This is a genomic window from Paenibacillus stellifer (genome assembly GCF_000758685.1).
Lineage (GTDB): Bacteria > Bacillota > Bacilli > Paenibacillales > Paenibacillaceae > Paenibacillus_AQ > Paenibacillus_AQ stellifer.
In genome coordinates this window covers 4,113,656-4,228,998 of sequence record NZ_CP009286.1, presented here as the reverse complement: position 1 = coordinate 4,228,998, position 115,343 = coordinate 4,113,656, and the positions used below count along the sequence as shown (strand labels likewise).

General features: G+C 53.6%; 95 protein-coding genes and 1 other annotated feature (2 of these 96 running past the window's edge). Of the genes, 71 read left to right on the top strand and 24 right to left on the bottom strand.

Going from position 1 to position 115,343, the window contains the following annotated elements:
• The 12 genes from hisS to PSTEL_RS19430 form a co-directional block, all read left to right on the top strand.
• Positions 1-987 carry the 3' portion of a histidine--tRNA ligase gene (gene hisS / locus PSTEL_RS19485; protein ID WP_038697917.1) on the top strand. The gene continues 276 nt to the left of window position 1, outside the view, so only the last 987 of its 1,263 coding nucleotides appear in the window; its start codon lies off the left edge, out of view; it ends in the stop codon at positions 985-987.
• Between the two features lie 97 nt (positions 988-1,084).
• Complete coding sequence (gene aspS, locus PSTEL_RS19480; protein ID WP_038697915.1) at positions 1,085-2,860, top strand: aspartate--tRNA ligase; 1,776 nt, start codon at positions 1,085-1,087, stop codon at positions 2,858-2,860.
• 160 nt (positions 2,861-3,020) lie between these two features.
• Entirely contained in the window at positions 3,021-4,043 is a 1,023-nt protein-coding gene (locus tag PSTEL_RS19475) for a LacI family DNA-binding transcriptional regulator (protein ID WP_038697912.1), read from the top strand.
• A gap of 186 nt (positions 4,044-4,229) precedes the next feature.
• Positions 4,230-5,567, top strand: coding sequence for a sugar ABC transporter substrate-binding protein (locus PSTEL_RS19470; protein WP_245624990.1), 1,338 nt, complete (start codon positions 4,230-4,232; stop codon positions 5,565-5,567).
• Positions 5,568-5,657: 90 nt separating this feature from the next.
• Positions 5,658-6,968, top strand: coding sequence for a carbohydrate ABC transporter permease (locus tag PSTEL_RS19465; RefSeq protein ID WP_038697908.1), 1,311 nt, complete (start codon positions 5,658-5,660; stop codon positions 6,966-6,968).
• A complete protein-coding gene (locus tag PSTEL_RS19460; protein ID WP_038697905.1) occupies positions 6,965-7,801 on the top strand; it encodes a sugar ABC transporter permease in 837 nt (278 codons plus the stop codon). Before PSTEL_RS19465 ends, PSTEL_RS19460 begins: the two co-directional genes overlap by 4 nt.
• Before the next feature lie 53 nt (positions 7,802-7,854).
• Positions 7,855-9,621 (top strand): alpha-glycosidase, encoded by a 1,767-nt coding sequence (locus tag PSTEL_RS19455; protein ID WP_038697903.1) that lies wholly within the window; start codon positions 7,855-7,857, stop codon positions 9,619-9,621.
• A 40-nt stretch (positions 9,622-9,661) separates the two neighbouring features.
• Positions 9,662-12,139, top strand: a complete 2,478-nt coding sequence (locus tag PSTEL_RS19450) for a glycoside hydrolase family 31 protein (protein ID WP_038697901.1) — start codon at positions 9,662-9,664, stop codon at positions 12,137-12,139.
• 18 nt (positions 12,140-12,157) lie between these two features.
• Positions 12,158-12,913 carry a tRNA threonylcarbamoyladenosine dehydratase gene (locus tag PSTEL_RS19445; RefSeq protein ID WP_038697899.1) on the top strand — a complete coding sequence of 252 codons (756 nt, stop codon included), beginning with the start codon at positions 12,158-12,160 and terminating at the stop codon, positions 12,911-12,913.
• Between the two features lie 192 nt (positions 12,914-13,105).
• On the top strand, positions 13,106-14,404 hold the full coding sequence (locus PSTEL_RS19440; protein ID WP_038697897.1) for an NCS2 family permease: 1,299 nt from the start codon (positions 13,106-13,108) through the stop codon (positions 14,402-14,404).
• A gap of 190 nt (positions 14,405-14,594) precedes the next feature.
• On the top strand, positions 14,595-16,763 hold the full coding sequence (locus PSTEL_RS19435; RefSeq protein ID WP_038697895.1) for a HelD family protein: 2,169 nt from the start codon (positions 14,595-14,597) through the stop codon (positions 16,761-16,763).
• A 342-nt stretch (positions 16,764-17,105) separates the two neighbouring features.
• A complete protein-coding gene (locus tag PSTEL_RS19430; protein WP_038697893.1) occupies positions 17,106-18,410 on the top strand; it encodes a replication-associated recombination protein A in 1,305 nt (434 codons plus the stop codon).
• Between the two features lie 160 nt (positions 18,411-18,570).
• On the opposite strand, the gene mnmA is transcribed toward PSTEL_RS19430, so the two are convergent.
• The gene (gene mnmA / locus PSTEL_RS19425) at positions 18,571-19,689 is read right to left on the bottom strand and encodes a tRNA 2-thiouridine(34) synthase MnmA (protein ID WP_038697891.1); all 1,119 of its coding nucleotides are present in this window, start codon (positions 19,687-19,689) and stop codon (positions 18,571-18,573) included.
• Between the two features lie 229 nt (positions 19,690-19,918).
• Between mnmA and cymR the strand changes: the two genes are divergently transcribed.
• Positions 19,919-20,338, top strand: coding sequence for a cysteine metabolism transcriptional regulator CymR (gene cymR, locus PSTEL_RS19420; RefSeq protein WP_038697889.1), 420 nt, complete (start codon positions 19,919-19,921; stop codon positions 20,336-20,338).
• 237 nt (positions 20,339-20,575) lie between these two features.
• Here the strand turns inward: cymR and PSTEL_RS27185 are convergent, their stop codons facing one another.
• A complete protein-coding gene (locus tag PSTEL_RS27185; RefSeq protein WP_084065192.1) occupies positions 20,576-20,734 on the bottom strand; it encodes an aspartyl-phosphate phosphatase Spo0E family protein in 159 nt (52 codons plus the stop codon).
• Positions 20,735-21,228: 494 nt separating this feature from the next.
• Between PSTEL_RS27185 and PSTEL_RS19415 the strand changes: the two genes are divergently transcribed.
• From PSTEL_RS19415 to PSTEL_RS19390, 6 genes are all read left to right on the top strand, one after another.
• The gene (locus PSTEL_RS19415; protein WP_052098701.1) at positions 21,229-22,149 is read left to right on the top strand and encodes a glycoside hydrolase family 25 protein; all 921 of its coding nucleotides are present in this window, start codon (positions 21,229-21,231) and stop codon (positions 22,147-22,149) included.
• A 179-nt stretch (positions 22,150-22,328) separates the two neighbouring features.
• Positions 22,329-22,961 (top strand): DUF1796 family putative cysteine peptidase, encoded by a 633-nt coding sequence (locus tag PSTEL_RS19410; protein ID WP_038697887.1) that lies wholly within the window; start codon positions 22,329-22,331, stop codon positions 22,959-22,961.
• Positions 22,962-23,065: 104 nt separating this feature from the next.
• Positions 23,066-24,532, top strand: coding sequence for a glycosyl hydrolase (locus tag PSTEL_RS19405; protein WP_038697885.1), 1,467 nt, complete (start codon positions 23,066-23,068; stop codon positions 24,530-24,532).
• Between the two features lie 272 nt (positions 24,533-24,804).
• A complete protein-coding gene (locus tag PSTEL_RS19400) occupies positions 24,805-25,950 on the top strand; it encodes a cysteine desulfurase family protein (RefSeq protein WP_038697883.1) in 1,146 nt (381 codons plus the stop codon).
• Positions 25,951-26,050: 100 nt separating this feature from the next.
• Entirely contained in the window at positions 26,051-26,572 is a 522-nt protein-coding gene (locus PSTEL_RS19395) for a PRC-barrel domain-containing protein (protein WP_038697882.1), read from the top strand.
• An 11-nt stretch (positions 26,573-26,583) separates the two neighbouring features.
• Positions 26,584-26,793 carry a hypothetical protein gene (locus tag PSTEL_RS19390; protein ID WP_038697880.1) on the top strand — a complete coding sequence of 70 codons (210 nt, stop codon included), beginning with the start codon at positions 26,584-26,586 and terminating at the stop codon, positions 26,791-26,793.
• Between the two features lie 94 nt (positions 26,794-26,887).
• On the opposite strand, the gene PSTEL_RS19385 is transcribed toward PSTEL_RS19390, so the two are convergent.
• Entirely contained in the window at positions 26,888-27,484 is a 597-nt protein-coding gene (locus PSTEL_RS19385; RefSeq protein WP_038697878.1) for a hypothetical protein, read from the bottom strand.
• A gap of 132 nt (positions 27,485-27,616) precedes the next feature.
• Here PSTEL_RS19385 and PSTEL_RS19380 point away from each other — a divergent pair, with 132 nt between their 5' ends.
• A complete protein-coding gene (locus tag PSTEL_RS19380; protein ID WP_038697876.1) occupies positions 27,617-28,684 on the top strand; it encodes an AI-2E family transporter in 1,068 nt (355 codons plus the stop codon).
• Positions 28,685-28,751: 67 nt separating this feature from the next.
• Positions 28,752-29,004, top strand: a binding site (T-box leader).
• Positions 29,005-29,072: 68 nt separating this feature from the next.
• Entirely contained in the window at positions 29,073-31,520 is a 2,448-nt protein-coding gene (gene leuS / locus PSTEL_RS19375) for a leucine--tRNA ligase (RefSeq protein ID WP_038697874.1), read from the top strand.
• Between the two features lie 52 nt (positions 31,521-31,572).
• On the opposite strand, the gene comER is transcribed toward leuS, so the two are convergent.
• Positions 31,573-32,412, bottom strand: coding sequence for a late competence protein ComER (gene comER / locus PSTEL_RS19370; protein ID WP_038697872.1), 840 nt, complete (start codon positions 32,410-32,412; stop codon positions 31,573-31,575).
• Between the two features lie 152 nt (positions 32,413-32,564).
• Here comER and PSTEL_RS28560 point away from each other — a divergent pair, with 152 nt between their 5' ends.
• From PSTEL_RS28560 to PSTEL_RS19340, 5 genes are all read left to right on the top strand, one after another.
• Entirely contained in the window at positions 32,565-33,374 is an 810-nt protein-coding gene (locus tag PSTEL_RS28560; protein ID WP_052098700.1) for a ComEA family DNA-binding protein, read from the top strand.
• A gap of 103 nt (positions 33,375-33,477) precedes the next feature.
• A complete protein-coding gene (locus PSTEL_RS19355; protein ID WP_038697868.1) occupies positions 33,478-33,996 on the top strand; it encodes a deoxycytidylate deaminase in 519 nt (172 codons plus the stop codon).
• 339 nt (positions 33,997-34,335) lie between these two features.
• Positions 34,336-37,062 (top strand): DNA internalization-related competence protein ComEC/Rec2, encoded by a 2,727-nt coding sequence (locus PSTEL_RS19350; RefSeq protein WP_052098698.1) that lies wholly within the window; start codon positions 34,336-34,338, stop codon positions 37,060-37,062.
• Positions 37,063-37,285: 223 nt separating this feature from the next.
• Entirely contained in the window at positions 37,286-38,998 is a 1,713-nt protein-coding gene (locus tag PSTEL_RS26425) for a stalk domain-containing protein (protein ID WP_052098696.1), read from the top strand.
• A 246-nt stretch (positions 38,999-39,244) separates the two neighbouring features.
• The gene (locus PSTEL_RS19340) at positions 39,245-40,261 is read left to right on the top strand and encodes a LacI family DNA-binding transcriptional regulator (protein WP_038697866.1); all 1,017 of its coding nucleotides are present in this window, start codon (positions 39,245-39,247) and stop codon (positions 40,259-40,261) included.
• Positions 40,262-40,403: 142 nt separating this feature from the next.
• Here PSTEL_RS19340 and PSTEL_RS19335 read toward each other — a convergent pair whose 3' ends face one another.
• Entirely contained in the window at positions 40,404-41,351 is a 948-nt protein-coding gene (locus PSTEL_RS19335; protein WP_038697864.1) for a sugar kinase, read from the bottom strand.
• A 339-nt stretch (positions 41,352-41,690) separates the two neighbouring features.
• Here PSTEL_RS19335 and PSTEL_RS19330 point away from each other — a divergent pair, with 339 nt between their 5' ends.
• The 5 genes from PSTEL_RS19330 (at position 41,691) to holA (ending at position 47,445) form a co-directional block, all read left to right on the top strand.
• Positions 41,691-42,341, top strand: a complete 651-nt coding sequence (locus tag PSTEL_RS19330; RefSeq protein WP_038697862.1) for a bifunctional 2-keto-4-hydroxyglutarate aldolase/2-keto-3-deoxy-6-phosphogluconate aldolase — start codon at positions 41,691-41,693, stop codon at positions 42,339-42,341.
• A 347-nt stretch (positions 42,342-42,688) separates the two neighbouring features.
• A complete protein-coding gene (locus PSTEL_RS19325; RefSeq protein ID WP_038693101.1) occupies positions 42,689-43,870 on the top strand; it encodes an IS110 family RNA-guided transposase in 1,182 nt (393 codons plus the stop codon).
• Positions 43,871-44,288: 418 nt separating this feature from the next.
• Positions 44,289-44,837: an RNA polymerase sigma factor gene (locus PSTEL_RS19320; RefSeq protein WP_038697860.1), complete on the top strand. Its 549-nt coding sequence runs from the start codon at positions 44,289-44,291 to the stop codon at positions 44,835-44,837.
• Positions 44,834-46,087, top strand: coding sequence for an anti-sigma factor family protein (locus tag PSTEL_RS19315; protein ID WP_038697858.1), 1,254 nt, complete (start codon positions 44,834-44,836; stop codon positions 46,085-46,087). Before PSTEL_RS19320 ends, PSTEL_RS19315 begins: the two co-directional genes overlap by 4 nt.
• 326 nt (positions 46,088-46,413) lie before the next feature.
• Entirely contained in the window at positions 46,414-47,445 is a 1,032-nt protein-coding gene (holA, locus tag PSTEL_RS19310; RefSeq protein ID WP_038697856.1) for a DNA polymerase III subunit delta, read from the top strand.
• Here the strand turns inward: holA and PSTEL_RS19305 are convergent.
• The 3 genes from PSTEL_RS19305 to rpsT all read right to left on the bottom strand — a co-directional run bounded on the left by PSTEL_RS19305 (position 47,442) and on the right by rpsT (position 49,286).
• Positions 47,442-48,209 carry a glycosyltransferase gene (locus PSTEL_RS19305; RefSeq protein ID WP_038697854.1) on the bottom strand — a complete coding sequence of 256 codons (768 nt, stop codon included), beginning with the start codon at positions 48,207-48,209 and terminating at the stop codon, positions 47,442-47,444. The genes holA and PSTEL_RS19305 overlap by 4 nt on opposite strands.
• 15 nt (positions 48,210-48,224) lie before the next feature.
• Positions 48,225-48,818 (bottom strand): TetR/AcrR family transcriptional regulator, encoded by a 594-nt coding sequence (locus PSTEL_RS19300; protein ID WP_038697852.1) that lies wholly within the window; start codon positions 48,816-48,818, stop codon positions 48,225-48,227.
• A gap of 195 nt (positions 48,819-49,013) precedes the next feature.
• Positions 49,014-49,286, bottom strand: coding sequence for a 30S ribosomal protein S20 (gene rpsT / locus PSTEL_RS19295; RefSeq protein WP_038697850.1), 273 nt, complete (start codon positions 49,284-49,286; stop codon positions 49,014-49,016).
• A 200-nt stretch (positions 49,287-49,486) separates the two neighbouring features.
• Between rpsT and gpr the strand changes: the two genes are divergently transcribed.
• From gpr to PSTEL_RS19190, 21 genes are all read left to right on the top strand, one after another.
• Positions 49,487-50,491, top strand: coding sequence for a GPR endopeptidase (gpr, locus tag PSTEL_RS19290; RefSeq protein WP_038697848.1), 1,005 nt, complete (start codon positions 49,487-49,489; stop codon positions 50,489-50,491).
• A gap of 287 nt (positions 50,492-50,778) precedes the next feature.
• Positions 50,779-52,149 carry a stage II sporulation protein P gene (locus tag PSTEL_RS19285; RefSeq protein ID WP_038697846.1) on the top strand — a complete coding sequence of 457 codons (1,371 nt, stop codon included), beginning with the start codon at positions 50,779-50,781 and terminating at the stop codon, positions 52,147-52,149.
• A 55-nt stretch (positions 52,150-52,204) separates the two neighbouring features.
• Positions 52,205-52,855 carry a hypothetical protein gene (locus PSTEL_RS19280; protein WP_038697844.1) on the top strand — a complete coding sequence of 217 codons (651 nt, stop codon included), beginning with the start codon at positions 52,205-52,207 and terminating at the stop codon, positions 52,853-52,855.
• Between the two features lie 131 nt (positions 52,856-52,986).
• Entirely contained in the window at positions 52,987-54,801 is a 1,815-nt protein-coding gene (gene lepA / locus PSTEL_RS19275; protein WP_038697842.1) for a translation elongation factor 4, read from the top strand.
• 194 nt (positions 54,802-54,995) lie between these two features.
• Positions 54,996-56,177 carry a radical SAM family heme chaperone HemW gene (hemW, locus tag PSTEL_RS19270; protein WP_038697840.1) on the top strand — a complete coding sequence of 394 codons (1,182 nt, stop codon included), beginning with the start codon at positions 54,996-54,998 and terminating at the stop codon, positions 56,175-56,177.
• A 91-nt stretch (positions 56,178-56,268) separates the two neighbouring features.
• Positions 56,269-56,772: an N-acetyltransferase gene (locus tag PSTEL_RS19265; RefSeq protein WP_281176722.1), complete on the top strand. Its 504-nt coding sequence runs from the start codon at positions 56,269-56,271 to the stop codon at positions 56,770-56,772.
• A 185-nt stretch (positions 56,773-56,957) separates the two neighbouring features.
• Positions 56,958-59,612 (top strand): cation-translocating P-type ATPase, encoded by a 2,655-nt coding sequence (locus PSTEL_RS19260; protein WP_038697838.1) that lies wholly within the window; start codon positions 56,958-56,960, stop codon positions 59,610-59,612.
• Between the two features lie 221 nt (positions 59,613-59,833).
• Complete coding sequence (gene hrcA / locus PSTEL_RS19255) at positions 59,834-60,865, top strand: heat-inducible transcriptional repressor HrcA (RefSeq protein WP_038697836.1); 1,032 nt, start codon at positions 59,834-59,836, stop codon at positions 60,863-60,865.
• Between the two features lie 48 nt (positions 60,866-60,913).
• Positions 60,914-61,489: a nucleotide exchange factor GrpE gene (gene grpE, locus PSTEL_RS19250; RefSeq protein ID WP_038697834.1), complete on the top strand. Its 576-nt coding sequence runs from the start codon at positions 60,914-60,916 to the stop codon at positions 61,487-61,489.
• Between the two features lie 191 nt (positions 61,490-61,680).
• Complete coding sequence (dnaK, locus tag PSTEL_RS19245; RefSeq protein WP_038697832.1) at positions 61,681-63,531, top strand: molecular chaperone DnaK; 1,851 nt, start codon at positions 61,681-61,683, stop codon at positions 63,529-63,531.
• A 119-nt stretch (positions 63,532-63,650) separates the two neighbouring features.
• The gene (gene dnaJ, locus PSTEL_RS19240; protein ID WP_038697830.1) at positions 63,651-64,772 is read left to right on the top strand and encodes a molecular chaperone DnaJ; all 1,122 of its coding nucleotides are present in this window, start codon (positions 63,651-63,653) and stop codon (positions 64,770-64,772) included.
• 272 nt (positions 64,773-65,044) lie between these two features.
• A complete protein-coding gene (locus PSTEL_RS19235; protein ID WP_169744609.1) occupies positions 65,045-65,989 on the top strand; it encodes a YARHG domain-containing protein in 945 nt (314 codons plus the stop codon).
• 182 nt (positions 65,990-66,171) lie between these two features.
• Positions 66,172-66,546: a Na-translocating system protein MpsC family protein gene (locus PSTEL_RS19230; RefSeq protein WP_179944907.1), complete on the top strand. Its 375-nt coding sequence runs from the start codon at positions 66,172-66,174 to the stop codon at positions 66,544-66,546.
• Between the two features lie 135 nt (positions 66,547-66,681).
• A complete protein-coding gene (locus PSTEL_RS19225) occupies positions 66,682-67,467 on the top strand; it encodes an ABC transporter ATP-binding protein (RefSeq protein ID WP_038697826.1) in 786 nt (261 codons plus the stop codon).
• A gap of 57 nt (positions 67,468-67,524) precedes the next feature.
• Positions 67,525-68,415, top strand: a complete 891-nt coding sequence (locus PSTEL_RS19220; RefSeq protein ID WP_038697824.1) for an ABC transporter permease — start codon at positions 67,525-67,527, stop codon at positions 68,413-68,415.
• 39 nt (positions 68,416-68,454) lie between these two features.
• The gene (locus PSTEL_RS19215; protein ID WP_218917595.1) at positions 68,455-69,504 is read left to right on the top strand and encodes an ABC transporter substrate-binding protein; all 1,050 of its coding nucleotides are present in this window, start codon (positions 68,455-68,457) and stop codon (positions 69,502-69,504) included.
• 42 nt (positions 69,505-69,546) lie between these two features.
• Positions 69,547-70,185 carry a cysteine hydrolase family protein gene (locus tag PSTEL_RS19210; RefSeq protein WP_038697820.1) on the top strand — a complete coding sequence of 213 codons (639 nt, stop codon included), beginning with the start codon at positions 69,547-69,549 and terminating at the stop codon, positions 70,183-70,185.
• A complete protein-coding gene (locus tag PSTEL_RS19205; protein WP_038697818.1) occupies positions 70,182-71,606 on the top strand; it encodes an MFS transporter in 1,425 nt (474 codons plus the stop codon). Before PSTEL_RS19210 ends, PSTEL_RS19205 begins: the two co-directional genes overlap by 4 nt.
• A gap of 170 nt (positions 71,607-71,776) precedes the next feature.
• Positions 71,777-72,130, top strand: a complete 354-nt coding sequence (locus PSTEL_RS19200) for a hypothetical protein (protein WP_038697816.1) — start codon at positions 71,777-71,779, stop codon at positions 72,128-72,130.
• Between the two features lie 28 nt (positions 72,131-72,158).
• The gene (locus tag PSTEL_RS19195) at positions 72,159-72,338 is read left to right on the top strand and encodes a YfhD family protein (RefSeq protein WP_038697814.1); all 180 of its coding nucleotides are present in this window, start codon (positions 72,159-72,161) and stop codon (positions 72,336-72,338) included.
• A gap of 178 nt (positions 72,339-72,516) precedes the next feature.
• Complete coding sequence (locus PSTEL_RS19190; RefSeq protein ID WP_038697812.1) at positions 72,517-73,626, top strand: GntR family transcriptional regulator; 1,110 nt, start codon at positions 72,517-72,519, stop codon at positions 73,624-73,626.
• A 115-nt stretch (positions 73,627-73,741) separates the two neighbouring features.
• Here PSTEL_RS19190 and PSTEL_RS19185 read toward each other — a convergent pair whose 3' ends face one another.
• From PSTEL_RS19185 to PSTEL_RS19160, 6 genes are all read right to left on the bottom strand, one after another.
• Positions 73,742-74,575: a PIG-L deacetylase family protein gene (locus tag PSTEL_RS19185; protein WP_052098694.1), complete on the bottom strand. Its 834-nt coding sequence runs from the start codon at positions 74,573-74,575 to the stop codon at positions 73,742-73,744.
• Positions 74,576-74,672: 97 nt separating this feature from the next.
• Positions 74,673-75,776 carry a sugar phosphate isomerase/epimerase family protein gene (locus PSTEL_RS19180; RefSeq protein ID WP_218917559.1) on the bottom strand — a complete coding sequence of 368 codons (1,104 nt, stop codon included), beginning with the start codon at positions 75,774-75,776 and terminating at the stop codon, positions 74,673-74,675.
• Positions 75,777-75,817: 41 nt separating this feature from the next.
• A complete protein-coding gene (locus PSTEL_RS19175) occupies positions 75,818-77,050 on the bottom strand; it encodes a M24 family metallopeptidase (RefSeq protein ID WP_038697810.1) in 1,233 nt (410 codons plus the stop codon).
• Between the two features lie 143 nt (positions 77,051-77,193).
• Positions 77,194-78,753 (bottom strand): extracellular solute-binding protein, encoded by a 1,560-nt coding sequence (locus tag PSTEL_RS19170; RefSeq protein ID WP_038697808.1) that lies wholly within the window; start codon positions 78,751-78,753, stop codon positions 77,194-77,196.
• Positions 78,754-78,775: 22 nt separating this feature from the next.
• Entirely contained in the window at positions 78,776-79,648 is an 873-nt protein-coding gene (locus PSTEL_RS19165; RefSeq protein WP_038697806.1) for a carbohydrate ABC transporter permease, read from the bottom strand.
• 23 nt (positions 79,649-79,671) lie between these two features.
• Positions 79,672-80,640, bottom strand: a complete 969-nt coding sequence (locus tag PSTEL_RS19160; protein WP_218917558.1) for an ABC transporter permease — start codon at positions 80,638-80,640, stop codon at positions 79,672-79,674.
• Between the two features lie 266 nt (positions 80,641-80,906).
• On the opposite strand from PSTEL_RS19160, the gene PSTEL_RS19155 reads away from it, so the two are divergent.
• The 3 genes from PSTEL_RS19155 to PSTEL_RS19145 all read left to right on the top strand — a co-directional run bounded on the left by PSTEL_RS19155 (position 80,907) and on the right by PSTEL_RS19145 (position 85,482).
• Positions 80,907-83,264, top strand: a complete 2,358-nt coding sequence (locus tag PSTEL_RS19155) for a helix-turn-helix domain-containing protein (protein WP_038697804.1) — start codon at positions 80,907-80,909, stop codon at positions 83,262-83,264.
• A gap of 113 nt (positions 83,265-83,377) precedes the next feature.
• Positions 83,378-84,547, top strand: coding sequence for a sn-glycerol-1-phosphate dehydrogenase (locus tag PSTEL_RS19150; protein ID WP_038697802.1), 1,170 nt, complete (start codon positions 83,378-83,380; stop codon positions 84,545-84,547).
• A gap of 110 nt (positions 84,548-84,657) precedes the next feature.
• Positions 84,658-85,482 (top strand): alpha/beta fold hydrolase, encoded by an 825-nt coding sequence (locus PSTEL_RS19145; protein ID WP_156995917.1) that lies wholly within the window; start codon positions 84,658-84,660, stop codon positions 85,480-85,482.
• A gap of 118 nt (positions 85,483-85,600) precedes the next feature.
• On the opposite strand, the gene PSTEL_RS26420 is transcribed toward PSTEL_RS19145, so the two are convergent.
• On the bottom strand, positions 85,601-86,527 hold the full coding sequence (locus PSTEL_RS26420; RefSeq protein WP_052098692.1) for an AraC family transcriptional regulator: 927 nt from the start codon (positions 86,525-86,527) through the stop codon (positions 85,601-85,603).
• A 173-nt stretch (positions 86,528-86,700) separates the two neighbouring features.
• On the opposite strand from PSTEL_RS26420, the gene PSTEL_RS19135 reads away from it, so the two are divergent.
• Both PSTEL_RS19135 and PSTEL_RS19130 read left to right on the top strand, forming a co-directional pair.
• Positions 86,701-88,485: an ABC transporter ATP-binding protein gene (locus tag PSTEL_RS19135; RefSeq protein WP_038697800.1), complete on the top strand. Its 1,785-nt coding sequence runs from the start codon at positions 86,701-86,703 to the stop codon at positions 88,483-88,485.
• A 53-nt stretch (positions 88,486-88,538) separates the two neighbouring features.
• Complete coding sequence (locus PSTEL_RS19130; RefSeq protein WP_038697798.1) at positions 88,539-88,991, top strand: hypothetical protein; 453 nt, start codon at positions 88,539-88,541, stop codon at positions 88,989-88,991.
• Between the two features lie 195 nt (positions 88,992-89,186).
• Here PSTEL_RS19130 and PSTEL_RS19125 read toward each other — a convergent pair whose 3' ends face one another.
• The 6 genes from PSTEL_RS19125 to PSTEL_RS27720 all read right to left on the bottom strand — a co-directional run bounded on the left by PSTEL_RS19125 (position 89,187) and on the right by PSTEL_RS27720 (position 94,063).
• A complete protein-coding gene (locus PSTEL_RS19125; protein WP_038697796.1) occupies positions 89,187-89,849 on the bottom strand; it encodes an ATP-binding cassette domain-containing protein in 663 nt (220 codons plus the stop codon).
• A gap of 5 nt (positions 89,850-89,854) precedes the next feature.
• Complete coding sequence (locus PSTEL_RS19120; protein ID WP_156995916.1) at positions 89,855-90,439, bottom strand: hypothetical protein; 585 nt, start codon at positions 90,437-90,439, stop codon at positions 89,855-89,857.
• A 130-nt stretch (positions 90,440-90,569) separates the two neighbouring features.
• Positions 90,570-91,763, bottom strand: a complete 1,194-nt coding sequence (locus tag PSTEL_RS19115) for a transposase (RefSeq protein WP_038694187.1) — start codon at positions 91,761-91,763, stop codon at positions 90,570-90,572.
• A gap of 109 nt (positions 91,764-91,872) precedes the next feature.
• Positions 91,873-92,574, bottom strand: a complete 702-nt coding sequence (locus PSTEL_RS19110) for a hypothetical protein (RefSeq protein ID WP_052098689.1) — start codon at positions 92,572-92,574, stop codon at positions 91,873-91,875.
• Positions 92,571-93,350: a hypothetical protein gene (locus PSTEL_RS19105; RefSeq protein ID WP_156995915.1), complete on the bottom strand. Its 780-nt coding sequence runs from the start codon at positions 93,348-93,350 to the stop codon at positions 92,571-92,573. Before PSTEL_RS19105 ends, PSTEL_RS19110 begins: the two co-directional genes overlap by 4 nt.
• Positions 93,351-93,574: 224 nt before the next feature.
• Positions 93,575-94,063 (bottom strand): hypothetical protein, encoded by a 489-nt coding sequence (locus PSTEL_RS27720; protein ID WP_156995914.1) that lies wholly within the window; start codon positions 94,061-94,063, stop codon positions 93,575-93,577.
• On the opposite strand from PSTEL_RS27720, the gene PSTEL_RS27180 reads away from it, so the two are divergent.
• The 8 genes from PSTEL_RS27180 to mtaB all read left to right on the top strand — a co-directional run bounded on the left by PSTEL_RS27180 (position 94,034) and on the right by mtaB (position 102,485).
• Positions 94,034-94,794, top strand: a protein-coding gene (locus PSTEL_RS27180; RefSeq protein WP_156996009.1) for an IS5 family transposase whose coding sequence is annotated in 2 segments (ribosomal slippage) — positions 94,034-94,361 and positions 94,361-94,794 — 762 coding nt in all. Because the reading frame shifts where the segments join, the coding sequence is not laid out codon by codon here. The genes PSTEL_RS27720 and PSTEL_RS27180 overlap by 30 nt on opposite strands.
• Positions 94,795-95,273: 479 nt before the next feature.
• A complete protein-coding gene (locus tag PSTEL_RS19085) occupies positions 95,274-95,828 on the top strand; it encodes an RNA polymerase sigma factor (RefSeq protein WP_038697788.1) in 555 nt (184 codons plus the stop codon).
• Positions 95,788-97,485 (top strand): DUF4179 domain-containing protein, encoded by a 1,698-nt coding sequence (locus PSTEL_RS19080; protein WP_038697786.1) that lies wholly within the window; start codon positions 95,788-95,790, stop codon positions 97,483-97,485. Before PSTEL_RS19085 ends, PSTEL_RS19080 begins: the two co-directional genes overlap by 41 nt.
• A gap of 179 nt (positions 97,486-97,664) precedes the next feature.
• A complete protein-coding gene (locus tag PSTEL_RS19075; protein ID WP_038697784.1) occupies positions 97,665-98,234 on the top strand; it encodes a DNA-3-methyladenine glycosylase I in 570 nt (189 codons plus the stop codon).
• Positions 98,235-98,415: 181 nt separating this feature from the next.
• On the top strand, positions 98,416-99,531 hold the full coding sequence (prmA, locus tag PSTEL_RS19070) for a 50S ribosomal protein L11 methyltransferase (protein WP_038697782.1): 1,116 nt from the start codon (positions 98,416-98,418) through the stop codon (positions 99,529-99,531).
• A 2-nt stretch (positions 99,532-99,533) separates the two neighbouring features.
• Positions 99,534-100,214 (top strand): site-2 protease family protein, encoded by a 681-nt coding sequence (locus PSTEL_RS19065; RefSeq protein ID WP_038697778.1) that lies wholly within the window; start codon positions 99,534-99,536, stop codon positions 100,212-100,214.
• 157 nt (positions 100,215-100,371) lie between these two features.
• Entirely contained in the window at positions 100,372-101,139 is a 768-nt protein-coding gene (locus PSTEL_RS19060; RefSeq protein WP_038697776.1) for a 16S rRNA (uracil(1498)-N(3))-methyltransferase, read from the top strand.
• 2 nt (positions 101,140-101,141) lie between these two features.
• The gene (gene mtaB, locus PSTEL_RS19055; protein WP_038697774.1) at positions 101,142-102,485 is read left to right on the top strand and encodes a tRNA (N(6)-L-threonylcarbamoyladenosine(37)-C(2))-methylthiotransferase MtaB; all 1,344 of its coding nucleotides are present in this window, start codon (positions 101,142-101,144) and stop codon (positions 102,483-102,485) included.
• A gap of 91 nt (positions 102,486-102,576) precedes the next feature.
• Here mtaB and PSTEL_RS19050 read toward each other — a convergent pair whose 3' ends face one another.
• A complete protein-coding gene (locus PSTEL_RS19050; protein WP_245624988.1) occupies positions 102,577-103,797 on the bottom strand; it encodes a YibE/F family protein in 1,221 nt (406 codons plus the stop codon).
• Positions 103,798-104,131: 334 nt separating this feature from the next.
• Between PSTEL_RS19050 and PSTEL_RS26415 the strand changes: the two genes are divergently transcribed.
• Both PSTEL_RS26415 and PSTEL_RS19040 read left to right on the top strand, forming a co-directional pair.
• On the top strand, positions 104,132-107,083 hold the full coding sequence (locus PSTEL_RS26415; protein WP_169744608.1) for an S-layer homology domain-containing protein: 2,952 nt from the start codon (positions 104,132-104,134) through the stop codon (positions 107,081-107,083).
• A gap of 246 nt (positions 107,084-107,329) precedes the next feature.
• On the top strand, positions 107,330-109,540 hold the full coding sequence (locus PSTEL_RS19040; RefSeq protein WP_245624987.1) for an Ig-like domain-containing protein: 2,211 nt from the start codon (positions 107,330-107,332) through the stop codon (positions 109,538-109,540).
• 123 nt (positions 109,541-109,663) lie between these two features.
• Here the strand turns inward: PSTEL_RS19040 and PSTEL_RS27175 are convergent, their stop codons facing one another.
• Positions 109,664-109,960, bottom strand: coding sequence for a BLB8/JUQZ-1 family protein (locus tag PSTEL_RS27175; protein WP_169744607.1), 297 nt, complete (start codon positions 109,958-109,960; stop codon positions 109,664-109,666).
• Positions 109,961-110,227: 267 nt separating this feature from the next.
• Positions 110,228-111,232 (bottom strand): Na/Pi cotransporter family protein, encoded by a 1,005-nt coding sequence (locus PSTEL_RS19035; RefSeq protein WP_038697770.1) that lies wholly within the window; start codon positions 111,230-111,232, stop codon positions 110,228-110,230.
• Between PSTEL_RS19035 and PSTEL_RS19030 the strand changes: the two genes are divergently transcribed.
• The 4 genes from PSTEL_RS19030 to addB all read left to right on the top strand — a co-directional run.
• Complete coding sequence (locus tag PSTEL_RS19030; RefSeq protein WP_038697768.1) at positions 111,231-111,506, top strand: hypothetical protein; 276 nt, start codon at positions 111,231-111,233, stop codon at positions 111,504-111,506. The genes PSTEL_RS19035 and PSTEL_RS19030 overlap by 2 nt on opposite strands.
• Positions 111,507-111,658: 152 nt before the next feature.
• Positions 111,659-113,056, top strand: a complete 1,398-nt coding sequence (locus PSTEL_RS19025; RefSeq protein WP_038697766.1) for a class I SAM-dependent rRNA methyltransferase — start codon at positions 111,659-111,661, stop codon at positions 113,054-113,056.
• A 344-nt stretch (positions 113,057-113,400) separates the two neighbouring features.
• Positions 113,401-113,928 (top strand): GNAT family N-acetyltransferase, encoded by a 528-nt coding sequence (locus PSTEL_RS19020; RefSeq protein WP_038697764.1) that lies wholly within the window; start codon positions 113,401-113,403, stop codon positions 113,926-113,928.
• A gap of 136 nt (positions 113,929-114,064) precedes the next feature.
• A protein-coding gene (gene addB / locus PSTEL_RS19015; RefSeq protein ID WP_038697762.1) for a helicase-exonuclease AddAB subunit AddB crosses the window boundary here: on the top strand, positions 114,065-115,343 show its beginning. It continues 2,225 nt past the right edge of the window; the window shows 1,279 of its 3,504 coding nt (coding positions 1-1,279); the start codon lies at positions 114,065-114,067; its stop codon lies off the right edge, out of view.

Sequence of the window (115,343 nt, the reverse complement as noted above, 5' to 3'; positions counted from 1 at the left end):
TATGTGCAGAACAAGCTGTATGGGGAGCCAGATGTCAGCAAGCTGTACTATATTGGACCGATGTTCCGTTATGAGCGTCCACAGGCGGGCCGGTACCGCCAGTTCCACCAGTTCGGGGTTGAGGCATTCGGAGCTGTTGATCCGGCGATCGACGCGGAGGTCATCTCCCTCGGTTACCAATTCTGCAAGGACCTCGGTCTGCAGGGTGTCCGGGTGGAGATCAACTCGGTCGGCAATATTCCGAGCCGCGCGGCTTACCGCGAGAAGCTGCTCGGCTTCCTGCGTCCGATGAAGGACAGCCTGTGCAGCGACTGCCAGCGCCGCATGGAGCGCAACCCGCTGCGCGTGCTGGACTGCAAGGTCGATCAGGACAAGTTCACGGACGCGCCGTCCATTCTGGACAGCCTGGACGAGGAATGCACCGAGCACTTCGCCAAAGTGCGAAGCCACCTGGAAGCGATGGGCGTTGATTATTCGGTCAATACCCGCCTTGTTCGCGGGCTCGACTATTACACGCACACGGCCTTTGAATACAAGGCGGCCGGCATCGGGTCCATTGACACCGTCGGCGGAGGCGGACGGTACAACGGCCTGGTCGCCGAGATCGGCGGACCGGACCAGCCGGGCATCGGCCTTGGCATCGGGCTCGAACGGATTCTCCTGATTCTGGAGCATCAGAAGATCGAGACAGGAGCGGTCAAGCCGCTCGATGTGTATCTGGTAGCGCTCGGCGAGGAAGCCGAGGCAGAGATTACGAAGCAGTTGTATCTGCTGCGCAGCCAAGGCTTCTCGGCGGAGCGCGATTATCTGGGCCGCAAAATGAAGGCGCAGCTTAAATCCGCCGACCGGATGTCGGCGCGCTTCACCGCCATTCTGGGCGAGGAAGAGCTGCAGCGGGGCGAAATCGCCCTGAAGTATATGGCGACCGGCGAGCAGCGGACCGTCAAGCTGGTGAATCTGGGCGAAGTGCTGGCGGAGCAGGCATAAAGCTCGACTCATAAGGCGGGCTGTAGAACAGGCCGAATTTCTTCGAAATAAGATTTTCTAAAGTTAGATTTTACTAAGGAAAGGGTATGATAATTTTATGCAAAGAACTCACAACTGCGGTCAGCTGACCCCCGAACACATCGGACAGACGGTTACATTGAACGGCTGGGTGCAGACCCGCCGTGACCTTGGGGGCGTACTGTTCATCGATCTCCGCGACCGCAGCGGCATCGTGCAGGTTGTCTTCAACCCGGCATACTCGGGCGAAGCGCTGCAGACAGCCGACAAGGTGCGCAGCGAATATGTAATCGCCGTGAAGGGCGAAGTCGTCAAGCGCGACCCGGAGACCGTTAACCCGAACCTGCCGACCGGCGAAATCGAAGTCCGCATTACGGAAATCGACGTGCTGAACGCGGCCAAGACGCCTCCTTTCTTCATCGAAGACGGTGTGGAAGTGGACGAGTCTCTCCGCCTGAAATACCGTTATCTTGACCTGCGCCGTCCGGAAATGCATAAGACGCTGCTGCTTCGTTCCAAGGCGGCCAAAATCTTCCGCGATTTCCTCGATGGTGAAGGCTTCCTCGATATCGAGACGCCAATTCTGACCAAGAGCTCGCCGGAAGGCGCGCGCGACTATCTGGTGCCAAGCCGGGTGCATGAAGGTGAGTTCTTCGCCCTTCCGCAGTCGCCGCAAATCTACAAGCAGCTGCTCATGGTAGGCGGTGTGGAGCGCTACTATCAGATCGCCCGCTGCTTCCGCGACGAAGACCTGCGCGCCGACCGCCAGCCGGAGTTCACCCAGGTCGACATCGAGACCTCGTTCCTGTCCCAGGAGGACCTGCTCTCCATGATGGAGCGCCTGATGCAGCGCCTGTTCAGAGAGACGGTCGGCGTCGAACTGGCGCTTCCGTTCCAGCGCCTGACTTATGCTGAAGCGATGGGCAAATACGGCTCGGACAAGCCGGACCTGCGTTTTGGCCTTGAGTTGATCGAAATGAACGACATCGTAGCCGGCAGCGGCGTGAAGGTGTTCGCATCCGTTATTGAAAAAGGCGGCGAAGTGAAGTGCCTGAACGCCAAGGGCTGCGGCACATGGACACGTAAGGAAATCGACGACCTCGGACCGTTCGCGGCCCGCTACGGAGCCAAAGGCCTTGCCTGGATTCAGGTCAAGGAAGGCGAATTCCGCGGCCCGATCGTGAAGTTCTTCACCGAGGAGGAAATCGCCAAGGTGAAGGAGCGCACGGGAGCCGAGGAGGGCGACCTGCTGCTGTTCTCCGCCGACACGAAGAAGATCGTAGCGGACGTTCTCGGCGCGCTTCGCCTGCGGATCGGCCGCCAGCTTGGCCTGATCGACGACAGTGTGTACAAATTCGCCTGGGTCACCGACTTTCCGCTGCTTGGATATGACGAGGATCAGAAGCGCTACGTGGCCGAGCATCATCCGTTCACTCGTCCGCGCGAGGAAGACATCGCCCTGTTCGACACCGATCCGGGTGCGATTCGCGCTCAGGCTTACGACATCGTGCTGAACGGTTACGAAGTCGGCGGCGGCTCCATGCGTATCTACAAGCGTGACGTGCAGGAGAAGATGTTTAATGCGATCGGTCTTTCTCCGGAAGAGGCTCAGGACAAATTCGGGTACCTGCTGGATGCGTTTGAATACGGCACGCCGCCTCACGGCGGCATCGCCTTCGGCTTTGACCGTCTGGTCATGCTGCTGGCTGGCCGCAGCAATCTGCGTGAGACGATCGCCTTCCCGAAGACGGCCAGCGCAACCGACCTGCTGATGAACGCTCCTTCCGAAGTCGAAACTTCGCAATTGGAGCAGCTGCATATCAAGGTGGCGCGAAAGCCTGTTGAAGCAAAATAAGAAAGTGGCTGCAAGAGGCTCCTGAAATCGGGAGCTTCTTTTTTTGGGAAAAGACGTGTGTTGAAAAACATGTTGACAAAGCAAGAAGAGAATGATTTAATCGAATTGCAGAGGATGTAACGTTTAATCAAGAGTTCACGCCAAGGGGTTCTAATTACATATGCACAACAAAGTGTCGATCAAAGATATCGCCCGAATTGCAAACGTCTCCATTGCTACTGTGTCTAATGTTATTAACGGAAAGGGCAGAGTATCTCCCAAGACAGTAAGCAAGGTTAACAAAATCATTCAGGATATGCATTTTGTGCCCAGTGCATCCGCTAGAAGCCTGAAGGATATGAATTCTCATCTGATTGCAGTTGTAGTGCCTTTTTTGGAAAAGGGAATGCTTCAGGACAATCCTTTCTATTGGGAGCTTGTTCGAGGGGTTGAGAGCGGCGCACGCCATCATGAGGTTCAGGTTATATTGCTGGGAATTGATGAGAACGAAGATTTTTCTTTTGTGAAACAGCGCCATTTGGACGGCCTGATCGTTGTCGGCGTTTTCGAGCATACCTTGGCCTTTCAGAAATTGCTGGACTTAGGTATTCCATGCGTATTTCTGGACAGTCATTTATCCAATCCTGATTTCCATCAGATTGATCTTGATGATGAAGCCGGCGGATATCTGGGAACGAGGCATCTGATTGGTCTAGGACATAAAGTGATCGGAGTGCTTACCGGTAAATTGGAGGAAGGCGGGGTTAATTATTACCGTCACCAAGGTTACTTGAGAGCGTTAAGAGAATCAGGGATTGAAGCCGGTCCGGAACTGGTATTTGAAGAAGCGCCGTCCATTCGAGGCGGATATCAGGTTGCCCAGAGGCTGGGAAGCTATAAGCCCAAAATCAGTGCGATCTTTGCCTTCTCCGATGTATCGGCCATTGGCTTGATTCGAGGGTTGCACGATATCGGCCTGTCTGTTCCGGCGGATCTGTCCGTAGTCGGATTTGACGATATCAATTATTCCGCCTACATGATCCCGTCACTTACAACCATTCGTCAAGATATCGTATCCAAAGGGCAAATCGCGGTCAAAATGCTGCTGGATCAAATTAACGGAACCGGTCTGACAGACAAAAAATCCGTAAAAATTCCTGTAAGCCTTTCTGTAAGACAGAGCAGTATAGTTAATATGATATAGTTAATAAAATATAGTTCTATCTGGTTAACGAGAGCTATATTTTTTAGCAAAAGATTAAACGATTAATCTAAATTTGATTAAAGGAGGTGATGCGGATGTTTAACCCTTTATAAATTAAGGGTTAAATTCATGTTTTGTTGATGATTAAATGTTTTATTTGTATTTATTGTAAGCGTTTAATTACATTTGAAGGGTGGTTTTGCAATGAATAAGAACTTTAGAAAAATGCTGTCCCTACTGTGCGGAATGGTCTTGGTGATTACAACCTCGGCGGGATGCTCGGCAGGAAATTCATCGTCTTCGAACGGTGATCAGCAGGCTGAGCAGCAAGAGGCTGCCAACAATGGAACGGATGCTGCTCAAGAAGAGGAATTGAATCCTGAGCCGGGCGCCAAGCTGATTGTATGGGATGGTAACGATGGAATTTCTTTTCTGAACGAAATCGCCAAAGAATTTTCCAAGAAGTACAACATTCCGGTAGAGGTTCAAGAGCAGGGTGCACCAGAGCAAATGCAAAAAATGAAAACCGATGGACCTGCCGGATTGGCAGCAGACGTGCTCGTTTTGCCGCATGACAACTTGAGTGAAGCTGTTGCAGGCGGATTTGTACTTCCAAACGATTTCTTTGAAGAAGAGACACGGGCGGAGTTTAATGAAACAGCGGTTAATGCGGTTACTAAGGACGGTATTTTGTATGGCTATCCGCGAAATATGGAAACGTACGCTCTTTTTTATAACAAGGATCTCGTTACGGAAAATGATCTGAGCAGCTGGGACAATATCATTAGTTTCTCCAAAACGTACAATGATCCAAGCAAAAAGAAATACGGCTTTATGATGCAGCTTAACAACTTCTATTATGCTTATCCGTTTATCTCCGGCTATAAAGGCTATATTTTTGGCGACGACAACACAAATCCTGATGATATCGGGCTTAACAATGAAGGATCGATTGAAGGGATGAAATACTTCCAGGCGATGCGTGAAATTTTGCCAATGGAGGCTGCTGACGCAACAACTGACGTAAAAACAGGACTGTTTCAGGAGGGCAAGCTCGCGATCAATATGGATGGCGTATGGAATATCGGCAATTTCTCCGACCTTTCATTTGAAGTAGGCATGGTTCCTTTGCCGGAGTTTCCAAACGGGGAACAACCGGATACGTTTGCCGGGATAAAGGCTTATTATGTGAGTGCTTACAGCAAGTATCCGAATGCCGCCAAATTGTTTGCGAGATACGTAACCTCGAAGGAAGCGCTGCTGAAAAACTTTGAAATGACCGGATTTATCCCTGCCCGTAAAGGCATGGAGAATGAACCGGGCATTAAAGATAACGAAATGGTGAGCGGAGCGATCAAGCAGTTCGAGCATTCCGTTGCCATGCCTTCCATATTTGAAATGCAGCAGGTATGGGCGCCTATGGCTAATGCACTTGAGTTGATCTGGAAAGGCGAAGACGTCAAGACAACGCTCGATCGTGCGGTTGAAAATATGAAGCAGGGCATAAAGACATTAAACAAGTAGCAATGAACAAGTACATCCTAAGGTAACGTACAAAGCTGGCGTCGTTCGTACTTCGTGACGGATGGCGCCACCTACGGGAGATGATTTCCAATGATCCAGCATCGAAAATTTGCAGCGTTGTTATCGCTCATCGGTATGGGGTTTGGTCAAATATATAATCGTCAAATGATAAAAGGCATTCTATTATTCTGCGTTCATCTGGCAGCTATTGCGGTAGGAATGGCATTGCCCAGGGCCGTTTGGGGACTTGTAACCTTGGGAGAGCAGGCGGATCACCTTGAGAAAGTGGGCAAGGTTTACGTGAATGTCCGCGGAGACCATTCGATATTCCTCATGATCGAAGGCATGATTGTCATTTTAGCCATGTTTATTCTGATTGCGGTTTATATAGCAAATGTTAGGGATGCCTACAACGTCGGCAAAATGCGTGAACAGGGACTGCCTTCACCTGGTTTTAAGGATACACTTCACGATCTCGGCGGTGTCAAGTTTCCGCAAATGGTTATTTCCCTTCCGCTTTTGCTCGTTGTTTTCTTTACCGTCATGCCGATTCTTTTCATGCTTTTGCTCGCATTTACGAATTATTCCGCTCCGAATTATATCCCTCCGGCTAAGCTCGTAAGCTGGATCGGATTCGAAGGCTTCAAGGATATTTTCACGATCAAAGCATGGAATCAAACGTTCTTTGGGGTAGCGTTCTGGACGCTCGTATGGACGATCTGTGCGACGCTGACTACTTTTGCAGGCGGGTTTGCGGCTGCTTTGATGGTTCAGAAACAGGGAATTCGCTTTAAAGGCTTCTGGCGGACACTCTTTATTATTCCTTATGCGATTCCCCAATTCATTTCACTCCTGATCATGAGAAATATGTTCAATGGAGAATTCGGGCCGATTAATCAATATTTGTCTTATTTTGGTCTAGGTGGTCTGCCTTGGTTAACGGATCCATTTTGGGCAAAATTTACGGTGATTATCGTCAACATCTGGATTGGTTTCCCGATTTCCATGCTGATGATAATAGGTATTCTATCGACGATCTCGAAAGATTTATACGAAGCTGCCGAAATTGACGGGGCGACTCCGCTGCAGCAATTTAATGCAATCACTTTTCCGTCCGTTATGTTTTCCTTTGGTCCTCTGCTCGTAATGTCCTTCGCGGGCAACATTAACAATTTCAATCTGATCTATCTGCTCACGAACGGGAATCCGGCTAATCCGAAATATCAATCGGCAGGCAGCACGGACATTTTGATCACATGGCTGTATAAATTGACGATGGACAGCGGCAAATACAATTTTGCATCGATTATCGGCATTTTTATCTTCATTATTATTGCGTCCTTCGCCATTTCCAATGTCCGCCGTACGAAAGCATTTAAGGAGGAGGATGACTACAGATGACAACATCGAAGCGTAATTTCAGTATGGGCAATCTATTCTGCTACCTCGGATTAATTATTCTCGCAGTTGCCTGCGTATACCCGGCATTATGGGTCGTCATGTCCTCTTTCCGTCCGGGAAATGCCTTGTATAGCGATCAGTTGATTCCGTCATCGTATACGCTGCAGCATTATCGTGATCTATTCGACAAATACCCTTTTGGACAATGGTTTCTGAATACGTTTAAAGTTGCCTTCTTTACGATGATATTCAGCACGATCCTGGTGACGATCACGGGTTATGTATTTTCGCGATTTCGTTTTAAAGGCCGTAAACAAATGATGCTTGGTCTGCTCGTAATCGGGATGTTCCCTGGATTTATGAGTATGATTGCGGTCTATATATTGCTGATGCAGCTTCAGCTGCTGAATACTCACCTGTCGCTGATTTTGGTCTATTCGGCCGGAGCGCCTATGGGATATTTGTACGTGAAAAGCTATTTCGATACGATTCCGCAGAGCTTGGTAGATGCCGCAAAAATAGATGGAGCTGGGCATTTAACCGTATTCAGACGGATCATACTTCCGCTCTCCAAACCGATGCTGGTCTTTATCGGGCTTACTTCCTTCAGCGGCGGGTTCGTTGATTTTATTTTTGCCAACATGGTGTTAAGCACGCCGGAGAAACAGACGCTTGCTGTCGGCCTGTTCCGTATCGTACAAGGAAGGTCAGCGACGGAGTTCACGATGTTCGCTGCCGGCTGTGTTCTGGTCGCTGTGCCGCTCACGCTGTTGTTTGTTTTCCTGCAGCGCTATTTGGTTGAAGGGCTTATGGCCGGAGCGGATAAAGGTTAGGGTGGGCTAATAATGCCGGGTAAAAAAATCAAAAAGGAGTGGGATAACTCTCTATGCAATTAGAAGCTGTTTATCACAGGTCCAATGATTGTTGGGCTTATGGATATAATGAGCGTACGGTTCATGTGCGGATTCGTACGAAGAGAGCGGATATCGAGAAAATTGAAGTGCTTTACGGAGACAAATGCAAGCCGTGGGGAGATATGCAGATGAAGCAGATGGAATTGCTGGCCTCTGACGAGCTTCATGACTATTGGCAGGCTGAGGTAAATCCGCCTTACGGCAGATTGGCTTATGGCTTTCTTCTGACAGAGGGCGAGGAACATATCTGGTTTACGGAGATAGGCTTTGATCAAGCGATGCCGAAGGAGCATTTAGGCTTGTTCGAGTTCCCTTTCCTGCATCCGATTGATCTGCAAAGTCCTCCGGAGTGGGTGAAAAACGCGGTGTTTTACCAAATCTTTCCCGAGCGCTTTGCCAATGGCGATAAAGCGAATGATCCCGCAGGGACGCTGGAGTGGGGCGGCAAGCCGGAATATCGCAACTTCTTTGGCGGCGATTTGCAGGGAGTCATTGATCATCTGGATTACTTGGTTGAGCTCGGAATAACGGTTATTTATTTAAATCCTATATTCGAAGCGCCGGGCAACCACAAATATGACACACAGGATTATATGAAAATTGACCCGCATTTCGGGACCGCTGAAACGTTAAGGAAACTGGTATCCGCTGCTCATAAACGGGGAATTCGCATAATTCTGGATGGAGTGTTCAACCACTGTGGCGTGACGTGGCCGCCATTTCAGGACGTTGTAAAGAACGGGCCGAATTCCAGATATTATCATTGGTTTCATATTCAGGAGTGGCCCCTTCACGAGGTGGATGGGATCCCTACCTACAAAACGTTTGCGTTTGAACAGACGATGCCAAAGCTGAATACCGCCAATCCGGAGGTGCGCGATTATTTCCTTCAGGTCGGCCGCTATTGGATTGAAGAGACGGATATGGACGGATGGCGGCTGGATGTGGCTAACGAAACCGACCATGCATTCTGGAGAGCATTTTCCAAAGAGGTAAAAGAAGTGAAGCCGGATGCTTACATTTTGGGCGAGGTATGGCATGATGGGATGAAGTTCCTGCAAGGGGATCAATTCCACGGAGTTATGAACTATCCAGTTTCGAATGCCATTCTCGATTTCTTTGTATTTCACCATGGGGACGCGCACTCTTTTGCCTCCAGGTTGGGAAGGTATTTGGCAAGATATCCGCAGCAAGTGAACGAAGCCTCTTTCAATCATTTGGATACCCATGATACGGTCCGCTTGCTGACCTTATGTAAGAATGACAAAGCGAAGATGAAGCTGGCTGCAGCTTTTCAGTTCACATTTGTAGGGGCGCCCAGTATTTATTATGGCGATGAAATTGGACTGGACGGCCATTTCGACCCGGATAATCGCAAATGCATGATCTGGGAGGAGGAGAAACAGGATAAGGACTTGCTATCTTTCTATAAAAAGTGTATAAAACTACGTAAAATTCATCCCGCACTTATTTCAGGAACTTTCAGAATAATCTCTGCTGATAAAGGGTCCTCGCTGCTGATATATGAACGCAAGAAGGTTGAGGATCAGCTGATTATAGCGATGAACGCCTCGCCAACACCGGCTCGGGTCGCCGTTTCTTTACCGGCTGGGGAATGGGCGACGGCGGATTTGTCAGGAAATAGCTCGCACAACGGTAAGAAATATCAAGATGAATATTGGACTGAGCTTGGTCCTTATGGATTTTGTATTTTAGAGAAAAAAGGAAACATGATGTGAACTATACTGAAAAAATAGAAAATAGGAGTGGTGAACCATCATGCATACAAGTGAGGAAATTCACCCGGATCAAATAGAAAGCGGATATGCTTCGAACTTTCGTGATATAGGTCCATTTGTAGACTATGAGCGTGAAGATACACATGTAGTGATATACGGCAAACAGTCGAGTATTACCGTACGCATGGTTACTCCGGATATTGTGCGGATTTCCGGATCGCTGGCTGGAAGCTCTGTCATGATAGAGCCTTCAAAGGCAATTTTATCGTATGAGCCGCTTGAAGGCTGGAAGGTCTCTGAGACGGACAATGAGTTGGAGATTACAGGAGGGAATATAGTCCTCGTTGTTAATAAATACGATATGTCATTCACAGTGAAGGCGGCGCAAGACATCCTGTGCGGAACTTACAAGCTATCCTTCTCCGATATAGCTATGCGATGCCAGGGAAGCATGGACGACGGAGCAGTCATATACGGCCTGGGAGAGACTACGGGATACTTGAATAAACGCGGTGAAAGATACACGATGTGGAATTCCGATGTGTTTGACCCGCATGTGCCGGATACGGAGTCCCTATATCAATCTATCCCGCTGCTGATTCACCATTCGGTCCGTCATTCCTTTGGATTGTTTATTGATTATCCGGGCAGAACCGTAGTGGATTTGCGTGAATCGTCAGACAGCTATTCTATTGAAACGGCTAATCGAGAGATGGATTTATATGTCATTACGGGCCCGAAGCTTAAGGATGTTGTCGCGCGTTATTCGATTTTAACGGGTAAAATGCCCCTTCCTCCGCTGTGGTCCCTCGGCTACCAGCAGTCCAGATTCAGTTATATGAATCAGGAGGAAGTGATTACGCTTGCGCATCATTTTAGAAACAAGGTCATTCCTTGTGATGTTATTTACCTGGATATTCACTATATGAAAGAATATAAGGTATTTACTTTTGATGAGGAAAGGTTCCCTGATCCGGCGGGCATGATGAAGGAGCTCAAGGAGTTGGGCTTCCGTATCGTTCCGATCGTTGACCCCGGGGTAAAAGTTCAGGCTGGATATGCGGTATACGAACAGGGCATTAGTGATGGGCGCTTTTGCCAGACACCGGGCGGCAATCCGTATGTCGGTGATGTGTGGCCGGGACCAAGCGTATTCCCTGATTTTACGGATGAATCTACTCGTGAATGGTGGGGCGCCCTACATCAATTTTACGTTAACTACGGAATCAGCGGAATATGGAACGACATGAATGAGCCTAGTGTTTTTAATTCCCCGACGAAAACGATAGATGAGAGCGTGGTTCACCGCAATGGCGGAAACCCCAAGACACATGGTGAATTGCACAATATTTATGGCTTGTTGATGAGTCAAGCTACTTATGAGGGCATGGGGAAGCTGCTTCAGGGTGAAAGACCGTTCGTCTTAACGAGAGCCGGGTATGCCGGAATACAGCGTTACGCCGCGGTCTGGACAGGAGATAACCGCAGTTATTGGGATCATCTGAGATTGTCGATTTCGATGGGACTTAACCTTGGTCTTTCCGGTATTGCCTTTTGTGGATCTGACATCGGTGGATTTATGCACCATGCTTCAGGGGAGCTGTTGGCGCGATGGACGCAGCTTGGCGCATTTACTCCGTTCTGCAGAAATCACAGCGCGATCGATACACGCGATCAGGAGCCATGGACTTTTGATTCAGAGGTGGAAGAGATTTGCAGGCAGTATATTGATTTAAGGTATCGGATGCTTCCCTATCTTTATTCTCTTTTTTACGAGTCAACCTGCTCGGGACTACCGATTATGCGGCCGCTTGTATTGGAATATCCTGAGGATCTCAATACGTACCATTTGTCCGATCAATTTCTGCTAGGCCAGGATTTACTTATTGCACCGATTTGTGAGCCAGGAAAGCAGCACCGGATCGTTTACTTACCCGAAGGCATCTGGTACGACTATTGGAATGGAACTCGTTATGAAGGCGGGTCTCATATTATAGCGCATGCGCCGCTTGATATTTTGCCGATGTATGTGAGGGGGGGAGCGATTATTCCTCTGACGCGGCCAGTGCAGCATACAGGTGAAGGTAATTGGAGTGATCTTGATATTCACTTGTATGCTCAAGGCGGGCTGGATCAGGCCGGGACTCGTAGGGAGGCTGAGCATCGCTCAGACATTCGAGGTTCATTTTCACTTTATGAGGACGATGGAAGAAGTGATCAGTACCTTCAAGGAGCTTACAATATCATTCAACTGCAGACAGAAGAAAGTAAAGGCCTGTTTACGATCAAAGCGGCTTATCAAGTTTGCGGCCTGGGGCCAGACGATAAATCCATACGTTATACCGTCCATCATCTTTCCTTTGTTCCAAGAACGGTGAGCCGGATTTCCAAGGTTCATGATATGAACCAGCTTGAGGAGCAGAGTTCTGGATGGTATTATGACAAACAGGACAATCAACTGTATATTAAAACAACGCTAGCGGGTTTGCAGGAGGTTGAACTTATCGTCAGGGGATAAATGGGAGGTTAGCAGACAATGCTTCATCAATTTTCACGGACAGAGCTTGCCATTGGCGCTGAAGGCCTGGATATATTGAACAATAGCACCGTAGCCGTCCTGGGCATAGGCGGCGTAGGCTCCATGGCGGTCGAAGCTCTAGCCCGAACCGGTGTGGGACGCATCATTCTTATTGACAAGGATTCGGTCGACATTACGAACATCAACCGCCAGATTCACGCCCTGACCACGACGATCGGGCAGAAGAAGGCGGATCTCATGGTCGAGCGCGTCAAGCTGATCAATCCGGGATGCGAAGCGATCGCGCTGAACATGTTCTATACCGATGAAACGTACGAGGAGTTGTTCAAGTACAAGCTGGATTACGTACTGGACGCCTCGGATACGATTTTCTACAAAATCCATCTGATCAAGCAGTGTCTGGCCCGCAAAATCCCGATGATTTCAAGCATGGGCGCGGCCAACAAAATGGACCCGACGAAGTTTCAGGTTGCGGATATTTCCAAGACCTCGATGGACCCGATTGCCCGGGTCATCCGTCAGAAACTGCGTAAAGACGGTATCAAGAAAGGCGTGAAGGTCGTCTTTTCCACGGAAGAGCCGATCAAGCCGCGCCAGGATGTCACGGACAAGATCGTGCCGGAGAATGCGCCGGATATCCGGAAGGCGAAGCAGCCGCCTGCGAGCAATGCGTTCGTTCCGCCGGTGGCGGGGCTGATTATGGTCAGCGTCGCCGTCAAGGAGCTGCTGGAAGCCGGCGGCGTCACAATCTAACAGCGGGCCAAGGCCCGGATGGGACAAGGAGGGGCGAGCGCCGTCGGAGGCGTCTCGCCCTTTTTGACTGCGGTGCGGCTGGTGTCTTTGGCGTTCGGGACTGCCGCGCGTATGTTAAGCATGGCGCCCGTTGCGTCTGGCTATTACTATAAGGCGCCTGGCTTTTACAATATGGTACGGAGGTGTCCAGACATGAACAACAGCTTTTGGAGCCGCAGCCTCGGCCTGGAGCCCGAATATGTACGGAGAAAAGAGTGGGCTGCCGGACTCATCTCTTATTTTGCATCGGTCTACATCGTGATGGTCAACGCGGCTATCCTGCAGGATGCAGGAATGCCGCTGCGGGCGGGGATGGTGGCAACGCTGCTGACGGCCGTATGCGGCTGTCTGCTGATGGCGTTCGTTGGAAAGACGCCGATTATAGTGGTGCCCGGCATGGGAATCAACGCATTTTTCACCTATACGCTGGTGCATTCCATGAAGCTGGACTGGAGAGAGGCGCTGGCGGTAGTATCGGTTACCGGGGTGTTGTTCGTGGCGGTGGCGTTCACTTCGCTGTACCGCATTCTGAGCGACGCTATTCCGTCCAATCTCCGGCACGCGATCACCGTCGGGATCGGGCTGTTTCTGACCTTTATCGGCCTGCAAAAAAGCGGCATCGTCATCGCCCATAAGACGACGTTCGTCGCGATCGGCCACTTCAGCGACCCCGCCGTCATCACCTCCTGCGTTACGCTGGTCCTGGCGCTGGTGCTGCATCTGTGGGGCACGCGGGGCGGACTCTTGATCAGCATGTTCGCAGGCACTCTCCTGGCCTATCTGCTTGGCGCCGGTCATGGGCGGGAGAACGCGGGGACGGGGCATCTCTTTGAAGGTTACGGCCAGGTCTTTCTTGGCCTGGATATGGGAGGGACGCTCAGTCTCGTATTCTGGATTGCCGTCTTTCTCCTGCTGCTGATCGTGGTCTTCGAGAACATCGGCCTGATCTCGGCCCAGACGACGATGACCGGGCATCCCGAGCGCTTCAAGAGCAGCCTGCGGGCGCTCTCGCTCGTCAACATCGCTGCCGGACTCCTGGGCAGCAGTCCCGCCGTCGCGGCCGCCGAATCGACCGCGGGAATAGCGGCCGGAGGACGCTCCGGCCTGACCTCGCTTGCCGCGGGCCTGATGTTCGCCGCGACCTTCCTGTTCATTCCGGCGCTTGTCTACGTGCCGGACAGCGCCATCGCGCCGGTTCTGATCATCATCGGCGGCCTCATGATGCAGCATGTGCAGGTGATGGATTTCAGCGATCCGACAGAGGCCTTTCCGGCCTTTCTGATCCTGGTCATGATTCCCTTCACATACAGCATTGTCGACGGAATGGCCTTCGGCTTCATCACCTATCCGATCGCCAAGCTTGCGCTTCGCAGAGGCGCGGAGGTGCCGCCCGCTTTGTACGGAATCGCGGGCCTGTTCCTGGCGAATTTCGTTCTTCATGCGCTGCTATAGGGCCTTGCGGAGCTTGTGCGGGAATTCTTGGCATTCCATTGGCCATTATGATACAATAAGACTCCTTTTTGAATTTGAGCGCGTCTGAACCCGCTGGTAAGGATGCGCCCTGCTGATCGGACATACAAGCCGGTTTTGCCTTAAGGGACGGGTGGGTATGCCCCGTAATACTTTTAGGAGGTAACTGAAATTGGAGGACAAGTTTCAAAGTGCCTATCAAGAGGAACAGGAAAGGCTGAACGCCGCGCTTGAAGAGATTGACCGGCAGCTTGAGAAGCTGCGCAATACACCGGTATACACCGGGCATGAATACACCGAGCAGGTGCTGGAGGCTTCGAGGGAACAGAGAAGGAACAATCTGTCGAAACTTCGGACGGAGCCGTATTTTGGACGGCTGGATTTTCAGGAAGGCGGTCAGGGTGAGCGCAAGCCGCTCTATATCGGCAAAATCGGCGCAGACCGCGAGCAGGCCTCCGACCGTCCGCTTGTTATCGACTGGCGGGCTCCGGTAGCCAGCCTGTTCTACTCGTTCACCGGAGGAACGGAGCCGGCATCCTACGAGTCGCCTGACGGAATCGTCGAGGGCCTGGTGTATCTGAAACGAAATGTCGTCATCCGCAAACGCATTCTGGAGCGGGTGGCCGACACCTATGACCGCGAGAGCGACGGCCCCGCCGTCTCGGACGAATTCCTTGTCTACCGTCTCGGGGAGAACAAGGATAACCGGCTGCGGGATATCGTGTCGACGATTCAGGAAGAGCAGGACCGGATTATCCGGGCTGCCAAAAATACCGCGCTCATCATCCAGGGCGTGGCGGGCAGCGGAAAGACGACGGTCGCGCTGCACCGGCTCGCTTTTTTGCTGTATCAGTATAAGGAGCAGGTCTCGGCGGAGCGGATGATCATTTTTGCCCCGAACCGGATGTTCCTGGACTACATCTCCGACGTGCTGCCGGAGCTTGGTGTTGGCAACATCCAGCAGAGCACTTTCGCGGACTGGGCCGCAGAGCTGCTGGGCCTTGAGCTGACGGACACCGGCGTGATGGAGACGCTCAACCGCTGGTTCGAGAATAAGGGGGCAATGCCTGTCCTTACTGAGGAGACGCCGGAGCGCTTCAAGGGTTCCACGAAGCTGATAGGCGTTATTGAAGAAGCGGTGTCGCTGCTGGAGTCGGGAGCGGTTCCCGAAGGCGATTTCTCGCCCTGGGAAGGCGCCGTCCTCCCCCGGCGGATGATTATGCGCTGGTACAAGGAGGAATACGCTCCGTATCCGCCGGCGAAGCGCAAGGAACGGGTGATGGCCCGGATTCATCGGTGGATCGAAATGGAGCTGAAGAAGAGCCCTTCCGCCGCGGCGCTGAAGGACCGCAAGAAGAAGGGCGCGCAGCGGGAGAAGGCGTATGCCGGCAAGTGGCCCAAATATGATCCGCTGACGATCTACAAGCAGATTTTCCGGGCCGTGAAGCCGCCCGCCGATTGGCCTGCGGATGAGCCGGAGAAGATTCCGGCCGCCGTAATGAAATCGACGCGCGCGCAGCTCAAGAAGGGGCATGTGCTGGAGGAGGACCTTCCGCCGCTGCTGTACATTCATTATCTGTTGAACGGAGACGAGGGGGTGCAGAAATTCGACCATATCGTCATAGACGAGGCCCAGGATTTCTCGCCTTTTCAGATTGCTGTGCTGGATCTGTATGCCCGCAATCATTCATTCACCATTCTCGGGGATTTATCACAGGGGATTCACGCCTACAAGGGCGTGCATGAATGGCGCGAGATGCAGGAGCTGTTCGCTCCGGAGCATACGTCGTATCATGCACTGACGCGAAGCTACCGGTCGACCATGGAAATCATTGATTTTGCCAATGGGATTCTGAGGGGCGGCGTGAAGAGCGATTTGCTGGCCGTTCCGGTGTTCCGAAGCGGCAATCCTGTGCGGCTTCTTAAATACGGAGCAAGCCGGACGGAGGATATCTCCGCTGCGCTCGCCGAGCTGTCCAGCCGCGATTACCGCACCGTGGCGGTGCTGACGCGGACGCTGGCAGATGCCGAAGCCCTGTTCGCGGAACTGTCTGTCCGGTTCGAGGACGTTCACCTGATTGACGGCAGTATGACCGAGTATCAGGGAGGACTGTCGGTTCTGCCGCTGTACCTGTCCAAAGGGCTCGAATTCGATGCGGCCATCGTTGCCGACGCGGACTTAAGCTCATACGGTGAGGCGGCATGGGACGCCAAGCTCCTGTATGTCGGCTGCACCCGGGCGCTGCATGAGCTGTGGCTGCTGCATAACGGACAGCAGCCTTCATATCTCGTGAAGGCGGCCGAAGAAAGCGAAGCGGCGGAAGGTTGGCAGGTCAAGTAAAGAAGGGGCGTTATTAGCCTAAGGTTCTCTTGGGGTTCTCTTGGCTTTCTCTTGGTATCTCTTGGCCTTGCCGGATGGCATATAACCGGGTTAGCAATATGGGGAGCATGTGCAGCCGAAGGGCCGCCATGCTCCCTTTCTTTTTACGCATATGGTCATTAACAGGCTGTGAGCTATCTGATGGATGGGAAGAACGGCATGAACCGCTCAACCCGCATCCACCCATCTCCCCGCGCAAGCGGACGATGCTTCATGCGAGTTTCGGGAGGATCGGAACACCTGTGCTCTTTGACCGCGTAAATGGTATGATAGAGTCATATCGCATTGGCAAGGAGTGTCGACATGGATTTGTTTTCGTTCGAGGAGGAGACGCGTGACGGGCGTCTCTTGGCCGACCGCATGCGGCCGGAAACTCTTGATGAATATATCGGACAGGAGCATATCGTGGGCAAAGGAAAGCTTCTTCGCCGGGCTATTGAAGCGGACCAGGTCTCTTCCATTCTGCTGTACGGGCCGCCCGGCTGCGGCAAGACGACGCTTGCCCATATTATCTCCCACCAGACGAAAGGCGAATTCGTCCGCCTGAACGCAGTGGAAGCGAGCGTTAAGGATGTCAGGGAAGTCATTGAGCGCGCACAGAACTCCAAATCGCTGTACGGCACGAAGACGATCCTGTTTCTGGACGAGGTGCACCGCTTCAACAGCTCCCGCCAGGATGCGCTGCTGCCGGCTGTTGAGAAGGGAACGATTATTTTCATCGGGGCGACGACCGAGAATCCGTTCCATTATGTGAATGGCGCGCTCATGAGCCGGTCCACGCTGTTCCAGCTGGAGGCGCTCGGCAAGACCCACAGCCTGGAGGCGATGAAGAGAGCACTTGCCGACAAGGACAAGGGCCTTGGGTTTATGGACCTTCAGGTGGACGATGCCGCGCTTGAGCACATCGCCACCATGGCGAACGGCGACATTCGCCGCGCGCTGAATGCGCTGGAGCTGGCCGCCATGACAACTCCGCCCGACAGCGGCGGGACGGTTCACGTCACGCTGGAGGTGGCGGAGGATTCCATCCGGCGGCCGACCGTGAAGGCGGACGAGTCGACGCAGTACGACGTGCTGTCCGCCTTCCACAAGAGCATCCGCGGCTCCAGCGACGCTGCGCTGTTCTGGTTCCTCTATGCCGTCGAGAAGCTCGGCATGGACCCCATTGTGTTCATCCGCCGGCTGATCGCGGCGGCGAGCGAGGACATCGGCCTGGCGAATCCGCAGGCGATGGTACAGGCGGTCAGCGCGCTGGAGGCGTACCGCAACAACGGCTGGCCGGAGGCGAGGCTCAACATCGCCCAGGCGATTCTGTTCGCCGTGGAGAGCCCGAAGTCGAACGCCGTCTACATGGCGATATCGCGGGCCACCTCGGCGATCGAGGAGCTGAAATCCGCCGAGGTGCCGCTGCATCTGCGGGATACGCATTACAAGGGCTCCGCGCAGCTCGGGCATGCAGGCTACAAATACCCGCATGATTATCCGGGCCACTTCGTGAAGCAGCAGTATTTGCCGGACGCCATTTCGCGCCGGGTGTTCTATCAGGCGACGGAGCAGGGCAACGAGGCGAAGATCCGGCATAACCAGGGGCTGCGGAGAGAGCAGTAGACGGACTTTGCGGCAGGATTCAATCCGCCTGCTTCCGCTTCAGTCTGCTCAAGCCTGTCCCGCCGTTTCATCGCGCATTACTAAAAAAGGTGTCCGGCAAGCCGCTGTGTTTCTCGGCTTGCTGGACACCTTATGTTTATCGTCTTATGCTTAACTCGGTTTACTGATGCTGCGGCACAACCTTCTTGGCGTATTCGATAATGCCGCCGCCCAGGCAGATTTCACCGTCATAAAATACGACGGCCTGTCCGGGCGTAATGGCTTTCTGCGGCACGTCGAAAGCGACATGGAACAGGCCATCCTCACGCTTTGTCAGCGTGACGCCCTGGTCCGGCTGGCGGTAGCGGAACTTGGCAGTGCAGCGGACGGCATCGCCCGAAGGCATATCGCCGCTGATCCAGTTCACGCCAGAGGCGACCAGGCCGGTTGAATACAGGCTGTGGTGCTTGTCGCCCTGGACGACGTACAGGATGTTCTTCTCCAGATCCTTCTCGGCGACGAACCACGGTTCGCCCGTACCGGAGCCGCCGATGCCGAGGCCCTGGCGCTGACCGAGCGTGTAGTACATCAGGCCGTCATGACGGCCTTTGACTTCGCCTGTCGCGATGTCCACCATATTCCCGGATTTGGCGGGAAGATACTGGCTCAGGAACTCGCGGAAGTTGCGCTCTCCGATGAAGCAGACACCCGTGCTGTCCTTTTTCTTAGCTGTGTACAGACCCGCTTCTTCAGCGATCCGGCGGACCTCCGGCTTCGGCAGGTGGCCGATCGGGAACATGGCCTTGGACAACTGCTCCTGATTCAGCGCATTCAGGAAATAGGTTTGGTCCTTGTTGCCATCCACACCGCGAAGCAGCTTGTACTGTCCGTTCTCTTCCACAACGCGCGCATAGTGGCCGGTTGCGACATAATCGGCGCCAAGCTGCAGCGCCTTGTTCAGAAATTCGCCGAACTTGATCTCCCGGTTGCACATAACGTCGGGATTCGGCGTGCGTCCCGCTTTGTATTCATCGAGAAAGTAAGTAAACACCTTGTCATAGTATTCTTTCTCAAAATTTACGGTATAGTAAGGGATATCGATCTGCTCGCATACGCGGCGGACATCCTCGGCGTCGGTTTCTGCCGTGCACACACCGAACTCGTCAGTGTCATCCCAATTTTTCATAAAAATCCCGATCACGTCATAGCCCTGCTGCTTCAGCAGGAGCGCGGTAACCGAGGAGTCTACGCCCCCCGACATGCCCACGATAACACGGGTGTCTTGTATTGCTTTTGCCATCATGGTCACCTCTTTATGTTCCAGAATATGAAATACGTGATCCCTAGTGTCCACTGGAGAAATACACGTAAATGAAAAAAATTGTCTTTTGTTGTTTCAAATCAGCCTTCGAATATGTTAACATAAATTCAAGAGCGGTCATCGGAATACGCTGATTTTTTAGATATTACTGTTTTGACCAACTACTAATTATACTATACCCAGCTATAATATTGAAAGAGGTGTCCCTTTGAAAATATCGACAAAAGGCCGATATGGATTAACTATTATGATGGAGCTTGCCGCCAGATTCGGCGAAGGTCCGACATCGTTGAAGAGCATCGCCGAGAAGAACGGCTTGTCCGAGCATTACCTGGAGCAGCTTATTGCTCCGCTTCGCAATGCCGGCCTGGTCAAGAGCATCCGGGGCGCTTATGGCGGTTATGTACTTTCCCGCGAAGCCGACAGCATCACAGCCGGAGATATTATCCGCGTGCTGGAAGGTCCGATTTCTCCGGTGGATTTCACCGAGGAAGATGACCCGGCCAAGCGTGACCTGTGGCTGCGCATCCGCGACAGCATCGCCGATGTGCTGGACTCCACGACCTTATCCAACCTGATCACCTTTAAGGAAGAGACGCACACGGATAATTATATGTTTTATATTTAACGTGGTGGAAGTACCTGCGCGATTGCTTCAAAAATGCCTACTGGCTTCGGCTGGTGGGCCATTTTGCTTTGTATCACCGACGCCGATTTCCTGGTCGCTTGCTTGAACAGTGCCCGAGTCTTCATCTGGTTTCGTCTAGTTACCGACCCAAATATTATCGGGATCGGTTGAAGTTCCGTGTTACCGCTAAAAATATGAGGACCTGCAGCCAAATGCGCTGCAGGTCCCTTTTTGCTGTTATGCGTTTCTAAGCTGAAGCATTCTTTGGTACTGGTTAAGCAACTCGTCTAATCGTTGACTAGCGTCAATTAACTCCGGATCGGAGAGTAATCTATACGTTGCTAATTTGTTCAATTCCAACCGGAGTTCTTCGATTCTCAGAATAACCTCTTCCAAGACGAACAGCTCCCTATCATCCGTATATATATGTCATCCGTCCGTCGTGCACTACGGATCGTGACAAGGATATCCTGGGCTATTCGGGCAAGAGGTTGTATCGATCCGGATCTCACTATTAAAAAAGGAATAGTCGCAAATTTGCTCATCTATAGTTTCGCTACTAACTTCTAAAATCCTCCAAAATGTGGGGGATCTATATAAGAAGCCAGAGAGGCAAGAGAGCGTTGAGGATCAGCATATAATTCGAGTAAAAATGTCCTCCTCAAAATCTTTGGGGAGGACATTTTTTCGCAAACTGCTTACGAGCATAGAGACAATTGCGCAGCGGCCTCTGCCTTATTTTCCAATCTAAAAATTAGACCCCGAGTCCAAAATGCTATTTATAGCTGCTATCCCTCTTGTTTCATGTTAGAAACGAACAATCAGCCGGCTTTAGTCCAAGCCATTGCCGTTTAAGCTGCATGTACTATCAATGAAAGGATGTGAGCCTTATGCAAGCAAGGAACAGTAATAATGCGCAAGGCATCGACATTTCGCATCATAACGGCGTAGTGGATTGGATGAAGGTCAAGGGAGATGGGATCCGTTTTGCTTTTCTCAAAGCGAGCGAGGGATCAACCTACAAGGACAGCACTTTTCCGGGCCACGTCAAGGCAGCCCGGGCGGCCGGAGTTCTGGTTGGTCCTTACCATTTCGTAAATGCGGCGAGCGAGGCGGCAGCGAAGGTGGAGGCAGCTAATTTCTATGCGGCCATCCAGTCGGCCGGTGGCATCGCTGTTATGGACCTGCCGCCGGTCATGGATTACGAGGACAATAAGAGCGGGCTGAGCAAGGCGCAAATCAGCGCCGTTGCCGCTGCCTTCCTGGCGGAAATCGAGCGTTTGACCGGCATCCGGCCGATTGTATACACCGGGAATTCATTCGCGGCTAATTTCACGGAGGCTATCGGCAAGTACCCGCTATGGGTTGCCCGGTACAGTACACAGCCGCCGACGGATGTTGCGGCGTGGTCCCGCTGGGATTTTTGGCAGTACAGCGACGGTCAATCCGGAGGTTATCGCCCGGCGGGCGGGCGCGCAGTGGCAGGCGTGTCGGGGCTGCCGGATCTTAATGAATATGCCGGAACGGTTGAAGAGCTGAAGGCCAAATTTTCCAAATCAAAAGGGGATGTGGGCAGCGTGGCAGAACGGGATATTGAACAAGTAAGCAAGTGGGCGGAGACAGCTTGGAAAGAAATGCAGGACAACGGTTATTTTGACGGCACGCGGCCGGGAGCGGGGATTACCCGTGAAGAGGCAGCCATGGTCTTCAGCCGGATGCGAACAAACTTCCTGACCCTAATCGCCGGGAATAAGGAGACTATTGCTGCGCTTGAGAAGCGAATGACTGCCATCGAGAAAGAGGTTAAATAATTCATGGACTCTGCTGGCACACCTCCGGTGAGCCAGTTATTTTAACAATGCCTGAATTTGAAATTTCCGCTACACAGGTTACCCGCCTTGACCCAGCCAGATCAGACTTCATCCACCTATACGATCCCATCCAAGCGGACATAAGCTAACTCAGAAACTATCAAGGGAGTGGGATTGTTATGCACCTTAAGGAACTGCGGAGAACTTATGATGCCGTGTTCAGCCTGGGATGTACTTGTCTAACCGCAACGCAGCTTAAACGTGCCGGACTCCGGAAGGAGAGCGGTCCGTTTGACTGGATGTACAGCTACGGGCTGTCCCACATCAACAAGGTTTTACGTAACGAGTTTGACAGTTATATGGAGCCTGAAAATTTGATCGCTGAAGGCCTGGATTACCATCATGTCAACTACCTGGTCCGGGACCGTGAATATGGGTTGGTGTCGGCTCATGACTTCAGCATTGAGCATAATACTCCGGCTGACTTATCCGCCGCTTATCCTGAATTCAGGGAAAGGACCGACAGGAGGACAACGCGGATGCTGGAACGTCTGCAGAGTAGCAAATCCATCCTCTTTGTAAGGGTCGGCGGTGAACGGAATGAAATTATCGAGCTGGAACAGATTCTTCAGGACAAGGTAAAGGGAGATTTCGCGCTGCTTGTGGTTAACTATGCGAATGAAGCTAGATTATGGCATGACGATTATAATTTGCCCCATACCTGTGTAGTACAGTTCCCGGCGGCGAATGAGGTGTGGAAAGGAAATAATTTTTACTGGGATACGGTCTTCTACCAAGTCAAGCTTGTTTGATCCGGGAAAAAGTTATGTTTCAATAATTCCGCCTTCTTGCTGCTAGTGCCGTGCCCTTGGGGCACGGCTTGTCATATGATGAAGCAAAAAGGAAGGTGATTACGGTGGAAAACAGAACAGCTGAACGTCTGCTGGAAGCCGCGTCCCGGTTGATTTCGGATGCGCAGTGGCAGGCGAACTATCTTGAACTCATCACGTCACCCGCGAATCCTGGCGTATCAGACGCCGCACGCGTGCTGCTGAACCGGTTGTACGATCTGCAGAAGAAAGGGCTGCTGACCGGCCAGCATGAATATTTAGAGGCTCCGTACACGTACGCGGAGAGTCTCAAGCAGAAGACCGGCATCTATCCTTCGATCAAAGGTGTCGAATTCGGCGGGATTACGGGGCAGACGCCGGAGCAGCTGGCGGCCCAGCGGCAGAATGTGGTCAATGCCTGTCTGGATTGGCACAAAAATGGAGGCGCTATCACGGCTACCTACCATGCGGCTTATCCCGGTGCATCCCAGACATGGAACATGGTCCAGCGTTCGACGACGGAGGATGAATTCGCCCAGATTATTACGCCTGGAACAGCGCTTAACACATCTCTGCTTGCTGATATCGACTCGGTGGCTCAGTACCTCAAGCAATTGCGGGACGAAGGTGTGCCGGTGCTGTGGCGGCCGTATCATGAAATGAACGGCGGCTGGTTCTGGTGGGGGCAGAAGACACGCTACGCGGAGCTCTGGGAGATCATGTATGACCGGTACGTGATTGTTCACGGCCTGGATAATTTGCTCTGGGTGTGGAGCCCGAATGCGAACAACCCGGCCACAGATGCCGCGGCTTATTACGTCGGTCATGACCGTGCGGACGTACTTGGCAAAGATATTTACGGCGGCGATTATAAGCTGGATCATTATTTCGAGCTGCAGCAGATCGGACAAGGCAAGCTGATGGCCATTACGGAGTGCGATATTTTGCCGGATATGACCCGGATGCGGACCCGTCAGCCGCTCTACGCCTGGTTCATGGACTGGGGCAAGCTGCTCGCACAGAAGAATACGGATGCTGCAATCCGCAAGGTTTATACCGATCCGTACGCTGTGAGCCGGGGACAGGATGCCAATCCCGAGGTGGCCCAGTTGAACGCGGCGGACACTTCCACCGGAGACGGTCTTATCGGCCAATATTATCTGGACCGGAATTTCGGCACGCTGAAGCTGACCAAGGTTGTCCCGAAGGTCGATTACGACTGGAAAAAGAGCACGCCTACCGGAAAATGGGAAATGTCCGTCCGCTGGAGAGGGTATCTTCGTCCGCCGTTTGCCGAAACATATACGCTGTATACAAATGCTTCGGACGGCGTTCGGTTATGGGTGGACGGCAAGCTGCTGATCGATGACTGGACAGTACACGGCACGGCGGAGCGAACAGCCGTCATTACGCTTGAACAAGGCAATTATTACACGCTCTGCCTGGACTACTTCAATGGAGGAGATCCAGCCAACGCGACTGTCCGCCTCTCCTGGTCCAGTCCCAGTGTGCCGAAAGATGTGATTCCAACGGCGTATTTGTACTCGAATTGATGATCGGAAGTTCGCCCGAGGGGGACATGAGGGCCTATAATTCGGCGAGTGAATAAATAAAAGCGAATGTGGTTAAAAAAATTGTGAAAAACCAAATTTTTGACGAACAATTATGAAGCAGATATGTTAAAATAACGGAGCGGTTATTCAGCGGCTGCCCGCTTTGCAGCGGCGCCGTACATATCAATAGCGACATGTACAGACCGGGAGACGTCATACGGAAATGACGCGCTTGCCGGTCTTCATACGGATAGAAGGACAGTGAATAAGAAATGAGACCGATCTATTTGGACCACGCCGCCTCGACGCCGGTGCATCCGGAGGTGGCCGCGGTCATGCTGAGCATTATGACGGAGCAGTACGGCAACGCTTCGAGCGTCCATGCGTTCGGACGGGCCGCCAAGAAGACCTTGAACGGGGCGCGCGATTCCATCGCCGCCTCTTTGGGCTGTGCGCCCGATGAGTGGATTTTTACCGGGGGAGGGACGGAGAGCGACAATCTGGCACTGTTCGGCGCTGTCTCGGGACGTGAAGGAGGCCATATCATTACGACGGCTATCGAGCACCATGCCGTGCTTCATGCCTGCGAACAGCTTGAGAAGGAAGGCTTCCAGATTACCTATGTGCCTGTGGACGGGACAGGCCGGGTGTCGCCAGAGGACATTGCTTCGGCTATACGGGACAATACCGTATTGATCAGCGTAATGATGGCTAATAATGAAGTAGGGACAATTCAGCCAATCCGTGAAATCGGGGCGGTCGCTAGAGAGCGCGGAGTACTCTTTCACGTGGATGCTGTACAGGCGCTCGGCTCGATTCCGATCAAGCTGTCAGAGCTGCCGGTGGACTATATGAGCTTCACCGCGCATAAAATCAACGGTCCCCAAGGCATTGGCGGCCTGTACATCCGCCGCGGCGCTCCGCTGCATCCCCGGCTGTTCGGAGGTCTGCAGGAACGAGGCCGCCGGGCCGGAACGGAAAGTCTGGCAGGCGCGGCCGGCTTCGCGAAGGCTGTGGAGCTTGCGGTCCGCGGACTGGAGGGACGGCATGCGGAGGCTTTGAAGCTGCGTTCCACCTTGCTGGACGGACTGGACGCGGGAATCGGGAAGGACGCGTACCATCTGAACGGAAATTCCGGGCACGGACTGACGCATATCGTGAACATCAGCTTCCCGGGAGTACAAACGGACGTCATGCTGATGAATCTCGATATGGAGGGAATCGCGGCTTCCAGCGGCTCGGCATGCACCTCGGGATCGCTTGAAATCTCCCATGTGCTGAAGGCGATGGCGCTTCCGGATAAATATTTGGATTCTGCGATTCGATTCAGCAGCGGTTTGGGTAATACTACTGAAGAAATGGAACTTGTTTCCCGAAAAATTGAAACCATCATGAAACGGCTGCGTACTAAAGACTAGAGTCTTTTGTCGCCGGGAGCATGCTTGCTCCTTTCTTTCATTTACCATAGAAGGTTGCTCCTTTCTGGGCTCCATCTTATAAACGAGGAGATTTGACACCATGAGAATCCAGGAGTTTATCGGACTGAATGTGATTGGAGTCGAGGAAGGCAAGGATGTAGGCAAGATCGTCGATTGCATTGTCGATTCAACATGGAAAATTACGGGTATTGAACTGGAAAGCAAATCTTTCTTCAGCAGTCATGTGAAAGTTGTGGCATGGGAAGACATTGTCGCATACGGCGAGGATGCCGTGATGATACAGAATGAGGAGTCTATTCGCAAGGTGGACGCAGACAGCATACCCCATACCTTTCTTGAGGGGAAGAACAGACTGAAGGATCTTGAGGTCGTGACGGAAGCCGGAACGATACTCGGTAAGGTGTCGGATGTTTATTTTGACCAAAAGATGGGAAACACAATAATAGCCTTCGAAATTAGCGACGGGCTGGTAACTGACTTGATGGAAGGCCGAAGATGGCTGCCTTGTGTGCCGGAAATGTCCGCAAGAACGGACAATCTGCTGGTTCCCGCATTAAGTGAAGAAAAACTGGAAAAGAATATTAATATCGTTAACGGATAGGTGGAATGTATATGAAGTGTCCAAACTGCGGTTCCAAGGATATCGGCAAAATCGGTTCCCATCAATTTTACTGCTGGGGCTGCTTTATTGAACTGACGGTAAATGGCGAAAAAATGTCGGTCTATCAGGTTGAAGAAGACGGCACTCTGAGCTCGCTGGACGACTTGTTCTGCGGCGAAGATATGGCACAGGAAATGACGCATCTGCATGCATCTTCCTAAGGCAGGCGTAGCTTGCTTTGGGTGGTTACATAGAAAGAACCTTCAAATCCGCTCGCGGAAGTGAAGGTTCTTTTTCGTTCTCTGAATTCATTTTTCATTTTACTTCAATTGAGAAGACGACCATGGTATCGCCCAGTGAGGTTACGCCGTCCTCCAAGCCCCAGAATGCCGAGACGCTGTAGGCGTAAACCCCCGGCTCGTCCGGCGCATGAAAAGTCCCATCGGACAGCGGAATCTCCGTGATGCTCCCGCTTTTATACTGCATCAGCCTCACACTAGACGGAGCCGGATCGTAAGGGAACCGGACCTCAACGACTGCACCGGCCGGAAGAACGTTCGGCGTCTTCCCTTTTAGCTGTTCCTCCGCTCCGATATAATCGGCGCACATCGAGCCCCAACAATAGGTACTTTGGTACATGGAAAGATCCGTCTCTCCCGACCGGATGAGCGGCAGCGGCGGCTTCTCTTTATCCAGCGGCTTGATTGACGCTTCTGCTTCTGCGGAAGGATTGGCGGACGTAGCGCTCTCATTCGAAGGCTGGACGGACGGGCCTGCTTCCGTTACAGGATTAGGTGACCCTGCCACCTCGGCATTCGGACCTTCAGATGCGATCTCCGGTGAAGCGGCACAGCCCGCAAGAACGATCGTCAATACAGCAAGAATCAGGAAGGACGTTCCTTTTTTACTCAAAAGCTCCACCTCCTTTAACACAGACGCAGAATAAGCGGGAATGGTTACAAGACTTGACCGATTATTTTGCCGCGGACAGACATATACTTACATTGCAGGTCTTTTCCAGTTTGGCCGCAGGAGGTAACGCGAGTGGAACAATGGTACGGCAACAAAACGTTTCGGTGGATGGTCGGCGTGCTGCTCGGTCTGATCATCCTGTATTTTATTTGGCAGCTTCGTCCGATGCTGATGAATATTTTTACTTTTCTCAAAGCGGTGCTGGCTCCGTTACTGGCCGCCATGATCATCTCATATGTGCTGAACCCCGTCGTCAGTCTACTGGCCCGGCGAAAAATGCCGAGGGGTGCAGCCGTGCTGCTCATTTACGCGGTCTTTCTGACGGCGCTTGCCGTCATTGCCATCAACCTCATCCCGATGCTGATCGAACAGCTGGAGGAACTGAACGAGCATCTGCCGGAAATTACGCTGCGTGCCCAAGGGCTCATGCACAGCATGGATACCCGGCTGATTCCGCAGGGCGTGGAGACCGGGATGAACAACTGGTTCTTTCAATGGGAGAGCCGTCTGGCGAAGGGGATTTCGAATTTCCTGGATCATATCGGAACGACGATCGGCGTGGTGTTCGACGCCTTTATCATACCGTTCCTGGTGTTCTATATCCTGAAGGATTTTGATGTCTTCGAGCGAATGGTCATTTCCTGCCTGCCTCGCTCCCGCCGGAAATCAATCGTGAAGATGCTGAGAGACATCGATATCGCGCTCGGCAATTACATTCGTGGCCAGTTCATCGTCGGCGTTATGATCGGCATTCTCGCCTATATCGGGTATGCGCTGATCGGCATCCCTTATGCGCTGCTGTTCGCCTGCTTTGTCGCGATATTTGATATCGTGCCGTATCTCGGTCCTTTCCTCGGAGCCGCTCCGGCTCTCGTCATGGCTTCGACGGTTTCGATCCGGCTCGTTCTCCTCGTGATTGTCGTCAATACACTCTGCCAGATGCTGGAGAGCAATGTGATTTCTCCGCAGGTTGTCGGCCGTACGCTGCACTTGCATCCGCTGCTGATTATATTCGCGCTGCTGGTCGGAGGCGAGCTGGCCGGGATTATCGGCCTCATTCTGGCGGTTCCCGTTTTTGCCGCTGGAAAAGTGGTGCTTCAGCATATCGTGGCGTACTATGTCCGGCGGAAGCCGGCTTAAGGCGAAGGGATGGATTGACGCCGGATCACTCTTTTGTATATAATGTTGGGGAATATTCAGAATTTCAGAGCATTCATGGATGAGGAGCAGTAATTTCGGATACGTTACGCAGAGAGCCGGTGCTTCAGGTGCGAGCCGGTTGACGATAATGAAATGAACTCGCCTCGGAGAAACGGCGCTGAACGGACATTCCTGTCCATCTATTAAGCACCGTCGGTCCGCCACCGTTATCCGGCGCTTAAGTGAGCAGGGGAATAGACTGGCAAGGTCGTCCTGCTAATTAGGGTGGTACCACGGGAATTCAGCCTCTCGTCCCTAGCGTTGTACGCTACGGATGGGAGGCTTTTTGGATTGCAGAAGTCCGCTTAGCATTCAAGGAGGAGTAACAATGAGCGACATTAAGGAGAATCAGGCACCGCAGGGCTACCGCGCCCAGACGCTGGAGCCGAAATGGCAGCGGTATTGGGAAGAGAATCATACGTTCAAGACCGGGGAAGAAAAGGGGAAACCGAAGTTCTATGCGCTGGATATGTTCCCATATCCTTCGGGAGCCGGTCTGCATGTCGGACACCCTGAAGGCTATACAGCTACAGATATCGTATCCCGCTACAAACGCATGCGCGGCTACAATGTGCTGCATCCGATGGGCTGGGACGCTTTCGGCCTGCCGGCCGAGCAGCACGCGCTCGATACAGGACAGCATCCGCGTGACATTACAGTTAAGAATATCGACAATTTCCGCCGCCAGATCAAATCGCTGGGCTTCTCGTATGACTGGGACCGCGAGATCAGCACGACGGACCCGGGCTATTACAAATGGACACAGTGGATCTTCATCCAGCTGTACAAACGCGGGCTTGCCTATGTAGCCGAGGTTCCGGTGAATTGGTGTCCGGCGCTCGGCACGGTGCTGGCGAATGAAGAAGTCATCGATGGCAAAAGTGAACGCGGCGGCCATCCCGTCATCCGCCGGCCGATGCGCCAGTGGATTCTGCGCATTACCGAATACGCGGAGCGCCTGCTGGAGGATCTGGAGGAGCTCGACTGGTCCGAGAGCATCAAGGATATGCAGCGCAACTGGATCGGCAAGTCGAAGGGGGCCGAGGTGGTCTTCGCCATCGACGGACATGACAGCAGCCTGACGGTGTTCACGACCCGTCCGGATACCCTGTTCGGCGCAAGCTACTGCGTGCTCGCTCCTGAGCATGAGCTGGTATCGGCGATTACGACGGACGCCCAGCGCGCCGAAGTTGAAGCATACAAGGAGCGGGCTGCTCGCAAGAGCGATCTGGAGCGCACCGACCTGGCGAAGGAGAAGACAGGCGTATTCACAGGCGCCTATGCGGTTAACCCGGTTAGCGGAGCGCGGCTGCCGATCTGGATCGCCGATTATGTCCTGGCCGGCTACGGAACGGGAGCGATCATGGCTGTTCCGGGCCACGATACCCGTGACTGGGAGTTCGCGAAGCAGTTCAGCCTGCCGATCATCGAGGTTGTCCAGGGCGGCAATGTAGAAGAAGAAGCCTATACGGGCGACGGTCCTCACGTGAATTCCGACTTCCTGAACGGCCTGGAGAATGCACCGGCCATCTCGGCGATGATTTCGTGGCTGGAGGAGAAGGGCTTCGGCAAGGGCAAGGTGACCTACCGGCTGCGCGACTGGCTCTTCAGCCGCCAGCGGTATTGGGGCGAGCCGATCCCGATCCTGCATCTGGAGGACGGCACGATGAAGACTGTGCCGGAGGATCAGCTGCCGCTGATGCTGCCGGATGTCGATGCCATCAAGCCGTCGGGCACAGGCGAGAGCCCGCTGGCGAACGTGACGGACTGGGTCGAGACGGTCGATCCGGAGACCGGCATGAAGGCGCGGCGCGAGACGAACACGATGCCGCAATGGGCCGGCAGCTGCTGGTACTATCTGCGCTACATCGATCCGCACAACGACAAGGAGCTGTGCTCCCCGGAGAAGCAGAAGGAATGGCTGCCGGTCGATCTCTACATCGGCGGCGCCGAGCATGCGGTGCTTCATCTGCTGTATGCCCGCTTCTGGCATAAGGTGCTCTACGATCTCGGCGTTGTCGATACGAAGGAACCGTTCTACAAGCTGGTCAACCAGGGCATGATTCTTGGCACGAACAATGAGAAGATGAGCAAATCCCGCGGCAATGTCATCAATCCGGATGAAATTGTCTCCGAATTCGGAGCCGATACGCTCCGCGTCTACGAAATGTTCATGGGTCCGCTGGAAGCGACCAAGCCTTGGAGCGCGAACGGCGTGGAAGGCATTCACCGCTTCCTGTCCCGCGTATGGCGTCTCTTCGCCACCGAGGACGGCTCCTTAAGCGCGAAGATCACGGCGAACGGCGGCACGGAGGAGTTCAAGCGCACCTGGCACAAGACGATCAAGAAGGTGACGGACGACTTCGAGAACCTGCGCTTCAACACGGCGATCAGCCAGCTGATGATCTTCATCAACGACGCCTACAAGCAGGAGACGCTGCCTACCGAGGCGATGGAGAACTTCGTGCAGATGCTGTCGCCGCTCGCGCCGCACCTCGCCGAAGAACTGTGGCAGCTGCTCGGCCATGAAGGCACGATCTCCTATGTGGCCTGGCCTTCGTACGATGAGGCTATGACCGTAGATGCCGAAGTCGAAATCGTCGTTCAGGTGAACGGCAAAATCGTCGAGCGCACCAAGATCGCGCAGGACATGAGCCAGGATGACATGCAGACTCATGCGCTGGGACTTCCGAGCGTGAGCGCGGCCATTGAGGGCAAAACAATCCGCAAAGTTATTGCGGTTCCAGGCAAGCTGGTCAATATTGTAGCGGGTTAGCGAAGCACGCAAAAACCCCGTGGCAGGAGAAATCCGCCGCGGGGTTTTTGCGTTATTCAGAAGCCTGGCCGCTCTGGCCGAAGAGCGCGTCCAGCTTGGCCAGATCTTCGTCGTACTTCCGGTGGGTCGTATCGATGAGCCGCTCGAATACGCCGTCCAGACTATACCGAAGAAGACTGAGCGCTTCGGCAGTAATGCCGCCGGGCACCGCTACCCGTTCTTGAAGCTCGCCTGGCGTGAACTCGCCTTCGGTCAGCAGGCGCCCGGTGCCAAGCAGCATTTCGCCTGCGAGTATGCCGGCGAGCCTTCGGTCGATGCCCGTCGCAGCAGCGGCGGCCTCAATCCAGCGTTCCAGAAATAAGCTTAGGAATGCCGGGCCGCAGCTTGAAAAATCAGAGGAAATGCGGGTGTGGGATTCGGATATTTCAACCGGATTTCCGATATGGGACATTAACCCGAGCAGCAATTCACGATCATGATCGTCCAGCCGGCTGCCCAGCACGCAGAGCGAGGTGCCGCTGAAGACACTGTGAGTGATGCTCGGAATGATTTTGGCTATTTTAGACGGGAGAACACGCTCCAGGTGATGAATCTGCACCGGGCTCGTAATGGAGACAACAATTTGTCCGCTCCCGAGACAGTCTCCAATCTCATCGGTCAGCGCCTTGAATTCCAGCGGCTTGACGCACAGAAATACAATATCGCTGCCGGCGGCCGTCTCCCGGTTGTTCTCCGCCAGCGTAATTCCGGGATGAAGCTGCGCGAGCCGGTCCAGCTTCTGGCGGCTGCGGTTGCTCGCAATCACATCGCCCGCCAGAAGCCCCCCGGAGGAAAGGAAGGCGTCGATCAACAGGCCGCCCATGCTGCCCGTTCCGATAAAACCTACTTTCATCCTGTGATTCCCTCCTTTCGCGCTTTACTCTTTGCCAGTAACGTTCTTCGATATATGTATGCGAGGGAGGCTTGGCTAATGCCAATGATATGGAAAATGTATGGAGAAAAAACGACCGGATAACTATCCGGATAACGAAGGAGTGACGTTATATGATGCGTATATACAAAATTGGAGCTGCCGTGCTGGCAGTAGCGGGCGGCATCCTGATCTGGGCCGCAGGCGGCGGCGAGGACCAGGACATGGCCGGCTGGCAGCCGCTGGGTAGCGCCATGTCCGAGGCGCTGGGCATCGGCGGAGGGACAGTGGGGACGGCTGCGGGAGCGGACGCCGCAGGTGCGGGGAGCAGCGGCGGTATAGGCGGTGGGACGGCTAAGGGAGCGGGCGCCGCAGGAGAGGGGAGCGGCGGCGGTATAGGCGGCGGGACGGCTGCGGGAGTGGGCGCAGCCGGAAAGGACAGCGGCGGTATTGGCGCCGCTGGCGAGAGCGGCAGCCCAGGGCCGGCTGCCGGAGGCGCGGCGGCAGCGCCAGCCGCCGCGGGTGGCGGAACCGGCGAAGGCATAGCCGGTTCCGCCGGAACGGCGGGCCCCGCTGCGGCAGGCAGCGGCGGGGCCATGGCGGGGGCGGCCGCAGGCGTCACGGCCGCTCCCGCAGGCGCAGCCGCCGGGGGAACCGGCGGCGATGGCACGGCGGCTTCCGGCACAGCCGAAGCCGCACCGGGCGCGGCGTCTCCGGCCGCCGCCGCGAGCAGCCAGCCGGCCGCAGCCGGCGGCATGGTGAACGTCAATACGGCGAGCGCCGCCGAATTGACCGCGCTTCCCGGCATCGGCGAGAAGAAGGCGCAGGCGATCGTCGATTACCGCAGCCAGCATGGCCCCTTCAAGAGCGCGTCCGATCTGGAGAAGGTCAAGGGGATCGGGCCGAAGATGCTGGAGAAGATGAAGCCTTACGTTGTCTATTAAGCGGCATCTTGGTGTCGGACATGCCGCATCTTCTCATAGGAACGGGTTGACGGGATATGCTACAATAGGTAACAACGATTTTTGGAGAAAATGGGGAAATCAGATGACCATCGCATACCGCAAGGACTGGGATACCTATTTCATGGATATCGCATTTATGGTTTCGACCCGCTCGCGCTGCCCGCGCCGCCATGTCGGCGCCGTGCTTGTTCAGGGCAAGAAGCTGCTCGGCACCGCGTACAATGGAGCGCCCATGGGCATGCCGGACTGCTCGGAGGCAGGCTGTATGGTATCCGAACAGTACGAGCTGGAAATCGTCGACGGCAAAGAGACCATGATCAAGAAGCAGCGCTGCATTCGGACCATTCATGCGGAGCAGAATTTGCTCCTGTTCACGGACCGAATCGACCGGGAGGGCAGCACTGTGTACGTGACCGACGAGCCTTGTTGGACATGCGCCAACATGCTCGCCAACAGCGGGGTGGTGGAAATCGTCTATACCCGCGAATACCCGAAGGACACGGAGAAGGTCAAGCAGATGATGGCCACCAAGGGCATCCTGTTCCGCAGACTGGAAGGCTATGAGCCTCCCCGGGAAACGGTGCTGGGTGTATCGGACTAACGACTAGAGCAGGCGATTACGATACGAATTTCATATCGGGCCGCAAGTCGGCAATGGGGAAGGACCTCTGTTCGCGCATGATGCGCGTGGCAGGGGTCTTTTTGCGTTCTGCGATAAGGGTGCGGCAAGAGCAGCATAAGCTCCCGGCCGGACTTGATAACCCTCCAGCCATTGACCTAGAACGCCTTGAACAAGCGATGATGACACTCCCTAGCCGATTGCCAGCTCACTGCCGGATTTAATACCCCTCCAGCCATTGACCTAGAACGCCTCGAACAAGGTAATGATGACACTCCCCGGCCGATTGCCAGCCAGGAGTGGATGAAAGGATGAAGAAGGATGACGAAAAGACCGCTGGTCTATGCGGCTGTCTGCTGGGCCGCCGGAAATGCCGCTGCCTGTCTGCTGACAGCAAATCGCCTGCTTGTTGTTTGGGCAGGCATTACGCTGCTGATGGTTGCGGCCGCCCTGATGATGCGGATACGCGGTCAAGGGATCAAAATGCTGGTCCTCCTGTGGATTATACTTACCCTAGGCGGAGCTTATTTCGAATGGAACGACCATCGGAACGCAACGGCGCTTCCGGCTGCTCTCGGACAGACTGCATCTGCGCTGGAAGAAGCGCCGGTGCATTTGGAAGGCGTGGTATCGTCCACAGTTGAACGCGACGGAGACCGGGTGGATTTTGTAATGGTGATTCAGGAGGCCAGCCTGCTGACAGGTGAAGGCGCCGACTCCCATGAAGACACCGATTCGTCCGAAGCGGGGAGTGGAGAAGCCGGCGGAAGTAAGCGGGACAGCGAAGCCGCAGACGTCGTCCAAGGAGAGAAAATCGCAGCTCAGGTCAAGCTGCAGGCCGAAGAAGAAATTGCGGAAGCGGCAAAGTGGAAACGTGGCGACCGGGTCAAGGTAACTGGGACGCTGGAGCTTCCTGCCATAGCCCGGAACTTCGGCGGGTTTGATTACAGGGCGTACCTGCGAAGCCGCCATATTCATTGGCTGCTGCGGGCGTCCGGAACAGCCGCCGTCACGGCGGAAGCTCCCGGGAGCTTTGGCTTCCGGTCGGTGCTCCGGTGGAGCGATTCCGTACGGAGCGGTATCGGAAGGGAACTGGAGCGGTTGTTCCCCGCGAGGGATGCCGGTTATTTGAAGGGACTTATTATCGGGATGCAGGATGAACTCGATCCGGACACCTACAAGCAGTTCTCACGGCTAGGACTTACCCATATTCTGGCTATCTCCGGTATGCATGTCGCCGTCTACGCGGGCGTGCTGCTGGTTGTGCTGACCCGGCTGCGGCTTACAAAAGAGGCGGCGCTGACGCTGACCATGCTGTTCCTTCCGCTGTATGTGCTGCTTGCAGGAGCCGGCCCGTCCGTCATTCGTGCGGGGCTTATGAGCATGATCGCGCTGTACGCCGCCCGCGTCGGGATATTGAAGGACGGGCTTCATGTCCTCTGTCTTGCAGGCTGGCTGATGCTGCTCTGGGAACCGTACTATCTGCTGAATGTCAGCTTTCAGCTATCTTTTCTCGTGACACTTGGATTGATTGTCTTCGTGCCTTTGGCGGCTCCGCTCCTGACACGTCTCCCCAGGCGGCTTGGGGGCGCGGTGTGCGTGACGCTGACAGCGCAGCTGGTTTCTTTTCCGCTGACCATTTATTATTTCAACCAGTTCGCGCTGCTGTCGTTCGCCGCCAATTTCATCCTCGTTCCGTTCATAACATTCGGCGTGCTGCCGCTCGGAACGGCTGCGCTTCTGCTGTCCAGACTGTGGCCATTTATGGCGGAGCAGATTGCCCGGCTGGTCAAGCTGCTGAATACGGCCACCTTCGCCGCCGTGGACGGCATCGGGACTTATGCGGGAATGACGATCTGGCGCTCGCCGTCACTGCTCTGGATTCTTCTGTATTATGGACTGCTGTATGCGATCCTTCTTATGATGAAGCTTGCGGCCGAAGCAAGGAAGGTTCCGGGTTATACGGCAGAGGAGACCGTACCGCTGGAGGGGCTTGGACATTGTGCTGAACGGGACTCTTCCCCGGCCCTTGTCGGCATAATGGGTACGGCTGCCGCCCGGCGCTACCGCTTCGCGGCTGTATCGTTCACCGCCGGCCTGGCGCTGCTGCTCTACTGGGGCTACAAGCCGCAGATGCTGTCCCCAGAGGGTGAAGTCAGCTTTCTGGATGTGGGACAGGGAGACAGCATTCTGATTTCGGCACCTGGCGGCGTCCACATTCTGGTTGACGGAGGCGGGACCTTAAGCTTTGGCAGCAAGGAGGAGTGGCGAATACGCCGCAGTCCGTATGAGGTTGGAGCCAAGACGGTGGTGCCGCTGCTCAGGAAGAGGGGAATCCATCATCTGGACGCCGTTATTTTGACACATGGCGATCAGGATCATATGGGCGGGCTGCAGGCTGTTCTGGAAGAGATTCCGGTTAACGCCCTTCTATTTAACGGGACGCTCGCTGATCACGACAATTACACCAAGCTGATGACCACGGCGGTCCGGAAAGGAATCAAGCTGTACGCGGTTCACCAAGGGCTGGAATGGTCGCCATCCGGGTCCGAAGGGCCGAGGCTGTCCTTTCTGTGGCCGAAGCTGAATAGCGCGCAAGAGCCGGTCCTCCCGGTCGTGGAGGAGCAGAATGATTTCTCCGTTGTCTTCCGGCTGGATATGAGCGGTCGCAGCTTCCTGTTCACGGGCGATATTGAAAAAGCCGCCGAGGCCGACCTGATTGCCGCGCAGCAGGCGTCCTGTGGATCGGCTGGTACGCCGACTTGCGACCAAGCATCCGGACCGGTGGATGTGCTGAAAGCACCCCATCACGGAAGCAAAACGTCCAGCAGCGAAGACTGGCTCCGTTACTGGAAGCCTTCGGCGGCGGTCATTTCCGTGGGAGCGAACAACAACTACGGGCATCCCGGCAAGGAGGTGCTGGAGCGTTATCTTGCTGCCGGGCTGGACATCTACCGTACAGATGAGCAGGGCGAAATCCAGATCAGGATCAAGGAAGGTGCCTTGTCGGTGAGGCATAAGCTGATTTCTGCGGACGCAAGTCCCTAAGTTTGGGATTTCGGGAGAGAGGTCTTGAAGTGGAGAGGATAGCGGAGCGGGGATGATTCGGAACAACTTTTTTCGACAATCTTCCGACATTCTATTGTGAAAAGGGAGGTTTTTCCTTCATAATTTAATAGAGTGCGCCATAACCCGTAGGAAAGGAGGCAGCGGCGTTACAGAGATAGAACTATGTTTGTACTAAAAGACACAGCAATTGGGGGAGTATGCATTGAAAAAAATACTTAATCTGTGGGTCATTGTGGCTCTGATCTCGCTAACGTGTGGCGCTTCCGCCTTCGCGGACCAGACAGTTAAAGCGAGCGTGACGGAGAGCCGTACATATTTTGACGGGGAACAAGCCGATCTTACCGGTTTCAATATTCAAGGAAGCAACTATTTCAGACTGCGGGACATCGCAGAGCATTTCTCGGGCACTTCCAGCCAGTTCAACGTATCCTGGAATATCAAGAGCCAGGCGGTCGAGATCAGCACCGGACAAGTCTATGTTCCCGATGGAAGCGGGGAGGACAAATATTACAGCACAAGCCGCACCTATCCAGCCATTCCGCAAAATCTGAAGCTTCTCATCGACGGGACGCTTCAGACGGTCAAGGCATACAAGATCGACGGCAGCAATTATGTTCAATTGCGGGACCTGGCGGGCAGAATCCCTTATGATGTGGAATATGAAGCGTCTGCGGGCAAGCTCTCGCTGTTCGCAAGGATGCCCGAGCATGCCTACCGGGTGAAATCGTCAGCCGCCGGAACCGGCAATGCCGAAACATCTTATTTTCCGAGATGGAAGAGTCCGGTGGAATCGTATCTTGTGAAGAACCAGGACGGCACGGTAACCGCCATTCGGGCTGACGGCCAAGTGGAGATGGAGACCTATGACAGCAGCTTTCAGCTAGTGTCCAGAGCCAGTCTTCCTTATGAGCTTCCGATATTCGGCGGCTTCTACAGCGGCGAGACTTACAATTATATCGCCTACGGCCAGGATGACACAGAAGAGAACGACGATAAAGAAGTAATTCGAATCGTCCGGTACGACAAGAGCTTCAAACGGATTGACAGCGTATCGGTCAAAGGCGGGCCGAGCTATACGGTCAAGCCTTTTGACGCGGGTTCCGGCCGGATGGCCGAGTCCGGCAGCACGCTTGTCTTCCATACTTCGCGGGAACGTTACACTACGCCTGACGGCCTCAATCATCAGTCCCAGCTGACTCTGATCATCAATACTTCCAACATGACGGTAACGAATGATCTGGGCCGGTTCCAGAGCAATCATGTCAGCCACTCCTTCGACCAGTATGTCCGGTTCGACGGGGCAGATCATGTTCTGGTCGATCACGGCGACGCTTACCCCCGCTCGATTGTCCTGAATAAAGGCGACGGGCGGAATTACACCGAGGTGGATCTCTTCCAAATTCCGGGAGCGATCGGCGCGAATCAGACGGGTGTATCTCTCGGGGGATTTGAAGTGTCCTCCAGCAGCTATATTGTAGCGATGAACACGATCGACCATTCCCAGGTTGCCGAGTACAATTCTTATGATCTGGTTGGGCTCAAAAAGGATCAGCGCGACATCATCCTCAGTGTGCTGCCCAAGAACAATTTGAATCAATCGGCCGTTAAGCAGATTACGCTTGGCAAGTATGTCGGCAGCAATCGCATCGCGTCCATTCCGAAATTGGTCAAGATTAACGACGACAAGCTGATGGCGCTGTGGCAGGAATTCGATCTAGAAGGTTATCCCGGCGACTTGAAATATGTCTATCTCGATAAGGACGGCAACCTGGTCGGCTCCGTCCGCACCCTTGCCTATTTCGGTTTGTCCGAATGCGATCCGGTCGTCAGTGGCAATCAGGTGCTCTGGTACACCGACAGAAACGGGTATCGGGTCTTCTACTCGATTCCTCTGGAAGGAGAGACTTCGCTCTAGGCACTTTGGCATTTAGGGCAATTTGGGTCATCGCCATATCCTGCGGTCAGCTTCGGCTCCGGTTCAGAAGCTAAACGATAACATGGATAATTTACTAAATATCAGATATACTTTTTTAATATACAGTTGGAACAATAGGTTAGCTGCGTGCGAAGCCTCCAGGTTCCTGTGACCGGCATAGCAGAAGCCGCTTCTTCTTGTATGAAATTCCCGGGATGATCCCGATGATAACCGGAGCGAAAGTTTATGAAAAAGATGACCATTGAGGATGTGGCCAAACAGGCGGGCGTGTCCAAAAGCACAGTCTCGCAGTTCCTGAATAAGCGGTACAAGTATATGAGTGAAGAGACCCGGAATAAAATCGCGGCCGTCATCGAAGAACTGAACTACCGGCCGAACGGTCTTGCCCGGGGTCTTAAGCAGAACCGGACGTATACGGTCGGGGTCATTGTGGCGGACATCAACTATTCCCTGTCCATTCAGTGCATCCGCGCAATCGAGAACGAGCTTCAACTGAATGACATTCAGGTCATCATCTGCAACGCCGACGAAAATCCGGACAAGGAAGGCAGATATATCGAGACGCTGCTGTCCCGGCAGGTGGACGGGCTAATTGTGTTCCCGACGGGAAATGACATCACCCGTTACATCCCGTTGATAGAGAGCCGCTATCCGCTCGTCTTGATGGACAGGCTGATCGATGGCATTTCGACCCAGAGCCTTCTGCTCGATAATGAGCTGGCGGTCAAGGCAGCGATCCGGGAGTTCGCCGATGCGGGCCATACGCGGGTTGCCATGCTGACACTGCCACTCGGGCCCTATGCCGTCACTCCCCGGAAGGAGCGGATCGCCGGCTTCCGGAGAGCGGCAGGAGAGGCCGGCCTGAAATGGGACGATGCCTATATCTGCAGCGCGGCGAGAGAAGAAATGGGCGCAGCGATTGAATCGCTGCTCTCCATGAAGGAGCCGCCGACCGCGCTTCTGGCGGCCAACGACATCGCCCTTGGCGAGGTGCTGAAGTACGCCAACAGGAAAGGGTTGAAGATTCCGGATGATCTGTCGGTGATCGGCATCGACGGAGCCGAGATCGCCGCCGTATACAATCCGGAGATCACAACGATACGCCAGCCAGCCTATGAAATGGGCATGCAGGCTGCCAAGATCATTCTGGGCGGCATTGAAGAGGGTGGATCGCCGGTTCCGATCACTTATCGCTTCTCACCAGCGCTTCAGCCGGGGCATTCCGTTCGGCAGTTAACTTAATAACGTACACTCCCCAAGCGTATCACCAACAACAAGGACATCTTCTCCGCTGAGCCGGAAGAGATGTCCTTGTGTGCTTCGTTGGCAGTTTATATGAATGAAAGGTGAATCCTGAAGGGATGAACCCAAATGAAGTGATTCCTTACCGGTTCATGAAACGCGCCAGCTCTTCCCGTGTCGGCAGGCCGTCCATATCGCCGCGCGACATGACGGCCAAAGCGCCGATCGCATTTCCCCGTCTGACCGCTTCCTGTGTCGGAAGCTTCTCCAGCAGCGCGCTGACGACGCCGGTTGCGAAACCGTCGCCGGCGCCGACCGTGTCGATAACCTTCTCCACTTTGAAGCCCTTAACTATCCCTTCGCTGCCGTCTGCCGACCTGTAATAGGCGCCTTCCGGCCCCAGCTTGATGACAACGAGAGAAACGCCGAGCTTGAAATAGTAAGACGCGATCTCCTCCGGCGTATCGAGGCCTGTCAGGATTTTGCCTTCGGCAAGGCCCGGCAGGAACCAGTCGCAGCGCGCCGCCAGGCTGTTGATTGTATCGACCATCGTCTGCCGGTCCGGCCAGAGGGAAGGACGAAGATTCGGATCAAGCGATACCGTCTTGCCTTGGGCCCGCATAAAGGCCATGGCGTGCTCGGAGAATTTCTGGCATTCCGGCGACAAGGCTGCAGAGATGCCGGTCACATGCAGATGTCCGGCGGATGCGAAGTAGGCTTTGTCCAATTCCTCGGGGCTGAGCGTGGAGGCTGCCGAGCCTTTGCGGAAGTATTCCACCTGCGGATCGCCGCTCTCAACCTTCGATTTGACCAGCATCCCGGTCCGGCGCTGCCCTGTAAACGTAATGCGGGAGGTGTCGATCCCCTCTTTGTTCAAAGCTTTCATGATAAAGCTGCCGAAGCTGTCCTCGCCAAGCTTCGTTACATAGCCGACCCGGTGCTCCAGACGCGACAACCCGGTAGCCACATTGCTCTCTGCACCCGCCAGCGCTTTGGAGAAGGCGGTGACTTCATCAAGCGGTCCGGTTTCATTCGCGCAAAACATCGCCATAGGCTCACCGAATGTGACCACGTCCAAATGTTTATCCATTGATTAGTTCCTCCTTAGGGAAAAAGGGGAGATTTCTCTAACTTAAGCTCATTATGAATTGAAAGTATCACATAAATCGGTTTTGTACAAGAATAATGCTTTTATCTCCTGTGAAAAAATTATGGGTTAATATTGATTAGTATTTTATAAACCTTTATAAATCAACGTTTTTTTCATAGTTTTCTAATTTTTATATCGGCAAATAGCTTAAAGGGCATTGACTACCGGGATAATTATTATTACTATTTGAGTAGCTGGAAATATCATTTGATTACTAAACTTTTGTAAATAAGATTATTAATAGAGTTTATCAAAAGTTTATCAGGAGGCATATAATCCATGAAAAAGCTTAAGGTGCTGCAAAACCTTCTGTCCACCGGCGTCGTGGCCGTCATTCGCGCGGACAATGCAGAGGATGCCTACCGTATGTCCGAAGCCTGTATTGAAGGCGGACTGAACAATATCGAGGTAACCTTCACGACTCCGGAAGCGGACGTTGCCATCAAGAAGCTCGTTGCAGCTTACGGGGACAAGGCGGTTATCGGAGCAGGAACGGTTCTGGACCCGATTACAGCCCGCATCGCGATCCTTGCCGGAGCCGAGTTTGTAGTCAGCCCCTCCTTTGATGAAGAGACAGCCAAAACCTGCAACCTGTACGGCGTATCTTACATGCCGGGGACGCTGACGCTGGGTGAAATGAAGGAAGCCCTTAAGCTTGGCGCAGACATATTGAAGCTGTTCCCGGGCAGCGCTTTCGGGCCGGACTTCGTCAAGGCGGTCAATGGGCCGATGCCGCATGTGAACATCATGCCTACCGGCGGCGTGGATCTGGAGAACATGGAGAAATGGATCAAAGGCGGCTGCGTAGCCGTCGGCATCGGCGGCAATCTGACGGCTCCGGCCAAGGAAGGCCGTTACGACCGGATCACCGAGCTAGCTTCCCAATATGTAGCGAAGTTTCAAGAAATCAAGGCGGCCTCCGCCAAATAGCGTCTGTTCTCTTCTTTTATATAGAAGCTTGACGAACACTGCACTGGAAGCTCCGATTGAAATCTTCAGATAAACCTTCGTCCTGCCGAGCCGGGAGACGGAGGTTTTCGTATTATCAGGTTAGCCAGTAATTACTGGTTGGCCTTTTTTTATGGTCGTTTTACGATGAGGAAGCCGGGAGAACGTGGTGGTTTTAGGGGCAATGACCCCGTCACAAAAACTGTTCTCCCACGACCTCCAATGACCATGTTTGAGCTGGTAGAGGCTATTGACCTCGCATCACAAGCGAAGCTATGGGTTTGGAACCATCGTGGGATAGCCGGTAAATCTTTTATTTGGAGGTTGTTATGGAACCAGTTATAGGTGTGGATGTGGCAAAAGGGTTTAGTGTGCTTCAAGCCTTTACGAGACGAAACGAACCTTATGGAAGGGCAGAAAGCCTGTCGCATGAGGAGCACGGGCTTGAACGGTTGGGGGAGCTCCTCGCGGAGTTGCAGGAGACAACAAAATGTACTCCGGTAGTGGTTTTGGAAGCGACAGGGCACTACCACCGGGTACTGGTAGCGTATCTGGAGCGTGGCGGCTGGAGGTACTTTATCGTGAATCCGTTGCAGTCGAAACGGGCCAAAGGAACGCAACTGCGCAAGGTTAAAACAGATGCTGCAGATGCATGGCATTTAGCAGATATGTATTACCGCGGAGACGTTACACCACATCGTATATGGGACGAAGCGTTTACAGAGTTGCAGCATGTGACCCGGCAACATGAGTTTGTGACGGGGATGTTTGTGCAGGCGAAGTTAAACACCAGAGCTTTATTAGATCAGGTTTTCCCGGGGTACGAGAAGGTCTTTCGGGATCTGTTTTCGGTTACGTCTCTAAAGGTGCTGGCGCGTTGTCTGGAGGGAGAACCGGGAGATCTTCATCAGATCATCGAGAACAGTGGCGCAGGGAAGTCGCGGTCGAAACGCTGGGTTCAAGAAAAAGCCGAACGGCTCCAGGAAGTGCTGACGCATTGGAAAAAGCAGAGGAGAAGTTCTTCTCAAAGCGTTGCTTTGCACGGTATGGTTAGCTTATTGCTTCAGTTTTCGGAGCAGCTAAGTACATTGGAGAAGCAAATGGAGAAGATGGCATCCAGTCTCCACGAAGTAGAACTAATGAAGAGTATACCTGGCGTAGGAGATAAGCTTGCAGCAGCCCTTGTCGCTGAAATAGGGGACGTAGGACAGTTTCAAAACCCGAAACAACTCGTTGCTTTTGCAGGCTTAGACCCTGGCATATTCAGCTCAGGGAAGTTTAAGGCGACAAGCTCGAAGATCACGAAACGTGGTTCCAAGAGACTGCGACGTGCTTTATATTTAGCGGTACAGTGTGGGATACGCGGGAGCATCAACCGTAAGCTTCGAGATTATTATGATAGAAAAAGAAAAGAGGGCAAGGCTTACAAGGTGGTCGTGATCGCTTGCGCCAACAAGCTTCTTCATCACATATTCGCCATCCTCAGTAAGAACCAGCCCTATAACCCTTAAATCCATATTTCCCCAAATATCCTTTACTCATGAAGGTTATTTGTCATGCTCATAAAATAGTATACCAACAAACCATTTGCAGACCAAGAGCAAAAAGCTTGACAAGTATTAGCTGGTTTTTGTGTTTTTTGCGCATCCAGTAGGCTTAATTGTTCCCGCTGGACGCTAGTCGGCCGCAGGACGCCGTTCGGGGGATTTTTTGTCCAAACACCAGGTGTCAAATTTGTAATGGAATTGAACTGGTAATGAGTTTGATTGCCCCGCCGATTCCTTGTATGCTTAAAAAAGTGCGTCAATTCGCGCGGCAATCGTTATTTTCATGCGTTTTCAATAATTTGGCACATTGTTTGGGCTTACAGCATGCAACAATTCAGCAGTCTCTCACGTCTGTGAGATTGCATAGAGAGGGGGAACCTTCGTGGTGGAGCAGGGACTCATCAGAGCCGCTCAATCGGGCGATCGCGACGCTCTAATCACCCTATTGCGAGAAATTGAAGGCCATGTGTACAAAACAGCCTTTTACATTTTGCATAATGAACAGGATGCGCTGGACGCCTCGCAGGAAGCATTGATCCGGATTTATACCAAAATCGGCTCCTACGAGGAAAAGGCTCAGTTCAAGACATGGGTTCAGCGGATCGTGACCAATATATGCATCGATAAATTCAGGAAGACCAAACCGACGGTCTCCATCGATGAGCATGAAATGGTGTTCAAGGATAAGCAGAACGTAGAGCGGGAGGTTCTCTCGGGCTATTTGGCGCAGGACATCCGGGAGGCGATCGATCAGCTTCCGGAGCATCACAAGACGGTAATCGTCCTGCGGTACCTTCAGGATTTTTCATATAACGAGATAGCGGACTGCCTGGATCTGCCGCTGAACACGGTGAAATCATACTTGTTCAGGGCAAGGCAGCAGCTTCAGAACAGACTTCAGGAGTATCAGAAAGGTGGTGTATCGGGATGAACTGCGCGGAGGTGATGGAATGGATGAACCGTTATCTGGATCATGATCTGAGCAGGGACGAGGCGCTTGAAATGTTCCGCCATATCGATGACTGCCCTTCCTGCGCGGAGATGTTCGAACGGCTCAGCGCGCTTTCAAGCGAGCTGGAGAGCCTTCCCGATGTGAGTCCGCCTTTCAGTCTGGTGGACTCCATTCTGCCGAAGCTGGATGTAATCGACCGGGAAACAGCGGCGGAAGCTGCATCTTTGGCATCGGAGCCGCAGGTTCAGGAAATGAGCCGCCGCGCTTCGCGCAAGCCGAGAAGCTCCTCATTGTCTGCGCGCTTCGGGATCGGCGCGGCAGCGGCGGCGCTGCTGCTCGGGATCGCAGTGCTGAACATGCCGGAACAAATACCGGATGCGCAAGTTGACAAGATGATGAAGGACGAAGCGTCATCCGCCCAGACTTACGACCAAGGAATAGCATCAAATAGCATTGCCGGGAACAGCAATAGCGCTCTGCCGGCCGGATCGGCGAAACTCAAGCAATTTGAAGGCGGCGAGTCAGCCCAGGAGGCGTCACCGGCGGAAGCCTACTCCTTAACCTCTCCAGTCAGCCCTGCTGCGGAAGACTCATCTGATCAGGCTCCGGCCGAACAGACTCCAACTCCTAAAGCCAATTCGTCGGAGAAGGCTGACCGCAAGGGAGGCAGCGCAGCGGACGGAGCAAGTGCGGAAATAAGAAAGAATGTAGTCTCCAAGAAGACGGCGCCAACTCCTCCAGCGAAGACCCCTGAGGCCTCGCAGGAAGCGGGCACGATGCTCAGTGGTGCTGCTGGAGACCGCGTTTCCGAGAAGAATGCTGCCAGCGAGCAGCCGCACAGCAGCGAGGAGCTCGGCCTGAGCGGCGATATGGGGATAATGGCGATCGCGCCTTCGCAGGTGCAGGATTCCAATACCTGGACTTCTCCTGATGGCCGTTATACGGCTGTTCTGGAGGGACAGAACTTGATTATTTACAGGTTGAATGACGGGGATGCAGCAGGCAGACAGGCTGTCTCGACGATTCCTTTCCAGGGAGCCTGGGTGTCGGGCGAATGGTCTGGTGACGGCAAGCGATTCGATTTTGTGACGAACACGGACGGCAGCGAAAAGCGTTCGTCCTATATCATAACGGAGGATACGCCGGCTCCGGCCGCTTCCGGCACGGCTTCACCGGAGCAGACGGCTTCTCCCTCTACTTCTTCATCTCCTTCGGCGTCAACAAAATAAGCGGCGGAAGTGTCACATTCGGAAGACGGTCTGAATAGAATAAAGCATAAGGACAGGAATTGCTGCGGGAAGAGCGGCAGGTTCCTATAATAAGGCATCGTATGACCGGCAGCATAGAGGTTTCTAGAGCCTCGCGTGCTGTCGTTTATATAGATGAGCCGCGTAAAGGCGGAGAAGTTACGGCGAGAAGTGGCCGGGCTTCTCCGCTTTTGCTGCTACTGTTAGGGCGGGACAATCTCGGGGACGCAAGCTCTCCGTATATGCTACAATAATGAAACGAAGAACGGGCGGTGCGGCAGCCGCACCAGGGAAGGAGCAGCCTGCGAATGGATGCCAAAACGGCAGCAAAGGAAATCAAACAGGGGAAATTTGCTCCTGTCTATTGTTTATATGGAAGTGAAAAATTCAGGATGAATGAGTTCGTGTCCTTGATCGAAAAGGAACTGATTACGGAGGAAGACCGCGATTTTGCGGTTATTCCGTTCGACCTGTCCGAGACGCCCATTCAGGCTGTGGTCGAGGAAGCCGAGACGGTGCCTTTTATGGTGCCGCGCAAGCTGCTCATCGTCAAGGACGCCGCGCTGTTCACAGCGGGCAGAGATAACGCGAAGCTCGATCACCGGATCGAGGCGCTTCAGGATTACCTGGCAAGCCCTGCAGACTTCAGCGTAATCGTGTTTCTGGTGAACGGCGACAAGCTCGATGAACGGAAAAAAATCGTCAAGACGCTGAAGACAGCCGGGATCGTGCTGGCTTTTAGCCCGCTTGGAGCAGACGAACTGCTCAAGTGGGTGGAGAAAGGGATACGGGAGCGCGGCTGCAGTCCCGCTCCGGGAATGCCCGAGGTGCTGATTGCCAGCACCGGCACAGGGCTGCAGACTTTAACAGGGGAGATGGACAAGCTGTGCCTGTTCGCGGGCAGAGGCGGGACCGTTACTTCTGCGGATGTGGAGAGCCTGGTCCCGCGCGGAACGGAGCAGAACGTCTTCGCGCTGGTGGAGGATATTGCGAACCTTCGGCTGGACAATGCGATCGGGACGCTGCATGAGCTGCTGAAGCAGCGGGAGGAGCCAATCAAGATCGCGGCGCTGATCACCCGGCAGTTCCGGATCATCCTGCAGGTCAAGGATTTGTCCGAGCAGAGCTATGCGCAGGGACAGATCGCTTCGCGGCTCGGGCTTCATCCCTATGCCGTCAAACTGGCGGCCGAGCAGGCGCGCAAATTCGGCGGAGCTCAGCTCAAGGAAATCCTGAGCCGTCTGGCCGATCTCGATTACCAGATGAAGACCGGCGGAATCGACAAGGTGCTCGGGCTGGAGCTGTTCATGCTGCGGCTCGGAGCAGGAAGAACGGCTTAAGGTTTATCTCCCTGATTCTCGTAGTAGGCCTGTTCGGCGCGGTCCCGGTCGGTTCCCTTCAGATAGGCAAGGACCAGCCGGGGATGCCTGAACAAATACCAGTCTCCTTCACGGTCGAATTTCCGGCAGGAGGTTATCATCCAGGCTTTGGTCAGCATGCCGTATTTCAAGCCGGAGCGTTTGCCCCAACGTTTGAGCCTCCAGGCAAAATCAGCATCCTCGGCCATTAGCAGCTTCTCGTCGAATCCGCCTATCGCATCAAAATCCTGCTTGCGGCACCAGAAGATGCCGACCGAAATCGCGCCGTACTTAATGGCCATCGGCAGAAGAAGACTCACCGCGGAGACCGCGATGCCGAGGCTCATCCGCTCGAATCTTCCGCTTGAGCCTCCTCCGACATACCGGCCCGTGGACAAGAGGCGCTGCACTTCCTCCAGTAGATTTGTGGTCATTCGGCTGTCTGCATCGATGGTAACCAGAGTTTCCCCACTGGCGGCGGCCGCTCCGCTATTGCGGATTTGCGACAGGTTTTTGCGGTCATCCTTAACGATGACGCAGCCCCGGGAACGGGCGATTGCTTCCGTGCTGTCCGTGCAGCGGTTCAGGACGACGATCACTTCAGTCCTCTTGCCCACACTGCTTGCGGCTGCGTGAATCGAGTCAAGGCAAGCCCCGATGTACTTCTCCTCGTTATGCGCGGGAATGATAACGGAGAATAGAATAGGCTCCCGATCCTCAGAATCTGCAAAAATAGGCGGCTTCATATCTGGGTCATCTCCTCATTGTCGGATGCCGTCAAGCAGGATGCCAGCCGCGGTCCGGTACAGCTTGACAGCTTCTTCCTTGTCCATCATGCGCACATTGCCTGCAAGCCCCGAATAGCAGCTCAGCAGAATGAACGCTGTCTCAGCAGCATTGCTGGACTTGAATTCACCGCTGTCGATCCCTTCCTCGATCAATCGTTCAAAGCGCTTCACGTAACCGGTCAGAATCTTTGTGAAGGACTCAAGAGCTTCGGAGCCGGCGGGGAGGGAGGAGATGAAATCTTCACCGGCTTTGGTCAGCGAGAGGTTCGCGTGTCTGGCGAACTGCTCGGCGTATGCATGTACCTTGTCGGATGCGGAAGCATAGCCTGCAGAGCGTTTATCCCAATCATCCCAGGAGCTCTCGAAAGCGGATCTGGCCAACTGGATGAAGAGATCCTCCTTGCTATTGAAATGGTGATAGATGCTGCCCTTGCTGCAGCCCGCTGCCCTGCAAATATCGCTGATCGAAACGCCGCCGTATCCTTTTTTCGAGAAGAGGACTTTGGCGTGGCTGAGTATGCCCTCCCGGGTCTGAACAGCATCGTAAGATCGCGGTTTGTCCGCCATGACTGATAGCTCCTTTCAACCTAATCCAAACCGAACGGTCGGTATGCGATCAGCATACAACCAATATCCAAAAATGTCCAGCGAAATCAGAGAATTTCAACGGTGAATAACCACAGCTGCATATAACTACCACAGCACAAAAAAACCTGATCGCTTCGGAGCGGTCAGGTTCTTCACATTGCATTATGGAAGCTCTTAGCCTTGAGCGGACAGAGCGTTCAGTTTCTTCGCCAAGCGGGATTTCTTGCGGGCAGCCGCATTCTTATGAACCAGACCTTTGCTAACGGCCTTGTCCAGCTTTTTGGAAGCAGCGAGGAAAGCAGCTTGAGCAGTTTGTACTTCCGTACCTTCCAGCGCTACGTCAGCAGCCTTAACAGCTGTACGAAGAGCGGACTTCTGAGAAATGTTCAGCGCACGGCGCTTTTCCGTTGTCTTAACGCGTTTTACCGCGGATTTAATGTTTGGCATTGCATTCACCTCCTGTAAGGCATTCGGAAATCATCAAATGATTCACAACTTAAAATAGTTTAGCATGCGCCATCTTAAAATGCAACATTAAAACCTCGCAATTTCGCACGGATTCTCTGAATAATCAGGCACCTCCTCCCGCACACTAGGACATAGAAGAAAGTCTATGCCATCTAAACCAGACAGGAGGCTTTTCACGAATGGAACTGGATCTGCGGCTGTACTCGGCGCGTACCGATTTGGCGATTGAATCCAAAGAGCTGGCTCAGGGGTTTGGCGGAAACCAGCCGATACCCGGAGTGGACGAACAAGTGGAGGAATCGGAGGGAATCAAAGTGACCCGGCTTGGCGTGAGATCGGAGGAAGGGGCGCAGAGAATCGGCCGGACCATCGGTAATTATGTCACTCTGGAGGTTCCTGGCCTGCGCGGCGGGGATTCGGGGCTGCAGGAGAAAGTATCGGAGGTGTTCGCCCGGGAGTTCGAGGCTTTTATGAAACGGATCGGAATCGGACAGGGCGCCTCTGTCCTGATCGTCGGGCTTGGCAACTGGAATGTGACACCTGACTCGCTGGGCCCGCTTGTCGTGGAGAACGCGCTGATTACCCGTCAGTTCTATGAGCTGATGCCCGACCAGGTGTCGCCGGGGTATCGCAATGTGAGCGCCATCGCTCCTGGCGTGCTGGGATTAACCGGAATTGAGTCGAGCGAAATCGTCCAGGGCATCGTGGACCGGACGAAGCCGGACGCCATTATCGCGATTGATGCTCTGGCTTCCCGGTCGCTGGAGCGGGTCAACACGACGATCCAGATTGCCGATATCGGCATCCATCCCGGCTCGGGGATCGGCAACAAGCGCCGTGGGCTGACCAAGGAGGTACTGGGCGTCCCCTGCATCGCGATCGGCGTGCCGACGGTCTGCTATGCTTCCACCATCGTCGGCAATGTGCTGGAGATGATGAAGAATCACTTCGGCGGAGCGGAAGGACGCTCCAAGCAGATTATGGGGCTGCTGGACAGCATCACCGAGCAGGAGCGGCTCGCCCTGGTCAAGGAAGTGCTGGAACCGCTCGGACATGATTTGATCGTGACGCCGAAGGAAATCGATGAATTCATCGAGGACATCGCGAACGTTGTGGCGACCGGATTGAACGCGGCGCTGCATGAGGCGGTCGACCCCGGGAATGCGGGAGCCTATACGCACTGAATGCCAGTTTCCCCTACGGATGAAGGTATTCGGCGCGGCGCTAGCATCCGGATTAATCATTTAATCAGTCTGGTCATAGAGCGGGCATGCGGCCCGTTCTATTTTTTGTGTACAGAGAATTGATAAGCGTATCCGAGCACCCTCGAAGTGCCTGAATTCACTTCACAGACGAAGCCTCCTTTGTGGGGCTATTTTTTTAATCTTCTTCCGGCGTTCTAGCTTCTCTCATTGCCTCATAGATTTGAAGTATAAGAGATTACAGAGAGCCTGAGGAGGACATAACGATAATGGACAGAAAATGGTTTCGCCTATGGAACTTCGCCCGGCTGCGCGCCAAAGCGCTGGAGGCGCTAGCGCTCGGCCGAACAATGCTGCTGCTTGCCTGCGGGTCCCTCGTATTCTTTCTGCTGCTGGGTGCCGGAGGAATGGCGGGTCAGAAGCTGGACAACTCTCCGCTGCCTTCCATGAAAGGATTGGCGGCATCCTTGTCCGCCGGTCTCTTCAAGGAATTGCTCGGGATGGAGGTTCCGCATCTGCCCGAAACGAAGGAGCCTTCCGCTCTCTCGGGCGAGAAGGTTACGAGCTTCGTCTTTCAGCTTCTGACGAGCGTGAACCCCGGCGATCCGAAGAGTCTTCTGTCCCGCGAGCTGCCCGGCATGGCGGCGGATGACGCCGTGCTGCTGCGAAGCGGCTCCGGCGGAACGCCCGGAGCCCCGGCCGACTACCATCCCGGACAAGATGGAGCCGCGGGAGAAACGGCCCAGCCGCAGGCGACTCCGCAGCCGCAGACGGGCGGCGGCAGCGAGGGAGACGGCACAGGCGGGGATAATGGCGAAGGCGCAGCGGCAGGCTCTCCCGCAGAGAGCGCGGCGCCCGAGCCATCGGCTTCGGCAGCCAACGGCAATGCGGATCAGCCCAATCAGCAAAATCAGGAAGGACAGGACAAGCGGATCATGATCTACCATTCCCATCCGCGGGAAGCCTATAATCCGCTGCTGAGCTTGCAGAGCGACAATCCGAGCTCCGCCGACCCCGACAAGAATGTGATGCTGGTAGGCTCGTATATTGCCCGGAGGCTGGAAGAACGGGGCATTGGCACCCTGCACACCGAAGATGATTATGCCACTGAGGTTGCGGATTACAACTGGAATTATTCCTATAAATATTCCCGGGCCACGGTGAAGGCGGCGATGAGCGAGCATGCAGGGATGACGGAGCTGATCGACATTCACCGTGACTCCCAGCGATATGACAAGACGACAACGGTGATTAACGGCAAATCCTACGCGCAGGTTTATTTTATCCTTGGACGCGCGAATAAGGACTGGAAGGAGAACGAGGCGTTCGCGAACAGCATCCACAAGCTGCTGGAGAAGAAATATCCAGGCTTGTCCCGGGGCATCTGGGGTAAATCGTCGGGCAAGGGCAATAATGGCGAATATAATCAATCGCTGTCTCCGACCAGCGTCCTGATCGAGGTTGGCGGCATTGACAACACGGAGGCCGAGCTGAAAGCTACAGCAGAGGTGCTGGCGGATGCCATCGCGGACCTGTATTGGAACAGCCATCAGGCGGAGAAAGCGAACGCGAAGACGGAAGACGGAACAGCCGGAGGCGGATCGGCGGGAGCGGAAGGCGGAGCGGGCGAGGCGAATTAGTCGATTGAATAAAGCGAATGAACGGCAGCTACGGATGCAGGGAGAGGGTGGGGACATGTCACATTTCGGAAAAAAGCTGGCGGCCTTCGGAATCTGGGCCGGAATCGGAATACTGGTAGGGATGCAGCTTGGCGGAACGGGCGGGAATTCCTCCTCACCCGTTCCCGGCTGGAATGTCATCTCCGGCACTGCCGCGAACACCGTTCCGGCGGCCGGAACCCAGAATAGCGGCGCCATTACCGGCTATCAGGTACAGAGCGATGGCAAAGGCGGATACGTCTATGTGCCGGTCACGCTTGTTCCGTCGTCGTCCGGCTCGGGACAGACGATCTATGTCCAGCAGCCGTCCGGCTCCGGGCAGGCTGCAATTCAGCAGCAGGCAGGAAGCGGCGGCTCCGCCGTCACGCAGCAGCCTGCGCAGGGCAGCAGCTCCGCAGCCACGATCCCGCAGCAACCGGTGCAGGGCAGCAGCTCCTCTGGCACGGTTCCGCAGCAACCGGTGCAGGGCAGCAGCTCCGCCGAAACGGCTCCGCAGCAGCCGATTGTCAGCCCCGGTTCGCTGACTCCCGGACAGATTCTGGTGCCGGATCAGCAGGAGCCCGCCATCGACGAGCTGGCGGACAAGACGGCCGGCATGCTTCAGAACGCTTCGCGCAAAGGCATCCGCTGGGTCGTCTCCCTGTTCGATTCCTCGCAGCAGCCTTAGTCTCTGAATCCGGCGTTGTCGCCGCTGACAGGGCACCAACATAAAATTCCTCAGCTCCCGCCGGATTGCTGGGTGGGACTTGTACTGCTATAATAAGGTGATTAACAACAGGCTGTCTGTGGGGGTAAGGAATGACTGACGTTCAGAAACGACAAGAAAAAATCCGCAATTTCTCGATAATTGCACATATAGACCATGGCAAGTCAACGCTTGCCGACCGGATTCTGGAATACACCGGGGCACTGAGCTCCCGTGAAATGCAGGATCAGGTGCTCGATCAGATGGATCTGGAGCGCGAGCGCGGCATTACGATCAAGCTGCAAGCGGTCCGGCTGTCTTACCGCGCGGACGACGGCGAAGAGTATCTGCTGAACCTGATCGATACGCCGGGACACGTCGACTTCACCTATGAGGTGTCGCGCAGTCTTGCGGCCTGCGAAGGCGCGCTACTCGTTGTTGACGCCGCCCAGGGCATCGAGGCCCAGACGCTGGCCAACGTCTATCTGGCGCTGGACAACAATCTGGAGATTCTGCCGGTCATCAACAAGATTGATCTTCCGAGCGCCGATCCCGAGCGGGTCAAGCAGGAGATCGAGGATGTTATCGGACTGGACGCCAGCGAGGCGGTGCTGGCATCCGCGAAGGCGGGCATCGGCATCAAGGAAATTCTGGAGCAGGTGGTCAAGCAGGTTCCGCCGCCAACCGGCGATCCCGATCAGCCGCTGAAGGCGCTGATCTTCGACTCCCACTATGATCCTTATAAAGGTGTTATCGTCTACGTCCGTGTTGTGGACGGCAGCATCCGGGCCGGCTCGAAGATCAAGATGATGGCGACCGACAAAACCTTCGAGGTTATCGAGGTTGGGGCATTCATGCCGCGGATGAGCATCGTGAACGAGCTTAATGTTGGCGATGTAGGCTTCATCGTAGCCGGCATCAAGCATGTCGGGGATACCCGGGTCGGCGATACCGTGACGGATGCGAAACATCCGACAGCCGAGCCGCTGCCCGGCTACCGCAAGATCAATCCGATGGTCTACTGCGGTCTGTATCCGATCGAGACCTCGGATTACAACGATCTGCGTGAAGCGCTGGAGAAGCTGCAACTGAATGACGCTTCCCTGAGCTTCGAGCCCGAGACGTCGAGCGCGCTCGGCTTCGGCTTCCGCTGCGGCTTCCTCGGACTGCTGCACATGGAGATCATTCAGGAGCGGATCGAGCGCGAGTTCAATCTTCCGTTGATCACGACGGCGCCGAGCGTTATCTACCGCATCAAGTTGACAAACGGAGAAATGATTGAGATCGACAACCCGTCGAACTATCCGGAGGTCGGCAAAATCGACTACGTTGAAGAGCCGTATGTCAAAGCGGGCATTATCGTGCCGAACGACTTCGTCGGCACAGTGATGGAGCTGTGCCAGAATAAGCGCGGCGAATTCGTCAACATGGAGTACCTCGATTCGAACCGGGTTACGATTACGTACGAAATTCCACTGTCCGAAATCGTCTATGACTTCTTCGACCAGCTGAAATCCGGTACGAAGGGCTATGCCTCCTTCGATTACGAGCTGTCGGGCTACCGGCAGTCGAATCTCGTGAAGATGGACATTCTGTTGAACGGCGAGCAGGTTGACGCCCTGTCGTTCATCGTGCATCGCGACCGCGCATACAACCGCGGACGCATCATCTGTGAGAAGCTGCGCGGCATCATCCCGCGCCAGATGTTCGAGGTGCCGATTCAGGCATCCGTCGGCACGAAGGTCGTCGCCCGCGAGACCGTCAAGGCGATGCGCAAGAACGTGCTTGCCAAGTGCTACGGCGGCGACATTTCGCGTAAGCGGAAGCTGCTGGAGAAGCAGAAGGAAGGCAAGAAGCGCATGAAGCAGGTCGGCAGCGTCGAGGTGCCGCAGGAAGCGTTCATGGCCGTGCTCAAGATCGACGAGTAGCACGATGTTTGAAGCGGTCGCCCTCTATTAACGGGCGCCGCAGTCTGAAGCCGGGTAATCCGGCATGAAGGCCTTAAGCAAGATTCGAAGTTGCCGGTACGTCGGCGTTAATATCGCAGCTTATTCCAGGGAAGCCGCCAGCGGCTTCCCTTTTCAAAATTATGGACCTTATCTATATCAAGGAGGACAGCTAGATGACAACTCATACAGACCGCACGGGCGCTCGTCCGCCTGAAGCGGTATATATTCATATTCCGTTCTGCACGAATAAATGTTTTTACTGCGATTTTAATTCCTATGTGCTGAAGGATCAGCCGGTCATGGATTATCTCCGCGCCCTGGACCGGGAGATGGAGCTGACAGTCTTGGAGAATCCGCCCGGCGAGATCAAGACTATATTTGTCGGGGGCGGTACGCCGACGGTGCTGAAGCCGGATGAGATGGCATATTTCCTGAAGTCGGTGAAAAGGCATTTTCCCAATTGGTCGGAGGATATTGAATTCTCGATGGAGGCCAATCCCGGCACAACCGATCCCGAGAAGCTGGCTGTGATGAGAGAAGGCGGCGTCAACCGGGTCAGCTTCGGCGTTCAGGCGTTTCAGAATGAGCTGCTGAGCGGAATCGGCCGGATTCACAATACAGATGATGTGTACCGCAGTCTGGAGAATGCCCGGGCCGCCGGGTTTGAGAATCTGTCGATCGACCTCATGTTCGGTCTGCCGAACCAGACGGTCGAGATGCTGGCAGGCAGCGTAAAGGCTGCATTGGCGCTCGGACTTCCCCATTATTCGATCTATAGCTTGAAGGTGGAAGAGAATACGCTGTTTCATACGCTGTACAACCGCAACCAGCTGCCGCTCCCGAACGAGGAGGATGAACTGGCGATGTACCTGCTGCTGATGGACTCCATGAGTGAGGCGGGATATGAGCAGTATGAAATCAGCAACTTCGCCAAGCCGGGGATGGGCAGCCGGCACAATATAACCTACTGGCTGAACGAGGATTATTACGGGCTAGGAGCGGGAGCTCACGGGTATGTCCGGCGGATGCGGCATATGAATGTAAAAGGCGTTAACGCCTACGTCGACGCGATCAAGAACGGACTGCCCCGCCTGCATGCGACTCCGGTAACCCGGGAAGAAGCGATGGAGGATTTCATGATGGTGGGCCTCCGGATGCTGGAGGGCGTGCAGACCGTGGCTTTCCGGGAGCAATTCGGAGTGGCAATGGAGGATATTTTCGGACAGCAGCTGCATAAGATGACGAGTGCCGGCCTCCTTGAGAAAGAAGGCGCCGTGTATCGGCTCAGCCGCCAGGGAATTTTGTTCGGGAACGATGTGTTTGGGGAATTTGTAGGCGTGTTAACAGAAGTTTGATTTACAATGCTAATTTTTAAAATAAACGCTTGAATCCTCATTCACGATGATGTATATTTATTCATAGTTATTTGATGGAGGAGTGAAGACAGTGATAACCAAGTCGCAACCCAAACCCGTAGAGACCGAGTCCGCCACGGCCATCGTGTGCAGAAAGGCTATTCTGGAGGACGTTGAACCGCTGGCCCAGATGATCGAGGAGTATGCTGAGCGCGGGATTATGCTGCCCCGTTCACGCAAGGTGCTGGAACGGCAGATCGATCAGTTCGTTGTTGCGGAGATCGACGGTAGGGTAGTTGGTTGCGGGTCGCTGTGCCGTCTGGGCACCGATCTGGTTGAAATTCGCTCTCTCGGCCTTCGGGATGAATGCAAGCGCATGGGCATCGGCTCCATGATTGTGGAAGAACTGATCAAGGAAGCCCAGCACCAGCAGATTCCGAAGATTATGGCGCTGACGTATGCAGTGAACTTCTTCGTGAAGAACGGCTTCTCCGTGGTCGATAAAGAAGTGTTCCCGGAGAAAGTATGGACGGACTGCGTGAACTGCTCCAAGCAGAATGCTTGCGATGAAATCGCCGTATTGAAAATGATCTAAGTGAATGGATGAACACAGCCGCTTGTCTGTTAGCGCATGCTAACGGTCAGGCGGCTTTTTGGCTTGTGCTTTTTCACAGGATTGTGGATCTTTTCAACTGGCTTGAAGCTTTCAATGGGTAATAACATGTAGAAAGGACAACCTAAGTTTCAAGCAGGGTAGAGATACCGAATGGAGGGGATGGAATGGAATTTTACCGAAGGAGCACAGCGGAAGTGCTCGAGCAGGTGAAGAGCGATAGCGGAGGGCTTTCCGGCTGGGAAGCTCGCGCCAGACTGGAGCGGGATGGCTATAATGAGCTGAAGGGAAGGGAGCGCGTCCCGGTCTGGAAGCTTTTTCTGGAAAATTTCAAGGACCCGCTCGTAATCGTGCTGCTGGTGGCTGCCGCTGTTCAAGCCGTGCTCGGGCATCTGGTTGAAACCTTGATTATCGTCTTCGTTCTGGTGCTGAATGCCGTAATCAGCGTCGTGCAGACCCAGAAGGCGGAGAGCTCGCTGGATGCCTTGAAGCAGCTGGCGGCCCCCGAGGCCAAAGCCATCCGAGACGGTGTGACTGTGCGGATTCCGGCGCGTGAGCTGGTGAAGGGCGATGTGGTCATCCTGGAGGCCGGTGACTATGTGCCTGCGGACGGACGGGTGCTTACAGGCGAAAGCCTCAAGGCGGAGGAAGGCATGCTCACCGGAGAATCGGAGGCCGCAGAGAAGCAGTCCGGAGTTATTGAGGAGGAGGTTCCGCTCGGGGACCGGAGCAATATGGTGTTCAGCGGCTCGCTCATCGTCTATGGCCGGGGAAGCTTCGTGGTGACCGGGACCGGAGGAGATACCGAAATCGGAAAGATCGCCGGTCTGATCGAAAGCGCGGAAGCGAAGGCTACCCCTCTGCAGCGCAAGCTGGAGAGCTTCGGAAAAAGGCTCGGTCTCGTCATTCTGGTGCTGTGCATACTGATCTTCGGCATCGAAGCACTGCGAGCTTGGCTGTCGAGAGGTGAAGCGGATTTGACGGCAGGCGTTCTGGACGCGCTGATGTTCGCTGTGGCGGTCGCCGTCGCCGCTATTCCGGAGGCCCTGTCCTCGATCGTGACGATCGTTCTCTCGGTCGGCACGAACCAGATGGCGAAGCAGCATGCGATCATCCGCAGACTGCCCGCTGTGGAAGCGCTAGGTTCCGCCAGCGTCATCTGTACCGACAAGACCGGCACCCTGACCCAGAATAAAATGACGGTGGTGGATTATTTTTTGCCCCGTACCGAAAGAGAGCTGTTCCCCGAGAATCACAAGGAATGGTCGACCGGTGAGCGGCGTCTGCTGCATATCGCTGTATTGTGCAATGACTCCCACATTAATGAGGAGGGAAAAGCGCTCGGCGATCCGACGGAGGTCGCGCTGATCGCCTTCAGCGGCAGCAAGAACAAGGATTACCGGGAAATCCGCGACAGCTTCCCTCGGGAGGCGGAGATCCCTTTTGACTCCGACCGGAAGCTAATGTCCACCGTGCATTCCTTCGACGGTCAGCGGACCTTGCTGACAAAAGGCGGACCTGATGTCCTGTTCGGACGATGCGACTACGTGCTGCTGAACGAAGACACTGTGCCGCTGACCGATGAGCTTCGGGCGGAGTTCATGCTGGCCAATGAGGAGTTCTCGGGACGCGCCTTGCGTGTGCTGGCCTATGCCTACAAACATATCGAAGACGGAGCTGTCGGGACCGGGGATGAGCAGCATCTCATCCTGGTCGGTCTGACGGCAATGATCGATCCTCCGCGCGAGGAGGTATACGATTCGATTGCGGATGCAAATAAAGCTGGCATCCGGACGATTATGATCACCGGGGACCACAAGACCACCGCACAAGCTATCGGACGGGATATCGGTCTTATGTCGGAGCATGATATTGCGGTCACTGGCAGGGAACTGGACGGAATGTCCGATGAGGAGCTTGAGAAGAGACTTGAGTCGATCGGCGTATACGCCCGGGTATCCCCCGAGAACAAGATCCGCATTGTTCGGGCATGGCAGCATAGAGGTGCCATAACAGCGATGACGGGAGACGGCGTCAACGACGCTCCGGCGCTCAAGCAGGCCGATATCGGTGTGGCTATGGGCAGCGGAACGGATGTCGCCAAGGATTCGGCGGCGATGATCCTGACCGATGACAACTTCGTATCGATTGTCAAAGCGGTTGGCGTCGGGCGCACTGTTTTTGACAACATCAAGAAGGCCATTGCCTATCTGTTCGCCGGGAACCTGGGAGCGATTATCGCGATTCTGGTCGCTCTTGTCCTGAATTGGATCAATCCCTTTACGGCAATTCAGCTTCTCTTCATTAACCTGGTCAACGATTCGCTGCCTGCCATCGCTCTGGGGATGGAGAAGGCTGAGCCGGATGTCATGCGGCGCAAGCCCCGCGACATTAAGGAAGGCATCTTCGCCGGAGGAACGCTCCGGGTCGTCATTGTGCGCGGTCTGCTGATCGGCGGGGCGGTGATCATCTCCCAGTATATCGGCATGCAGCATTCCGAGGAAATGAGCGTCGCCATGGCGTTCTCCACGCTCATTCTGGCCCGGACCCTTCAGACCTTCGCGGCCCGCTCCAACTCGCAGACTGCATTCCAGGCAGGCTTCTTCAGCAACCGGTACGTTGCCGGGGCGGTTATTCTATGTCTGTGTCTGTATGGGTTCACCGTTCTGCCGGGCGTACGCCGCTTCTTCTCCATACCGGAGCAGTTCGGGCTTGAGCACGGCCTTACAGCAGCCGGACTCGCTCTGGCGGCCGTTATTCTGATGGAGCTGATCAAGTTCGCGGGTAATGCCGCGCGGCGTACCAAGGCCATGACTTCCTGAAGATTCCGGTGCAGGGATATTCCTGTTGCAAGCTAATCATACGTGCGGCGTCCACCGAGGGCGCCGGCGTTACTTTCATAAAGCCTGCAAAATCCTCCCGGATTGACAGTCCGTTTACTTGACAATGCTCCCGCCCTTTTGGTATTTTTGTAATAGCGGTTAGCACTCAACTGTGACGAGTGCTAACGAACATCTTCGCAGGCGGTTAGGAGGGGGACATAATGTTAAGCGAACGCCAGAGAATGATACTGAATGCCATCGTGGACGATTATATTCGCTCGGCCGAGCCGGTTGGGTCGCGCAGCATTTCCAAGCGCGGCGATGTCAAGTACAGTCCCGCGACCATCCGCAACGAAATGGCCGATCTGGAAGAGCTTGGCTTTCTGGAACAACCGCATACTTCGGCAGGGCGTATTCCCTCGCACAAGGGCTACCGGTACTATGTAGACCATCTGGTTCCGTGGAGCTCTCTTGATCTCAGCGAGACGAAGACGATCCGGGCTTTCTTCGCCGAGAAGCTGAATGCCACCGAGCAGCTGATCCAGCATGCGGCCCTGATTCTATCCAATATGACGAATTACACTTCCATCCTTCTGGGACCGGAGGTTTTTCATACTTCCCTGCGGCATTTTCAACTGCTGCCGCTGGACGACCGGACCGCGGTCGCGATTATCGTGACCAGCACCGGACAGGTTGAGAACCGGAAGGTGAACATCCCTCCGGAAATTTCGATCTCTGAAATGGAGAAGGTAGTCAACCTGCTCAACAGCAAGCTGATCGGTGTGCCGCTCTACAAGCTGAAGAGCCGCCTCTATTCGGAGCTCGGCCAGGAAATGCAGCGCCACATCTCGCACTACGAGGAACTCATGCAGATGCTGGACACGGCCTTCGACAGCGATTCGGAGCCGCGCGTCTATCTCAGCGGCGCGACCAACATGCTGATTCAGCCGGAATTCAGGGATGTCGAGAAGGTTAAGGATATCCTTGATTTGCTGGAGGAGACGCCGACACTGCTCAAGATGCTCGATCCCGCCGCCTACGGCAGCGGCATCCAGGTGCGTATCGGTACCGAGAACAAACATGAAGCCTTTGCGGACTGCAGCCTGATCACCGCGACGTATTCCATTGACGGCGAAGCGGTCGGCAGCATCGGGATTCTGGGTCCGACCCGGATGGAGTACGCGAGGGTTATGAGAATTTTGGGCGTTTTGTCCCGAGATTTGACAGAGCTGCTGGGACATTGGTATAAGTGAGGTTAGTGCATACCGATTGCCGTCAGTATTTTAAGGAGGTGAACAGACTTGAAAGAGGAACAGGTTCAAGATTCGGGCGTGAACGAAGAGATTATCGAAGAAAACGCCATTAATGAGGAGAGCGCGGCCGAGCAGGCCGAAGCTGCCGTTAATAATGATAATGAAACTGCCGGAGCAGGCGAGATCAAGCGCCTGCAGGAGCTTGCCGACGAATATCAGGCGCGCGTCCTGCGCGTACAAGCCGACTATGACAATTTCCGCCGGCGCACCCTGAAAGAGAAGGAAGATCTGGCGCAGTATGCCACATCCAAGCTGGTGACGGAGCTGCTGCCGGTGCTGGACAACTTCGAACGGGCGCTGGCTACGGCCCCGGGCGGAGAGGAAGGCGACGCGTTCACCAAAGGCGTGAATATGATCTTCCGCCAGCTGGAAGGAGCGTTGAAGTCCGAAGGGCTTACTCCTATGGAGACGGTGGGACAACCGTTCAATCCGGAATTCCATCAGGCGATCATGCAGGTAGAGAGCGATGAGCATGAAGAAGGCATCGTGACGGAGGAAGTTCAGAAGGGCTATATGCTCAAGAGCAAAGTGCTTCGTCCCGCCATGGTTAAAGTCAGCATGTAAACTGCTTATTGCAAACATCAATATCGCCGGAGCTTTCCGGCGATATTGATGTGAGCATTTTGCATAAATTCATGGAGCAATCTTCAAACAACAATATAGAGATCAGAATGATTGTATCTGTCTATATATTGCACCATCCAGCGTTTCGATTCGAGTATCTCATCACAATAACTTTTAGGAGGTTTACCAAAGTGAGCAAAGTTATCGGTATCGACCTTGGAACCACGAACTCTTGCGTGGCTGTAATGGAAGGCGGCGAAGCCGTCGTTATCCCTAACCCTGAAGGTGCGCGTACAACCCCTTCGGTTGTAGGCTTCAAGAAGGACGGCGAGCGCATCGTCGGCGAAACAGCGAAGCGCCAGGCTATCACGAACCCGGACCGCACGATCATCTCGATCAAGCGTCATATGGGCTCCAACCATAAGGAAAACATCGACGACAAAGAATATTCCCCTCAGGAAATTTCGGCGATGATTCTGCAGAAGCTGAAATCCGATGCGGAAGCCTACCTCGGCCAGACGGTCACCCAGGCGGTTATCACGGTTCCGGCTTACTTTAACGACAGCCAGCGCCAGGCAACCAAGGACGCGGGCAAAATCGCAGGTCTCGAAGTTCTCCGTATCGTCAACGAGCCTACGGCTGCCGCGCTTGCTTACGGTCTGGAGAAATCCGAAGATCAGACAATCCTGGTCTATGACCTTGGCGGCGGTACGTTCGACGTATCGATCCTGGAACTGGGCGACGGCTTCTTCGAAGTTAAGGCGACCAGCGGCGACAACCGTCTGGGCGGCGATGACTTCGACCAGAAGATTATCGACTTCCTCGTTGCCGAGTTCAAGAAAGAACAGGGCATCGATCTCAGCAAGGACAAAGCGGCTGTACAGCGTCTGAAGGACGCTGCCGAGAAAGCGAAGAAAGAACTGTCCGGCGTACTTACCACAACCGTCTCCCTGCCGTTCATCACCGTTGTAGACGGCGTGCCGCAGCACTTGGAAGTTAACCTTACCCGCGCGAAGTTCGACGAGCTGACTGCTGATCTCGTAGAACGCACGCTGGGACCAACCCGCCAGGCGCTGAGCGACGCAGGCATGACGCCTGCCGATCTCGACAAGATCGTACTGGTCGGCGGTTCGACTCGTATCCCTGCCGTTCAGGAAGCCATCAAGAAGCTGACCGGCAAAGAGCCTCACAAGGGCGTTAACCCTGACGAAGTCGTAGCGCTGGGCGCTGCCGTTCAGGCCGGCGTACTGACAGGCGACGTCAAGGATGTCGTGCTGCTTGACGTAACTCCGCTGTCCCTCGGTATCGAAACAGCAGGCGGCGTATTCACGAAGATGATCGACCGCAACACGACGATCCCGACGAGCAAATCGCAGGTGTTCTCCACGTTCGCGGACAACCAGCCGAGCGTTGAGATTCACGTCCTGCAAGGCGAACGCCAGATGGCTAACGGCAACAAGACGCTGGGACGCTTCATGCTGAGCGACATTCCGCCGGCTCCGCGCGGCGTACCGCAAATTGAAGTTACCTTTGACATCGACGCCAACGGTATCGTTAACGTATCCGCTACCGACAAGGGCACCGGCAAGAGCCAGAAGATCACGATCACATCCTCCGGCGGCTTGAGCGATTCCGATATCGAACAGATGATGAAGGACGCCGAGCTGCATGCGGAAGAAGACCGCAAGCGCAAGGAACTGGTTGAAGCGAAGAACAACGCTGACCAGCTCGTATACTCCACCGACAAGGTCATCAAGGATCTGGGCGACAAGGTCGATGCTTCCGAGATCGAGAAGGCGAACCAGGCCAAGGACAAGGTCAAGACAGCGCTGGAATCCGACAACCTCGACGAGATCAACGCGGCTACGGCCGAGCTGACCGAAATCGTGCAGCAGCTGTCCGTAAAGCTCTACGAGCAAGCGGCTCAGGCCCAGCAGGGAGCCGAAGGCGCGGCTGACGCCGGTGCAGGCGCTGGCGCCAATAAGGACAATGTAGTCGACGCGGATTACGAAGTGGTTGACGACGAGAAGAATCAAGGATAAAGTTAAACGACAAGGCAGTGCTCAGGGAAGGTCAAAACCGGGTCATCCCGCGTTTTGGCTTTCCTTTTAATATGTAATAAGGGAAATGGATAGTTCGTTCCCGTACGGAGGTGAAGGCAGTGGCAGACAAACGCGATTATTACGAGGTGCTCGGCATTGACAAGAGCGCGTCGGACGATGAGATCAAGAAGGCGTACCGCAAGCTCGCCCGTCAGTATCATCCCGACGTGAACAAGGCCAGCGACGCCGAGGCCAAGTTTAAGGAAGTGAAGGAAGCCTACGACGTGCTGAGCGATCCGCAGGCGCGGGCGAGATATGACCAGTACGGACACATCGACCCGAACCAGGGAATGGGCGGCGGCTTCGGCGGCGGCGGAGATTTCGGCGGTCTTGGCGATATCTTCGACATGTTCTTCGGCGGCGGCGGACGGCGCGATCCCAACGCTCCGCAGCGCGGCAATGATTTGCAGTATACGATGACCATTGAATTCAAGGAAGCGGTGTTCGGCAAAGAGAGCGACATCACGATTCCGCGCACCGAGACTTGCGACACCTGCTTCGGTTCCGGGGCGAAGCCCGGAACGAAGCCGACCGTCTGCTCCGTCTGCCATGGCAGCGGCCAGCAGGAAGTCGTGCAGAATACGCCGCTTGGCCGGATGGTGAACCGCAGACCATGCTCCAACTGTAACGGCACCGGCAAAATCATCAAAGAGAAGTGCACGACCTGTTCCGGCCAGGGCCGCGTCAAGAAGCAGCGGAAGATCCATGTCCGCATTCCGGCGGGCGTAGACGATGGCGCACAGCTGCGGATGAACGGGGAAGGCGAAGGCGGCCTGCGCGGCGGTCCTTCCGGCGACCTGTACATCGTGATCCGCGTCAAGCCGCATGATTTCTTCATCCGGGAGAACGACGACATTCTGTGCGAGGTTCCGCTGACCTTCGCCCAGGCGGCGCTCGGGGACGAAATCGAAATTCCGACCTTGACCGAGAAGGTCAAGCTGAAGATTCCTTCCGGCACCCAGACCGGCACGTTCTTCCGCCTGAAGGGCAAGGGCGTTCCGCATCTTCGCGGCTCCGGCACAGGCGATCAGCATGTCCGGGTGATCGTCGTGACGCCGAGCAAGCTGAGCGAGGAACAGAAGGATCTGCTGCGCCAGTTCGCGTCCTTTGACGGCGAGAACACGCATGAGCAGGGACAGTCCTTCTTCGACCGGATGAAGCGGGCGTTCCGCGGGGATTGATCCGTTATAACGCTTTAAACCAGAGAGCAGTCTCTCCTATGAAGGAGGGGCTGTTTTTTGCATGTTATTTTCCATACAGGATGAAATGATGCCGCGCCGGGTTGCACAAAAATCAAAAACATGCTGAAATAAGGATATTATTCCCAAGGGATGGTGAGAATTTGAAGAAATTCTTGTTGGTTATTCCTGGTCTTTTTTTGTTTACGGCTGTTTGGGGACAGGGGTTGAATTCCGCCGTATCGGCAGCAGTCGAAAAGCCAAATTTTTATCAGTTGGAAAACTATGTGATTCCCGAGAGCAGCAAGGTTGTTCTAACGGAGCAGGATGTTTACGAATTATCCCCTTATAAGTTGAATTATGCGAGAAATGAGATCTATGCAAGGCATGGCTACATATTCAAGGACGCGGACTATTCGGCTTATTTTTCCGAGAAATCATGGTACAAGAAAAATCCCGCTTTCAATGAAAGCCTGCTGTCCGGCGTGGAGAAGAAAAACCTCCAATTTCTCAAAGCCTATTCCGACAAGCTGAAGGCAAACTTCAAAAAAGTCGAGGGTATGAAGACAACACTGGATTTGAACGGTGACGGCAAAAAAGACACGGTTACGCTGAAAAGTACGGCAGGCGGCGATAGCTATACGCTTACAGTCAATAAATCTTCCGTGTCCGGCACAGGTGATAATCTGGATGGCGTCATGTATATCTGCGATCTGGATTCAAAGGATAAGTATAAAGAAATCGCAATTACGGAATCCGGACCGAGCGATGATTATTCCACGTATTTTTATTCCTATAACGGCAGAAAGCTTATTTATATGGGTCGGGTTCAAGGCGCAGAGCATGTCATCAAGGTGAACGGTTCGGGGAAGCTGGTCACAAAAACAAGAGGCGACATCCTTCAAACCTGGTTCTATTCCGATGAATACAGTCTCTCCGCGAGTCGGAAGCTTGTTCACATCCCTCGGACCTACTATAAAATGAACACCATCGTAACCGTCAAAAAACAGCTAAAGCTGCAAAAATCACCGACCAATTCAGGCACCGCCGCCATACTCAAGGGTGGAGAAAAAGCGGTCATTACCGAAACGGACAATCAAAAATGGTGTGCGGTTGTGACCAAAGACGGCGTGAAGGGATGGGTTGCGGTCAGCGGCTTTTCCCGTATTAACGGCATTGAGGCTTCGGAGTATTTTGACGGTCTAAGCTATGCAGATTAATGTTATATAAATTAACGTACCATCCGGTTAAATCGACAAAATGTTATTAGATCTTACATTTTTCTTGTTGACAATGACATGGTTTTCTCTATAATGAGTAATAAGCGGCGGGTAACGATGTTTTAATTCAATCTTATGTAACTTATGATGACATTATATTAGCAGCAGAGGTGTTACCGTAGATGATTACTTCCGCCGGTCAATGGAAACAGGATATTCTCAGGATTTACAATGAAATCAACAAGAAGCTGTTTAACACCGGTGTCAGACAGCAGAAGGTCGATTTTGTCGGAAACAAGATCATCATTTTATCCATCAACAGCCGGGTCCCAGTACTTAAGGTATTGGATACCCATAACGCTTCCGCAGGCCGGGAAATCAATCTGGTGCTGCACGAGGTGTTCAAGCGTGAAATCAGGCAGGCGTTTATGGATGAATTTCAATTGAATATCAAGGCCGTTCTGAAAGATTATGATGTGGAGACCGAATATTCCGGTACGATCATAATTTTGGAGAAGGACTTGGAGCATTATCTGAACGTTACGTTGGAACTCTAGGACAAACGAGAGCCGACCTGCCGTCAGTTTCGGACATTAGCCATAGGGCTGTGTCTTAAACTGGCGGCTTTTTTATTATCTGCTGATGCTGAATAGTTGTGCTGCGAACTCAAAATGAATCAGGAGGATGAACAGATGAAGACCAAGATTGAAATTGCCGGAGTAAGCAAATGGTTCCGCCGTGACGGGAAGGAAATTGCGGCCATGCAGGAGACCAATCTCAGCATTGAGGAAGGCAGATTTGTCAGCATAATTGGCCCGAGCGGTTGCGGTAAATCCACGCTTTTCAACATCATCGCCGGGTTGACTCCTCCATCTACCGGCCGCGTACTGGCGGACGGGGAGGATATCGTCGGGAAGACGGGACATGTGGGTTATATGCTGCAAAAAGATATGCTTCTGCCGTGGAGAACGATCCTGGACAACATCATCCTTGGCATGGAAATCCGCGGAGTTCCGCGCAAGGACGCGGTGGCCCGTGCCCAGCCGCTCATGGACCGTTACGGACTCAAAGGGTTTGGCGGCCATTATCCGGCGGAGCTCTCCGGGGGAATGCGGCAGCGGGCGGCGCTGCTGCGGACCTTGCTGTATGACAGAGATATCATCCTGCTGGACGAGCCATTCGGCGCGCTTGATGCCCAAACCCGGCTTACGATGCAGAACTGGCTGCTGGAAATCTGGGAGGATTTCCGCAAGACGGTGCTGTTCGTTACCCATGATATTGACGAAGCGATTTACCTCTCCGATGACATCTACGTCTTCTCGGGGCGGCCGGGAAGAATTATTTCCAAAATCTCGGTGGATATGCCGCGCCCGCGTCATATGGAGGATACCGTATCCGCTTCTTTTATGGAGCTTAAAGCCCATCTGCTTGATTTGCTGTCGGACAACGGGACAAAGCGGGCGGAGCATATATCGTAAGTGCGGACAAGTGCTGCGGACAAGCTGGATGAAACATAACTAAAGGGGGAGAACAGGATGGAGAGTGTACAGAAGAAAGGGTATGTCATTCATAATTTCGAAGCGGCGGACAGCGCGCCTGCCTTGAAGCAGGAGACGAAGCAGCCGACGCCTTTCGTTCAGGATGAAGAGGCGTTGGAACGGCGGAACAAGCGGCTGATCAGTATCGGAAGGCTGGCGGTGGCGCTGCTGACGGTGCTTCTCTGGGAAGGGTTAACCCGCATCGGCTGGATGGATGCCTATTATTGGAGCAGTCCGAGCCGCATCCTCAGCACGACCTGGACGCAGATCACGGAGGGCACACTGCTGGAGGATATCGCCTACACCTCCGGTTCGACGATTCTCGGTTTTGTCGGCGGGACTGTCCTGGGCTCCTTGCTCGGCCTGTCGTTCTGGTGGTCGCGGAAGTTCGCCGGCATCTTCGAGCCGTTCCTGATCCTGCTTAATGCGATGCCTAAGCTGGCGCTTGCTCCGGTATTAGTTATTCTGTTGGGTATCGGCTTTTTCTCCAAAGTAGCGCTGGCATTCACCATGACGGTCATCGTCGCCGCCTTGTCAGCACACAGCGGAGTGCAGAGTGTGGACAAGGATATGGAGAAGCTGATGTACTCCCTTGGCGCGAAACGTCGTCAGGTTTTTACCAAGGTGGTCATACCCTGGGCCATGCCCTGGATGATTAGCAGCCTGCGGATCAATATTGCCCTGTCGCTGGCCGGTGCGATTGTCGGCGAGTTTATCGCTTCCAGCCATGGTATCGGACGGATGGTCATTTATGCCGGAACCATTCTCGATATTAATCTGGTCTGGGTCGGCGTAGTGGTCTTGTCGGTACTCTCCATGGTGATGTATATGGGAGTTGTCCTGCTGGAGAAATGGCTGTCCAAAGGTTATGGAGTGAAAAAGGTTTAGCACAAAATCGATAGAAATCCGATCAAAGGGGAGAAAATGATGAAGAATGTTCGAACAATAAAGCTGTCTGGCGTTATGGTGCTGATCTCCGCGATGCTTTTGCTGGCCGGTTGCGGGGGCAAAGATGATGTTGGAGCCGGGGCGGCTGCTGCCGGGGGAGAAGGCCTCAAGAAGCTAATTATCGCTGAACCGCTTCATTACACTGGATATTTGCCATTGTATGTCGCACAGCGCGAGGGGTATTTTGCCGAGGAGGGGCTTAAGGTGGAAATGCTCCAGGCTGCGGGGGGCGCGCATGTAACTTCGGTGGTCAGCGGGGACGCCTGGGGCGTGATCGGCGGTCCGGAATCGAATGCCTTGGCGAACCAAGGCAATTCCGATCCGATTATTTCCGTAAGCAATGTGGTCAACCGCGCCAATGTGTATTTGATGGCAAAGAAAGGCACGGCTCCGGAAGGCAGCTCGGATGGAGACTTAAAGGCATTTTTAAATGGGAAAAAAATTAACGTGGGACGCCACGGCGGAACGCCGAATCTGCTTACCCAGTACCTGCTGCTGGAGCTTGGCCTTGATCCTCAGAAGGATGTTCAACTGCTGGAGCCGTCAGACGCTTCGACTGTGGTGGCGACGGTGCAGCAGGGTGCAGCGGATATCGCCAATGGCGCAGAGCCGCAAATTAGCGACGGCATTGATAAAGGCGTGTGGGGCGAGCCATTTTACAAATTTCATGATATGGGCGATTATGCTTATTCGGTGCTGAGTGTCAAGAAATCAACGATTGAAAAGGACCCGGAAACGGTGCAAAAGGCAGTGAATGCCGTAGTCAAAGCGCTTAAAGCGATCCAGCAGGACAAAGAGATGGCGATGAAGGTGTTGAAGGCGGAGTTCCCGACACTGTCGGACACGGCAGCGAAAGCGGCGCTGGACCGCGCATATCAAGACCAACTCTGGAGCCCGGACGGAATGATCTCCAAGGAAGCGCTGGACAAGGATATGAATGTGATGATCAAGACGGGAATTTATAAGGGCGAATATACGTACGACGGATTGGTCGATATGCAGTTCGTGAACAAGACAGCAGAGAAATAAGCGCCGATAGGGGCTTAATAATACGAAGAGGTGACGAAAGAAATGGAGATAACTGCCGATTTAATCATGCCGGAAAGAACCGCACTAATTGTAGTTGATGTGCAAAATGATTACTGTCACCCGGAAGGTGTGCTGGCCGCGGGCGGGAGTGATGTGTCCGCCGTAAAGGAGATGATGCCCCGGCTGCATGGGCTCATCGCGGCCGCTAGGGAACATGGCGTGAAGGTCATCTTTATTCAGACTTTTCATGAGCGCGCGACGGATTCGCCTGCCTGGGCTTCGCGTTCCGGCCGCACTTCGCTGGGAATTTGCCGCAAGGGGAGCTGGGGCGCGGAATTTTACGAGGTCCTGCCCCTTTCCGAGGACACGGTAGTCAACAAGCACCGCTACAGTGCCTTTATCCATACCCGGCTCGATTCGGTGCTGCGCTCGCTGCGGATTGAAACGCTGATTATGACGGGCGTCAGCACGAATGTGTGCGTGGAATCAACGGCGCGGGACGGCTTTATGCTGGATTATCATATCGTGCTGGCGGAGGATGCCTGCGCCTCGTATTCACGGGCTGCGCATGATATGACTGTGGAGAATATGAAAGGCTATTTCGGGGTCGTCTCGTCAGCGGCGGAAGTGGAGAATATGTGGAAGCTCTGGCATGAATCGGCCCTTGAGAATGCATTATGAGCAGCTCGGCCGCGGCTTCCGGCCAGGCGGTGAATCGTCCGGCGGTCAAGATTGTCATCTGCCTCGGCGCCTTCCTGTCCAATCTGTCCGCCGGTATGTTCAATATTGCGCTGGTAGATATTTCGGCGGATCTGGGAATACCGGTGGCCTCCGCACAGTGGGTTGTCAGCATCTATCTGCTAGTCATCTCCGTGCTGCTGCCGCTGATGGGACGGCTTGGCGATATGCATGGCCGGCGGCGTGTACATAACACCGGGCTGTTCGCTTTTGCTATAGGAGCGCTTGGCTGCGCTTTGTCCCAAAATGCAGCCATGCTGCTCTTCTTCAGAACTATTCAGGGCATCGGTGCCTCCATGTACCAGGCAACCAACATGGCGCTCATTGTCTCCGTCTTTCCCCGGGAGCAGCGGGGCCGGGCACTGGGCCTGATGAGCACCTTTGTGGCCGCCGGCTCCATGGCCGGTCCGGGGGTAGGCGGATTCCTGATCCAGTGGTTGTCCTGGGAGAGCAACTTCTGGCTGCTCGCGGCGGTGGCCGGAACTGTAGCCGTGCTGGCCCAGAAATGGATTCCGCGCGATACGGAAACCTCCGGCGGGCGGCTGGATATCGGAGCAGCAGTGTGGTTTGCGGTCTGCCTATCCACGCTAATGATCGCTATCGATCTTGGCGGCCGCACCTCGTTTCTGTCGCTGCCGGTGCTGCTGCTGTTTACCGCCTCTGCCGCAACAGCTACGGCCTACGCCGCCAAGGAGCGGCATTCCCGCCGCAGCGGGGCGGCCTCGACGTCTCCGCCTACGGCCGGCGGAATTTCGTTATTCACCAACCGATATGTAGCTATCGGGATCGTAATTACCGTAGTGACGTACATGGCGGCCTTTGCTGTACAGCTGGCACTGCCGGCGGTGCTGCGGCTGGCCGGAACGGAGCCGGCCTGGATTGGCCTCATTATGCTCGGCTACCCGCTGGCGCTGGTGGTAACGGCCCCCTTGGGTGGAGGTCTGGCCGACCGCAAGGGTCCGCTCGGAATCTTGGCTATCGGCCTTGTGCTGATGAGCGTTACCTTGCTGGCGATGGGCTTAACGGCACCTGCTCTCGGAGCAGGAGTCATGGCATTGCCGGTGGTATTGCTAGGCTGCTCTATGGGCATGATTACTTCGCCCAATACGAGCATTGTAATGGGAATGGCCCCCAAGGAGCAGCTTGGCATGATTAGCAGCGTACTGGCCTTGTTCCGAAACATCGGCATGATGTTCGGCACGGCAGCCGGTGGACTGGTCATCGGCGGCGAATCCACGGGATCGGACAGAAGCTATGCAGTCGTGTTCCTGGTTTGTGCCGCGTGTGTAGGTGCATCCTGTGCCGGGCTGTTGCATTCCTTTCGCAGCAACGGAAAAAAAACGCTGCGCGAATCGATACACTGAGCCTATCATTATGATTTTCAGATCCTGCTCACAAATTCGGGACACGCCTTAAACATCCTGGTGACGATTCTCGAGATGAGCCGGAGGGATAAAAATGCTTGGCGGTGCGCACGCTAGAAGTGAAGATGGGCATAAAGCCGAATTCACATCTAGAGAGGACGAGACAGCCCATGGCCGAAAAAAATATTCTCGCCTATTTTAAAAGCCCGGAGGAAGCGGAGAGCGTCTCCCGCAAGCTTCAGGCTTTGCGGGTAGTCGATTTATCCATCGACCGGATCAGCCGGTATGGAGGAGCGTTCACAGCGGGGGCCAGTCCGAACGGCCTGATCTCAACTCTTGGCACCGGCGCCGCGGGCCATCCGGATGCGGGTGTAATGGCTGCCGCCGATCCGAGTGCCAGCGGGATGAGTCATGGCGGCTCCGGCGGGCCGACGGGGCGGGATATTCTGCTGACCGTTGTGATCGACGAGATGACTTTTCACCAGGCCTTGTCCATTATTGAAGAAGCGGGCGGGATGATTTGAGTTATCTGAAGGAAGGGGACAGGCGAGCATGGTTAGAAACTCCAAGGTTCTATCCAAGAATGAGAAGATGAAGAAGCTGATCGGCGCGAAGAATGAGGATGTTGAATTCTCCGGGTCGGAAGCCGACGCCGACGATATGGAAGCCATTGCGCGCTCCCAGGCAGCGGACCGCAGACAACTGCACGAGATCATCGAGGAAGAAGAATAAGAATAGACATCTGACATGCCGTTATTCGGCTGTCACAGACCTGTCCCTGCGGGGGCGGGCCTTTTTTGTGTTTGGTGCTTTGGTGCGACATATATCAGCTGGGTCACATCAGGTACATACAAGTTGACTATGTTATAATAACTTGTATTGAATTTACGGCAGGATACCGAGGTGCGAAGTGGCGGACAAACCGATACCGAAATATATAAGGCTGAAGCAAGAGCTGATGTCCTGGATCGAGTCGGGACAACTTAAGCCCGACGACAAGGCGCCTTCGGAGAATGAGATCGCGGGCCGCTTCGATATGAGCAGACAGACGGTGAGGCAGGCGCTCGGGGAACTGGAGAAGGAAGGGCTGCTGTACCGGGTGCAGGGTAAAGGCACGTTCATCGCCCGCCGGAACTTGCGGCCCATGCAGCCGCCCGGCAGCATGATCGGCATGCTGACGACCCATATTTCCGATTATATCTTTCCCCATATCATTCAGGGAGCCGAAGCCCGGCTGCGGGAAGAGGGCTACAGCCTGCTGCTGTCAAGCACCGGCAATGACAAGGAGAAAGAGAGGGAGAATCTGGAGCAGATGCTGAGACAGCCGCTCGGCGGGCTTATCATTGAGCCGACCAGGAGCGCGCAGGGCAATCCCAATCTTCAGCTGTTCCTCTCGCTCGACGTTCACCATATTCCGTATATCATGATCAACGAGCGCTATCCCGAGCTTCATTGTCCATGCCTGAAGCTCGACGACGACGCGGGCGGCTTCATTGCCGCAGAGCATCTAATCAAGCTGGGGCACCGCCGGATTGCCGGTTTCTTCAAGACGGACGACCTTCAGGGAGCGAACCGGCTGAAGGGGTTTATCCGGGCGCTGCACAAACACCGTCTTCCTCTGGAGGAAGGGACAGTGACGAATTACGCCTCGGAAGAGAAGCATAACATGCCATACGAAGCGGCGCTCGCCATGTTGAAATCGGCGGAGCGGCCGACGGCGTTCGTCTGCTACAATGACGAGCTGGCGGTGCTGCTGCTGGAGGCTGCCCGCCGGTTGGGGCTGTCGGTTCCGGATGATCTATCGATCATTGGCTTCGACGACTCGCCGCTCGCCACCGCAACGGAGGTCAAGCTGACGACACTGAGCCATCCGAAGGAGATGATGGGTGTTCGGGCGGCCGACATGCTGCTGGGCATGATCAAGGGGCGGGGGCCGCTGCCGCCGGCGGACATCGTCTATAAGCCGGAGCTTATTCTTCGGGGCTCCACCAGGGCGATCGGGGAAGGGCAGCACAGGTAAGAGCGGTTCCCTGTCCGAAAGGGCAGCCGGGGGGCAAGGTGTTCAAGCCAAGCAGGGCGGCCCGACTCCGGTATTCAACCGGCGTCGGGCCGCCCTGATGTTTTAAGGTTCAAGGTTATTCCGCAGACATCGGCAGCCAGCTTCTCCATTCTTCCCTGCTCGCCGGACGGCTGCAGCGCGCGATTTCGAAAGGCTCCACGTAGCGTACAGCCGACGCGCGTTCCTTTCCGTACCACATCTGAAGAGCCGGCAGCATTTTCGGGGAAGCGTGGAAGGTCGCGGACCAGCCTTCCAGCAGATGCTTTTTTCTGTCTTCCCACTCTATGGGAAGCTGTTCCGGAAATCCCTGGTGCCATGCCGGAGATTCATAGAACTGGGTTGTATGGGCATCGCAAGCAAGCAGTTTCTTCTCGATCGTACTTTCGACATCAATGACGATATCGGCTTTATAGTCGTCCAGCATTGTGGTATCGGGCATGAGCAGAACGAGTGGTGTCCGGGATAACGCCGGTTCATCCGGCATATAACCCTGAACCGTGGTGAACGGAACTGCGTCGCTTACGACTCGCCCCGTATAGCGGTTATCCGGACTGATTCCGCCCTCCGGATGGAAAGAGATCACAAGGTCCGCTCGCCATCTGCGGATATGCCGGATCACTTCGTTCCGAAACGGGAGGGTCGGCTCGACTGTTCCGTCCGGTGTACCCAGCACTTCATATTCCGAGATGCCAAGACATTGAGCCGCGGACTGGGCCTCCTGCTTCCGCCGCGCAGCGAGGCGCTCCCCTCGCTCTTCATAATGCCCCGCGTCTCCGTTCGTTAACGACAGGAATTTAACCTGATGCCCTCTCTCCGCGAATAAAGTGGCTGTGCCGCCTGCGTACATATCCGCTTCGTCGGGATGGGCGCCTATGACGATAACGCGAATCGGCTGCTCCGGTCTCTTCACAGCAACTCCTCCTCCGGATTGGTTTGTTCGGCGCAGTGATGCGGATTGGCCAAGTGGCAGTTATAGCCGCATGACTGTTATGGCGCATGGCCGTTTATTAACCAGCTGTGAAGGCGCCGGTCGCGCCTTCAGGCCGGAAGCCTTTCTTCCGGCAAATTGCATCAATATGCTGTCGGGATGATTCGATCCACTGAACGGCCTCGTCGAATTCGAAGTCCTCTTCGTTGATTTGCCGCCAACCCTTGACCTCGTCCCTGCGGATGCGCTGCGAATAATCGTGAATAAGTTCGAAATACGCCGCGAACTCCTCGCGGGTCAGGTCTGGGTGGCCTCCGATCCACTCGCGGTTGTATAGCTCGATCAGATGAGGCTCACCCGGTACGATCCCCCATTCCGAACGCGGCGAATCGTTCTCGAAGGTGAGATGAAGGTCCGGACGATGCCGGTGCAATTCTTCAATGATCGCCGTGAAATCGATGAGACCCGTCCCGCAGGGCAGCGACCGGTGATAGGCGCCACCGTCGACAAGCTCAACATAGGCGTCCTTAAGATGGGTCTGGCGGACATAAGGCGCAATCCTTTGGGCGGCCATGACGGGATGCTCGCCGCGCATCAGCACATTGGCGGTATCGAATACGATCCCGACCGTATCTTCGCCCACGGCTTCGATCAGCCGGAGAAGTTCGAAGGTCGTAATCTCCTCATGGGTTTCCAGATTGAGATGTATGCCAAGGTCACGGGCAAACGGCTTCAGCTTCAGCATGAATCGCCGCGTCGCCTCAAGCTGTTCCTCCCAGCTAACATCCGTCCGGAACCGGTCGGTTCCGAATCTCCCCTTATACGGCTTGGCCCCGGCTGTGGAGACCCACAGCTCATGGATGCCGAACTCGGCGCACACCTCCATCATCCGCCGGAATCCCAGCAGCGTGTCCCCGTCGCCCGCCGCGCGTACCTCAGGCGTCTCGGGATTGGCATAGGGGTTCACCTTGCCGAGCCCGGCTTCCAGATATAGCCCCAGCTCGTCCGCCCGCTGCCGGACCTCGCGGATCACCGACCGGTCAAGCTGAGGACTGACATCGAGGATGGTGCGAAAGAACACGCCCTCCATCCCAAGGCTCTTGGCCTCTTCAAGGACGCCTACCGGCCCTTTCGTCTTCGCGCCGGGGATTTTTCTGCCGTCAATACCGATTTGCATACCCATAACCTGCCTTTCCTTTCCGGGTGGGAAAATAATGATAAGTGTCAGTCGATTCTAAAGATGCCGCGCGGAAATTCCGACAGCCACGACGCCCCGCCGGGGCCGACCAAGGCTACGTCGCCCGCAACGACATGACCCAAATCGGGCAGCGTAAAATTGGGATGAATCTCGTACACCTGGTTCTCCATTACAACCGGAGATTCGATGTCCCGGGATTGGTCACGGTCCGCGTACAGGAACGGCGCAACTGAAGGATCGCTGTAGCTGTTGTTCATGCCGTGACAGGCCTGGAAACGGAACGGATCGGTCGCCCGCGTATACGGGCAGAATTCGTCGATCATCTTCTCCAGCACATCGCTGATGGTATGGACAGGCGCACCGGGAACCATACGGGCAAGTGCGGCGTCCTGCATGGCGATGATTGCGTCAGCGGTCTCCAGCAATCGGGCCGAGGGCTCCTCGAACATGCCGATCCGCAGCACCTGCGAGAAATAACCGTCGAGGCAGACGGTAGCCCCGATCTGAAGCCGGAAATCGCGGCGGAGGGGAGCTGCGACCTCGAACAGCTCGAAGTAAGTCTCGTCGGGACATGGGCCAAGAGCCAGCCAGCAGGTGGACGAATCCGCGCCCAGCCGGCGGCCGAGGAACTCGACCTCCGACATAATGTCCACGCCGGTTACGCCCTTCATGGAGGCGATGCTCATCGCGTGAGCCACCATCTTGTCGGCGATCCGGGTAGCCTCCCGGTGCTTATCGGCCTCAAATGAAGTTCGTACGAGACGCTGCTTGTTGACGATGGCGTTGCCGTCCACAAGCTCATACGGCGCCAGCAGCGTGCGAAATTCCGGCTCCCGCGCCAGGGACAAATCAAATTCTCCGCACCGGGCAATGACTTCGCCCGGCTTGGCCACGGATGCCAGCGTTTCTTCCAGGGAGCCGATCAGATTCGTTGTCTTCACGACTTTACCGTCTCCTTCAAAGCGAAGCTTGAAGGCGCGCGCCCGGTTCTTGTCGTTCGAGATAACGACCGCATCACCTTGAGCCGGAACGACCAGTACGGCCTCGGAGCCTTGAGGCATCCAGCCGGTCAAGTATCTCACGGTGCCGGTACTCTCCCCGTTGCCGTTGGAATACGCGACCAGCGCCGCGATATTCTCTGCGGCAAGCCTGGCTTGAAGAATCGCGATTCTCTTGCCCGACTCGGTAACCGGCATCGGCCAACGGCCGGGCAGAGCCGGATTTGCGAAGGATGACAATTGCTCTTGGATCGGCTTCATTGTGGTTCACCTCTTCATAGAAATGTAGGCAGAAGAAGGGCAGGAACCGGAGGTCCGAAAGCCTTCGGGCCTTATCATTGATCGATTCTCTTAGCTTAAGGCTGATTGCCCGGACCCTCCGTTGCTGCCTGCCGATTCTCCTGTTATTTCAACGTGCTGTTATAGATTTTCAGCAGCTGGTCCACACCTTTGGCATGGATCTCCTTCACGTAGCTGTCCCAATCCTTATCGATTGAAGCCTTGCCGTACACGAATTGCTCCTGCATTTTGGCATAGTAGTCATTGACCCCGGCGATCAGCAGACTTTCCTCATCCCTCTGGTCCGAGTTGAGCTTCGGAACCTTGGCCGCCGGTGTGAACCAGTTATTCTTGTTGGCTTCCTCCGTATATTTCTCGAAATCCTCATTGCCGAGAATCGTCGCGAACCATTTGAACGGCCAGACCAGAGTGAAGGAGCCGTTGGCCGATCCGATGTCCCACAGCGCTTTGTTCAGATTCTTCGAATTCTTCAGTTCACCCGTGAATTCTTTTTGGCCATCCTTCACGATGTAGTTCTGGCCTTCGATCCCCCATGTCAGGAGGTCGCTGCCTTCTTCGCTGTACAGGTAATCGACGAATTTCAGCAATTGATCGAAATACGGCTTGTTCGCCGCGCTTGCCGGGATCACGGTGCCGTGATCAATGCGGTTGCCCGCAAGCGCTTTTTGACCGGCGGGTCCCGCAATCGGCGGGATCATGGCCATCTGGAATTCCGGACCGGTGTTCTCCTTGCCGAGCAGGTTGATTTGACTGATCTCCTGACCGTTCCAGAAGAAGTACATCATGCTTTTGCTTGTCGAGATTTTCTGGTGGAGTTGATCGTAATTCGAAGTGAAAATTTCCGGGTCGGCCAAGCCTTCCTTAATCAGCCGGTTCAGGTAGGCAACATACTCTTTATAAACTTCGCTTGTGTAGACATATTCGTAGCTGCCGGTTTGTTCATTATAGATAAAGCCTTTATAGTTCGGTTCGACGCCCCAGGCGGCGCCCCACATGCTGCGCAGATCCTCGGCCGTCGTTCCGGTTAACGGATAGCTGTCCGGATAGATTTCCTTGAATTTTTTCAGCACCGCGTACAGCTCATCTGTATTGGTCGGCGCCTTGAGCCCGTAATTCTCCAGAAGATCGGTCCGGATGATCGGAGACCGGTTATAGCTCGCCGATTCGGTCAGATAAGGGAGCACATACAGTTTGCCGTCCGGCGATTTCCAGTTCTCCAGCTCGTCCTCCATCTTGAAATCCTCGATCCGCTTCTTGAGATTCGGCAGCTTGTCCATGTAATCGCTGATTGGCAGGAGGACGCCGGTTCCGCCAAGCTCCAGCACATTGGCCTGATTCACATTCGTCACCATATCAGGGATTTTGTCCGAGCTGAGCACGATCTTCGCTTTGCTCTGATAGTCCGATTCAGGAACGACCTGAACGTCCAGGTTCACATTCGTCCTTGCCAGCAGTTCTTTAAAGATCGGCCAGTCCTTGTTAAATGGAGAGCCCGTGTTGGAATACAGCATCGAGAGCGTTACGGGTTCGGCGGCAGCCTCCGCTTCGCCGCTCTCCGCGGTTTTGGCTCCGTCGGAACAGGCAGCCAGCGGAATCGCTGCGAGCAATGTTACAGCAGTAAGCTTTATCCAACGGCCAAGCCTGTTTTTCGTCATTTTCTCCATGATCCATGTCCCCCTTCAGTTATCAACCTTTTACCGCTCCGAGCAGAACTCCTTTGGAGAAATGCTTCTGCACATAAGGGATAAGGCAAAAAATAGGCAGCGTCGTTGCCATAATGGCGGCGGATTTCAGCGAAGCCGACGACAGATTCATCCGGGCGGCGCCTTGCAGCGGCTTGTCTACCATATTGGCTCCGTCCAGAATATTGCGGACGATGAGCATAATCGGATATTTGCCGGGACTGTTCAAATAAATCAACGAATTAAACCAGTTGTTCCAATACATCACAATGAGAAACATGCTCATGGCGGCGAGAATTGTCTTGGACAACGGAAGGACGATGCGGAACAAAATCGAAATCGGATTCAGCCCATCAATCAATGCGGCTTCCTCAATATGATCCGGAAAGCTTTGGAAGAAATTAATCATAATCATCAAGTAGTACGGTACGATACAGAACGGCAGCACAATGGCCCCGAGTGTATCCAAGAGTCCAATCCCCTTGACCAGCATATAGGTCGGAATCAGCCCGCCATTGAAGAACATCGTGACCATAATCAGCCAGATGAACACCTTTCGGCCCCGAATCGGCTTGGACAGCGGATAGGCGCAGATCGTCATCATGAACAGGCTGACCAGCGTGCCGACTGTGGTCTGCACGAACGCATTCCAGAAGCCGTGCAGGATGTCGGGGTGCTGAAAGATGAACCGGTAAGCTTCCACATTAATCCCGCTGGGCAGAAAATGAATCCGTCCCGAGGCGTTGGCCGCTGCATTGCTGAGCGAAACGGCCAGCAGATGCAGAAAGGGCAGAAGGACACCGCAAATGACGAGAGCCATAAACAGAAAGTTTACGACCGCGAACACGCGGTATTCCAGCGTTTTTCTGTAATGCATAGGATCTCTCCTTTCCGGCTGATTCAGTAAAGGGAATAACGGGTCACCTTTTTGGACAAATAGTTGGCCGTAATGACAATGATTAACCCGAGTATTCCACTGAACAGTCCGACCGCCGTCGCATAGCTGTAATTGCTGCTCTCCAGTCCCATCCGGTACACGAAAGTCTCGATCACGTCGCTGACCTGTGAATTACTCGGGGTATACATCAGCAAAATTTTCTCGAACGCAACATTCATCAACTGACCGAGCGATAAGATGTACACAACAGCGATGGTCGGCATCATCTGCGGCAGAGTGACATGAAAGATCTGCTTCATTCGGCTCGCACCGTCCACCCCGGCGGCTTCGTAAAGATGGGGATCAATGGCTGTGATCGCGGCAAAAAAGATGATCGAATTCCATCCGGTGTACTGCCATACCTCCGATGAGATATACAGGGTGCGGAACCATCCCGGTTCATTCATAAAAAAGACGGAGGGAAGACCGACCAGCTCCAGCGCCTTGTTAATCAGGCCATAGGTGGGCGACAGCAGCTCCTTCATCATGCCGACAACGACGACAATCGAAATAAAGTTGGGAAAATAGGAGATGGTCTGCACCGCGTTCCGCAGCTTGACCGACTTGATCTCGTTCACCAGCAGGGCGAACACGATCGCAAGCGGAACCGTGATTAGCAGATGATAGAAGCTGAGCAGCCAGGTGTTCTTGAAAGCCGCCCAAAAATTAGGATCGCGCAGAAATAACCTGAAAAATTTCAGCCCGACCCACGACTCTCCGTAAATGGAGCCACCGGGAACATATCTTCGAAAGGCCAGCACGTTGCCGATGATCGGGCCATAACGAAAAATGATGAAATACAAGGCGGGAACCAGAAGCAGAATGTAATAATGGATGTTTTTTTTAAAATAGATGCTTACGCTAGACCGCCTCACTCCTCTCCGCTTAACCCCCTCCAGATTTTTCTTGTCTGCCGTAATGGTGTTCTCCAATATGCATTCATCCCCTTTCCGGTCCTGCTGTGGTATGGCTGCCGGCCACACCCTTATTAAACGATGCCCGGCAGGGGCAGGGAAACAGACATTTTCGACATGATGTTACAAAAAATGACCTAATCATTGAAAATACCAGTGTACATATATGATCTTTGTAACATTTTTCGCCTTTTTGAGTCAGATTATATTACATTATGTTGACAGTTGTAACATCGCGAGGACATAATAAAAACCAAATTCTTTTTTTGAGGGGGAGAAACGGGATGCTAAAGAGCGCGGGTTCACTGCTCAAGGGGGCTTTTCAAAGCCTGCTGTACCGGTTTTTCTTTTTCTTCCTCGTCGTATCCTTGCTGATTCAATTTATCAATCTCGTCACGTACCGGGTCAATCTGTGGGTGTTCGAATCCGAGCTGGAGCAGAATTACAATAGATCTCTTTCCAATATAGCAGACGGCCTGAACAGCGTGTTTACGGGAATCTATAACTCGAATTATCTTCTTTCGCTTGACCCCGACGCCATGCAGTTGTTCTCCTCCACTTTCCATGTGGACAGTCCGGAGAAATATACCGTCGTTTCCGAGACCGTTCAATCCCTGAACCGGATTCGCTTGATGAGCGATTACGTGGACAGCGTGTTTATCTACAAGAAAAAAGACGGGCTGATTATCAGCGATCAGGGAACTTATCCGGCCGATGATTTTTTTGGGCGAAAAAATGTGCTGGAGCAGTATCCCGAAGCGTTCTGGAATGACTACGGGTCGCAAGGCCGCCCCTTTCAGATCCTTCCTCCTTCCCGGTCAAGCTCACGCAGCGGCGCCTACATTCTGCCTATCGTGCAGACCGCGATTGCGGAATACCATTCGGATGATCTCTATGTTATTAATCTGAAGGTAGACCCGATCATCGCATCGCTTGCCGAATCCAAGCTGACCCCGAACAGCATGCTGTTCATGATGGACGACAACCGCGAACTGATCGCTTCGACCGAAATGAACGAGCCTGACGACGAAGTACGCCGGTTCGCCAAAACGTTTCAAATAGGCGGCTCCCCTGTATTGAGAACGGCGATTGGACATGAGGAGATGCTGGCGATTCAAACGAGCACCCGATTTGTCTTCAAGAATCTGAACATGATTGCGGTCCTTCCCGTCTCCGATATCCGCGAGAGCATGAAGATCCTCAAGATGTGGTGGGGGACCCTCTGGGTCATCGCGCTGGTGCTGTCGGTGCTGTTGTCGTTCCTGTTCAGCAAGAAGCTCTACGCTCCCGTGCATTCTCTCATTCTGAAGATCACGCCTTCCCCGGAGCCGGCCGTCAATGAATACAAGGTGCTGGACCGGGAATTTCACCGGATGATGGACAGTATGAATCTGTTGAACAGCAGCCTGACGTCGATTTCGCCGCTGGCGATGGAGCAATGGATCGTTCGGATGCTCCGGAACAACCGGATTCCGGACGAGCAGGACGTTCGCGAATTTTTGGACAAATGCGGAATAGACTTCCGCTACGACGGCTTTGCCGCCGCGCTGATTCGCGTCAAATTCACCAAATCTTATCATATGGAGTACAGCGACACCGAGCAGAACCGGTATTATGAGAAAATGGCCGGGCTGCTGAAGGAAAATGTGCCTGCGGAGCTTCAAAGCATACTCGTCGAAATCGAATCGAATGTGTTCTGCTTGATCGTGAACTTGCGGCAGGAGGATGAGAGGTATGAACTTGAGGCGTATTCGGATACTCTGTTCCGACTGTTCCGTCATGACGAGATCATTCAGGATCTTTTTGTAGGCATCGGCGGCTTCCATGAGGGCTTCGGCGGCATTCAGCAGTCCTATCTTGAAGCGTTGAAATCGCTCTGGCGGCTTTCGCCGTTTGAGAACGAGCGGCTATATTTCTACGGCAAGGAAGACGAGAAATCCGTAACCCTTCTGCTAAATTCAAGCGAAGACAAAATCATCTTCAATCTGCTTGCTTCCATCAAGCGGGAAGAACTGTTCGAGCTGCTGGACAAGGTCGTACGAACCCACGCCTCGGTAGGCCTTAGCGGACTCGCGGTGAAGGAACTGTGCATGCATCTCTTCATCATCGGCTCGCAGGTGCTTAAGCAAAAGGACAAAACGCTTCCGGAAGCCGCCTACCGGGAATACATGCGCGTGATTCTCTCCGAGCATCCCGTCTCGCTTGCGAGCATGACGGCGTTCATAACGGATTACTTCAATCAGATAATGAATACCCTGGAGCCGCATACCGGCAGGCTGGATTCCCTGGCCTTCAAGCCCTACATCGATGCGAACTATCATGAGGACATCCATCTTGAGGCGCTCGCCGACAAGTTCCACACCACCCCGAACTATATGTCGCGGCTCTTGAAGAAGGAACTCGGCAAGCCATTCGCCCAATATTTGCAGGAACGAAGAATCGAGAAGGCGAAGGAGCTGCTTGCGCAATCCACGATGCTGATTCAGGATATTTGGGCATCGGTCGGATTCAATAACCGGAACACCTTCATCCGCGCCTTCCGAAAAAGCGAGGGAATCTCCCCCATGGAATATCGTCTCCAGCATACTTCCGCTGACCGGAGCGACGCCGGGCCACAAGAGCGTGATGGAAGTGGAAGCTAGGGGATGTCTGAATAGCGATTTGCCACAATAGCGGCGCAATCTCTCTCCGGGGATTGCGCCGTTGTCTGCTAGAATCATAGGTATCAGATGTCAGATGGAGAGGATGAGTAGACATGTCGGAGAATCTGTTAAGCAAAATCCGGGCGTTGTCGGATCAAATGGGCGTCTCGGTAACGGGCCTTCCTGAAAAGATTGATATCAGACCAGGCGCGCTGAGCCTTGCCCCGCCTTTTATCCGGGAAAAGGGCTGGCGTTCCCCGCTGTTGGTGGCGGACAGTCATACCTTTGCTGCGGCAGGGGAGAGGCTGGAGGCGCTGCTTGAGGAAGGCGGGACTGCCGCCTTAGTCACGCTGGTGCTGCCGAACGAGCAGGGGGATGTGATTGCCGACGAAGCATCCGTCGTGCAGGTGCTGCTGGCGCTCCAGGGAAACAAGTCGGATGTGGTTGTCGTGGCAGGCTCGGGAACTTTGACCGACATCGCCCGGTACGCCGCCTATACGGCAGGGCTGCCGTTCGTGTCCGTTCCGACCGCACCATCCGTCGACGGCTTCACCTCAAGCGGCGCGCCGCTCATTATCCGAGGCAATAAGCTGACAATACGGGTAGTGGGTCCGGCGGCTATATTTGCCGACACGAATATTCTGAAGGCTGCGCCTGCGCCCATGATCGCGGCCGGATTCGGCGACATGCTGGGCAAGTATACCGCGCTGTTCGACTGGAAGTTCGGGCGTATAACCGCCGAAGAGCCTTACTCGCCGGAGATTGCCGGGCTGACTGAATCGGCCCTGCTGGCGTGCGTAAGCCATGTGAAGGAGATCGGGGAGCGGACGGAGGAAGGAATCCGCATTTTGACGGAAGCGCTGATGGAGTCGGGACTGGCCATCCAGCTCTTCGGGCAGTCTCATCCCGCATCCGCCGCAGAGCATCATCTGTCCCATTATTGGGAGATGGAATATATCCGCACCGGCCGGCGGCAGCTGCTTCACGGGGCGAAGGTCGGCGTAGCCTGTGCCGAAATATCGGCGCTGTACCACGAAATCGCCGCCAGACCCGAGATCCGGAATGACGCCAAATGGGATCAGATCCGCAAGGAGATCGACCGTGTTCCGGGCCCGGATGAGATTCGCGCGCTGCTGCACGCCGTTCACGGACCGTCAACGATAGAAGAGCTTGGAGTGAGCGGCGATCTGCTGCGGCGCAGCCTGGAGGAAGCCCATGTAATCCGCCCTAACCGGCATACGCTGCTGCGCGCGCGGAATGAGGGCGGGCTTAATCTGCAATAAGCCTATCCCGGTAGTTAGCAGTCTATAAGAAAGGCTATGATGTAAGTTATATACATTATGAGAACATTTGTTCTATAATGGCGGATGAGAAAACCATCCGGAGGGTAACCATGAATTTGCACAGAAGATTTGCCAAATTAAATGATGTCGATTTGTTCTACCTGGATACCGGTAGCAAGGGACCGGCTATTCTCTGTCTTCATGGCAGATGGGGCAGAGGGGAGACCTGGTACGACTTCATGCAGCGATATGGAGATAGATACCGGATCATCGCTCCGGATCAGCGAGGCCACGGCTGGAGCGGCAAGCCATTGTGCCGATACACCGCTGAGGAAATGGCTGATGATATGGTTCAATTGCTAAATATTCTGGAGATTGATTCCGCGATCGTAGTGGGGCACTCGATGGGCGGACAAGTCGCCGGTTATCTGGCCGCTCTCGATCCGAAGCTAGTAGAGGCGCTGGCCATTCTGGACAAGTCTCCGGCCGGACCGGCCGAGCGAAGCCGTATCCCCTTGAGCGAGATTAAGGCTGTGGACCCTGTTACGAAAGACTGGCCGCTGCCTTTCGACAGCTTGAAGCAAGCGGATTACTACATCCGGAAAGAGGCGACTACGGAGATAAGCTATTCCTATTTCATGAGCAGTTTGATTGAAACGCCGGAAGGCTACAACATGCTGTTCAGCACGGAGGCGATGGCTGTCGGTATCGCCTACAATCAGGATTGGCATCACTTGCTGCCATCTATTGAATGTCCGGTGCTGCTTGTCAGAGCCAAAGACAACGAAGCCGTCCCCGACGAGGAATTGTCCAGGATGCAGGCCCTCATCGCCAATTGCCGGTCGTATACGATGTCGCATCCCCACCATAATGTGTATTTGAGTGACAAGGAAGAGTTCTATACTTGTTTTGACGAATTTCTGCGTTCCATCTAAATAGAACCGCAGTCCGTAGGCCGAATCGGCTCATGGACTGCGGTTCTTGCTGTCACAGGGAAATTACTCTATTGCATGTCTACCGCTGCCGCTATCCGAAAGGCATGCCCCTCCCGCCTCAGCTCGGCGGAGCCAGGAAATTCACCGATTCCGGCTTCTGTCTGCGGAACGTGCCCGGTGTGCAGCCCACCCAGGCCGAGAACTGGCGGATGAAGCTCTGGGCGTTCACATAGCCGAGCCGGTAAGCGATCAGTTCGATGGAATCGCTGCTTCGCTCCAGCATCTGCATCGCCTCCTGCTGCTTGAGAATCATCAGGTACTGGCGGGGGGACATACCGTATGCCTGGCTGAACAGACGGTGGCAATGGCGGCGGCTGATGTTCAGCCGGGCCGAAATTTCCTCCAGCCAGTTGCTTGCTTCGGCTTCTGCGGAGGCGTCCGATCCGATGAGGGAGACATCCTGCTCGGTGTCCAACCGCCGGTGAAGCATGCTCTCAATCTCCCTGGCGATAAGGTACGCCGGTTCCGTCAGCTCTTCGGCCGGAAGAGCTGCGGCAGTTGCGGCAAAATGCTCCTGAATGGTCTCCACCAGCGGGAATACCTTGGTCATAACGGATATGCTGCGGATTCGGTCGCCGTCCAGCGTCTCGAAGAGCTGGCGGATTAGCGGCTTCAACGCTTCATTGAGGCGATGACCGGCCGGGTAGAAGCCTTCATTTACGGTCTGGAACAGATGCAGCAGCTCCTCGTCACTGACCTGCACATGGGCCACACTGAACGAGGCCTCTTCCGAATCTCTTGTGTCGTAGCCGTGAAGCTGCATCGGCGATACGATCAGAAGATCGCCCTCGCGGAGCACCTTCTCCGATTTTCCGGCGAAGGCGTTCAGCTCGCCGCTGCGTACGAGCAGAAACTCGAACATCATATGGTGAATATGCCGGCAGCAGGTCCAGCCTTTCGATACCGAGCGGATATGCGGCGCGTGCAGGCAGAGATCTGTGCGGACATGCGGGTAATAGACGGCGTTATCTTTCAAAGCGCCCATACTGATCAGCTCCCTATGACCGATTATGTTTATTCCGGGGCAAAACAAGACCGAATAAGTTAGTGAAGAATATTTCGCCCGGGGCTATACTGGCTTTACGAAAAAAGCCGATTCGGCTGTAGAAGACTTTCTTCCTTCTGAATCCGATTATAAGCGAAAAGGTAGTGAATGTAATGGCAAAAACGGAATCCACCCTGGATTACACGAAATGGTTCCAGGCGGAGAGCGACAATAAAGGGAACAGAAGTCCCTTCGTGCTGCTGTCGCGTCTCTTCCGGGAACATAACCGAAAGCTGGCGCTGTCCGCTTTCTATTATATGTTGAAGACCTCGCCGGTCTGGGTGCTGCCTGTTGTAACGGCCAATATCATCAATATTGTCAGTTACCCGAACCGCCATTCCATGCAGGAATTCTGGATTAATTTCGCCGTGATCTTCATCGTCATCGTGCAGAATATTCCCACGCATACGATGCACATCAAATATATCAGCCAGGCAGCCCGCCATGTGGAAGCCGGACTTCGCAGCACCCTCGTCCGCAAGCTGCAGCAGCTGTCGCTCGGTTATCACGGCGATATGAACGCAGGGAGGCTGCAATCCAAGGTACTGCGCGACGTGGAAGCGATCGACTTCCTGTCCCGGCAAATGATGATGACCGTCATTCCGGCAGGCATCAACCTGGCAGTTGTGGTGGGACTGACGCTGTACCACAGCTGGATGGTTGCGCTCTTCTTCGCACTGATGGCTCCGACTTCGATTTATCTGGTCCGTCTGTTCCGTTCGCGGATGTCCCAGCGCAACCGCGAGGTGCGCCGGAATATTGAAGAAATGTCCGGCAAGGTATCGGAGACAGTGGAGATGATCCCGGTTACCCGCGCACACGGCCTGGAGGAGGTCGAAATCCGCAAGGTCGACGCTGCGCTGGAAAATATCCGCCAGCGGGGACATATGCTTGATGTGCTTGAGGCCTATTTCGGTTCTTCCAGCTGGGTTGTGTTCCAGCTGTTCCAGGTCGGCTGTCTGTTCTTCACCGCCTATCTCGCGCATCTGGGGTATATGGAGATCGGCGATATCGTCATGTACCAGGGCTTTTTCAACATGATCATCGGGTCGGTGACCTCCATCCTGAACGTGTATCCGAACCTGGTCAAAGGCATGGAATCCCTGCACTCCGTCTCCGAGGTGCTGCTGTCGAACGAGACGGAGGAGTACAAGGGCCGCACGAAGCTGGACGCAGTCGACGGGGCATACAGCTTCCGGGGTGTCGGCTTCCGCTATTCGGAGTCCGAGCGGCATGTGCTGAAAGATTTCTCGCTGGATATCCGGGCGGGCGAGACGATCGCCTTCGTCGGGGAATCCGGTTCGGGCAAATCCACCATCCTGAATCTCATTATCGGCTTCTACAAGCCCCAGAGCGGGATCATCAAGGTGGACGGCGTTCCGATGGATGAGCTGAGCATGAGGCAGTACCGCCAGTCGCTGGCGATTGTGCTTCAGAACAATATTCTGTTCTCGGGTACGATCCGTGAAAATATAACGTACGGCCTGCCGAACATCAGTGATGAGCAGGTGCAGCAGGCGGTATACATGGCCAATCTGCAGGATGTGATCGACAGTCTGCCCCAAGGGCTGGAGACATCCGTCGGCGAGCATGGCGGCAAGCTGTCCGGCGGCCAGCGGCAGCGGATTGCCATTGCGCGGGCGCTGGTCCGCGATCCGAAGATTATCATCCTGGATGAAGCAACCTCGGCGCTGGATAACGTATCGGAACGGCATGTCCAGAGCGCGATCGAGCGGCTGATGCATGGCCGGACCACCTTTATCGTGGCGCATCGGCTGTCCACCATCAAGAATGCGGACCGGATTGTCGTTATGAAGCAGGGGAAGATCGTGGAGGTCGGCAGCTACGACGAGCTGCTTGAAATGAAGGGCGAGTTCTTCAAATTGAAAAATATGTGAGCAGGGTTCCGTCTTCCCGGTGTCGAAGTGAGAATGTCTGGGAGGGAAAGATCATGACACTTATTTTAGGCTATCAATTTGAGGAGTACTCCATTCCGCTGGCGTTCGCAGGACGCTACCTCATCGTAGAGCAGGCGCCGGACGGACTGATGGTCAGCATACTGCTGGACCACGAGGAAGCGCCGGTCTTCGATATTCTGAAGAATGAGCCAATCGGCAATCCCTATTCAAGCGTTGTTAACTCGGTTCCCGGCGTATTCGACGTCAAGGACAACACCGGGAGGCCTGTCTATCAGCTGCAGGTAGGAGCCGAGATCAAGGCGGTTCTGTATCTGGATAGCGGCGAGGAACTGGAGGTGTCTTTAACCAAAGACAGCATCCGGGCCGGCAAGCTGGATATTCCGAACACGTTCAACCCGGCGGTCATCGGGGCGAAGGTCAGTCCCGGCGGCAGCGTCGGAGTCGGCAATTATGTGCCGTACAGCCTGCTGAAATGGTTCAAATAGAAGACGAAGAGGGCGGCCTGAGGGCCAATGTCATTAAGTTAAGCTCTAAGATCAAGACCCGCAGTAGAAATGAAAGCGAAACGGCATGGGGAAGAGCCCTGTGCCGTTTGTTTACTCCTGATAAGCCGATGAATCGTGTTAAGGATACGCTCGCATGAGTTAAGATAATTCCTATTGATTTCCGGCATCTTTAAATCAACTGGTAACTAATCCATTTTTCGTTAATAAATATGTACAATCACATAAAGATGCAATATTTATATTATGTGTAGCGAGCAGTATAATGGTACCATTGCCCTTTATTTCATTAAAACATTCAAGAACCAATGACGCTGCTTCATCGTCTAACGAAGCTGTTGGTTCATCTGCTATAATTAATTTTGGTTCATTTATTAAGGCACGAATAATACCAATGCGCTGTAATTCGCCGCCAGATAGCTTTTCTATTTTTTTATCAAGAAGTTGCTCAACTTGTAATAATTGCGCAAAATGTTTAATGCGGTTTTGTGTATTAATTTCATTTTTTTTCTTTTTATTAAGCCACAATGGTACCGTTATATTTTGTAAAGCTGTTAACTTAGGTATCATAGGATTAAATTGAGAAACATAACCGATATTTTCAGCACGTATTGAACTAAGTTCATTTAAACTCTTCTGAGCAAAGGAACTCTCATTTAAAATGATATCTCCTGAGGTCGGTTTTTCTAATCCAGCCAATATATTCAATAATGTACTCTTCCCTGTACCACTCTTTCCTTTCAATGCAATAATTTGACTAGGCTTTACCGTCAATGAAACATTCTCGAATATTAATTTCTCTTTATATTGCTTCTTAATATTTTTTATCAAAAGAGTCATCTAGATCAGCCTTTCAAGTGTTGTATGATATCTAATCTTTTAAATATATGTCTAGTAAAATAATGAATGATATAAGTAAAAAGAACGAAAATAATCAAAATAACTAAAAAATAAATAATAATAATGTTACTTGAATTGTTGATTAAAGAGAAAATCAGAACTAAGGGGATTAAACTACTTAACCCAAAGCATACCATGAACTGATTTCGAGTAACTTTGGATAGCTGAGACATACTTGCACCTGAGATTAACAATACTTTATATATATCAAAATTCTTTTTTATGCTTGCATTAATAGACCACAAGAAAAGTGTAATAGTAATTGTTCCTGTAATACCTGAAAATATGTACAATATGTTTCTGTTGGCTTCTGTCATTTTCACTAAAGCATTTATTGCCACACTGTTAGCTCCAATTATTTGATAATCGTTAAAATTTGATTCAAGAGAGATGTTGGATAGTTCTTTTCTTATTTGCAATGGAGATAAGTCTGAGATAATCATCCCATTAATTTGACTCAATAATGATGCTCTAACAAAAACCCCATTACTATTCAGATCAACGTCATTATCAAACGTCATTAAAGGCATAATTATATGAGCATTTTGCATAATTCATATTTTGATTTAAAGTCAAAGTTAGGTTACAACGAAATCTCAGTGTTGTGAGAGTGGAGTGAAAAATAGACAGACGGACAGAATTTCAATGAATCGGAAGTTTTTAAGCGGCGTTCTGTACTCGTTGCTTCGCAATGGCAAGCGCAGAGGCAAGTAACACAATCGCATTTAAATATTGGTGAGTTGTCACTTTTTGAATCCCCCAGACGTGAAGCTGGTCTGCAGTTAAATAGGTCTTCATTCGAGAATTGCAGCGTTCTACACTGGTTCGTTTATTGTAAAGTTCCTTCCAGCCTCGGCTTTCCCGATGCGGTAGCGCATAACGCCGGAGATCCGTTTGACTGTTGATTTTAACCACCATTCCATAATTGGAGGACGAACAAGCGGCCATGCCCAAAGGACAATCCACTTGACCTGTCGCATGTGGACAACGGAATTTTAAATGCACCTTTTCCTGTCCCCAATACGTCATGGGAAATCCCATCGAACAACAGGGCGTGCCTTTGCGGGTAATCCCCGCTGGCGGTTCCTTTTCATTCCGTGGATTCAGCGGAATAATGGCTTGCGCCTTGACGTTCCGGGCGGCCTCGTAGTTTTTTATTTGGTCGTAGCCCGCATCCAGCATGAAGAATTTCACTTTAGATTTCGCAGCGACAGTCGTCATGAGTGCAGGCCCTTCGTCTCCGTCGTTCACATGGGCAGAGGTCACCTTGAGCGCCATGGGAAGTTCACTTTTGGCATCGACGGCCAGATGCAACTTATAGCCAAACCACTTGACTTTGTTGCCAAAGGTGTCAAACTTGGCACCCCAGTTGGCATTGCCGGTGAGTTCACTTTTTCGCTTGGGTTCCTTTTTCTCGTAAGCGTGAATAGCGGCGCTGTCGATAGCGACATGAGTTCCGTCGATGATTCCAGCTTCTTGGCACTGAGTCACAAGATCCTCAAACAACTGCTTGGCAAGGCCTTTGCCAGTCAACTCGGCAAAGACTCGACTTAATGTAGAAATCGAAGGAGCGGGGATATCCAGTCGAAGCCCACATTGGTAACGGAAACGGAGGTCAAACTTTAGTCTGCGCGCTAGGCCGGTGAACGTATCGATATTCTCTAAAGGAGCTGCGAGTAGCGCGCGAAGAATGCCTTGACGACAGTGTCCGTCTGCTCCTCGGGGTGAGGGATTTCTCAATTCTCTTGCGTAAGGTCGCAGGTCCAAAGCGCTGAAAAAGATGGGCAATCGCTCTTTCGATTCGATTTTTTGAAGCTCTTCAAAGGAAAATAGACTTTCTTGGAGAATATACATAGTGACTTCACTCCCTTGGGTTTTCTCGTTTGGTCACTTGAAAACTTCTCCAAGTTGGGGTGAAGTCCTTTTTTATGCTCAAAATTGCTTTGTGTAACAAGGGCTTAGATTAATGCAAAATGCTCATATAAGTGTCTAAAAAAAGTTCGGGCTCAGATTTAGTAAGTATTTTTTGAGATGGCGGCAAGACTCCCTTAACTATCCCTTCAAAAGGTCGTTGATAATATAGAATATTAAAACTGTCTCCAGGTTTATAAATCCCTCTATAATCTGCTCCCAGTATTATAGGGATCTGTTTTTTTTTATCATTATAAATAAAATCTGTATCTGTGAATAACTCGCCTTCGCTTAACTGTATGTTATTTGAATCAAATACTATTTTATTTAATTGAACTGATTTAATAGTTCGATAACTCAAACCATTAATATTATATGCAGGTTGGTTAAAGCCATTTTCATAATAAGCATCAAAATGAATATCACCTTTGAAATCAGAAACTTCAATTGGTTGCCAAATTGCATTATAATAGTCGAAAGTTTGTTTTTTTGATAGTTCCGTTGAAAAACTTTTCAAAATGTCCATACTATTCATGTTTGAAAAAAATTCAGTTTCTTTTTCATCGTATAAAGAATCAGATAATATATATAAGTTTTTATCCTTATAATTATTAGTAGTGCGGACTTCCAAATTAGCTTGATTAAGATTTGTGATTAATTGGAATACTAAGATGCAAAAGCAAAAAGAGACCACAATTAAAGTAAAGAAAAGGATTTTGGTTTGCTTAAATAATACATGCTGAACAAACTTCAAAATCTTCTGCCTCCTCTTTGAAGCGAATATTTTATCACTGTAAATACGTGTGTTATAAGAACAATAAGAAAAAGATATGCATATAAAATAAAAGTATAATAGAGCCAAACATTATCCCATAATCCCAAATAATAGGTGTTAGAAAGCACTGAAAAAATCAACACAATTGTTGACATTGTTATAAATGGGGATAATTTATATTTAAATATTGTTTTTACTATTCGCAGATAGGAATGTCCTGAAATATAAGATACTGTAATAAGTTTTCTATCACTATTTGCCCAAATGTAAATAAGCAAAGTAGAAAGGATAACAAAAAAAATAATCACCAAATATATTGTTGTCTTAATTAGCTTATTAGAACGTAATGAATATGTACCATACTTCTGTAATGATATTTCTTCGATATTTTTTACACCTAGATAAAAGTAAAGCTTCTCTTTCGCATTTGAACTTGGAGAAGAAAAAATAAAATTATTACCATTATTCATATCTATATTTTCGGCACTAATTAACCAAGACTCTGCTTTTAATTTATACGAACGTGGAGTATTAAAATAACCGACAACCTCATATTCATTAGGAATAAGATGTTCATCAACAGAAGTACCAATAATAGCAACCTTTTTTTTTTCATCTAAACCTGTCTTTTTCGTGTACGAGATTGGAGGTAGCTTAATATTTCCTTTAATTTGTACATATTTGATGTTTGGAGTTGAGCTATCATATTGCATTAAAATAAAGTTTGAAATATTTTCATCTGCGATTCTCTCCATTCTCTCCATTTTAAACGAGATCGATTTGTTACTTACATACCCGTTGTTTATCATATTTTCATAATTAAAATAAGAGTATAACCAACATGTTGAAATTGTTAAAAAATAAATAAACACCACAACACTACAAAAAATGTAGTTATGATTACTTTTGAAATATATTTTCTGCATGTAATTTTGAAAGAGAGATAATCTTTAGATTATCTCTCTTTCCCTCCTAATTGTTAACTTCCCCAATTGGTAACTGCAACATAACCCCAACGATCAGTTACCCATCCACCGTAAGCATTAGTGACATTTGTTCCATACACTCGATTACTGTCTCCGACCACACCGCTGCCGAGTTGACTTTCAAAACGAGCACGAGTATAGTGATATTTTCCCTCCCAAGCTGTATATCCATGTACTCTTTCCATAAGCACATCATGCCCACCGTAAGTATTTTGCACTTCTCCTGTATGAACCTCAGGCGAAGATGCCACTGGAACCCCACGCGTACTGAAGCCAAGATCTGCTGAGGAGGAAGAAGCATCGACATAGTAACCATCTTTTTCACTCCAACCACCTGAAGCGCTTTTTTCATCACTTTGAGCAGCAAATGAACTCATAGGAACCGCTGTTAAGATAATACTAGGGCCTGTATGCAAACTATGACCCCATAAAATGGGTAAATCATAGGTATGATGAATCGATATGAAATCCGTGACGACCAATGGGAAGCCATTAAGGACCTGCTACCGCCGGAGAGAAAACCACAAGGAGGGAGACCCCCGAAAGACCATCGTCAAATGCTAAATGCCATGCTGTGGGTAGCACGGTCAGGTGCCCCCTGGCGGGATTTACCTGAATATTTCGGCTCTTGGTCTACCGTCTATAGTCGATTCCGCCGCTGGCAAATGGCCGGTATTTGGGACCGTATTCTGGAGCATGTTTCCGCAGAGCCCGACGAGGAAAGCGTCATGATCGATACCACGATTGTCCGTGTCCATCAGCATGGATCGGGCGCAAAAGGGGGGGCCTTAAGCAAGCCATTGGGCGGTCCCGGGGCGGATTAACAACCAAAATCCACGCAGTCGTTGACGCGCTGGGCAACCCACTGCGCTTTGTGCTGACCGGAGGCCATTGTCATGACTCCGTAACCGGTTATGAGATATTGAAACAAATGGACTTAACGAAAAGGCAAGTGTTGGCTGACCGAGCGTACGATACCAACCGAATCCGCCGTCTATTGGATGAACAGACTGCGACCTGTGTGATTCCAAGTAAGAAAAATCGTCGGAAGCCCCTGGAATGGGACCGTGAGATTTACAAGGAGCGTCATCTGATCGAGTGCTTTTTCAATAAACTAAAACACTATCGTCGACTAGCTACTCGCTATGATAAGCTGGCGTGTACCTTTATGGCTTTTTTGTCCCTGGCCTCCATTATGATATGGCTTGCTTAGGTTTGCATACACACCCTAGTAGCAACAATAAGTGAAGAAAATAATCTTTTCTTGTTCATTTCAATGTTCCCTTCAATTTAGAATTTGGAAGCTGGCCAGTCATCCTAAAAATCATTAATTCCACAAATTCAAATATAGTGTACTAATACCATATATTGTCGACAGGTTAACAATAACATAACATCCTAAATAATGTAAATATTTTTTTAATAAATATTAAACTTCCTTCATATAACCTTTTCGGCATGGCTTATCCAGTATCAATATTCTAGAGTCCGTGAGACTACTTTCGAACCGTAACGAGATTTAGACATTGAGTAGGAGAATGTTTTTATAATAGCAGATAACAATCAGTACAATAAGCGGGCGTACTACCTGAGGGCCGTTCTTTTTTGCATAAAGACGTATTTGAGGAAAAATGAACCTTTATCGCCTCCCGATTGTCTTAAGGGTGAAGAAAGGGGAAAGGGAGGGATACAGTGGATAACCGGGAATTGTTCGAGGCTTACAACAAGGACGTATACAAAACCTGCCTGTATATGGTTCGCGACCCGGCGGATGCCGAGGATTTATGTCACGATACTTTTATAACAGCTTTCCGCAGCAGGACCGATAACATCGGGCAGCACAGAGCCTGGCTCATCCGGATCGCCGTCAACCGATGCCTGAACCATCTCAGACGCAAGAAACTCTTCCGGTTCAAAATCGAGTCCAATCTGCCCCGGTTCGCCCCGGCTAACGATCTGTCGGCGGAGCAGCGGGCGGAAGAGCGGGCAAGCCGGTCGGAGTGGGCAGAGGTGATGAAGGAGCTTCCCGTCAAAGTCCGGGCGGTTATCGTCCTTCGATTTGTGCATGACATGACACTCTCGGAAGTTGCGGACACGCTATCGATTCCGGTCGGAACGGTCAAATCGAGGCTCCACAAGGGACTGAGGCAGGTAAAGGGCATATTGGAGAAGCAGGAGCGTGCGATTGCGAGAGAGGAGGATACCCGTGAAGGATGCAGAGCGGTTAGCGGCACTCAAATTAAGTGAAGAGAATATCCGTTATCCCGATTTTAACCGAATGTGGGAGTCGATTGAACGAGACCGGCTGCTTACGGAGCAGACGAACAGCGTGATGTCAGAAGGGCCGGACGTGAAGTGGAGCTGGTCTGGACCAGAAAACAATGAAACACAGCGCAAGGGTCGAAGCTGGGGCAAAATGACGATTGCGGCCTCGGTCGCCGTGCTGCTGATCGCCGCTCCTGTCTATGCGGCCGTGCATGGGGACTGGGGACATCTCCTGACAGGCAAGCCCGGCATCCAGTCCGCGCTAGACCGGAATCTCGGGCAGAAGCTGGGCCAGACCATGACCATGAACGGCATTAAACTGAATCTTGAAACGGCATTTGTGGACGAGAACCGGACGGTTATCCTGTTCACGCTGGATGTAGGCAAACGGGCGGAGACGGATTTTTGGAAGTTCGGGGATCTCTACATTGAGAGTGAGCAGGGGAATAAACTCGGTGAAGGATATAATTATCTGCAGTGGGATGAGCAGAAAGGCCGTTATAACGGATATTTCGAAACCGAGTGGTCGCCGGATACCGAAACCGCCAAGGTAAGGCTGGTCGCAGAGGGGCTTACGGCATACAGCTTGGGAGAACAGGACATTTCCTTGAATCCATCGTCGAACGCGTCACAGAGCTTTAAAGTAGGCAAGGAAGGGATTAAGGAGATTGCCGTACAGACATTCCGGATGGATAGCGGGAAGACCCTCTTCGCGTCCACCGTTTTATTCGATCGTCCTGAGGCCAAGGAATGGACGTATCCGCAGATTGCGCTGTTTCATGGAGAAGAAGCGGTTCAGCAGCTGTCTGGATCGATGTTCGGGACGCCGGATGAACATGGGAATTACACAACCCAGCAGTATTATCAAACATCAGACGCCACGGCTGCGGGAGCCTCCTTCAAATTGCAGTATTGGCGGCTTGAGCAGTCAGTATCCAAGCCCTGGAATTTTGATATGACGCTAAGCAAAAAACAGATGGAGTTCGGAACTACAATTACGCCGCTGAATGTTCCGCTGGAGCCGGGGAACAACGCGCTCAAAGTCGAGAAAATGGTCGTTACCCCGACCCAAATCCGGGTAGGCATTCGAAGCAGCAAGCTTCCTTATAATTTCCCCTATCAGAAATACAGACTGGAAATCGATGGACGGACGCTGGAGGCTGCTCCGTATTACTCTGCCGTGCAGGGTGATCCGGGTTATAGAGGCTACCAGTTCGAAATGCCGTCAGATCTGATTATCAAGAAAGACAGCCATATCGTGTTGGTGGGAGTCTTTAAGGTTAATTATGTCGAGGATCAGCAGACTGCGTTCCGGTTTACGGGAATTGATGAAGAGAAGCGGCATCTGAATGCCGTAATCGGCGGTTACCCGGTAACCTGGACTTATTACATGAAGGGCTCCGATCTGTATGTGGAGAGCAGCAGTGACAATACCCTGTTCGGAGGGGTCAATCAAACCTTCATTATGCAAGACGGCCAGCGGCTGCTGGGGAAAGTGCAGAAATACGGCATCGACGGGCAAAAAGACAATCATGCGATTGATGTGTACAAAGGCTTCAAAGGAAGTGAAGCGGAGGTTCATATGTTCTTCTATACGACGAACGAACCGGAGAAAGAGACGAGAGTGACGCTGCAATAAGGCCATTGAAGGAAGTGATGGTCGGGCATCAGAAGAGTCATATTTGAGGTTTGACTGGGGGGGCCGTATCGGCCCCTCATTTTGATGTGGACGGAACCACTACAATTGACAACACCTCTGTATCTTGATTAGTCTTACTGTACAAGAGCGGGAGCCCGAATCCCGGAAAGGAAGAGGACATGCACGAAATCACACGCTGCGGGTGGGTGAACACCGATCCGCTGTACATCGCCTACCACGACGAGGAATGGGGCAAGCCGGTCTATGATGACCTGAAGCTGTTCGAGCTGCTGATGCTGGAGGGGATGCAGGCGGGCTTGAGCTGGTACACGATTCTTAAAAAAAGAGAAAATTACCGCGAGGCCTTCGACGGGTTCGATCCGGAGATTATTGCGGCTTATGACGATAACAAGGTAGAAGAGCTGATGGGCAATTCCGGCATCATCCGGAATCGCCTCAAGATCAAGGCGATCATTACCAATGCCCGCGTGTACGGCGAAATCATGCGGGATGAAGGCAGCTTCGGCGGTTATTTGTGGAGCTTCGTCGGCGGCTCGCCGGTTATCAACAACCCGGCTTCCCTAAGTGAGGTTCCGGCCACAACGCCCCAGTCAGACGCTATGAGCAAAGCGCTGAAGAAGAAGGGGATGAAATTCATCGGCTCGACAATCTGCTATGCTTTCATGCAGGCATCCGGCATGGTGAACGACCATGTAACGGCCTGCAGCTTCAGAGAGAGCGGGCGGTAGACAGGTGACGGGCCTGGCCGTGAATCCCGCTGGCCACCCCTGTAATTAACCGCCGGTTTGTCCCGGGAGCCGCCCTTAAGGTATAATAATGGGGATAAAGGTATAATAGCGGAGATACAGATATAATGGCGAGACATAGAGAATTAGTGGGATATAGTGAATTGAGGAGGCTTATGCAGTAATGCTGTGGCATGAATTGACGATACATACAACTGAAGAATCCCAGGAGATGATTTCCGCGATGCTCCATGATGCGGGAGCGGGCGGCGTGTCCATCGAGGAATCCGGTACGCTGGCCAAGCAGCGGGAGACGAGATACGGCGAGCTGTATGACGAGCCGCTGAACGATATCCCGGAAGGCGAAGCGGTGATTAAGGGCTATTTCTCCGAGGGCACGCCGATGGACGATATATGCGGGGAGCTGGCGCCCAAGATTGCCGAGCTGTACGATTTCGGCATTGATCCCGGCAGAGCGGAGATCAGCTGGAAGACGGTCGATGAGGAAGACTGGTCCCATGCCTGGAAGCAGTACTTCAAGCCGCTGCGTGTCAGCGACCGGCTCACGATCAGGCCGGTATGGGAAGACTACACGCCGGCAAGCCCTGAGGAACAGATCATTCATCTGGACCCGGGCATGGCGTTCGGCACCGGTACTCATCCGACGACAGCCCTTTGTCTGCGCGCATTGGAGAAGGCGATCAAGGGCGGGGAAGAAGTGATCGACGTCGGCACCGGCTCCGGCATTCTCGCGGTAGGCGCGGTGCTGCTCGGCGCGAAATCGGTGCTGGCGTTGGACCTCGATCCGGTCGCCGTCAAGAGCGCCATAGAGAATGTGGAACTGAACGACCTGCTGGACCGCATCTCGGTCAAAGAGAGCGATCTGCTCTCCCTGCTCGGCGGCGAAGGAGCGGCCGAGAAGCCGGAAGGCGCCATGTGGCCGACCGCCAGAGCACCCCGGCAGCAGGGCGAAGGGGAGCACGGGGAGACGGAAGAAGAGAAGCCGGGCGATGACGGCTTTGACGCTGTGTCCGCGGCAGCGGATTCATCCGGTGCTTACGGTGGTCTGAATGTTACTCTTCCCGTCCGGATCGTTGTGGCCAATATTTTGGCCGAAATCATCGTGCTGTTTACGGACGATGTGTACCGCGCGCTTCAGCCGGGAGGTCTGTATATTACCTCAGGTATTTACAAGGACAAGGAAGAGCTGGTCAGACAGGCGCTTATCGCCTCCGGATTTGAGATCAGGGAAGTGACGAAGGAAGAAGATTGGGTGGCGTTTACAGCCGGAAAGAGGTAGAAATGGATTTCTTAAGCCAGATTATTCGTATTCCGCTGGACCAGCTTCCGTTCGTTCTGATAACGATCCTGGTTGCTTTTACGGTGCATGAGTTCAGCCACGCTTATTTTGCGAACAAGTTCGGCGACCCGACTGCCCGGCTGCTGGGACGGATGACGCTGAATCCAGCGGTGCATTTTGATTTCTTCGGCATTATTCTGCTGCTGATCGCCGGCTTCGGCTGGGCGCGCCCTGTGCCGGTGAACCGGGACAACTTCAGCCGTCCGCGGCTGATGGGAATTATCGTGTCGGCGGCAGGCCCGATCAGCAATCTGCTGCTGGCGATTCTGGGCTGTCTCGTGTACGGTCTGCTGCTGGGAACAGGTGTTGTAGACAGTATTCCTTCAGCCAAAGGACAAGAAGCGTTCCATCTGTTCTTCAGCATTTTCACCTTCTGGAACTTCTTTCTGCTTCTGTTCAACCTCATTCCGCTGCCGCCTCTTGACGGCTACCGGATCGTCGAGGATCTTGCACCGCGCAGCGTAAGGGGCAGACTCCAGCGGTTCGAGCAGTGGGCGATGTTTCTGTTCCTGCTGATCGTCTTCATTCCGGCTCTTCGGGCCTACACGATCACGCCTCTAACTATGTGGGCATCTTACATGCAGTTTGATTTCCTGAATTTTTTCTATAATCTTTTTAGCTGACAGAAGCGGGCGGGGTTGTTCATGAGGCCCCAAACGTTGTATCATAGCATAGGACTGGTTATACAGTGACAATAGAACGGCGGCGGTGCCCGGCAGGCGAGGGACGCCGCCGTTTTCGCCTGAAATATAAGCTTAAGAGAACAGGATGTTGATGCACATGCAGCGGTATTTCATACCGAAGGACAGTTTCGGTGAGGGTACAGTTACGATCGGCGGCGAGGACGCCCGCCATATCGCCAGAGTCATGCGGGGAAGACCCGGAGACAAGCTGATTGTCAGCGACGGTGCCTCGCGGGAGGCGCTCGCGGAAATCGCCGAAATCGGGGAGGGCGTCGTTACCGCCGCCATCCTCGAAATGCTGCCGATGACGCATGAGCCGAAGGCCAAAATTACGGTGGCGCAAAGTCTCCCGAAGGGCGACAAGATGGAGATCGTAATCCAGAAATGCACCGAGATCGGCGCGGCCGCCTTCGTGCCGTTTCTGTCCGAGCGGACCATCGTGCAGTACGATGAACGCAAGGAAGGCAAGCGCCTGGAGCGGTGGCGCAAGATCGCCAAGGAAGCGGCGGAGCAGGCGCATCGCAATATCGTGCCCGAGATTTCCGCGCCGCTGTCTTGGAAAGAGCTGCTGAAATCGGCCGAAGGCTATGATGCCGTCTTTTTCTGCTACGAGAAGGAAGAAGGGCTGCAGCTGCGCACGGCGGTCGCTCCCTGGGCGGAGCGGCTTAAGAACGGCGCGGCGGAGAACGCTGTACTTGTGATCGTCGGCCCTGAAGGGGGCTTCAGCGAGGACGAATGCCGCGAAGCGGAGGAAGCGGGCGCGGTGTCCGTCGGTCTGGGCAGACGCATCCTGCGCTGCGAGACGGCGGGCATGGTGGCCGCGGCCTGTATTTTATATGAAACCGGAGAAATGGGGGAAGCCTGAGAATGCCATCCGTAGCGTTTTATACGTTGGGCTGCAAAGTTAATTTCTACGACACCGAGGCCATCTGGCAGCTGTTCAAACAGGAAGGCTATGAGCAGGTGGACTTTGAAGGACAAGCCGATGTGTATCTGATCAATACATGCACCGTCACCAATACGGGGGATAAGAAGAGCCGGCAGATGATCCGGCGCGCCGTGCGCCGCAATCCGGAAGCGATCGTGGCGGTAACGGGCTGCTACGCGCAGACATCGCCAGGCGAAATTCTGGACATTCCCGGCGTCGATCTCGTCATCGGCAACCAGGACCGTGACCAGATCATGACGCATGTGAACAGCATCCGGGATTCGCGCCAGCCGGTGAACGCGGTCCGCAATATTATGAAGACCCGCGAATTCGAGGAGCTGGATGTGCCGGGCTTCGCCGACCGGACGCGCGCTTTTCTCAAGATTCAGGACGGCTGCAACAATTTCTGCACCTTCTGCATTATCCCATGGTCTCGCGGGCTGTCCCGCAGCCGGGACCCGAAATCGATCGTGAAGCAGGCCCATCAACTCGTGGAAGCGGGCTACAAGGAGATCGTGCTGACCGGCATCCATACCGGCGGCTACGGCGACGATCTGGAGAATTACCGTCTCTCCGATCTGCTGTGGGATCTGGATAAGGTGGACGGACTGGAGCGCGTGCGCATCAGCTCGATTGAGGCGAGCCAGATCGACGACAAGCTGATGGACGCGCTGAACCGCTCCTCCAAGATGTGCCGGCATCTCCATATTCCGCTCCAAGCGGGACATAATGAGGTGCTGAAGCGGATGCGCCGGAAGTATACGACTGAAGAGTATTTGGCCAAAATGGAACGTATCCGCCAGGCGATGCCGGATGTGGCGATCACGACCGATGTCATCGTGGGCTTCCCGGGTGAGACCGACGAGATGTTCCGGGCAGGCTACGACTTCATGAAGCAGATCGGCTATTCCGAAATGCATGTGTTCCCGTATTCGAAGCGGACCGGCACGCCTGCCGCCCGGATGGAGGATCAGGTGGACGAGGATGTCAAGAATGAGCGCGTTCAGCAGCTGATCGACCTGTCCGAGGACATGCAGCTGGCCTATGCCCGCCGGTTCCTGGGACAGACCGTAGCGGTTATCCCGGAGCGCTCCGCCAAGGACGCTCCCGCCCGCAGCATTCAGCACGGCTTCAGCGACAATTACCTGCAGGTGCAGTTTGCAGGCGGCGATGAGCTGCAGGGGCAGCTGTGCCGGGTCAAGATCACGGAAGCGGGCGTGAATGAATGCAAGGGTGAGCTTGTCTCATCCTCGGATAACGCTCTTAGCGGCGCCTTGCGTTAACTCTAACAGGGATTCTATCTCCGCAGTGCGGAGACGGAATCTTTTTTTATACACGCCCCAATCTACCTGTGAAGGCAAGTGAACAGCAGTCTTACTGAGGTTTTGCAGATTTGAGTGATTTGAAAGGCAGTCTCCACTTCTTAGGCCCGGAGGGCTTATGCTCCATGTATGGAATGAGGCGCGATGAAATAAAGGCGACGATCGGAACGGCCAGAATCACGCCTATGCTTCCCGACAGCCCCTGTACCACCTCAATGCCCACCATCTCCATATTGGATAACTGGTTGAACGGCACACGGTAGGAATAGATCAGAATCAAGGACTGGAGGGAGCTGCCGGTGAAAGCCAAAATGAGGGTATCGGACATGGTGCCCATCATATCGCGGCCAACGTTCATTCCGGAGAGGAATAGCTCTTTCATGCCAAGCTTCCGGTTTGCGGAATATACCTCGTGGACCGACGAAGCGACGGATATGCTCACATCGACGATTGCACCCAGCGAGGCGATCAGAATTCCGGCAAACAGCAGGTCTTTTACCCCCATATGAGTGTCTCTGGCAATCAGGATCAGCGTTTCCGCTTCCTCCGTATTAAGCCCCGAAATATGCGCCAGGCTGCCCGCCAGGGCAGAGACGATGCCGGCGATTGTAACGCCCAGCGTAGTCCCGATGACTGCAGATAACGATTTGGAATTCCAGCCATGTATCAGGAACAGATTGGCGCAGGTCGTGATGACGACCATAAGCACAGAGGCAAAAATCGGTGAGAATCCATGATAAAGCAGTGGAATATATAGAAAAACAATGCAGATCATCGTGTACGCCAGGCCGATCACGGACTTCAAGCCTTTCCGGCCGCCAATGAGCCACATCAGTGCAGCAAAAAGGAAGATAAAAATATACAGTGTCGGAGCCCGATTATAGCTGTACACCCTCACTTCGTATAGGTTCTTATTGGCGGTTTCAATACAGACCATAATTTTCATGCCCTTTTTGCCGTACACATTAAAACGGTCGCTGAGGTCATTTTTGATCGTTTTGATCTCGCCTTTATGCTCTCCCGTCAAAATTTTGACCTGCAGCATTTGATTGCCCCGGTACAAGCCTTTCAGGACAGGATCTTCCGCGACATTCTCGCTCAATACTGCGACGATTCTGGCTTCCTCGTAATTGATATAGGCGGTTCCTCCTTGTTTAAAAAACTTGCCGGGCTGGTGCGCATTAAAAACATACAGAAATGCAAAAAACGAAAATAATACGGCTGTCACAATTCCCATACGGACCCATTGGGATTTATTCATCTTCTCGTTCACGCTCGCCTTCTACTCCAAACTTGGTTGATTGTAGACGGGCAGTGTAAACGAGTGATGTTTTTTTTGTTAACCCAATATAAAAATGGGAAGGGCCTGCTCTTTGCATAAGATCAATATTCAGCTAACACTGCCAAAACAAATGAGGACTATTTTAGACGATAGTACTTAAATTCGAAAAAAGTACTAGATTTTATGCAAATGTTTGCCCTCGCAGAAAGTGCAGTTTTACAGCGAATTTGGGAAGGAGGAGCCATACTGTTCAGCAGAATTGGGAGAAGAGATTATCAGGGGGCAAGAAGAAAAAGAGATTCGTGACAGGAGGATGCAAGTATTGTTGAACAAATATCAATTCCGCAAGTTTATCGCAGCGATGTTGGCCGTTACCCTGCTGGTGTATACGCTGATCGCGCAAGGCGCGGTTCAGTCGGTAAAGGCCGATAGCAGCACAGCGCCGGTAAGTCCGGTTTTTAATAACGATGGAACGGTAACCCTGCAGACCTATTCCGTTACGGATGCAGTGTATATCAACGGCAACTTCTCGAAGAACTGGGGTGAGTTCAAGCCTTTGACCACCTCCGGTACGATCGATGTGAACGGCGTTACGAATAACGTATTCACTTTTACACTCACAACGGATGATCTTAATCGATGCGGAGGCGTCATTCAGTATAAGTTTGCTCCGGAACCGAAGTGGGGTAAGGATTTTACGGATTTCCTGAACGCCAGTCCGAAGATCGGCGGGAATTCCGTTGTCTATTTCATCAAGACGGAAGTGGGTAAGACGCAGATTCAGACCGGACATGCCACTACAGTCAAAGCGTATCGCTATCTGGCAGACGGCACTCAGGTCGATTTAACCGACAGTGCGGTATGGACAAGCAGCCAGCCCAAGGTTACGGTGAGCAACGGAACGGTTGCGGTTGACCCCGATGCTCCGCTTGGAATGGTGACCTTGACCGCCACTTACCAAGGAGTGTCCTCTACTGCGACCTTCAATGTCGTGGATGCTTCCTCCGCTTTCGGGGATATTCAGATTAACCCGGGCAGCGACGCCTCCAAACTGAACTTCACCTGGCTTACGGAGAACGATCCTGCAGCCACGGCAAGCACCGTCCAGATTGCTCCCAAGAGCGCAATGACCGGCACGGAGTTTCCGGAGGCGCATACGAGCTTTACCGGAACCGCTTCGGCGGCATTCAGCGGCTACACAACCAATAAGGTGAGCATTACCGGCCTGCAAAAATCGACGGAATATGTATACCGCGTCGGGGACAGCAACACTTCGAAATGGAGTCAGGTATACAGCTTCACCACGAAGGATACTAGCTCCTATGAGTTTCTTCTGTACGGCGATCCACAGCTAGGCGCGAGCTCGGGCGGAAATATTGCCGCAGACACGGCTGGCTGGCAAAACACCTTGACGAAATCCACTACGGTGTATCCGAATGCAGGCTTTCTGATGTCCGTCGGCGACCAGGTCAACGATGCGGAGAACGAGCTTCAGTATACGAGCTTCTTTTCACCAAATGAGTTGAAACGCTATCCTCTCGCGACCGTGTCAGGGAACCATGATAACAACATTAATTACACGTACCACTACAACCAGCCCAATGAGTCCAGCCAATACGGCGTAACTGATGCGGGCGGCGATTATTCCTTTACCTATGGCAACACGCTTTATATGATGCTTAACACGAACAACAATAATGGGACAGCCCATAAAGCCTTTATGAAAGAAGCGATTGCCGGTAGTCCGAATGTAAAATGGAAAGTAGTTGCGTTCCACCATTCGATCTACAGCGCCGCGAACCACTCTTTGGAAAGCTATATTACCGATTTGAGAGCGTCGCTGTATCCGGTATTTGACGAGCTTGGCATCGACGTCGTCCTGATGGGCCATGACCATAGCTATGTCCGCACTTATCAAATGAAGGGCGATCAGCCGCAGACGAACCAGACGGTAAATGCAAGCGGCGATGTAGTCAATCCGACAGGCACGCTGTATGTTACGGCCAACTCGGCCAGCGGCAGCAAATACTATGAACTGAAGCCAGCTCCGGAGCCTTATTCCGCTCTGCGGGAACAATTTCATGCGCCAAGCTTCTCACATGTCAGCGTAACGGACACCAGCTTCTCGATCGATACATACAAAATTGACTCCACAACAGGCGAACTATCGACCGTTGACACCTATACGATTGTGAAGGGCGATACGAACCCGGCAGAACCGGTTGTTCCAGCAGCACCGACAGGGGTGACAGCTACCGCACTTAGCACCAGCAGCATTCAACTCGACTGGCAGGCTTCCGCGAATGCAACGGGATATAACGTGTACCGGGCGAATGCCGGCAGCAGTACGTTTACCCTGCTCAACAGCGCGCCGATAACGGCACATACCTTCACTGACAGCTCGCTCACAGCCTCGACCACGTATCAATACAAAGTCGTTGCCGTAAATACTGCGGGCAGTTCACCGGATTCGGCTATTGTATCTGTAACAACAAAAGCAGGAAGCGGCGGGGGAGGGACTTCTCCGACACCGACACCATCTGCTACACCTTCGCCGACGCCGACATCATCCGCAACACCTTCACCGACGAGCTCATCGGCTGTACCAGCTACATCCAAACCATCCTCAACTCCATCACCATCGCCATCGCCAACGCCGACAAGCTCGCCTGCTTCAACACCGACACCATCACCGGCAGGCACCCATACGCAAGCTCCGCAGCAGACATTTACCGACGTGGGTTCGAAATATGCCTGGGCAAAAGCGGCCATTGATATTCTGACTGCGCAAGGAATTATCCAGGGAACCTCGGATCAGACCTTCGAGCCTGAAAAACCGATTAAACGTGCCGACGCCGTTCTGCTGTTGGTTCGTGCACTGGATTTACAGGGCCAATCGGGTAACAATTTCGCTGATGTTGCTGGGAACAAGTACTATGCAGACGCATTATCCATCGCCAAGAAAAATGGCATCATCACCGGCACCAGTGACAACCGGTTCTTGCCGAATCAAAGTATAACGCGGCAGGATCTGATGGTCATCATCGCCAGAGCATTGGAGAAGTCGGGCAAGCTCAAGCTCAGCAGCTCCACCAGTGAACTGAGCGGATACCGTGACCGTGCCAATGTATCGGAATATGCGGCACCATCCGTCGCAGCTCTGCTGCGGGCAGGAATCGTGAACGGCTATAACTCACAGATTTTGCCCAAACAGCCGGTTACAAGGGCGGAAGCCGCGGTCATCATTTATAACACACTGAAGCAATATCAGCAATAGAGCTTCGAAATTCGCCTGGTCTGCCTCGTTTGAGTGCAGGCCAGGCTTTTTCATTGGAGCGATGATATGCGTGCCCGGGTATTTTACAAATTGCAGGCCGGTCTTCATAGTGGGACTAAAGACTCAGTTATTGGCAATAAGGTAACGACTTTGGAAGGGTTGTCCGATAATACTGGAAGAGTGTGGAATGGACCCACGAGACAATTTTCTATCCAAAGGAGACCAAAGATGATTTCGAACAGGAAAATGACCACATTGCTGCTTGTAATGGTGCTTCTGGCGGCGGCCTTATTCCCGGCAGGGGCTTATGCCGCGACCGGAGATGTGTACGCCCTTGATTTCGACAGCTCTGCCAAAGTGGAGCTGACAGTTGGCCAGACTCCGAAGCAGCTCAAGGTGCTTGCGTCGGTTGAAGGCAGCACGTCCAAGAAAGACGTCACAGCAGGCGCGGTCTGGACATCCTCGGACACCGGGGTTGCAACCGTGTCGAGCGGTCTCGTAACGCCGAAGAATAGCGGAACTGCTATGATTACCGCTACATATAACAATACGGTCGCCACCATAGAGGTGAGTGTGACCTATGCCTACAAGAATCTGACGATTACCGCCCCGTCCTCCGGCGTATTCAAGCTGGGCGACAGTGATGATGATCTGCTCGTAAAGGCCACCGCGGTTGGCGGCGATGCGGCAGATACTGTAAATGATGTCACTCAGGATGCGGAATGGAGCAGCTCGAACAGCCAGGTGCTGACCGTCACCAAGGGGCAGCTGACGCTTGTTGGCGAGAGCAGCGCCACCGTTACGGCCAAGTATAAGGGGCTGACTGCAACCTTCAAAGCGACGGTCCTTCTGCCTTATTCGGCCCTGGAGCTGAAGGACGGCTCGGGAACGGCGGTAGAGGAGCTGGAGATGCTGGTCGGCGATAGCCCGGCTGCCATTCAGGCGTTCACTAAGGGGACGGAGGCTGAGGACGTCAAGAATGTAACAGACAGTGCGGAGTGGACTTCCTCCAGTCCAACGACAGCCACAGTCGAGAAAGGCAAGATCACACCAGTTGGTACAGGCAAAACCGTCATTACCGTCAAATATCTTGGAGTAACGCAAACAGTGGACGTATACGTCCGCGCTCCGTACGAAGCGCTGCTGCTGACGCCAACAGGCGATCAGAGCCTGTTCATCGGCGAATCGCTGGGCGTGAAGGCTGAGGTTCGCGATGCGATCAACTCGACGCTCAATATTTCGAACACTGCGGTCTGGACCTCTGGCAACAAGCTGGCGGCAACGGTGACAGCCGGAGATACACAAGCTGCAATCGCGGCGAAGTCCGCTGGCAGCGCCGTCATCAAGGCCGAGTATAAAGGCGTCAGCCGTGAGCTCAAGCTTACGGTATACCCGACGCTCAGCGATCTGAGCACCGATTCATCCGAGGTTACGCTGTACACTGGTGAGACGGCATCCCTGCCGAAGGTGAACGGCACCAAGCTGGATGGAACGAAGCTGGAGATCGGCTCGGAGCTGGAATGGACGTCCGCGAACGAAGACACTGCAATGATCAAGGACGGCAAAATCGTAGCCGGCAAAGCGGGAACAGTAGTGCTGACCGGTAAAATCAAAGCCAATGATGCTGTTACCAGCGCATCCGCTATCCGGACGAAGAGCGTAAGCGTCACGGTGACGGTGAAGGAGAAGGTGCTGGTGCTGCTTGGTCCTGAGGACAAGCTTGGCGCAGTCACCGGCGAGGAGACGCAGCTTCCTACCATAACGGCTGTGATGGAAAGCGGCGAAGAGAGAGACGTAACGAGTGAAATTGAATGGACGGTATCGGGAACGAGCGCCGTCATCAAGCAGGGGACTTCCGGCAAGATTCTTAAGGGGCTGACGAAAGGCTCCGTAACGCTGAAGGGCACTTATTCCAACAAAACAATCAGCATTCCGGTCGTAGTCGAACAGAAGATCATCAAAATCGACGTCGATCCGGCTACGCTGGAAATGAATATCAAAGGTTCGAAGTCAATTAAAGCGACTGGCTACACTTCAGCCGGCAAGACCGTCAATCTGTCTTCGACCATGAATTGGGTATCGTCCAATCCAACGGCTGCTACGGTGAAGGGAACCACGGTCAAAGCGCTGGCGGAAGGAACGACGACACTGACAGGTTCGTACCAGGGCATTGCCGTCTCAATCAAAATATCGGTTGTTCCGAAGCTGACCAAGCTGACCGTAAGCGAGAAGAGCCTGAAGCTCGCTCCCGGAGGATCGAAGACGGTGGCAGTAACGGCTGAATATGATACAGGCAAGACGGCCGTAGTAACAGGCGCCGTTGTCTGGACCAGCTCCAAGCCATCGGTGGTCAGCATTTCCCAGAACGGAACGATCACCGCACTGGCAAAGGGAACGGCATCGGTGAAAGGGAAGTTTGGGACGAAGACGATCACTGTCAGTGTGACGGTAAAATAAAATTGATAGCTCGAAGCAGCAATAAGCAAACGGGACAAAGCGGAAGATTTTCCGGCTTTGTCCCGTTTGCGTTTTTCTGCTGTTTTGGTATTCTATAATGACTTATGGGACAGGCCCGATAAACTAGCGAGTAACATTAATATAATACGTCCAGGTAAGTACACCGCTTGAATCATAAGCTTTTATCGTAGCACTCCCTACTTTCAATCCCGTTACCCAACCATACTGAGAGACTGATACAACATCACTCCCAGAAGTCACAACGAAAGAACTGCCTGAAATTATTATTGAGTAGCCAACTTTTAAATCTTTATAAGTTACTCCTGCTGCTTCTGCTGTAGTTGGTGAGATCAAAGACCCACCTGCTGCAGCAGTGAACAATAATGTTGTAGCAACAATAGCGCCAAAAATCTTTTTCACAAAAAAACACCTCCCATAAATGGAATTAATTTCATATTCATAGTATCAACATTCCAGAATTGCGGCAATAATTAAAATTTATCCCAATTTATATTATATATTGAAAAAACGATATCCCATATCACGTTCTATACAAAAAAATGCCCCCTGCATGCCCATGGCCGGGCGCGGGGGGCCAAACTCTATTCTGAATAATAAACTAGGCGTTCTGAATATAGTGGCAAAACTTCCAGCATTAAATAAGAATTCACGCTATCGCGTATATGTCTAAAGATCCCGGCGGCCCCGGGAGAGACGCAAGTCAACCCGCTTCCACAGTGGAAGATAGCAAAACGGCAGGGCGAGCAATGAGCAGCCGATATTGAAGATCGTCTGCGAATGCGCGATCTGGGCCGCCGGTCCGCCGCCGATCAGCTCGGCGGCTCTCAGCAGCAGCCCGGTGAAAGGCAGAAAGAGAAGCGCTCCCCCAGCATTCAGCACGACATGCGACCAGGCGACGAAGATGCCGGAGATGCTGCCGCCAACGGAGGCAATGACGGCCGTAATGCAGGTGCCGACATTGGCGCCAAGCACGATGGCGATGCCTATGTGCGGAGGGAGCGCTCCGGAGGAGGCCACGCCCATCGCCATGCCGATGGTGGCCGAACTGCTGTGGAGCAGCGCGGTCAGACAGGCTCCGGCCGCGAAGCCCCAGAGGACGCTCTCGGACGCCCGGTCCAGAAACCAGCGGAACATGCCGCTGCTCTGCAGGGCAGGGCCGATCGACTGCATCACCGAAATGCCCCACAGCACGAGCGCAAAGCCAGCGGCGGCAAGGCTGATGAATTGCAGCGGCCTGGAGAGGGCGATCGCGGCGCCCGACAGGCGCGAGCCGGCTGCGGGCAGCTCGCCCGCCGTCACTGCCGCGGCCCAAAGCGCAAGGGAAACCGCCAGCAGAGGTCCGGCGAAGCGGGCAATTTCCAGACCGGCCAGCTCGGTGGTCAGGCAGGTTCCGATATTGCTTCCGAGAATGATGCCCAGGGTACGGCCGAACGAGAGGAGCCCGGCATTGACCATACCGATCGCCAGCACGGTAACGGCGGTGCTGCTCTGTAGCAGAGCCGTTACCACACTGCTGGTCAACATGCCCATAAGCGGAGTCGAAGTTGCTCTGCCGAGAGCGTCTTCGAGAATCGGCCCGGCCAGCTTGGACAGCGCCGCTTCCATCAGCTTCATTCCGGCGAGGAAGATCACGATGCCGTACATTACAGGGAACAGCAGGTCGCTGAACATGGTTGTGCTCTCCTTTGCTACAGTATTCCGGTGCAGAAAAGCAAGTCCGCTCCTCGACATTCCGAAGGGATGGTTTCAGGGACATTGCACATATTTTGAATCCGTTGGAAACTTAAGGGTGGCATTCATCCGCGCGATCCTGTATTCTTCTATTTGTCGCGAAAATAAAGGGCCGGCGCTGGCCGGCATGGATTTCAATATAGATACCGTTCCTGAAGAGATTCAGAGATCGCTGTTTTGTAATCAATTTATGAATCCGGAAAGCTGGACATGACTTCGCCTACCTATGAAAGGCGGCTTGCAGTTTGAACTGGGCAACCGGTGCGGACCGGATGATGCCGGGGTCTCCCGTAGATGTCGTTTCGGACGGGCGTCCCGCGGCAACAATGACATTTATGATGAATTTGGATAGAGGAGCTGGAGCAAGTGGCAAGTGTAATTTTGCAGCGCACCCGTAAAAAAAGGCTGGAAGCGGGACATCCGTGGATTTATGCCAGCGAAGTGGAGACAGTTGAGGGCGAACCTTCCGCAGGGGGCCTGGTCGAGGTGCTGAACCATCAGCGCAAATATTTAGCGACCGGTTACTATAACCCGGCATCACAGATACGGATTCGTGTCGTATCTCACCGCCCTGTCGAGGACATGGACACAGGCTTCTTCGAAGAGCGCTTCGCCTGCTGCCTGAAGCACCGCGTGCGGTTTCTGCCCGGAGAGACGGCCTACCGTCTTGTGTATGGGGAAGCGGACTTTTTGCCGGGTCTGATCGTCGACCGTTTCGGCGACGTGCTCGTTGTGCAGCTGCTGACGCTCGGAATGGATCTTCGCCGGGAGCAAATCGTTGAAGCGCTGGTGCGGGTTATGCAGCCGAAGGGCATCTATGAGCGCAGCGACGTGTCGGTGCGGGAGCTGGAGGGACTGGAACAGAAGACAGGTCTCCTGTACGGCGAAGCCCCTCGCCATGTTACGGTAACAGAGAACGGCCTTAAGGTAATCGTCGACATCGAACAAGGTCAGAAGACCGGATACTTCTTCGACCAGCGGGAGAATCGCGCGTCGATCGCGCCGCTCATGACAGGCTGGGGAAGCCGCAGCGGCATTATCCTTCAGGAGATTGAAGGGGAGGACGGCGAGCGCCGGACCGTGCCTGTCAACAAGAGCGGCAAAGAGGTCACCTTCCCTTACTGGGACGGGGCGACCGTGCTGGAATGCTTCTCGCATACGGGCAGCTTCACGCTGAACGCCTGCAAATACGGCGCGAAGAAGGTAACCTGCCTAGACGTCTCCGCCCATGCGATCGAGAGCGCGAAGGCGAACGTGGAGCTGAACGGCTTCGGCGACCGGGTGGAGTTCGTCGTGGACGATGCCTTCCAATACCTGCGGAACCAGGTCAAGGGACTTGAGGAGCGCAGCGAGCGGGCATTAACAGCCGAGACGTCTGGCAGCGAGCGGAAAAAGGCCGGGAAGCCCGACACTTCGAAGCCGATGACGGCTGGAGGCGGGCGCACCTGGGATGTAGTCATTCTCGATCCGCCCGCCTTCGCCAAGACGAAAGGCGCGGTCAAAGGCGCCTGCCGGGGCTACAAGGACATCAACCTGCACGGCATGAAGCTTGTCAATGAAGGCGGCTATCTCGTGACGGCGAGCTGCTCGTATCATATGCGTCCTGAGCTGTTCCTTCAGACCATCGCCGAAGCCGCCGAAGACGCGGGCAAGAGTCTCAGGCTGATCGAGTGGCGGGCCGCAGGCAAGGATCATCCGCAAATTCTCGGGGTGGAGGAAGGACATTACTTGAAATTCGCTATTTTTGAGGTCACCTCGAAGTAAATCTTATTTAGAAATGAAATTGTCAGAAACGAATGATCAGAAGCATGGTCAGGTTGCAACAATAAGTGAATAGAGCGGTGAGGGACGTTCTTGAACCTTCTGCTCGCGCATGTATCCGGCTGCCGTCCGAATGGAACGGCGGCTTTTTGTTTTGGGGCTTCAGCCGCTGAGCATGTAGAGCAATCCAGCCGTTAGACGCGAGGTGATGTTTTTTAACTTTCTGCATCGTTCAAATGTCAATGCTCGGTGGCAAATGGTAACATAAGGATAGAGGTTGTGGACGCGGAGGACCGTACAAGAAGGCCGGATCATCATCCTGCCGCGTGGAAAGTGGGGAAAGCAGTATGCTCTACAGTGAAGGGAAAATCGCCGTTCGGCGCTTGGAGAACCGGGACCGGGAGCTTTTGGCCGGGTGGCTGTCGGATGACCGGGTGCTGGAATGGTATGAGGGCAGGGATAACCCGTTTGATGCGGAGAAGGTGGACGCTATTTTTTACAAAAAAGATGAAACGAACCGATGCATCGCCGAGTATGAAGATAGGGCCATCGGCTATATCCACTTCTATCCTTTGGCTGACGAAGAAAAACGGGTATACGGCTATAACGCCGAGAACGTCTGGGGAATCGACCAGTTTATCGGGGAGCCCGGATGCTGGAACAGGGGAATCGGCACGATGCTCGTCTCCTCCATGGTTCGTTATTTGCGCTCCAAGGCAAATGCCGAGCGGATTGTGACAGACCCCCGGACGGTTAATGAGAGAGCGATTAGATGCTATGAAAAATGCGGCTTCCGCAAGGTCAAAATGCTGCCGGAGCGCGAGTGGCATGAGGGACGCTATCAGGATTGCTGGCTGATGGAGTTTCGGTCCTGAACCGAACCAGTGCAGGCGGCGGGCTTTTGCGGAATAATCCGCTAATCCCTGGAAGTTCTGCAAACGTATGTTCCGATGAGCGGCGTCTGTGCTATAATGTTAAGACGAATATGGAACGGAAGGAGTCAACTGTACTATGCCGGTAACGTTACTGATCGGCCGTTCGGGCAGCGGCAAAACGACAACAATCCGGGAGGCCATAGCCCGGGAACTGCGGAAGGACCCGCTCGGCGCGCCGATTATTCAGATTGTACCGGAGCAAGGCTCCTTCACGGCGGAACAGGGGCTGCTTCGAGACAGCGGGGTAAAAGGAAGCCTGCGGGCGCAGACCCTGAGCTTCCCGCGCCTGTCCTATCGGGTGAAGCAGGAGACCGGCGGGAGAGGCGGCGTGCCAATTGGAGACGAAGGCAAGAAGATGCTTCTCTACAAAATACTTAGCCGGCGCAGAGACGAACTGAAGCTGTTTGGCGCTTCCTATGACCGGCCCGGCTTCGTGGAACGGCTCGGCCGTCTGCACGCGGAGCTGAAGCGCTGCTGCCATGGAGCCTGCGATCTGGAGGATCAACTCGGCCGTCTTCAGGAAGTGGCCGGCGGCAGTCCGATTCTTGGAAACAAGCTGGAGGATCTGAATCTGGTGTTCTCTGATCTCGAGAAAGCGATGGAGAACCTGTACATCGATGAAGAGGACAGGCTGGAGGAATTGACGGAGCTGATTCCAGCTTCTTCTTTCGTCCGCGGCTCGTCGGTCTATGTAGACGGCTTCCGGGGATTCACCGCAAGGGAGCTGACCGTGCTGCGCCAGCTGATGCTGCATGCTGCGGATGTAACGATTGCGCTGACGCTGGACCGCCCGATCCCCGGCGGAGGCCGGCCGGGCGAGCTGGAGCTGTTTCACTCTTCCGCCCTGGCATACATCAAGCTGAGAGGGATGGCGGCGGAGCTGGGACTTGCGGTCAGGGATGAAGTGCTGGCTCCGTCCGTGCCGCCCCGCTTCGCGGAATCAGCTGTGCTTGCTCATTTGGAGCGCGGGTTCGACCGGCGGCATATCTACCGGGGAACGCAGCCTGCAGAAGACGCGATCACGATCGCGGCGGCGGCCAACAAACGGGCCGAGCTGGAAGGGGCACTGCGCGAGATGAGAAGACTGGCGCGAGAGGAAGGGGCCAAGTACAGCGAAATGGCCGTCTTTGTCCGCAGTCTGGATGACTATGATCATCTGGCTCCGCCCTTGTTCCGCGATTACGGTGTTCCCTTCTTTATGGACCGCAAGGAAGGAGAGCTGCACCATCCTCTGGTGGAGTTCATCCGCTCCTCGCTTGATATCATCCGCCGCCGCTGGCGGTATGAGGATGTGTTCCGCGTCATCAAGACGGATTTTCTGCTGCCGGAAGACGGCAGTCTGACCCGGGGCGACA

What these genes read in the sequence shown, in the direction of transcription:
- PSTEL_RS19205 (WP_038697818.1), top strand. Translation starts at nt 70,182, where the DNA reads ATGAGCAGCTCGGCCGCGGCTTCCGGCCAGGCGGTGAATCGTCCGGCG.
- PSTEL_RS19065 (WP_038697778.1), top strand. Translation starts at nt 99,534, where the DNA reads ATGGATTTCTTAAGCCAGATTATTCGTATTCCGCTGGACCAGCTTCCG.
- PSTEL_RS19060 (WP_038697776.1), top strand. Translation starts at nt 100,372, where the DNA reads ATGCAGCGGTATTTCATACCGAAGGACAGTTTCGGTGAGGGTACAGTT.
- PSTEL_RS19215 (WP_218917595.1), top strand. Translation starts at nt 68,455, where the DNA reads ATGAAGAATGTTCGAACAATAAAGCTGTCTGGCGTTATGGTGCTGATC.
- PSTEL_RS19150 (WP_038697802.1), top strand. Translation starts at nt 83,378, where the DNA reads ATGTCGGAGAATCTGTTAAGCAAAATCCGGGCGTTGTCGGATCAAATG.
- PSTEL_RS19410 (WP_038697887.1), top strand. Translation starts at nt 22,329, where the DNA reads ATGCACCTTAAGGAACTGCGGAGAACTTATGATGCCGTGTTCAGCCTG.
- PSTEL_RS19285 (WP_038697846.1), top strand. Translation starts at nt 50,779, where the DNA reads ATGGACAGAAAATGGTTTCGCCTATGGAACTTCGCCCGGCTGCGCGCC.
- PSTEL_RS19225 (WP_038697826.1), top strand. Translation starts at nt 66,682, where the DNA reads ATGAAGACCAAGATTGAAATTGCCGGAGTAAGCAAATGGTTCCGCCGT.
- PSTEL_RS19400 (WP_038697883.1), top strand. Translation starts at nt 24,805, where the DNA reads ATGAGACCGATCTATTTGGACCACGCCGCCTCGACGCCGGTGCATCCG.
- PSTEL_RS19170 (WP_038697808.1), bottom strand. Translation starts at nt 78,753, where the DNA reads ATGGAGAAAATGACGAAAAACAGGCTTGGCCGTTGGATAAAGCTTACT.
- PSTEL_RS19125 (WP_038697796.1), bottom strand. Translation starts at nt 89,849, where the DNA reads ATGACTCTTTTGATAAAAAATATTAAGAAGCAATATAAAGAGAAATTA.
- PSTEL_RS19440 (WP_038697897.1), top strand. Translation starts at nt 13,106, where the DNA reads ATGAACAACAGCTTTTGGAGCCGCAGCCTCGGCCTGGAGCCCGAATAT.
- gpr (WP_038697848.1), top strand. Translation starts at nt 49,487, where the DNA reads ATGGAACTGGATCTGCGGCTGTACTCGGCGCGTACCGATTTGGCGATT.
- PSTEL_RS19475 (WP_038697912.1), top strand. Translation starts at nt 3,021, where the DNA reads ATGCACAACAAAGTGTCGATCAAAGATATCGCCCGAATTGCAAACGTC.
- PSTEL_RS26420 (WP_052098692.1), bottom strand. Translation starts at nt 86,527, where the DNA reads ATGGGCGCTTTGAAAGATAACGCCGTCTATTACCCGCATGTCCGCACA.
- PSTEL_RS19390 (WP_038697880.1), top strand. Translation starts at nt 26,584, where the DNA reads ATGAAGTGTCCAAACTGCGGTTCCAAGGATATCGGCAAAATCGGTTCC.
- lepA (WP_038697842.1), top strand. Translation starts at nt 52,987, where the DNA reads ATGACTGACGTTCAGAAACGACAAGAAAAAATCCGCAATTTCTCGATA.
- PSTEL_RS19325 (WP_038693101.1), top strand. Translation starts at nt 42,689, where the DNA reads ATGGAACCAGTTATAGGTGTGGATGTGGCAAAAGGGTTTAGTGTGCTT.
- PSTEL_RS19145 (WP_156995917.1), top strand. Translation starts at nt 84,658, where the DNA reads ATGAATTTGCACAGAAGATTTGCCAAATTAAATGATGTCGATTTGTTC.
- PSTEL_RS19280 (WP_038697844.1), top strand. Translation starts at nt 52,205, where the DNA reads ATGTCACATTTCGGAAAAAAGCTGGCGGCCTTCGGAATCTGGGCCGGA.
- PSTEL_RS19305 (WP_038697854.1), bottom strand. Translation starts at nt 48,209, where the DNA reads ATGAAGCCGCCTATTTTTGCAGATTCTGAGGATCGGGAGCCTATTCTA.
- PSTEL_RS19035 (WP_038697770.1), bottom strand. Translation starts at nt 111,232, where the DNA reads ATGTTCAGCGACCTGCTGTTCCCTGTAATGTACGGCATCGTGATCTTC.
- PSTEL_RS19180 (WP_218917559.1), bottom strand. Translation starts at nt 75,776, where the DNA reads ATGGGTATGCAAATCGGTATTGACGGCAGAAAAATCCCCGGCGCGAAG.
- PSTEL_RS19355 (WP_038697868.1), top strand. Translation starts at nt 33,478, where the DNA reads ATGACCATCGCATACCGCAAGGACTGGGATACCTATTTCATGGATATC.
- PSTEL_RS19330 (WP_038697862.1), top strand. Translation starts at nt 41,691, where the DNA reads ATGAAAAAGCTTAAGGTGCTGCAAAACCTTCTGTCCACCGGCGTCGTG.
- PSTEL_RS19165 (WP_038697806.1), bottom strand. Translation starts at nt 79,648, where the DNA reads ATGCATTACAGAAAAACGCTGGAATACCGCGTGTTCGCGGTCGTAAAC.
- PSTEL_RS19030 (WP_038697768.1), top strand. Translation starts at nt 111,231, where the DNA reads ATGGTTGTGCTCTCCTTTGCTACAGTATTCCGGTGCAGAAAAGCAAGT.
- PSTEL_RS19460 (WP_038697905.1), top strand. Translation starts at nt 6,965, where the DNA reads ATGACAACATCGAAGCGTAATTTCAGTATGGGCAATCTATTCTGCTAC.
- mtaB (WP_038697774.1), top strand. Translation starts at nt 101,142, where the DNA reads ATGCCATCCGTAGCGTTTTATACGTTGGGCTGCAAAGTTAATTTCTAC.
- PSTEL_RS28560 (WP_052098700.1), top strand. Translation starts at nt 32,565, where the DNA reads ATGATGCGTATATACAAAATTGGAGCTGCCGTGCTGGCAGTAGCGGGC.
- PSTEL_RS19335 (WP_038697864.1), bottom strand. Translation starts at nt 41,351, where the DNA reads ATGGATAAACATTTGGACGTGGTCACATTCGGTGAGCCTATGGCGATG.
- PSTEL_RS19115 (WP_038694187.1), bottom strand. Translation starts at nt 91,763, where the DNA reads ATGTATATTCTCCAAGAAAGTCTATTTTCCTTTGAAGAGCTTCAAAAA.
- PSTEL_RS19220 (WP_038697824.1), top strand. Translation starts at nt 67,525, where the DNA reads ATGGAGAGTGTACAGAAGAAAGGGTATGTCATTCATAATTTCGAAGCG.
- PSTEL_RS19020 (WP_038697764.1), top strand. Translation starts at nt 113,401, where the DNA reads ATGCTCTACAGTGAAGGGAAAATCGCCGTTCGGCGCTTGGAGAACCGG.
- PSTEL_RS19200 (WP_038697816.1), top strand. Translation starts at nt 71,777, where the DNA reads ATGGCCGAAAAAAATATTCTCGCCTATTTTAAAAGCCCGGAGGAAGCG.
- PSTEL_RS19430 (WP_038697893.1), top strand. Translation starts at nt 17,106, where the DNA reads ATGGATTTGTTTTCGTTCGAGGAGGAGACGCGTGACGGGCGTCTCTTG.
- aspS (WP_038697915.1), top strand. Translation starts at nt 1,085, where the DNA reads ATGCAAAGAACTCACAACTGCGGTCAGCTGACCCCCGAACACATCGGA.
- PSTEL_RS19395 (WP_038697882.1), top strand. Translation starts at nt 26,051, where the DNA reads ATGAGAATCCAGGAGTTTATCGGACTGAATGTGATTGGAGTCGAGGAA.
- PSTEL_RS19260 (WP_038697838.1), top strand. Translation starts at nt 56,958, where the DNA reads ATGGAATTTTACCGAAGGAGCACAGCGGAAGTGCTCGAGCAGGTGAAG.
- PSTEL_RS19195 (WP_038697814.1), top strand. Translation starts at nt 72,159, where the DNA reads ATGGTTAGAAACTCCAAGGTTCTATCCAAGAATGAGAAGATGAAGAAG.
- PSTEL_RS19445 (WP_038697899.1), top strand. Translation starts at nt 12,158, where the DNA reads ATGCTTCATCAATTTTCACGGACAGAGCTTGCCATTGGCGCTGAAGGC.
- PSTEL_RS19465 (WP_038697908.1), top strand. Translation starts at nt 5,658, where the DNA reads ATGATCCAGCATCGAAAATTTGCAGCGTTGTTATCGCTCATCGGTATG.
- PSTEL_RS19300 (WP_038697852.1), bottom strand. Translation starts at nt 48,818, where the DNA reads ATGGCGGACAAACCGCGATCTTACGATGCTGTTCAGACCCGGGAGGGC.
- PSTEL_RS19040 (WP_245624987.1), top strand. Translation starts at nt 107,330, where the DNA reads ATGACCACATTGCTGCTTGTAATGGTGCTTCTGGCGGCGGCCTTATTC.
- PSTEL_RS19350 (WP_052098698.1), top strand. Translation starts at nt 34,336, where the DNA reads ATGACGAAAAGACCGCTGGTCTATGCGGCTGTCTGCTGGGCCGCCGGA.
- hemW (WP_038697840.1), top strand. Translation starts at nt 54,996, where the DNA reads ATGACAACTCATACAGACCGCACGGGCGCTCGTCCGCCTGAAGCGGTA.
- PSTEL_RS19455 (WP_038697903.1), top strand. Translation starts at nt 7,855, where the DNA reads ATGCAATTAGAAGCTGTTTATCACAGGTCCAATGATTGTTGGGCTTAT.
- PSTEL_RS19130 (WP_038697798.1), top strand. Translation starts at nt 88,539, where the DNA reads ATGACACTTATTTTAGGCTATCAATTTGAGGAGTACTCCATTCCGCTG.
- PSTEL_RS19450 (WP_038697901.1), top strand. Translation starts at nt 9,662, where the DNA reads ATGCATACAAGTGAGGAAATTCACCCGGATCAAATAGAAAGCGGATAT.
- PSTEL_RS19075 (WP_038697784.1), top strand. Translation starts at nt 97,665, where the DNA reads ATGCACGAAATCACACGCTGCGGGTGGGTGAACACCGATCCGCTGTAC.
- PSTEL_RS19230 (WP_179944907.1), top strand. Translation starts at nt 66,172, where the DNA reads ATGATTACTTCCGCCGGTCAATGGAAACAGGATATTCTCAGGATTTAC.
- comER (WP_038697872.1), bottom strand. Translation starts at nt 32,412, where the DNA reads ATGAAAGTAGGTTTTATCGGAACGGGCAGCATGGGCGGCCTGTTGATC.
- PSTEL_RS19415 (WP_052098701.1), top strand. Translation starts at nt 21,229, where the DNA reads ATGCAAGCAAGGAACAGTAATAATGCGCAAGGCATCGACATTTCGCAT.
- prmA (WP_038697782.1), top strand. Translation starts at nt 98,416, where the DNA reads ATGCTGTGGCATGAATTGACGATACATACAACTGAAGAATCCCAGGAG.
- PSTEL_RS19210 (WP_038697820.1), top strand. Translation starts at nt 69,547, where the DNA reads ATGGAGATAACTGCCGATTTAATCATGCCGGAAAGAACCGCACTAATT.
- PSTEL_RS19340 (WP_038697866.1), top strand. Translation starts at nt 39,245, where the DNA reads ATGAAAAAGATGACCATTGAGGATGTGGCCAAACAGGCGGGCGTGTCC.
- PSTEL_RS19175 (WP_038697810.1), bottom strand. Translation starts at nt 77,050, where the DNA reads ATGAAGCCGATCCAAGAGCAATTGTCATCCTTCGCAAATCCGGCTCTG.
- PSTEL_RS19315 (WP_038697858.1), top strand. Translation starts at nt 44,834, where the DNA reads ATGAACTGCGCGGAGGTGATGGAATGGATGAACCGTTATCTGGATCAT.
- PSTEL_RS19155 (WP_038697804.1), top strand. Translation starts at nt 80,907, where the DNA reads ATGCTAAAGAGCGCGGGTTCACTGCTCAAGGGGGCTTTTCAAAGCCTG.
- hrcA (WP_038697836.1), top strand. Translation starts at nt 59,834, where the DNA reads ATGTTAAGCGAACGCCAGAGAATGATACTGAATGCCATCGTGGACGAT.
- leuS (WP_038697874.1), top strand. Translation starts at nt 29,073, where the DNA reads ATGAGCGACATTAAGGAGAATCAGGCACCGCAGGGCTACCGCGCCCAG.
- PSTEL_RS19105 (WP_156995915.1), bottom strand. Translation starts at nt 93,350, where the DNA reads ATGGAGAGAATCGCAGATGAAAATATTTCAAACTTTATTTTAATGCAA.
- PSTEL_RS19135 (WP_038697800.1), top strand. Translation starts at nt 86,701, where the DNA reads ATGGCAAAAACGGAATCCACCCTGGATTACACGAAATGGTTCCAGGCG.
- mnmA (WP_038697891.1), bottom strand. Translation starts at nt 19,689, where the DNA reads ATGGCAAAAGCAATACAAGACACCCGTGTTATCGTGGGCATGTCGGGG.
- holA (WP_038697856.1), top strand. Translation starts at nt 46,414, where the DNA reads ATGGATGCCAAAACGGCAGCAAAGGAAATCAAACAGGGGAAATTTGCT.
- PSTEL_RS19120 (WP_156995916.1), bottom strand. Translation starts at nt 90,439, where the DNA reads ATGCCTTTAATGACGTTTGATAATGACGTTGATCTGAATAGTAATGGG.
- rpsT (WP_038697850.1), bottom strand. Translation starts at nt 49,286, where the DNA reads ATGCCAAACATTAAATCCGCGGTAAAACGCGTTAAGACAACGGAAAAG.